The sequence below is a fragment of the Gemmatimonadota bacterium genome (genome assembly GCA_022560615.1).
Taxonomy (GTDB): Bacteria; Gemmatimonadota; Gemmatimonadetes; order Longimicrobiales; family Gaopeijiaceae; genus UBA1138.
Genome location: JADFSR010000019.1, coordinates 1 through 83,000, shown reverse-complemented (window position 1 = coordinate 83,000; position 83,000 = coordinate 1). Strand labels below are relative to the sequence as shown.

At 64.7% G+C, this 83,000-nt stretch carries 83 protein-coding genes, 1 other RNA gene, 1 pseudogene and 1 riboswitch; of the genes and pseudogenes, 60 read left to right on the top strand and 25 right to left on the bottom strand.

Annotation, left to right across the window (positions count from 1 at the left end; genetic code table 11):
• Positions 1-337 precede the first annotated feature (337 nt).
• The 19 genes from rpsF (at position 338) to dnaJ (ending at position 18,054) form a co-directional block, all read left to right on the top strand.
• On the top strand, positions 338-1,003 hold the full coding sequence (rpsF, locus tag IIB36_12225; protein MCH7532506.1) for a 30S ribosomal protein S6: 666 nt from the start codon (positions 338-340) through the stop codon (positions 1,001-1,003).
• A gap of 6 nt (positions 1,004-1,009) precedes the next feature.
• The gene (locus tag IIB36_12220) at positions 1,010-1,954 is read left to right on the top strand and encodes a hypothetical protein (GenBank protein MCH7532505.1); all 945 of its coding nucleotides are present in this window, start codon (positions 1,010-1,012) and stop codon (positions 1,952-1,954) included.
• 19 nt (positions 1,955-1,973) lie between these two features.
• Complete coding sequence (locus IIB36_12215) at positions 1,974-2,429, top strand: 50S ribosomal protein L9 (GenBank protein MCH7532504.1); 456 nt, start codon at positions 1,974-1,976, stop codon at positions 2,427-2,429.
• Between the two features lie 5 nt (positions 2,430-2,434).
• Positions 2,435-2,800, top strand: coding sequence for a ribosome silencing factor (rsfS, locus tag IIB36_12210; protein MCH7532503.1), 366 nt, complete (start codon positions 2,435-2,437; stop codon positions 2,798-2,800).
• A gap of 169 nt (positions 2,801-2,969) precedes the next feature.
• Complete coding sequence (locus IIB36_12205; GenBank protein ID MCH7532502.1) at positions 2,970-3,824, top strand: hypothetical protein; 855 nt, start codon at positions 2,970-2,972, stop codon at positions 3,822-3,824.
• Positions 3,825-3,840: 16 nt separating this feature from the next.
• Complete coding sequence (locus IIB36_12200; GenBank protein MCH7532501.1) at positions 3,841-7,320, top strand: AAA family ATPase; 3,480 nt, start codon at positions 3,841-3,843, stop codon at positions 7,318-7,320.
• Between the two features lie 105 nt (positions 7,321-7,425).
• Positions 7,426-8,142 (top strand): ribonuclease Z, encoded by a 717-nt coding sequence (locus tag IIB36_12195; protein ID MCH7532500.1) that lies wholly within the window; start codon positions 7,426-7,428, stop codon positions 8,140-8,142.
• A gap of 56 nt (positions 8,143-8,198) precedes the next feature.
• A complete protein-coding gene (gene aroF, locus IIB36_12190) occupies positions 8,199-9,245 on the top strand; it encodes a 3-deoxy-7-phosphoheptulonate synthase (protein MCH7532499.1) in 1,047 nt (348 codons plus the stop codon).
• Between the two features lie 88 nt (positions 9,246-9,333).
• The gene (locus tag IIB36_12185) at positions 9,334-9,723 is read left to right on the top strand and encodes a YraN family protein (GenBank protein MCH7532498.1); all 390 of its coding nucleotides are present in this window, start codon (positions 9,334-9,336) and stop codon (positions 9,721-9,723) included.
• A gap of 113 nt (positions 9,724-9,836) precedes the next feature.
• Positions 9,837-9,935, top strand: an RNA gene (ffs, locus tag IIB36_12180) — signal recognition particle sRNA small type.
• A gap of 75 nt (positions 9,936-10,010) precedes the next feature.
• Complete coding sequence (gene dnaX, locus IIB36_12175; protein ID MCH7532497.1) at positions 10,011-11,726, top strand: DNA polymerase III subunit gamma/tau; 1,716 nt, start codon at positions 10,011-10,013, stop codon at positions 11,724-11,726.
• Between the two features lie 413 nt (positions 11,727-12,139).
• On the top strand, positions 12,140-12,466 hold the full coding sequence (locus IIB36_12170; protein ID MCH7532496.1) for a YbaB/EbfC family nucleoid-associated protein: 327 nt from the start codon (positions 12,140-12,142) through the stop codon (positions 12,464-12,466).
• Between the two features lie 25 nt (positions 12,467-12,491).
• Positions 12,492-13,091 carry a recombination protein RecR gene (gene recR, locus IIB36_12165; GenBank protein ID MCH7532495.1) on the top strand — a complete coding sequence of 200 codons (600 nt, stop codon included), beginning with the start codon at positions 12,492-12,494 and terminating at the stop codon, positions 13,089-13,091.
• Positions 13,088-13,402 (top strand): hypothetical protein, encoded by a 315-nt coding sequence (locus IIB36_12160; GenBank protein MCH7532494.1) that lies wholly within the window; start codon positions 13,088-13,090, stop codon positions 13,400-13,402. The genes recR and IIB36_12160 overlap by 4 nt, the downstream gene beginning before the upstream one ends.
• A 113-nt stretch (positions 13,403-13,515) precedes the next feature.
• Positions 13,516-14,094: a gliding-motility protein MglA gene (locus tag IIB36_12155; GenBank protein ID MCH7532493.1), complete on the top strand. Its 579-nt coding sequence runs from the start codon at positions 13,516-13,518 to the stop codon at positions 14,092-14,094.
• A 17-nt stretch (positions 14,095-14,111) separates the two neighbouring features.
• Positions 14,112-14,759, top strand: coding sequence for a CDP-diacylglycerol--glycerol-3-phosphate 3-phosphatidyltransferase (gene pgsA / locus IIB36_12150; GenBank protein ID MCH7532492.1), 648 nt, complete (start codon positions 14,112-14,114; stop codon positions 14,757-14,759).
• A 22-nt stretch (positions 14,760-14,781) separates the two neighbouring features.
• Positions 14,782-16,062 carry a CinA family nicotinamide mononucleotide deamidase-related protein gene (locus IIB36_12145; GenBank protein ID MCH7532491.1) on the top strand — a complete coding sequence of 427 codons (1,281 nt, stop codon included), beginning with the start codon at positions 14,782-14,784 and terminating at the stop codon, positions 16,060-16,062.
• Between the two features lie 180 nt (positions 16,063-16,242).
• Positions 16,243-16,917, top strand: a complete 675-nt coding sequence (locus IIB36_12140; protein MCH7532490.1) for a nucleotide exchange factor GrpE — start codon at positions 16,243-16,245, stop codon at positions 16,915-16,917.
• Positions 16,918-16,923: 6 nt separating this feature from the next.
• Positions 16,924-18,054, top strand: coding sequence for a molecular chaperone DnaJ (gene dnaJ, locus IIB36_12135; protein MCH7532489.1), 1,131 nt, complete (start codon positions 16,924-16,926; stop codon positions 18,052-18,054).
• A 370-nt stretch (positions 18,055-18,424) separates the two neighbouring features.
• Here dnaJ and mnmA read toward each other — a convergent pair whose 3' ends face one another.
• From mnmA to IIB36_12120, 3 genes are read right to left on the bottom strand one after another with little or no spacing between them, the layout of a single operon-like run.
• Positions 18,425-19,516 carry a tRNA 2-thiouridine(34) synthase MnmA gene (gene mnmA / locus IIB36_12130; GenBank protein MCH7532488.1) on the bottom strand — a complete coding sequence of 364 codons (1,092 nt, stop codon included), beginning with the start codon at positions 19,514-19,516 and terminating at the stop codon, positions 18,425-18,427.
• Positions 19,513-20,673 (bottom strand): cysteine desulfurase, encoded by a 1,161-nt coding sequence (locus tag IIB36_12125; GenBank protein MCH7532487.1) that lies wholly within the window; start codon positions 20,671-20,673, stop codon positions 19,513-19,515. The genes mnmA and IIB36_12125 overlap by 4 nt, the downstream gene beginning before the upstream one ends.
• Before the next feature lie 23 nt (positions 20,674-20,696).
• Positions 20,697-21,785 (bottom strand): IS630 family transposase, encoded by a 1,089-nt coding sequence (locus IIB36_12120; protein ID MCH7532486.1) that lies wholly within the window; start codon positions 21,783-21,785, stop codon positions 20,697-20,699.
• Between the two features lie 261 nt (positions 21,786-22,046).
• On the opposite strand from IIB36_12120, the gene IIB36_12115 reads away from it, so the two are divergent.
• Complete coding sequence (locus IIB36_12115; GenBank protein ID MCH7532485.1) at positions 22,047-22,286, top strand: hypothetical protein; 240 nt, start codon at positions 22,047-22,049, stop codon at positions 22,284-22,286.
• A 20-nt stretch (positions 22,287-22,306) separates the two neighbouring features.
• Here the strand turns inward: IIB36_12115 and bshB1 are convergent, their stop codons facing one another.
• The 7 genes from bshB1 to IIB36_12080 all read right to left on the bottom strand — a co-directional run bounded on the left by bshB1 (position 22,307) and on the right by IIB36_12080 (position 30,464).
• Positions 22,307-23,032, bottom strand: coding sequence for a bacillithiol biosynthesis deacetylase BshB1 (gene bshB1, locus IIB36_12110; GenBank protein MCH7532484.1), 726 nt, complete (start codon positions 23,030-23,032; stop codon positions 22,307-22,309).
• A 434-nt stretch (positions 23,033-23,466) separates the two neighbouring features.
• On the bottom strand, positions 23,467-24,756 hold the full coding sequence (locus IIB36_12105; protein ID MCH7532483.1) for an ABC transporter permease: 1,290 nt from the start codon (positions 24,754-24,756) through the stop codon (positions 23,467-23,469).
• Complete coding sequence (locus IIB36_12100; GenBank protein MCH7532482.1) at positions 24,749-25,990, bottom strand: ABC transporter permease; 1,242 nt, start codon at positions 25,988-25,990, stop codon at positions 24,749-24,751. The genes IIB36_12105 and IIB36_12100 overlap by 8 nt, the downstream gene beginning before the upstream one ends.
• A gap of 36 nt (positions 25,991-26,026) precedes the next feature.
• Positions 26,027-27,271 carry an efflux RND transporter periplasmic adaptor subunit gene (locus tag IIB36_12095; GenBank protein MCH7532481.1) on the bottom strand — a complete coding sequence of 415 codons (1,245 nt, stop codon included), beginning with the start codon at positions 27,269-27,271 and terminating at the stop codon, positions 26,027-26,029.
• Between the two features lie 5 nt (positions 27,272-27,276).
• On the bottom strand, positions 27,277-28,773 hold the full coding sequence (locus IIB36_12090; protein ID MCH7532480.1) for a TolC family protein: 1,497 nt from the start codon (positions 28,771-28,773) through the stop codon (positions 27,277-27,279).
• A 211-nt stretch (positions 28,774-28,984) separates the two neighbouring features.
• A complete protein-coding gene (locus tag IIB36_12085) occupies positions 28,985-29,647 on the bottom strand; it encodes a hypothetical protein (GenBank protein MCH7532479.1) in 663 nt (220 codons plus the stop codon).
• A gap of 76 nt (positions 29,648-29,723) precedes the next feature.
• A complete protein-coding gene (locus IIB36_12080; protein MCH7532478.1) occupies positions 29,724-30,464 on the bottom strand; it encodes a creatininase family protein in 741 nt (246 codons plus the stop codon).
• A gap of 173 nt (positions 30,465-30,637) precedes the next feature.
• On the opposite strand from IIB36_12080, the gene IIB36_12075 reads away from it, so the two are divergent.
• The 3 genes from IIB36_12075 (at position 30,638) to IIB36_12065 (ending at position 37,158) form a co-directional block, all read left to right on the top strand.
• On the top strand, positions 30,638-34,519 hold the full coding sequence (locus IIB36_12075) for a HAMP domain-containing protein (GenBank protein ID MCH7532477.1): 3,882 nt from the start codon (positions 30,638-30,640) through the stop codon (positions 34,517-34,519).
• Between the two features lie 243 nt (positions 34,520-34,762).
• The gene (locus tag IIB36_12070) at positions 34,763-35,344 is read left to right on the top strand and encodes a hypothetical protein (protein ID MCH7532476.1); all 582 of its coding nucleotides are present in this window, start codon (positions 34,763-34,765) and stop codon (positions 35,342-35,344) included.
• Between the two features lie 383 nt (positions 35,345-35,727).
• On the top strand, positions 35,728-37,158 hold the full coding sequence (locus tag IIB36_12065; GenBank protein ID MCH7532475.1) for an amino acid decarboxylase: 1,431 nt from the start codon (positions 35,728-35,730) through the stop codon (positions 37,156-37,158).
• A gap of 9 nt (positions 37,159-37,167) precedes the next feature.
• Here the strand turns inward: IIB36_12065 and IIB36_12060 are convergent, their stop codons facing one another.
• The 3 genes from IIB36_12060 to IIB36_12050 are packed head-to-tail and all read right to left on the bottom strand — an operon-like array spanning position 37,168 to position 40,030.
• The gene (locus IIB36_12060; GenBank protein ID MCH7532474.1) at positions 37,168-38,556 is read right to left on the bottom strand and encodes an NAD(P)(+) transhydrogenase (Re/Si-specific) subunit beta; all 1,389 of its coding nucleotides are present in this window, start codon (positions 38,554-38,556) and stop codon (positions 37,168-37,170) included.
• A gap of 6 nt (positions 38,557-38,562) precedes the next feature.
• Complete coding sequence (locus tag IIB36_12055; GenBank protein ID MCH7532473.1) at positions 38,563-38,841, bottom strand: NAD(P) transhydrogenase subunit alpha; 279 nt, start codon at positions 38,839-38,841, stop codon at positions 38,563-38,565.
• Between the two features lie 52 nt (positions 38,842-38,893).
• Entirely contained in the window at positions 38,894-40,030 is a 1,137-nt protein-coding gene (locus tag IIB36_12050; GenBank protein ID MCH7532472.1) for a Re/Si-specific NAD(P)(+) transhydrogenase subunit alpha, read from the bottom strand.
• A gap of 151 nt (positions 40,031-40,181) precedes the next feature.
• On the opposite strand from IIB36_12050, the gene IIB36_12045 reads away from it, so the two are divergent.
• Complete coding sequence (locus IIB36_12045; protein ID MCH7532471.1) at positions 40,182-41,714, top strand: YifB family Mg chelatase-like AAA ATPase; 1,533 nt, start codon at positions 40,182-40,184, stop codon at positions 41,712-41,714.
• Between the two features lie 45 nt (positions 41,715-41,759).
• Here the strand turns inward: IIB36_12045 and IIB36_12040 are convergent.
• The 4 genes and pseudogenes from IIB36_12040 to IIB36_12025 all read right to left on the bottom strand — a co-directional run bounded on the left by IIB36_12040 (position 41,760) and on the right by IIB36_12025 (position 43,878).
• Positions 41,760-42,001, bottom strand: a pseudogene (locus tag IIB36_12040) (recombinase family protein).
• 15 nt (positions 42,002-42,016) lie between these two features.
• Positions 42,017-42,271 (bottom strand): type II toxin-antitoxin system HicA family toxin, encoded by a 255-nt coding sequence (locus IIB36_12035; protein MCH7532470.1) that lies wholly within the window; start codon positions 42,269-42,271, stop codon positions 42,017-42,019.
• On the bottom strand, positions 42,268-42,519 hold the full coding sequence (locus tag IIB36_12030; protein ID MCH7532469.1) for a type II toxin-antitoxin system HicB family antitoxin: 252 nt from the start codon (positions 42,517-42,519) through the stop codon (positions 42,268-42,270). Before IIB36_12030 ends, IIB36_12035 begins: the two co-directional genes overlap by 4 nt.
• 198 nt (positions 42,520-42,717) lie before the next feature.
• The gene (locus IIB36_12025) at positions 42,718-43,878 is read right to left on the bottom strand and encodes an ISAzo13 family transposase (GenBank protein ID MCH7532468.1); all 1,161 of its coding nucleotides are present in this window, start codon (positions 43,876-43,878) and stop codon (positions 42,718-42,720) included.
• A 1,493-nt stretch (positions 43,879-45,371) separates the two neighbouring features.
• Here IIB36_12025 and IIB36_12020 point away from each other — a divergent pair.
• From IIB36_12020 to IIB36_12005, 4 genes are all read left to right on the top strand, one after another.
• Positions 45,372-45,644, top strand: coding sequence for a hypothetical protein (locus tag IIB36_12020; protein MCH7532467.1), 273 nt, complete (start codon positions 45,372-45,374; stop codon positions 45,642-45,644).
• Between the two features lie 836 nt (positions 45,645-46,480).
• A complete protein-coding gene (locus IIB36_12015) occupies positions 46,481-47,113 on the top strand; it encodes a hypothetical protein (GenBank protein ID MCH7532466.1) in 633 nt (210 codons plus the stop codon).
• On the top strand, positions 47,110-47,892 hold the full coding sequence (locus IIB36_12010; GenBank protein ID MCH7532465.1) for an ABC transporter ATP-binding protein: 783 nt from the start codon (positions 47,110-47,112) through the stop codon (positions 47,890-47,892). Before IIB36_12015 ends, IIB36_12010 begins: the two co-directional genes overlap by 4 nt.
• Entirely contained in the window at positions 47,889-48,413 is a 525-nt protein-coding gene (locus IIB36_12005) for a hypothetical protein (protein ID MCH7532464.1), read from the top strand. The genes IIB36_12010 and IIB36_12005 overlap by 4 nt, the downstream gene beginning before the upstream one ends.
• Before the next feature lie 5 nt (positions 48,414-48,418).
• Here IIB36_12005 and IIB36_12000 read toward each other — a convergent pair whose 3' ends face one another.
• A complete protein-coding gene (locus IIB36_12000; protein ID MCH7532463.1) occupies positions 48,419-48,712 on the bottom strand; it encodes a transposase in 294 nt (97 codons plus the stop codon).
• Positions 48,640-49,023: a transposase gene (locus IIB36_11995; protein MCH7532462.1), complete on the bottom strand. Its 384-nt coding sequence runs from the start codon at positions 49,021-49,023 to the stop codon at positions 48,640-48,642. The genes IIB36_12000 and IIB36_11995 overlap by 73 nt, the downstream gene beginning before the upstream one ends.
• Before the next feature lie 164 nt (positions 49,024-49,187).
• Between IIB36_11995 and IIB36_11990 the strand changes: the two genes are divergently transcribed.
• From IIB36_11990 to IIB36_11965, 6 genes are all read left to right on the top strand, one after another.
• Positions 49,188-49,613 (top strand): ATP-binding protein, encoded by a 426-nt coding sequence (locus IIB36_11990; GenBank protein MCH7532461.1) that lies wholly within the window; start codon positions 49,188-49,190, stop codon positions 49,611-49,613.
• 48 nt (positions 49,614-49,661) lie between these two features.
• Positions 49,662-50,654, top strand: coding sequence for an EamA family transporter (locus IIB36_11985; protein MCH7532460.1), 993 nt, complete (start codon positions 49,662-49,664; stop codon positions 50,652-50,654).
• A gap of 56 nt (positions 50,655-50,710) precedes the next feature.
• Complete coding sequence (thpR, locus tag IIB36_11980) at positions 50,711-51,310, top strand: RNA 2',3'-cyclic phosphodiesterase (GenBank protein ID MCH7532459.1); 600 nt, start codon at positions 50,711-50,713, stop codon at positions 51,308-51,310.
• Positions 51,307-51,981: a hypothetical protein gene (locus IIB36_11975; GenBank protein ID MCH7532458.1), complete on the top strand. Its 675-nt coding sequence runs from the start codon at positions 51,307-51,309 to the stop codon at positions 51,979-51,981. Before thpR ends, IIB36_11975 begins: the two co-directional genes overlap by 4 nt.
• Positions 51,982-53,343, top strand: a complete 1,362-nt coding sequence (locus IIB36_11970) for a sigma-54-dependent Fis family transcriptional regulator (GenBank protein ID MCH7532457.1) — start codon at positions 51,982-51,984, stop codon at positions 53,341-53,343.
• A 41-nt stretch (positions 53,344-53,384) separates the two neighbouring features.
• Positions 53,385-53,586, top strand: a riboswitch (cobalamin riboswitch).
• A 19-nt stretch (positions 53,587-53,605) separates the two neighbouring features.
• Complete coding sequence (locus IIB36_11965; GenBank protein ID MCH7532456.1) at positions 53,606-55,573, top strand: TonB-dependent receptor; 1,968 nt, start codon at positions 53,606-53,608, stop codon at positions 55,571-55,573.
• Positions 55,574-55,624: 51 nt separating this feature from the next.
• Here the strand turns inward: IIB36_11965 and IIB36_11960 are convergent, their stop codons facing one another.
• Positions 55,625-56,434, bottom strand: coding sequence for a matrixin family metalloprotease (locus IIB36_11960; GenBank protein ID MCH7532455.1), 810 nt, complete (start codon positions 56,432-56,434; stop codon positions 55,625-55,627).
• A gap of 274 nt (positions 56,435-56,708) precedes the next feature.
• On the opposite strand from IIB36_11960, the gene lepB reads away from it, so the two are divergent.
• From lepB to rseP, 12 genes are all read left to right on the top strand, one after another.
• The gene (lepB, locus tag IIB36_11955) at positions 56,709-57,383 is read left to right on the top strand and encodes a signal peptidase I (protein ID MCH7532454.1); all 675 of its coding nucleotides are present in this window, start codon (positions 56,709-56,711) and stop codon (positions 57,381-57,383) included.
• 130 nt (positions 57,384-57,513) lie between these two features.
• Positions 57,514-58,365 (top strand): sigma-70 family RNA polymerase sigma factor, encoded by an 852-nt coding sequence (locus IIB36_11950; protein MCH7532453.1) that lies wholly within the window; start codon positions 57,514-57,516, stop codon positions 58,363-58,365.
• Between the two features lie 131 nt (positions 58,366-58,496).
• Complete coding sequence (rplM, locus tag IIB36_11945; protein ID MCH7532452.1) at positions 58,497-58,925, top strand: 50S ribosomal protein L13; 429 nt, start codon at positions 58,497-58,499, stop codon at positions 58,923-58,925.
• A gap of 17 nt (positions 58,926-58,942) precedes the next feature.
• Positions 58,943-59,344 carry a 30S ribosomal protein S9 gene (gene rpsI / locus IIB36_11940; GenBank protein ID MCH7532451.1) on the top strand — a complete coding sequence of 134 codons (402 nt, stop codon included), beginning with the start codon at positions 58,943-58,945 and terminating at the stop codon, positions 59,342-59,344.
• A gap of 282 nt (positions 59,345-59,626) precedes the next feature.
• On the top strand, positions 59,627-60,661 hold the full coding sequence (rpsB, locus tag IIB36_11935; protein ID MCH7532450.1) for a 30S ribosomal protein S2: 1,035 nt from the start codon (positions 59,627-59,629) through the stop codon (positions 60,659-60,661).
• 146 nt (positions 60,662-60,807) lie between these two features.
• Entirely contained in the window at positions 60,808-61,404 is a 597-nt protein-coding gene (gene tsf, locus IIB36_11930; protein ID MCH7532449.1) for a translation elongation factor Ts, read from the top strand.
• 16 nt (positions 61,405-61,420) lie between these two features.
• A complete protein-coding gene (locus IIB36_11925; GenBank protein ID MCH7532448.1) occupies positions 61,421-62,146 on the top strand; it encodes a UMP kinase in 726 nt (241 codons plus the stop codon).
• Between the two features lie 36 nt (positions 62,147-62,182).
• Positions 62,183-62,734, top strand: coding sequence for a ribosome recycling factor (gene frr, locus IIB36_11920; GenBank protein MCH7532447.1), 552 nt, complete (start codon positions 62,183-62,185; stop codon positions 62,732-62,734).
• Positions 62,735-62,761: 27 nt separating this feature from the next.
• The gene (locus tag IIB36_11915; GenBank protein MCH7532446.1) at positions 62,762-63,505 is read left to right on the top strand and encodes an isoprenyl transferase; all 744 of its coding nucleotides are present in this window, start codon (positions 62,762-62,764) and stop codon (positions 63,503-63,505) included.
• Positions 63,502-64,389, top strand: coding sequence for a phosphatidate cytidylyltransferase (locus IIB36_11910; GenBank protein ID MCH7532445.1), 888 nt, complete (start codon positions 63,502-63,504; stop codon positions 64,387-64,389). The genes IIB36_11915 and IIB36_11910 overlap by 4 nt, the downstream gene beginning before the upstream one ends.
• Positions 64,386-65,558, top strand: coding sequence for a 1-deoxy-D-xylulose-5-phosphate reductoisomerase (locus tag IIB36_11905; GenBank protein MCH7532444.1), 1,173 nt, complete (start codon positions 64,386-64,388; stop codon positions 65,556-65,558). The genes IIB36_11910 and IIB36_11905 overlap by 4 nt, the downstream gene beginning before the upstream one ends.
• On the top strand, positions 65,555-66,910 hold the full coding sequence (gene rseP, locus IIB36_11900) for an RIP metalloprotease RseP (protein MCH7532443.1): 1,356 nt from the start codon (positions 65,555-65,557) through the stop codon (positions 66,908-66,910). Before IIB36_11905 ends, rseP begins: the two co-directional genes overlap by 4 nt.
• Before the next feature lie 8 nt (positions 66,911-66,918).
• On the opposite strand, the gene IIB36_11895 is transcribed toward rseP, so the two are convergent.
• The 4 genes from IIB36_11895 to IIB36_11880 are packed head-to-tail and all read right to left on the bottom strand — an operon-like array spanning position 66,919 to position 70,428.
• The gene (locus IIB36_11895) at positions 66,919-67,740 is read right to left on the bottom strand and encodes an MBL fold metallo-hydrolase (protein ID MCH7532442.1); all 822 of its coding nucleotides are present in this window, start codon (positions 67,738-67,740) and stop codon (positions 66,919-66,921) included.
• A gap of 39 nt (positions 67,741-67,779) precedes the next feature.
• Entirely contained in the window at positions 67,780-68,997 is a 1,218-nt protein-coding gene (locus IIB36_11890; GenBank protein ID MCH7532441.1) for a hypothetical protein, read from the bottom strand.
• Positions 68,994-69,974 (bottom strand): mannose-1-phosphate guanylyltransferase, encoded by a 981-nt coding sequence (locus IIB36_11885; GenBank protein MCH7532440.1) that lies wholly within the window; start codon positions 69,972-69,974, stop codon positions 68,994-68,996. The genes IIB36_11890 and IIB36_11885 overlap by 4 nt, the downstream gene beginning before the upstream one ends.
• 55 nt (positions 69,975-70,029) lie before the next feature.
• Positions 70,030-70,428 (bottom strand): response regulator, encoded by a 399-nt coding sequence (locus tag IIB36_11880; GenBank protein MCH7532439.1) that lies wholly within the window; start codon positions 70,426-70,428, stop codon positions 70,030-70,032.
• Positions 70,429-70,631: 203 nt separating this feature from the next.
• On the opposite strand from IIB36_11880, the gene IIB36_11875 reads away from it, so the two are divergent.
• The 12 genes from IIB36_11875 (at position 70,632) to IIB36_11820 (ending at position 81,673) form a co-directional block, all read left to right on the top strand.
• A complete protein-coding gene (locus IIB36_11875; GenBank protein MCH7532438.1) occupies positions 70,632-71,228 on the top strand; it encodes a hypothetical protein in 597 nt (198 codons plus the stop codon).
• Entirely contained in the window at positions 71,228-72,508 is a 1,281-nt protein-coding gene (serS, locus tag IIB36_11870; GenBank protein MCH7532437.1) for a serine--tRNA ligase, read from the top strand. The genes IIB36_11875 and serS overlap by 1 nt, the downstream gene beginning before the upstream one ends.
• A 25-nt stretch (positions 72,509-72,533) precedes the next feature.
• Positions 72,534-73,715: a HAMP domain-containing histidine kinase gene (locus IIB36_11865; protein ID MCH7532436.1), complete on the top strand. Its 1,182-nt coding sequence runs from the start codon at positions 72,534-72,536 to the stop codon at positions 73,713-73,715.
• Complete coding sequence (locus IIB36_11860) at positions 73,708-75,978, top strand: UvrD-helicase domain-containing protein (GenBank protein MCH7532435.1); 2,271 nt, start codon at positions 73,708-73,710, stop codon at positions 75,976-75,978. Before IIB36_11865 ends, IIB36_11860 begins: the two co-directional genes overlap by 8 nt.
• A complete protein-coding gene (locus IIB36_11855) occupies positions 75,975-76,289 on the top strand; it encodes an Asp-tRNA(Asn)/Glu-tRNA(Gln) amidotransferase GatCAB subunit C (GenBank protein MCH7532434.1) in 315 nt (104 codons plus the stop codon). The genes IIB36_11860 and IIB36_11855 overlap by 4 nt, the downstream gene beginning before the upstream one ends.
• Positions 76,286-77,635, top strand: a complete 1,350-nt coding sequence (gatA, locus tag IIB36_11850) for an Asp-tRNA(Asn)/Glu-tRNA(Gln) amidotransferase subunit GatA (GenBank protein MCH7532433.1) — start codon at positions 76,286-76,288, stop codon at positions 77,633-77,635. Before IIB36_11855 ends, gatA begins: the two co-directional genes overlap by 4 nt.
• Entirely contained in the window at positions 77,632-79,059 is a 1,428-nt protein-coding gene (gene gatB, locus IIB36_11845) for an Asp-tRNA(Asn)/Glu-tRNA(Gln) amidotransferase subunit GatB (protein MCH7532432.1), read from the top strand. Before gatA ends, gatB begins: the two co-directional genes overlap by 4 nt.
• 202 nt (positions 79,060-79,261) lie before the next feature.
• Complete coding sequence (locus IIB36_11840; protein MCH7532431.1) at positions 79,262-79,612, top strand: hypothetical protein; 351 nt, start codon at positions 79,262-79,264, stop codon at positions 79,610-79,612.
• 28 nt (positions 79,613-79,640) lie between these two features.
• The gene (locus tag IIB36_11835) at positions 79,641-79,856 is read left to right on the top strand and encodes a hypothetical protein (GenBank protein MCH7532430.1); all 216 of its coding nucleotides are present in this window, start codon (positions 79,641-79,643) and stop codon (positions 79,854-79,856) included.
• A complete protein-coding gene (locus tag IIB36_11830) occupies positions 79,853-80,191 on the top strand; it encodes a hypothetical protein (protein ID MCH7532429.1) in 339 nt (112 codons plus the stop codon). The genes IIB36_11835 and IIB36_11830 overlap by 4 nt, the downstream gene beginning before the upstream one ends.
• Entirely contained in the window at positions 80,184-80,321 is a 138-nt protein-coding gene (locus IIB36_11825; protein MCH7532428.1) for a hypothetical protein, read from the top strand. Before IIB36_11830 ends, IIB36_11825 begins: the two co-directional genes overlap by 8 nt.
• A gap of 293 nt (positions 80,322-80,614) precedes the next feature.
• Positions 80,615-81,673, top strand: a complete 1,059-nt coding sequence (locus tag IIB36_11820) for a TauD/TfdA family dioxygenase (protein ID MCH7532427.1) — start codon at positions 80,615-80,617, stop codon at positions 81,671-81,673.
• A gap of 47 nt (positions 81,674-81,720) precedes the next feature.
• Here the strand turns inward: IIB36_11820 and IIB36_11815 are convergent, their stop codons facing one another.
• A complete protein-coding gene (locus tag IIB36_11815; GenBank protein ID MCH7532426.1) occupies positions 81,721-81,873 on the bottom strand; it encodes a hypothetical protein in 153 nt (50 codons plus the stop codon).
• Positions 81,874-81,931: 58 nt separating this feature from the next.
• On the opposite strand from IIB36_11815, the gene IIB36_11810 reads away from it, so the two are divergent.
• Together IIB36_11810 and IIB36_11805 are read left to right on the top strand one after the other, a co-directional pair.
• The gene (locus IIB36_11810) at positions 81,932-82,165 is read left to right on the top strand and encodes a transposase (protein ID MCH7532425.1); all 234 of its coding nucleotides are present in this window, start codon (positions 81,932-81,934) and stop codon (positions 82,163-82,165) included.
• Positions 82,166-82,351: 186 nt separating this feature from the next.
• Positions 82,352-83,000, top strand: a 649-nt coding sequence (locus IIB36_11805; protein ID MCH7532424.1) for an IS21 family transposase, incomplete at its 3' end; no start/stop codon positions are given.

The window sequence follows — 83,000 nt, the reverse complement described above, 5'->3', positions numbered from 1 at the left end:
CCGCGCGGTTGATCCATCGTCTCTCCTCGTCGGACCACCGCCTTCGGCGGCGGTGCCCGCTCGGCTACGACTCCTCGTCGTTCCTTGCCTGAACGCGCGCAAGCACCATGTGCGCGGCCCACTGTACTCCTTCAACAGCCTTCTAGGGCCTGCCGCAGTTCTCCCGCGGGGTGCTGGCACCGAGGAGCGCTTCCTCCTCCGCTTCCGATCCACTAGCTTTTCCGCCCTGCCGAAAGCGGCACAGGCAGTTATCCCGCTCCGTCCTACCACTGGCGCCGCAGCCAAGATGGTCGACATGACGGGGCCCGTTCCAACCCACGGACCGAGGGAACGAATCATGCGGCTTTACGAGGTCGTGTACATTCTCGACCCGGCGCTCCTAGAGGACGCCGTCACGGTCAAGCTCGAGAAACTCCACGAGCTGGTGACCTCCAAGGGCGGTGAGGTCTCCGCGATCGATCACTGGGGAACCCGCCAGCTCGCCTACCCGATCGACAAGCTGTCGACTGGCTACTACGTCGTGGCGCACTTCACGGCGGCTCCGGAGGCCCTGCCGGAGTACGAACGCCTGCTCAAGCTCGACGGCGAGGTGATGCGGTATCTGCTCGTGGTAAGCGAGGGTGAGCTCACCAGCGGCGCCTCGGTTCTGGGCGAGGCCCGGCCTCGTGCCACGGCCGAGGGCGCCGAAAGGGACGAGGACGAGGACGAGCAGGAGGAAGACGAGCCCAAAGAGGAAGAGGTCGAAGAGGAGGCTCACAACCGTGCCGGGCCCCCGGAATTCTCGGGCCCACGCGGGCGCCGTCGTAGGATGGAGGGTCCGCCCATCCTCGTCCTCGACTACAAGGACGTTGGCACGCTATCACATTTCATGACCGAGCAAGGCAAGATTCTGCCGAAGCGTACTACGAAGGTCTCCGCCGGTTTCCAGCGTCAGCTTGGCCGGGCTGTGAAGCGCGCACGATATCTCGCGTTGGTCCCGTACACGCGGCGTACCGAAGGCTGATCGAACGTGTCGGATCGCAGTTCAGTAGAGGTCGCGGCGGGGGAAGGTAGCAGCTGGCGTGGCGCCGCCGCCCTGCTCGCGGTCGTCTTCTTCGCCTCTGTCACCAACGCCGGCGTGCTGCTTGCGATCCCCTTCCTGCTGCTGGTTGGCGTGAAGGGCATGCGGGGCTTGGGGACGTTCGCCGCTGTCTTGCTCGCGATGTTGGTGACCGTATCGGGGGTCCGCGATGGAGTGTGGTTCATCGATAGAGCGTGGGCGCTCCTACTCGGCGGATGGTTCGTCGCGCTGTCGCTGGCGCGGCCGGCGTCGAAGCCGTCGACATGGGCTTTGATGGCCGTCCTCGGTGCCGGCACCGTCACGGCGGGCTTCATCGCGGTCCGCGCAGGAGCGTGGAGTGCGCTGGATTGGGCGATCACCGATCGAGTCCAATTCACGATTGCCCAGATGCTGGACCAACTCGTGACGTTGCGTGGGGGTCAAGCGCTCGCACCAGCTCTCGTCCTGTCGATGTACGACATGGCGGAGGCACAGATGGAGGTGTTTCCGGCGATTACCGGCGTGGCTTCCATGGCGGCCCTGTGCGTCGTGTGGTGGATGTATGCCCGCCTGACGGACAGTCGTGAACAGGCTCTGGGCCCCTTGAAGGATTTTCGATTCCACGACCAACTGGTGTGGGTCTTTGTCGGGGGGCTTCTGCTCCTCGTCACGCGTGTGAGCGAGCCGCTCGGGCGTGTGGGGGCCAACGCAGTGGTCTTCATGGGCGCGCTGTGCGCTTTGCGCGGCGCCGCCGTCGTCGTGTTCATGAGAGGCGGTGTGTCGCTGCTCGGATTCTTCGTAACGGCGGTCGGACTCCTGCTCGTGCCGACTCTGGTACTTGGTGGAGCGCTATTGATCGGACTGGGTGACATCTATCTGGACGTACGCGGACGCATTGCGGAACGCGCCGCCTGAAAGACGCTTTGGAGGAACGATGAAGTTGATCCTGAAGAAGGCAGTCGAGAACCTCGGAGAGGCTGGCGAGGTCGTGCAGGTCCGGCCTGGATATGGCCGTAACTACCTCATACCGCAGGGGCTCGCGTTTACGGCCAGCGATGTGAATATTCGACGCCTGGAAGAGGAGCAGACGCGCGCTGAACAGAGCTCACGCCGCGGCTACCTCGAAGCACGTCGGCGGGCTTCGCAGCTCGAGGGCGTGTCGCTCACGTTCGTAGAGCGCGCAGGGGACGACGGCAAGCTGTTCGGTTCCGTGACTGCCACGGACATCACCGAGCGCGCCAACCAGGGCGGGCTGGACTTCGAGCTCGACAAAAAGGCGGTCCTGCTCGACGAGCCGATCAAGGCGCTCGGTGTCGAAGCCATCACGATCCGGCTACACGCTGAGGTCGAGGTGAGCATCGAGGTGCGGGTGGAGCGGGAAGAGGGCTAGCGGCGGTGAGGGCGGATGCACGGGACTTCCCCGACGAAGTCACTCGTGCGGCCGACCTCGCGCTCGAGAGCAAGGGACACGGCGTCCTGATTCTGGATCTGCGTGGCATCTCGACCGCGACCGACTACTTCGTGCTGGCGAGTGGGACCTCGGACGTTCAAGTCAGAGCGATCGCAGAACACGTGGCGGATGAACTCAAGAAGGAGAACGTTCGTCCCGCACACGTCGAGGGGTTGAGCGGAGGTCGCTGGGTATTGCTGGACTACATCGACTTCGTCGTCCACGTATTCCACCCGCAATCGCGAGATTTCTACCAGCTTGAGAATCTCTGGGGGGACGCGCCCCGGTGGGAGCCTGCCCAGGAGCCCTGATCCTTCAACAAGCCCCGGCGCGCTTGGGTTTTTGGGGGGATGCACGGGTTTGCTACACGGGCGCCGGGGACCTAACTTATTGCCGGCCGGCATCGATGCCGTGGCCGAATCGACCAAGCAACCGACTACTCCGCATCAGTCGCGGAGTGGCTACGAGGCCCCTGCACCTATGGCAGACCTCCCCGAGTGGTGCGCTTTCGACGCAAACGCCACTCCGGTCCTCCCGGAGCATGCCGAGCGTCCGGGAAGGCTTGTCGCGGTAGTCGCTACCAGGAGGGCACGGGAGGATGGTTGGGCGATCGAGGCCACCGTCGACATCGTCAGGGCATGGAGCCGGTCCGGTCGAAGGGTTGTACTCGCTGACACCGCGCTCGCGGGCGCGACGCTTCATGAATGCCTTGAAACCGACAACACGGAAGGCGTCACGGACACCGTGCTCTTCGGCTCGTCCGTGCGGCGCGTTGCCAAGCGGACCGACGAGGGTACGTTCTTCTTCATCACTGCGGGCACGGCGACCGCCGATCCTGCCGCAGTCCTCGGGAGCGAGCGATGGAGACGCCTGTCCCGCGGTTTCGTGGAGGCCGGTGTCACGCTGGTCACGTACGTTGGGGATGATTCGGATGGCAAGTCGGCGATCTTGGAGATGGCGACCGACGTGGTTCTGCTCGCCGCGTCGACTGAAGATGCCTGGTCGGCTGTAGATGGCACGGCGGCGCCGATCCGGGCGGTCACCGGTCCGGCCGCCTCGGCCACCCCAAGCAATATGCTTCCCCCGGACGAGCTGGCCGGGCTCCTGGACCCGCTCGCGGGGGCGGTGGAGGGGGGGGACGACTCTACGCTGACCGAGGTGGAAGCATCGATCGTCGAGGCGACGGACGGCGGTATTGCTCCCGCCGCTACCAGGTCGAGGTCCCTAGTAATGCTCGTCTTGAGCATCATTTTGCTCGCGATCGTGGGGGCGGCTGCGCTCGGCTGGGTCGACATCCCGTGGATCTCACCGGAGGGCACGCCGCCCCTTCCATGACAGCTATCCAGAATCCATGAAGCTACGCTCACTCAAGATTCACGGGTTCAAGTCCTTCGCGGACCCCACCACCATCGAGTTTCACGACGGCATCACGGCGGTGGTCGGCCCCAACGGATGTGGTAAGTCCAACATCAGCGACGCGATTCGCTGGGTGCTTGGCGAGCAGCGTCCGACCGCGATTCGGAGCGCCAAGATGGAGGAGGCGATCTTCCAGGGCACCGTAAGCCGGAGGCCAGTTAATTGCGGTTCGGTATCGCTCACCGTCAGCAACGAGGACGGAGCACTGCCCGTTCCATTCGAAGAGGTAGAGCTGGGCCGGCAGATCTTCCGAGATGGCGGCAGCGAGTACTCCATCAATCGATCTGCGTGTCGCTTACGGGATGTGCTCGACCTGTGTCGCGACACAGGATTGGGTGCGAACGCCTATTCGATCATCGAGAACCGCATGATCGACGCCATCCTATCCGATCGCGCCGAGGAGCGCCGCGGGCTCTTCGAGGAAGCCGCCGGGATCGGCAAGTACAAGGACCGGCGCAAGGCAGCGACCCGCAGACTCGAGCGCGCGGAGATGGATCTGCAGCGTCTCGAGGACGTGATCTCTGAAGTGCATACCAAGGTCCGTTCGCTTGCGCGCCAGAAGGGGAAGGCTCAGCGGTATATCGAGTACCGCCAGCGCCGCCTCGATGTCGAGGTCGCGGTCGTGCGCTACCAGCTGGAGACTCTCCGTTTCCGGATGAGCCGCGTCGAGAAGGAGCTCGAGGGCGACATCCAGACCGGGGAAGGGAAGGTCGCGGAGCTAGGCGCTGCCGAGGCTCAGTACGAGTCGCTGCGACTGAAGGAAGTCGGAGCGGAAAAGGAACGCGCGGAAGTTGCGAAAGCGCTCGAGGCGGTTCGCGAGGAGCTGGTGCGGTGGGAGCGCGATCTCGCGGTAGCCGACGAGCGAGCCGCGCACGCCGAACGTCGCCTGGCGCAGATAGACGAGGAACGGGGCCAGACGCTCCAACAGGCCGAGACGCTGGAGCGTGACGAGCGAGTTCTCGGATCGGATCGTGACCGCGTCGCCGAGGAGCTGGAGGAGCTGCGGGGGGTGGCTGCAGCGCGGGTGACCGCAGTCCAGGAAGTGCGGGAGCGACTGCAGGGAGCGCGGAAGAGGCTGGACGGGGTTGAGACCCGCGAGCGAGATCTCTCACGTCGGGGTGCCCAGCTCGAAGGAGACGCCCAGGCGTCCGATGCTCAGGCGGAGGAGCTCGGCCACCGCCTCGTGCGAGTGGCCGGCGACATCGAGGCAGCGGTGGACGCCCTGTCCGAGATCGAATCTCAGGGGGACCTCTTCTCTGACCGTCTGGATGAACTGTCTGGGGCCCTGCAAGCGGCTCAGGAAGAGGTGGACGTGTGCCTTTCCGCGGCGACCACGGCCCGTGAAGAACTGGACGCCACGCTCGTCGCGGAGCGGGAGGCCGTCGCCCGGGCGGCGGCTGGCGAGGCCCGGAAGGCCGCGCTCGAGCGGCTGGAGCGAGACCAGGAGGGGCTGGATCCGGTCGTAAAGGCTGCGCTCGCACTCGGGGACGCCGGCATCTTGGGCACGCTGGCCGACTTCATTGAAGCGGACGCGAAGGTGACGGCGGCGCTGGAGTCGCACCTCGGATGCCTGACTCGTGCACTGGTGCTACGCGACCGCGGGGGCGTCGAACGAATAACGTCGTGGTTCGCCGAGAGCTGGACCGGCGGTGGTGGACTCGTGTTGTTGCCACTCGATAGCGTCCCTTCGATGTCTGGAGATGGCGGTGGACTCTTCGGCGAAGTGCGAGCACACGGCGACGGTGAGGCGTGGGTGCACGCGCTCCTGGAGGGAGTCGAAGCATCGACCGTGGACGGTGTCGCGGTCACGGAGGCGCGGGGCGTCGTCCGTGTGGGGAACCCTGCCGGCGCCTCAGGCATGCTCGAACGGAAGGAGGAGCTTCGTGAATGCTTCGCCGAGCTCGAGGAGGCTACTTCTTCGGAGGCAGCCGCGCGGACGCGACGGGAGACCGTCCAGGAGGCGCTCGCGGGAGCCGAACGTGCGCTCGAGCAGAGCCGTGCGTCGCTGCGCACGGCCGAGGACGAGCTACGAAAGGTCCATTCCGAGGTCGACACCAAGTCCGATCAGCAGGGCCGGATGGACTATCTGCGTGACGAGCTTTCCCGACAGGCGGAGGGCACGAAGGTGGCTCAGGCGCGCGCATTGGAGCGGGCTCGTGAAGCGCGAGGCTACCGCGAGATCCTCTTCCAGCAGGAAGAAGGTCTGGCCAGCGAAAGGACTGAGACCCGCCAAGTGGTAGAGGTCGTTCAGGAAGAGTACGAGATCGCGCGTGCCGAGGAGGCGCGACTCGCGGTAGACGTCGCCCGCCTCGAAGGTGACGTGATGCGCCTCAGTGAGCGTGTGGACACGATCCTGAAGGCCCGTACGCAAGCCAACGAACGCATGACGGCCCTCGATGTCGAGGAGAGGCGCCTGCGAGAGGAGCGCGCGGAGGCGCAACGGCTTCGAGCCGAAGGCGACGAGGCGACGGAGCGACTCTTCGGTGAGCGGACCACGTCTGAAGAGAAGGTGCGAGCGAAGGGTCATACACTCCAGGAGGTTGCCGACGCGTTGGCCGTTGCAGAAAAGCGGGTACGTGAAGCTCGGACCGCCGAGCGGGCGGCGTCCGACCGACGGCACCAGCTGGAGTTGGAGCGCCAGGAGCTGGACGGACGCATCGAGCGCATCCGCGAACGTCTGGAAGGCGAATGGGGACGTCCGCTCGAGACGCTGTTGCAGGATGCTGCACCGGTCGAAGGAGAGCAGGTGGCGCTGCAGGACGAGCTTCGTGAGCTGATCCTGGCGCTCGATAAGATCGGGCCCGTGAACATGCTGGCGGTCGAAGAGCACGAGGAGGAGAGCCAGCGTCTCGAGTTCCTGACCGAGCAGCAACGAGATCTCGTGGATGCCCGGAACGACCTGCAATCTGCCATCCGGGAGATCAACAAGACGGCCACGGACCTCTTCATGGGGACTTTCGAGGACATTCGGGAGAATTTCCGGAAGACATTCGTGAGGCTCTTCGAGGGTGGTGAGGCGGACATCTGGTTGCAGGACGAAGACGATCCTCTCGAGTCGCCCATCGAGATTCACGCGTCTCCCCGCGGCAAAAGGACGCAGCGCATCGACTTGCTCTCTGGCGGAGAGCGTGCGCTCACGGCGCTTTCGCTTCTCTTCGGCATCTATCTCGTGAAGCCGAGCCCGTTCTGCGTGCTCGACGAGGTCGATGCGCCGCTCGACGAGAACAACATCGGGCGCTTCATCAAGCTTCTCCAAGACTTCAAGGCGGAAAGCCAGTTCGTGGTCATCACCCACAACGCTCGCACGATCGAGGCGGCTGACTGGATCTACGGGGTTACGATGGAAGAACCTGGGGTCAGTACGATCGTCGGGGTGAAGCTCGAAGAGGCCCTCGAGGCGGCAGGAGTGGCCTGATCCGCCCCCGTTGTGACCGTCGTAACGATACTGGGAGCCGGGACGTTGCTTCCGGATGCGTCTCGAAGCTCCGCCGCGCACCTGATAGACGGAGACGGGTTTCGCTTGTTACTCGATTGTGGATCGGGGACCCTGCATGGCCTGGCCCGACACGCCGTCGACTGGGCGGGGTTGAGCCACATCGCGATAAGCCACTATCACAACGACCACGTGGGGGATCTCTCGGGGGTCCTGTTTGCGCTCAGGCACGGCTTGGCGGGAGCTAGGGAAGAACCGCTCACCTTGATCGGTCCGCCTGGCTTCCGCGACTTCTTGAGCCGCCTCGGCTCGGCGCTGGGGGACCATGTCGTGAACCCGGGCTTTCCGCTCCGGGTGTGCGAGCTCGAACCCGACGATGTGTTCGAGCAGCGGAGATCGGGGCTCCGCGTCCGCGCTCACCCCACACCCCATACCGACGAGTCCGTGGCGTACCGTGTCGAGACCCCGAGCGGCGTCGTGAGCTACACCGGCGATACAGGGCCCTCGGACGCGGTGGGTGAGTTCTTGGCGGGATGCAGCGTCCTCATCGGAGAATGCGCGCTGAGGGACCCTCCCGAAATGGAGCTCCACCTCGCTCCATCGGGTCTGGCCCGTATCGCGACGCTCGCCGACCCGGAACTGCTCGTCGTCACGCACGTGTATCCGCCTACTCGCCCAGCCGACGCGGTGCTGCAGGTCGGACAACACGGCTTCGGCGGGCACATCGTACCCGGCGAGGACGGTTTGACCGTGTGGATCGACGAAGACGGCCCCGTCGTCGAGGCTGCCGTCGAGGGTCGTTGAGCACTTCCCAGCAGACGTGTAGACTTAGGTTCCTCCTTCCCCAACAGAGTCTCCTGATGCTCGTTGTCATGAAGAACTCGGCTTCGGCCGACCAGATCGATGCGGTCGTCGGAGTCATCAAAGACATGGGCTACGATGCCCGGCCCATTCCGGGTGGACAGCGGACCGCCGTGGGTGTCATCGGCAATGACGGCGGTGTGGATGCGGGCCGGCTGCAGGGTCTCGAGGGCGTACTCGAGGTCATTCCCGTCACGCGCCCATACAAGCAGGTCTCGCGAGAGTGGCAGGAGGAGGACACGGTCGTGTCACTCGCGAACGGTACCTCGTTCGGAGGGTCGGACATCGCCGTGATCGCCGGGCCATGTGCGGTGGAGGGCGAGGCGCAGATCCTCGACATCGCGCACCAGCTCAAGGAGATGGGCGCGACGGTGCTTCGCGGCGGCGCGTTCAAGTCCCGAACCTCACCGTATTCCTTCCAGGGCCTCGGGCTGGAGGGACTCGAACTGCTCGCCAAAGCCCGTGAAGAGACAGGACTGGCCATCGTGACAGAGGCTCTGGACCCCGAAGGCGTGGACCTCGTGGCACAGTACGCCGATATCGTGCAGATCGGAGCACGGAACATGCAGAACTATCCGTTGCTACGCCGCGCTGGGCGCTCCGGAAAGCCCGTGCTGCTCAAGCGTGGCATGTCCGCTACGATCGAGGAGTTCTTACTCGCGGCGGAGTATGTTCTCGCCGAGGGAAACCCCAACGTGATCCTGTGCGAGCGTGGCGTACGAAGCTTCGACACGCATACCAGAAACGTGTTGGATCTTGCGGCCATCCCGGTCGTCCAGTCGCTGTCGCATCTCCCGATCATCGCGGACCCGAGCCACGGCACGGGGATCCGATCGAAGGTCATCCCCATGGGGCGGGCCGCGGTAGCTGCGGGTGCGGACGGGTTGATGGTCGAGGTGCATGGGGATCCGCCACGCGCGATGTCCGACGGGGCACAGTCTCTCTATCCAGATCAGTTCGCGAGCCTCATGGAGCAGATCAAGGTGATCGCGAGAGCGATCGGACGGAACGTGTCGGCCCCGCTCACTGGGGCGTCAGGCGGTTGATTCAGCTGCCCCTGGTACATTTACAGCGGGCTGCCAAACGGTCCCATCCGCTCATCCCTCGGTCCCAGCCGGGTTGCGATCGTTCTGGATGGGCACTTTCCCGGACCACCCGCCGCACGTGTTGGGCCGTCGTGGCGAGCGGCTCGCCGTCCGCTACCTCCGCTCGGCGGGCTGGACCGTCATGGCACGAAACTATCGCTTCGGCCGCCGCGAGGTCGACCTGGTCGTGCGAAAGGGCCGGCTGCTCGCGTTCGTCGAAGTGAAAACCCGGGCAGGGGGCGAGTGCGGTCATCCTGAAGAGGCCGTGACCTGGAAGAAGCGCCGCGAGATCGAAGCCGTCGCCGCGGAGTACCTGGTTCGGAACATGCCTGCTGACGGTCCGGTCCGCTTCGACGTCATCGCCATCGAGGTCGCTTTGGACGGCCGCGTCACGCGCTTGGAGCACCTTGAGGACGCCTGGAGGCCCGGCTGGCCGTAGCAGCCCGCTGTACTTCTACCACGGGCTGCTAAGGGAGGATGCCGAATGGTGGGCCCTCGGTTCCCGAGCGAGCCTCGTTGACCGCCCACGCCCTCAGAAATAGCTTCAGAGGTGCCCCAGGTCCGCAGGGCGAAAGCTCACGAATCCCGTCAGGACCCCGCAGGTAGCAGCGGTAAGTGCGGTGATCGTCGCTGCGGGTCGCCTGGGGCATCTTCCTTCCTTCCAGCGGTGTCGACGACTCGCCTCGGGAGGGGATTCATCGGCGGCACTTCTAACGCGATAACATATTGTCCCACATTGCTTTAGCCCGTAAGTACCGGCCCCGCTCGTTCGCGGATGTGGCGACGCAAGAGCACGTTTCCGACACACTCCGCAGCGCGGTCTCTAGAGGGCGAGTGGGACACGCGTACCTCTTCTGCGGGCCGCGCGGTGTCGGCAAGACGACACTGGCGCGCATACTCGCGATGGCGCTGAACTGTCCCGACCGTAGCGCGGAGGGCGAGCCGTGCGGGGTGTGCGAGAGCTGTACACGAATTTGGGGTGGCCACACCGCCTTGGATGTCGTCGAGATCGACGCTGCCTCCAACCGGGGTGTCGACGATGCGAGGGATCTCCGTGAGCGGGCGATGTACGCACCCTCCGGGCCCGAACGATACAAGGTATACATCGTCGACGAGGCTCACATGCTCACGCGTGAGGCATGGAACGCCTTGCTGAAGATACTCGAGGAACCGCCGCCGCGGGTGATCTTCATCTTCGCGACCACGGAGCCTCAGAAGATCGAACAGTCAGCGGCGCCGATCCTTTCGCGTTGCCAGCGATTCGACTTCCGGCGCATCGGCGTATCCGACATCGTTTCCCGGCTGAGTGCCGTGCTTGCCCAGGAAGGTGCGGACGCGTCCGAAGACGCGCTTCGCATGATCGCTCGCAAAGCCGACGGCGGTATGCGCGATGCCCTCTCAATGCTGGACCAGGTCATCTCCTTGACCGGTGGTGACGTCGAGGCTGACTCCGTCCGCCGGGTGCTGGGCCTCGTCGAGGAAGCGTGGTACTTGGAGCTGATGGACATCCTCTCCGGGGGCCGCCATGCGGAGGTCTTCACGCTGGTCGAGCGGCTCGCCGATGAGGGGTACGACCTGGTAGAGTTCTACCACGGCCTTCTGGACGTGTTGCGCACACTGCTGCGGCTACGCCTCGCCCCGGAGACGCCTCTCGATCTCCCGGAGGAGCTCCGGGCCGACTTTGTTTCGCGAGCGAACGCGTTCGAGGCCGCCGACCTGGTCCGCATGCTCGCGGCCGCGGCCGAGCTTGAAAGCCAGGGCAGCCTGAGGCGCAGTTCGAATCCGCGCGTGCTCATCGAAATGCTTCTGCTTCGGCTCAGTTATTTGGATCGCACGATCGCCCTCGAGGAGCTGATCTCGGCTCTCGGTGGGGCGCCGCCGCCGACCGGTGGGGCGGGAGGTGGCGGTGGTTTGGGCACAGATAGTTCACATGATGCCAAGCATGATACAAACGATGCCAACACGCAGGATACGTTGGACTTAGCCACGACTAATAAGGGGGTGTCTCAAGTCGCCGACGCCAACGGATTCGCTCGAGGAGTCTCGGTTTCGGGGGACGACATCGTGCCCTTGCAGCGGATCGAGGAGGCGTGGCTGAGCTGGCTCGACGCCGCGCAGACCGTGCCGCGGGGACTCAGTGCTTTTCTGCGCTCCTGCACCGTGCGGGAGCTGGCGGACGGACGCATCGAGGTTACGCCGCCGCCCGGTCCGGCGACGGAGAGGCTGCGGACCTCCGCCGTTCTGGCGGAAGTCCGTCGGGGACTGGAGCCGTACTTGGGCCGGGTCCCTGATCTGGTTCTCGCATTCCCTGCGGAGGCTGCGCCGGAGGCCGCGCGGATCACCGAGGAGGAGGTCCGGAGGGACAGGTTGAGCGCTCTCTTCCGCCAGGAACCCCGCCTGCGAGCGGCGGTAGAAGAACTGGATCTGGAGCTAATGGATTGAAGGCTATTGAAAAAGTACAGTGGGCCGCGCGACCCACGCTTTGCGGCGTGGGTGCCCCGCGCTTGCGCGCGGTCAGGCAAGGAACGACGAGGAGTCGTAGCAGGGCGGGCACCGCCGCCGAAGGCGGTGGTCCGACGAGGAGAGACGATGGATCAACCGCGCGGGCACCGACCAAAGGTTGGTCGCCGTGTGCCCAACACCATGGCTGATATGATCGTCCGTGGGTGTGGGTTGGGGTGGCACGGCCCCATCTCCGTCGTTGGAGCTCCTCGACGTAGCTACGGCTATGCCTTCGCCGCTCCGCGACCCGCGCAAAGCGCGGGTGCCCTAAGGCCGTGGCACCCGGGGACCCGTGCGACAGCACGGGTGGCGGCCCGCTGTACTTCTTCAACAGCCTTCTAGCCTACGGAGCCATGGACAACATTCAGCAGCTCATGCAGCTCGGCCAGCAGATGCAGGCCAAGATGACGGAACTTCAGAAGGCCTTGGAGGCCAGGAGGGTGTCGGCGTCCTCCGGCGGCGGAATGGTGACCGTCACAGTGGACGGGAAGGGCTCCGTGAAGCAGGTGCAGATCGATCCGACCTGTGTCGACTCCCGCGACGTGGAGATGCTCGAGGACCTCGTCCTGGCTGCGGTGAGCGAGGCTCAGGTCAAGGCTCAGGGCGAGTATGAGCAGGAGCTGAAGAAGGTCACCGGCGGGCTTCCCATGAACATCCCAGGCCTAGCGAAGCTCTTCTGACCACCGAGACCGGAGGGCCACGTCCATGTCGGTGATCGAACGGCTCACCGGCGACTTCGCGCGGCTTCCCGGTATTGGGCCCAAGACTGCGCTCCGTCTGGTTCATCATCTCATGAAGGGCTCGAAGGAGGACACGCGGCGGCTTGCTCGGTCCTTGGTTGACCTCGCGGACCGGGTTCGCCGGTGCGACGTGTGCGGAAACTTCTCCGAGCATGAGCTCTGCGAAGTGTGTTCGAATCCTCGGAGGGATGGCACCGTACTGTGTGTCGTGGAGGAGGCGTACGAGGTGGGCGCGATCGAGCGCACTGGGCAGTATCGCGGGCTCTTCCACGTTCTCGGTGGGCGCCTTTCTCCCCTGGACGGCGTGGGGCCCGACGAGTTGAATCTGCTTCCCTTGCTGGAGCGGATTCGTCAATCTGAGGGAGAGATTCAGGAGATCATCATCGCTACGAACGCTTCGGTGGAAGGAGAAGCAACGGCGGTGTATCTGGACCAGGAAATCCGCCCGATGGGACCGCGCGTGACGAGGCTCGCGCGTGGCATCCCTGTTGGGAGCGACCTGGAGTACTTAGACGGCATGACGATCGCCCAGGCGCTCGCCGGACGGCGGGAGATGTCGATTTGAGCAACCGACTCCGGACGGCGGGGATTACGGTGCTCGTGGCTGCCGCCGCCGGGGCGCTCGCCGCGCTGATCATCCGCGACCAGATCACGCGCCACCAGCGAGATCTCTTCTCCCCCCGCGCGTTGCGGCGATTGGCTGCCCTCGGGCACGTCAACAAGGCTCCCGCCTCGGTCGACACTATTCGAATGCTAAGGGACTTCGTGGCATCGGAGCCCAGAAGGTTGTTGCGTGAGCGGGCGCGATCGATCGCATCTCGGATGGAGGAAGAAGTGGCGCAGGTAGGCTTGCCGGCAGAGGCTGAAGGCTTGTGAAGCGTTCATCTTGCCTCGCAGGGCGGGGCTATCGAGTTTATGGGCCCTTCGAGCCGGCCATCATCGGTCCGGCGGAGCCAACGACCGTGCGGCGAGAGAGGTAGCGTCGACCCATGTCGATGATCAACTACGCCTCGCGCGAGATCAACTGCAAGATCGTCTACTACGGCACCGGTCTCGGTGGCAAGACGACGAACTTGGAGTACATCTACTCCCGGGTGAATCCCGATACCAAGGGAAAGATGATCTCTCTCGCAACGGAGACCGACCGCACGCTCTTCTTCGACTTCCTCCCCATCGACCTGGGTGAGGTGCGCGGCTTCAAGACTCGTTTCCACCTCTACACCGTTCCGGGGCAGGTCTACTACAACGCCAGCCGTCGCCTGATCTTGAAGGGTGTCGACGGGCTGGTGTTCGTAGGCGATTCGCAGGCCACGAGGGCCGAGGCGAACATCGAGTCCATGCACAATCTGTACGAGAACCTCGAGACCTATGGATACGACCTGAAGACGATTCCCTTCGCGATCCAATACAACAAGCGAGACATGCCGAACGTGCTCTCTCCCAAAGAGCTCCGGGCCCAGATCAACCCAATGGGGGTGCCGGACTTCGAGGGTGTCGCGATCGAAGGGAAGGGGGTCTTTGAGACCCTGTCGTGCGTGAGCAAGATGGTCATCAAAGCGCTCGCCTGACCACGCGAGGCAGGCCCTTGTCCGAGAACCGCCTCACGCTCCCCAACGTCATCACATTGGCCAGAATCGCCGTGTGTCCGGTGGTCTTCTTCATGGCCTTGTCGCCGACGATGACGGTTCGGTTCGGCGCGTTCGTGCTCTTCGTGGTTGCGGGTCTCTCCGACATCTGGGACGGGTACCTGGCGCGCCGATACGACCAGATCACGGACACCGGCAAGCTGCTCGATCCCATAGCGGACAAGCTTTTACTCTTTGTCACGTTCACCGCGTTCTTCGTCATATCCCACCGAGGCTCGGACGGCGATCTGATCCCGTGGTGGGGTCCAATGCCCGTGTGGGTGTTGGTGGTCATTTTTGGGCGGGAAATCTTCATCACGATCTTCCGTGGCTACGCAGTGGGGCGAGGTGTGGTGATCGCTGCCGGCAAGTCGGGGAAACAGAAGGCGCTGTCGCAGGCATTGTTCATCGGCGGCCTGCTGCTCTGGTATCCGCTGCGCATGCTGTCGGAGTCTCGGGTGTGGGACGACGAGGGCCTGTATGGCTACTGGGAGACGCTGCACACCGGGTGGGTCGGCGTCACGCTTGCGCTCGCTCTCATCCTGACGATCTATTCGATGCTGGACTACCTGTGGTCGTACCGGTCTCTGGTCGGAATCAGGAGCTAAGGCCGGAGCCGAGGCGGTCCGCGTGAACGCGTCGGGCGTCCACGCCTGCGTCGTTTCGGTCGGCAACGAGCTGCTCTTCGGCGAAACGGTCGACACCAACTCGGCGTGGATGGGTCGAGCTCTTGCGTCCCGTGGAATCACGATCGTCCGCAGGTATACGGTCGCGGATGTCGCCGAGGAGATCCGATATGCCGTGCGGGAGGCCGCCGGCATCGCGGACCTCGTGCTTGTCTCAGGGGGGCTGGGCCCGACCTCGGATGACATCACGCGGCAGACCGTGGCGGAGTTGATCGGTGCACCGCTTGAAGTGGACCAGGTCTTACTGCAGAGTCTGCGCGAGCTGTTCGAGGCTCGTGGATACGGGGAGCTACCGGCCCCGAACGTCTCACAGGCCGAAGTACCGAGGGGAGCGCGGGTCCTACACAACCCGCGGGGAACCGCGCCGGGCCTCGCGATACGGTTTTCAGAGACCTGGGTCGTGCTGCTCCCGGGCGTGCCTCGGGAGTTGCGCGCGATCTTCCGGGGGGAGTTGAGCGATTTCCTCGAGGTCGAGTTTCGGGACCGCGCGCTCCCGGTCTCCCACCGAACGGTCCATACGACCGGAGTCCCCGAGTCCCGCCTCGCTGAGTTGATCGAGGGGGCCTTCGCCCGGGCTCCCGCCATCTCAGAGCTCGCCCCTGACGTGTCGGTCGCGTACTTGCCGGATTTGCGAGGGGTCGATCTGCGGCTCACGGCACATGGGATACCCGCCGAGGCTGCCCAAGCCCAGTTGGATCATGTGCTCGCTCGCCTGGAGCCGGTCGTGGACCCGTGGCGTTTTCGCGCCACGAGCGGTGATATCGTAGAGTCGGTCTCGGAGGCGCTGAGGGGTCGAAGCATGCGCTTGGCCACCGCCGAGAGTTGCACGGCCGGCTTGATGGCCAAGCGGATTACAGACCTCCCCGGGGCGTCCGACGTCTACGTCGGTGGGGTCGTCGCATACGACGACGCGGTCAAGGAAGCCCTGCTCCAGGTCCCGGAGGAGCTGCTGTCGACGCACGGGGCCGTCTCGGGGCCTGTCGCGATTCAGATGGCGAGGGGTGTCGCGCGGCGGCTCGGCGCGGCCGTTGGCGTCGCCGTAACGGGTATCGCGGGACCAGGTGGCGGGACCGATGAGAAGCCCGTCGGTACTGTTTGGCTCGCGGTCTCGCGTCCCGGTAGCACGACCAGTGAGCACGCCCGCTTCGTAGGGGATCGCCACGCGGTGCGAGAGCGGGCCGCTCAGGCGGCCTTCGCGCTTCTGCTCCGAAGCCTGCAAGCTTAGCAGCCCGTGGTGGAACTCGTCGTCCTTCCTACTATTGAACTCGCGAGACCCCCGGGTACCCGCTTGCGGGTGGCGGTCCGCTGTACTTCTACCACCGGCTGCTGCGGGGCAGACAGCTGAACGGCGAGCCGCAGGCATGGTATCTTGTACGCTTGGACCGTTCCCGAACAAGACGAAATCATGACGGATGCCGTATCGAACACGGATGACATCGAGCCCGCCGAGGGCGACGAGATCATCGATGATGATGACGCCGGCCAAACGGACGACTCCAATCTTCACGACCCGCTCGAGGGGTTCGACGAGTCGGATGAGGACGACACGGCGGACGGCGACGTGTCGCCGGACGGGGCGGTTGCGGGGGCGGAAGATGGTGCGCATTCCGAGGACGACGGTGACGCCGAAGCGCTCGCGCTGCAGGCAGAATTCGATGAACTGAACGACCGACACCTCCGGCTCGCGGCGGAGTTCAATAACTTCCGCCGCCGGACCGAGCAGCAGCGGCTGGAATCGTGGACGCGGGCGCAGGCGGATCTGGTCGAGAAGTTTCTGGACGTTTTGGACGACCTTCATCGGGTCGCCGACCTCGACCTGAGCAATGCAACGGTCGAGGGGATCATGGAGGGCATCGACCTTGTGGAACGGAAATTCGTGCGGGTCATAGCGGATTCGGGCATGGAGATGATCGATCCTGTCGGCGACGCGTTCGACCCGGAACGCATGGAGGCGATGATGCGTGTCCCCACGGAGAACGAAGAAGAGGATGATGTCGTCGCACAGGTGTTTCAGAAGGGGTATACGCTCAAGGGCGTTCTCGTCCGGCCAGCCCGGGTGAGCGTTCACAAGCACAGCTAGGCACGAATGGCCGCTGCGAAGAAGGACTACTACCAGGTCCTCGGAGTCGGTGAGAAGGCGACGCCAGGCGAGCTAAAGAAAGCATATCGCAGGCTCGCCAAGCAGTTCCATCCGGACGCCAACGGTGGCGATCGCAAGGCCTCCGATCGTTTCAAGGAGGTCGGCGAGGCGTATTCGGTCCTGAGCGATCCCGCCAAGCGGAAGCAGTACGATCAGATGCGTCGTCTTGGCGCGTTCGGTTTGGGTCGCGGCCGCGACCCGGCGGGGCGTGGCTCCGGTCCTGGGACGCAGACTGACACGGGGTTCTCGTTCGAGGACCTTCAGGGCGGCTTCGGCAACATCTCGGATCTGTTCAGCACCCTCTTCGACAACATCGGCAAGAGGGAGCCTTCCGGCGTGAAGAAAGGCGGACGTGAGAAGGGGGACAACGTCGAGTACGTCGTGGAGATCCCATTCCTCATGGCGGTGCGGGGTGGCAAGGTTTCGATCGAGGTCTCGATCACCGAGGACTGTGCGACGTGCAGCGGCGTGGGCGCCAAGCCTGGCACCGACCCCCATACTTGCAAGGAATGCAAGGGCACCGGTGACATCTCCTTCGGTCACGGGGGATTCGCGGTCAAGCGTCCGTGCCCGGCGTGCTTCGGGCGTGGCATGATCCCTGAGACTCCCTGCTCCTCGTGTGATGGACGTGGAACCGTCCGTCAGCAGCGGAAGCTGCAGATCAACGTGCCGGTTGGCGTCGACACTGGGGCGAAGGTCCGGCTGTCGGGGCAGGGGGAGCGCGGGAAGTCGGGCGGCAAGGCGGGAGACTTGATCATCACCTTCAAGGTGCAGCCGGATCGCTTCTTCACGCGGGAGGGACTCGACATCCACGTGACGATCCCCATCAACATCGTTCAAGCCACCCTGGGGTCGAAGATCAAGGTTCGGACCGCGAGCGGGAGGAAGGTCGTGCTCCGTATACCGAAGGGGACGCAGTCCGGCACGAAGTTCCGCATCCGCGGACAAGGTATCAGGAAGGCCAACCGGGTGGGGGATCAGCTCGTGGAAGTCGAGGTCTCGGTCCCGGACGAGCTGACAGATGATGAGCAAAGGGCGATGGAAGAGTTTGCCGAGGCCAGCGGCCTGCGACACTGACCTAGCAGCCCGTGGTAGAAGTACAGCGGGCCGCCACCCGTGCTACGCACGGGTCCCCGGGTGCCACGGCCCCAGAGGGCCACCCGCGCGTAGCGTGGGTCGCGGTGCGACGACGCCATAGCCGTCGCTACGGATAGGAGCGCCAACGACGGAGATGGGGCCGTGCCACCGTAACCCACGAACCGGTAGGTATTGGCACACTCGGTGTTGGGCGCAGGGGGGTCGCGGCCCAATAGGTCGTCTCTCCTCCTCCCCGTAGCTACGGCTACGACTCGTCGTCCTTCCTACTCTTGAACTCGCGAGACCCCCGGGTACCCGCTTGCGGGTGGCGGCCCACTGTACTTCTACCACGGGCTGCTAGCGTTCCCGGCTACACCATCGCTTGCGTCGATGCCCGTGCGATCCTTCCGCCGCCCAATACGCGTTCGTCATCATCGAAGAGCACCGCTGACTGCCCTGGCGTCACCGCGATCTGCCCTTCGGCCAACTCGAGCGTCAAGGAGTCGTCGATCCGGGTGACGATCGCCGCCACGGCTGGAGCTCGGTACCGAAGCTGGACGTTCACCAGTTCGCCGACGGTCGGGGGCTCCCCCAACCAGTTCAGCCCCCCGATGTCGACAACGTCCTCGAACAGTTCGTCGCGAGTACCGACTACGACCTCTCGCTCGTCTGCGCGGATCTGCAGAACGAACATCGGCTCTGGGAACCCTCCGTGGAGACCCTTCCGCTGTCCGACAGTGAAGCTCGCGTATCCATTGTGCTCGCCGACGACTTCTCCGCTCCGGCGCACGATCGGACCCGGCTGGAGCGCCGGATGCAACGGGCTCAAACGCTTTTCCAGCAGATCTCGGTAGTTCCCGCTGGGCACGAAGCAGATCTCCTGGGACTCGGGCTTGTCAGCCGTGATGAGGGCGAGCTCACGTGCGTGGGCTCGCACGGCGCTCTTCGTCAGCTCACCAACCGGAAAGAGCAACTTGGGAAGCAAGGACCGAGGCATCGCCCAAAGGAAGTAGGACTGGTCCTTGTCCGGATCGAGCCCTCGCAGCAGAGATGATCCCGCTGGCGCGTGTTCGATCCGCACGTAGTGCCCCGACGCGATCTGGTCACAACCGAGCGCCTGCCCGCGGGCCAGGAGACCCTTGAACTTCGTGTTGCTGTTGCAGTTCACGCAGGGGTTCGGCGTGCGGCCCTCGGCGTACTCAGACACGAAGTCGTCGATCACGTCGCGGGTGAAGTCCTCCTCCACGTCGAAGACGTAGTGGGGAATCCCGAGCGCGTCCGCAACGCGCTTCGCGTCCAGGATCCCGTCCAGCCCACAACACGTCTTGGAGTGCGCGGGTGCATCCGAGTAGCAGAACGTCTTCATCGTCACGCCGACGACCTCGTGCCCCGCGTCCACGAGGAGTGCAGCGGCCACGGAGGAATCGACGCCACCGGACATCGCGACCAGAACGCGACTCATGACACCTCTTCGAGCCCGCGTACCCGGCCGACTACTTCCGCGAGCACTGCCACCGCCCGCGACACGTCTGCTTCGCTCGAACTCCGACCCATCGAGAATCGCACTGTCGCCTTCGTATCGTCTGGACCGAATAGCGCGCTGATCACGTGGCTTGCTGCGCTACTGCCGCTCGCACACGCCGACCCGCCGGAGGTGGCCACGCCTTCGAGGTCGAGCGCGTTGAGCAACAAGCCACCGTCAGCCCCGTCGATCCCCAGGCTGGAGATGCTCGGGCTCCGCCGCGCTGCGCCCCCGTTGATCCGCACGTCGTCGATCTGAGCTAGTACGCGGCTCTCGAACGCGTCCCGCAGTGCTCCGAGGCGCATCGCCTCCTCGGCCTGCTCTTCAACGGCCAGGCGGAGTGCAGTCGCGAACCCGATGGCGCCCGCTACGTCCTCGGTCCCCGGACGCAGTGCCCCTTCCTGGCCGCCACCATGGAGCAGAGGCGCGATCTCAGTTCCCTCTCGTACGTAGAGCAGCCCGGTTCCCCTCGGTCCATAGATCTTGTGTGCGGTGGCGGTGAGAAGGCGGATACCGGGGTACGTCGTCGACACCGGCACCTTCCCGATCGCCTGTACCGCGTCGGTGTGTAGCGTGCCCCCGAGCTCCTCTACCAGCGTGGCGATCTCCGGAATCGGGAGCAACAAGCCGATCTCGTTGTTCACCCACATGACGGACACCACAGTCGGTCCGTCCTTCAACGCGACGCGAAGGGGGTCTAGATCAATGGTTCCGTCCGGGTGGACCGGGAGGATCACCAGCCGGAGCTCCCCCCTCGACTCTGCCCAGCGAGCGGTGTCGTACACGGCGGGGTGTTCGACGGCGCTGATCGCCAGCGTGGGCACGACGCCCTCCAGGGAGATCGCCCGGCAGCGGCCGAGGACCGCGAGGTTGTCGGACTCGGTGCCGCCCCGTGTGAAAAAGATCTCACCCGGTTGCGAGCCAAGGGCTTCTGCGGCGACGGCTCGCGCTTCCTCCAGGGCCGCGGAGGCCTTCCGACCCCATCGATGCAGGCTGGAGGGGTTGCCGAACGTATCGGAGAGGTAAGGATCCATCGCCTCTCGTACCTCTGAGCGCATCGGCGTCGTCGCGGCGTAGTCGAGGTAGACGGGGTGCATCCGTGTCAGCTGCGGAGGAGGATCTAGTGTAGTGTTGCCAAAGTGTTTAGCCCACGGTCGATCTTTTCGAGGATCTCCTTCGCTGACTTCGTCCAAATGAAGGGAGTCGGATCCTCGTTTCGATGGTCCAAATAGGCGGTGATGACGTCGATGAGTTCGGAGACACTGTTGACGGCCAGCCGCTTCAGCTGCCGAGCGTCGAGTTCAGCGAAGAGGCGTTCCACGATGTTGGCCCACGGGGCTCCGGTGGGGATGAAGTGAAAGTGGACCCGGGGGTTTTTGGTCAGCCAGTTACGGACTTTTTCGTGTTTGTGCGTGGCGTAGTTGTCGAGGATGACATGGATCTCGAGATCGGGATCGACGCTGCGTTCGACGGTCTTGATGAACTTCAAGAACTCCTGATGCCGGTGCCGGGGCATGCATTCATGGATGACGTGGCCTGTGGCGACGTTCAAGGCCGCGAACAGGGTGGTGGTGCCGTGCCGCTTGTAGTCATGCGTCATGGTGCCGGCTCGGCCCTTCTTCAGCGGGAGCCCGGGCTGCGTGCGGTCCAGAGCCTGGATCTGGCTCTTTTCGTCGAAGGAGAAGACCACGGCGTTGTCAGGAGGGTTCATATAGACGCCCACCACGTCGTGGAGCTTCTCGACCAGGCGGGGGTCGCGGGAAAGCTTGAAGCGCCGGATCTGGTGCGGCTTGAGTCCGTACTTGCGCCAGACCCTCCAGATGCTCACATGGTCGATCTTCAGGGCCTTGCCCATCAGCCTACTGGTCCAGTGCGTCGACTCCTCGGGCGGAGGGTCTTCGCTCGTGGTCTTCTGTACGATCTCCTCCTCGAGCGTACGCGTGAACCTCCGGGGTCGGCCGGGCCGGGGCCGGTCACTCTCGATCCCATCGAGCCCTTCCGCTTCGTAGCGCCGCATCCAGAGGCGCGCCGTGTCCCGGGCGATGCCCACCGAGGCAGCAATGCCGCGACTCGATTCTCCCCTGGAGGCGGCCAAGACAATCTTCGCTCGCTCCACCTGCCGCCGTGGAAGCGTCCGAGACCGTACCCAAGACTCGAGAATCCCTCGATCACCCCGTCGCAGTCGCAACTTCTTGGTCGTTGTAGCCATGGACACCAATATACGCGCCTAGGACACTATGGGCTAGAGACTTCTGCAACACTACACTAGAAGGCGCTAGTTGCTGCCCGTTGCGGAGACCATAACTTAGGAGACCATAACTTAACGGTGTTCTACTTTCCCCCGAACCATGCGCCCACTCCCGACTGAATGACGCGATTTTCAGCGCCGCTTCCCGACGACCCGCCCAGCTGTTTCCGGTCGACTGTGCACGGGACGGTATTCGCGGGTCGAGACCGTCACCTGGATACCGTGACTGACGGCGATACGCTGCGTCTGGTCGCCGACCCACCTGTACAGGACAACCCCGAGGTCTGGGTACACCTCACTTCGGGTGATCCCATCGGACACCTGCCGCCCGAAATCGCTCAATGGCTCTGGCCGTGGATGCTACGGGGTGGGGTCGCGGAAGCACGGGCCCTGCGCGTGCGAGGCGCGGAGGTGCCATCGTGGCGGCGTGTCCTGCTCGAGGTGGTGTGTCGGACGACCTGAGCAGCAGAGTGCAGCAGGTGTCAGAAGGTCGACACCCCTAGCTCGGCGAGGTCGCCGACCTCGAGCGCCTCGTCGACACGGAAGGGCTCACCGTACGGGACCCGAATCAGCGACCCGTAGTGCGCGAGTTGGGCACGGATCTGATCGATGAGCGGTCGGTCACCGCCAGGGAAAGCTTCCCCGGCCTGGCTGACACCTTCGAACTGAGACTCGTAGGCGTTGATCGCCTCGAGCTTCGCATCGATGTGTTCGCTGATGTCAACGACGAAGTCGGGGGGGACGGCGTCTTCGCGGAACGCGGTCGCGTGGATGAGCTTCGTGGGACGTAACGGCTCACCCGTCACGTCGAGCTTCTTGAGCGCGCTCAAGAAGCAAGCATCTCGCACGAGCTCGCTCGCGATCCGGTGGTCCCGGTGGAGGCCGACCTTCCAGTGCGTGACGACGACCCTCGGCCGGAGTGCCCTGAGATGCTCCACGACGATGTGGCGGGACTCGTTGTCGTTCTCGAGCGCCGCATCGGGAAGTCCCGCGTTCCATCGTTCAGCGAGGCCCATGATATCCGCCGCTCGAGCGGCCTCCGCAGCGCGCTGCTCAATCGATCCGGAGCTGCCCATCTCGCCGGCCGTGAGGTCGAGAACGCCGACTCGCTTTCCGGCGGCGGCGCTTTTGATGAGCGCGCCCCCGCAGAGGAGTTCCGCATCGTCGGGGTGGGCCATGATGACCAGAAGGTCAAGCCCCCTGTCCATTAGAAGGGTGATCGGAAAGGGGGGCGGGCCGCCACCCGTGCTAACGCACGGGTCCCCGGGATGCCACGGCCCCAGAGGGCACCCGCGCATCGCGTGGGTCGCGGAGCTTCGAAGGCATAGCCGTCGCGGGCACCGCCGCCGAAGGCGGTGGTCCGAGAAGCTCCAACGACGGAGACGGGGCCGTGCCACCGCAACCCACACACTCGTCTGTTCATTTCAACCCGGTGCTGGGCACAGGGCGACCAACCTTTGGTCGGTGCCCGCGCGGTTGATCCATCGTCTCTCCTCGTCGGACCACCGCCTTCGGCGGCGGTGCCCGCTCGGCTACGACTCCTCGTCGTTCCTTGCCTGAACGCGCGCGAGCGCGGGGCACCCACGCCGCATGGCGTGGGTCGCGCGGCCCACCCCCCTTTCCGATCACCCTTCTAGAAGGCTCACTCGTGCCTCAGAGCTTCCACCGGGTCCATGCGGCTTGCGCGCAGCGCGGGCAGCAGCCCGAACAGCATACCCGTCACGGAGGCCATCCCGAGCGCGGTAAAGATGGCCCAGATGGGGATTCTGGCGGGCAGAGGAGTCCACGCGGCCACGGCGGATGCCAAGCCCCATCCCATGAGCATGCCCACGAGTGCCCCGACGGCGGTCATCGCGGAAGCTTCCACGAGGAACTGCCACAAGATCTCTCTCCGAGTGGCGCCCACGGCCTTCCGAATGCCGATCTCTCGAGTGCGTTCCGTAACGCTGATGAGCATGATGCCGATGACTCCAACGCCGCCCACGAGCAGGCCGGTCGAGGAGAGCGCCATCATCACGAGAAAGAAAACGGCGGTCAGCTGCTCGAAGAGATCCAGAATCTGGGCCGACGCGATAACTGCGAAGTCGTTCTCCTCACGCGGACCCAGTCCGCGCATGCCGCGCATCGCCGCGATGACATCGTCTTGGGCTCGCTCGAACGTGACCGATTCCTTCGGCACGATGACGATCTGGGCCATTTCGGGGCTTTGACGAAGTCGCCGCCTTGCTGCCGTATGTGGGACTATCGCAAAATGCTGGATCAAACCCGAGAAGATGTTGTCCGATTGCGCGAACACACCGACCACCCTGAAGGGCTCCTGAGTGCCGCGCCAGCGGTTGAGCATGCGCACCCGTCGCCCAATCGGGTCGCGTTCACCGAAGAGCTCGGTCGCGAGCTCCTCCGAAATCACCGTGATGGCACGGTTCTGGTCGACCTCGGCCGGCGTGAAGTCACGGCCGGCGACGAAGTCCCCGGGGGTATACGCCGGCCAACCGGCCGAGTACCCACTCGTCTGGATATTGCGGACCGTGTGCCCGTCGTAGTCCATATCGATGGAGAACGGGAACGTGAACATCGCCGCCTCGACGGTCGGTAAACGGTCGAGGACTTTGGCCTCCTCCGGCAGCAGCTCGGGCTTGTTCCACCACGGGGGTCGGTTGTTGCCCGCGTCCGAAAGGCGAACGGCGGTGAAGTCGAAGCGCATCACCACGAAGTTGTTGGGCCCGCCCGCCTCGAACGCTTCCATGACGCTCGAGCGAATGCCCGTGATGAGCGCCGCGAGCGCCACCACGACGGACACGCCGACGGCCACCCCGAGGATCGTGAGGCCCGAGCGGATGGCGTTGGCGCGCATCGCGTCGAACGCGATGAGCAGGCCCTCGTGCAGAGAAGTCAGAGCGGAGGCGCCCGTGGGCGTTGGCTTCTCACTCATAGCGGAGCGCGTCCACGGGGTTGAGCTTCGATGCCTGCGAGGCCGGGTAGACGCCCGCGGTGATGCCCACCGACGTGCCGAGGCCCACACCCACGATGATCCACTTGAGACTCACGGCGGCCGGGAGCGGGGAAACAGCGGCGATGAGGGTCGCGATCCCGAGTCCCGCGGCAACGCCGAACATGGCACCGACCGTGGAGAGGGTGATCGACTCGATGAGCACCTGGCTCATGATGTCGCGCCGGCGAGCTCCCAGTGCCTTGCGGACGCCGATCTCCCGAGTGCGCTCCATGACCGAGACGAGCATGATGTTCATGATCACGATTCCTCCCACCACGAGCGAGATCGCCACTAGGCCCGGCAGAGCGGTGAAGAGGACGCGCGAGATGTTGTCCCAGAAACTGATCGCGTCTTCGGCGGTCTCGGCGCCGAAGTTGTTCGCCTGATGCGGCCTCAGTTGCCGGCGCGACCGCATGATGCCTTCGACCTCGAGCTGGATCTCCCGGACCTGGTCAGGGTTGAGCGCCTGGATGATGACTTCGTCGATGACTCCCCGGGGGTTCGTGACCGACTGAATCGGGGATCGGGCTGGAGCCACCGCGAAGTTGTCGAGCGACTGGCCGAAAATCGAGCCTCGCTCTTCCAGCACTCCGATGACACGATAGGGGAAGCCGCGCAGTCGTACGGTTCGCCCAATCGGGTCCAGGTCCTGGAAGATGACCTCGGCGGTCTCCTTGCCGAGCACCAGGACCGGGATCCCACGGTCGGCCTCCTGCTGGGTGAAGGCCCGGCCGCGCGCGATCTTCAGATTGCGAATTGCAAACATCTCAGGGGAGGCGCCGGTGACTCGGACCCCGGTTGCCGTGCGTCCGTTGTCGCCGATGGCGTCGGAACCCGTGCTGCTCTCCACCGCGATGCGCGCCGGAATCGTCAGTCGTGCCCGGATCGCGTCCGCATCCTCGTACCGGAGCCGTGGGCTTCTCAGACGCTCCCGCCAAACCTCATCGTCGGAGTTTACGTCGGACTCGGGCCAGCGCCGGACCGTGACGGTGTTGATGCCGAAGATCTGAGACGTGACGTCTTCGCGAACGTACCGGTCGAGGCCCTCCACGACCGTCACGACGACGATGAGGAACATGACGCCCATGATCACCCCGAGCAGGCTGAAGAACGTCTTCAGCTTCTCGCTGCGGAGCTGGTTCATCGCGAGCGTGATACCCTCCCAGATCTGCACAGCCCGTCTCTCTCCCGGTGCTTTAGTCTCTGTCCGTCAATTGATGACCGGTTCGTCGCTGCTACGCACCGCGTCCCCGTTGCTGAGTTGTCGAATCCTCTGGTACGGTCCTGCTACGACGGTGTCCCCAACGCTGATGCCGGAGAGAATCTCGAAATACTCCTGACCCGCGATGCCGATCTCGACGGGGGTGAACGTCACCGTCCCGTCGCTCACCACGAAGACCCCTTCGATGTCCTCGAGGTCGTCGTCGTCGGAGGAAGGATCGGCTGCGGTCGAATCACGCTCCTCCTCTCGCACCGTCAGCGCGATGATCGGCACAGCGAGCACGTCCCCGCGCGTTTCCGTGACGATGTCGGCGGTCGCCGAAAGATCGGGTCTCAGAAGCGCCTCATTCACGTCGAGCGTGAGCACGACCTCGAAGTCGATGGCCGCCTGCTGGCCCGCGGCCTGCCGAGATGGAGGGTTGATTGCCGAATTCCCGATCTCGGTGACCCGCCCCGTGAACTCCTTGTCGCCGAAGGCGTCGATGCGGATCGTGGCGCTGTCTCCGACGGAGATCGCCGGAATATCGGTCTCATCGACCTGCACAACCACCTCGATGACCGAGAGGTCGGAGATCGTGAGCACGAGGCTCCCGGGGTTGTTCATCGTCCCGATGATGACGGTCTCGCCCTCCTCGATGTTCAGGCGCGTGACTTTCCCGTCCATTGCGGCACGGAAGATCGTCCTGGAGAGCTGCTCCTCGGCCTCGTCGACCGATGCGCGCCATTGTGCGACGCCGTGTTGTGAGGAGGAGAGCGTCGCCAGGGCGATGTCGACCCGCGTGCGTGCGTCGTCGATCTGCAGCCCACTGACGAGCACCGAGTCGCGAGCCCTGAGATTGAGCAAGCGATCGAGGTCCCGCTGAGCCTGCAGGAGGCTGGCCTCCTGCTGCGTCTGCTGTGCCTCGGCCTGGGCCAGAGAAGCTTCGTTACGAGAGAGCGCAGCCTGGTACTGATCGGGCTCGAGCCGGAGCAGGAGCTGCCCCCGCACGACGTCCTCGCCCTCGTCGATCAGGAGCTCGGCGACCTTCGCGGAGACGTCGGAGCTGACGTCGACCGTGCGACGGGCGCGAATGTTACCACTCGCGGTCACGAGCTCGACGAGGTCTCTGCGCTCGATTACCTCGGTCCGCACTTCTACGCCGCGCTCGCGTCCGCGCGTAGCCTGGAGCGTGGCGGCGGTGCCGAGGACGAGGACGGCGATGACGCCGATGATGATTTTCGTCTTCGAGTTCATGGCCTCTAGTTTCTGAGGGAGGAGCCCACGAGCGCCTCCAGGCTTGTCACAGTGTCGTGGTAGGCGAACACCGCCATGACGCGGTCTTGGTCCGCCTGTGCGAATACGGTCTGCGCGTCGACGAGCTCGATGAAGGTGATCGCGCTCAAGCGGTACCGTTCCCGCGCGAGACCCAACTGCTGCTCCGCGAGCACCCGGTTTCGTTCTTCCAGCAAGGCGCTCTGATACGCTGTCCGCACGTTGGCAAGGCCTATGGAAATGTCTGCGTCGAGCGCCAACTCCTGCTCGCGGACCTGATACCCTAGATCATCGCGCTGAAGGCGGGCCGCCTCGAGGTTCCTCTGCCGGCTCAAGCCCTGGAAGATTGGGATGCTCAGGCCGAGGGACACTTGCGGTGGAGAGCCCTGGAAGCTGAACGGGAAAGCGCTGTTCTGGTCGGTGATCGCCTGCCGCTGTGCGTCCGTGAATACCAGGCGCGAACAATCGAGCGCGGGTAGCGGGTCGGCGAGCCGCGCATACAGGTTGTTCGTCTGGACACATTGAGCGACGGATCCAGCCACCTGAGCCTGGGCCTGAGCGACCTGGAAGTCCGTCGAGCTCGCCTGGCGCGTGAATCCGCTCCATCCTGTTTGGATGGAGAGTGAGGGCAGGTACGCCGAGCGCGCTGAGCTGACGCCGATGTCGGCAGATTCCTTCGAGCGCCGTCTGGCTTCGAGAGTCGGGTTCTGCCTCAGGGCCATGTCAGTGAGCTGCTCGAGTGTCCACGTCGGCTCGGAGAGCTCGAATACCGTCGACAGCTCGAAGTCCTGGCTCACGGGCAGGCCGAGCTGCTGGAGTACCCGGATGCGGGCTGTGGAGAGCGCGTTGCGCGCCTGAAGTTCGGTGACCTCCGAGCGCCCGACCTGAACCTCCGCCTGACCGACATCGATCGGGGTCACCTGACCGACTTCCAGCTGGCCCTGGGCCAGCCGCAGATTGAATCGGCTGCTCTCGAGCTGTTGCTCGGCGAGCCGCAGGCCTTCCTGCCGTCGAAGCAAGTCGACATAGGCGTTGGTCACCTGCGAGGCGAGATTCGCCTCCGCAACCCTGATCTGTGCGACCGTGGCTCCGCGTAGGGCCCGCGCCTGCGACGGCGCTTTCAGCTTCGCCCAGTCGAGCGAGAAGTTCAGGCCGACGTTGTAGTTCGAGAAGTAGTACGACGGCTGGTTGGCGAATCCCAGGTCCGCGAGCGTCAGGCTTCCGAACCCAAGCGTCTCGCCGGCCCCTTGCCATGAGACGCCCGAGAACGCGGACGCCGTCGGCAGCAGCGCCCCGTACGCTTGACGCACGTCCCAATCCGCGAGCGCCTCGTCGTTCCGGGCCTGAAGGAAAGTCGGGTTGTTGCCTCGTGCGATCTCGAGCGCGTCTGCCAGTGAGAGGCTGCTCGGAACCGCTTCTTGGGCTGCCGTCGGCGCCGCTGATACCGCGGCGATGAGCACGATCGCCCGCGCGCAGATCCTCATCCTCACAATCCCCCTCGTATCCGTCAGTGGAGAGTTGATCCAGAGCCCCGTACGCCATGTCGGAGCGGGCGGTTTCGAGTCGTGAGACCGGCCGGGACGCTGTTCATGACAGCCTGTACGCGGCGGACGGGGCACATCTTCATGGCGCGCCGCCTTCCAATCGGGTTGAAAGCTAACGCGCGGGCGCCAGCGACCAAGGTAAGCGGCCCTTTCAGCCGACCAGGTCTTGGCGTTCCGCCACGTATTGCAGTGCGGGGATCTCGACGCGCAGCACGCGCCCCTGGCGGTCGAACCACACGACCCGCTCCTGGTCGCCATCCCGGAACACGACCTTTCTAGCATCCACTAGATTCGGGCCCAAGCGGAGCTCTACGTCCACCCAGGCGCCCGCCACGAGATCCATCACCAGGCGGGAGCGGGGCTCGATGACCGGGACCTGCGCCCCCTCGCTCACGTTGCCGAGGAAGTAGTAGTGATGGGCCACGAGCTGCTCGACGATCCGGGTGTGGGTGCTCGCGCTGAACTCACGCTCCTCCTCTCCGGCCGCGGAGCGGAAGTTGGAAACGAAACGAGGGCCGACCAGGTTGAGCACGACTTCGGAGGCGTCGATCCCAGTGACCTTCAGCTGATAGCCGTCTGCCGCGCCCTCGGGGGCGTGGGCGCTCAGCAAGGGACGCAGCTCCTGAGACCCGCCATCGCGCGACAGAGTCACGGTGGCGCTCGCGATATACGTCGCACTCCGTCCAAAGCCCGCCCGCCGAATGGAGAACTCCTCGCTGCCGATGACTTCGCCGCCAATACTCACGGAGAAAATGCCTTGGTCCACGACCACACTCTGCGCGCCGAGCCCGAGCGCGGTGCCGATCGCGAGCAAGAGTGAGCCACATAGTGAGCCACATAGTGAGCCACATAGTGAGCCACATGGGGATAGTCCGAGTCGCATGACGGTCCTACCCGCGCGCGCGCCATGCGTTCGCATCGTTCGTCGGCCTCCCTTCTAGCGCAGTGGCGATTTCCTGCACGTATCGCTCGAAAAGCGCTGCTCCCTTCTCGGGCGTACCTCGCTTCGGGCGGCCGACGACGCCCCGAGATTCGGGCGGGGGTGCAGGCACTCTGCCGCGCGTGTACCTTCGCAGCGCCTTGGCATCCGGTACGAAGTCCTCGACTTCGTCCATGTGGACAAGCTCGGGTGCGAGGTGTAGTAGAAGCGAGGTTTCCAGCTCACCACCGTGTTCGCTCTCCGGATCCGACTCGAGGACATCGCGGACGTCGATCTGGTAGAGGTCATACACGCTGTTGGTTGACGCGTCCGTCAGCGCCATCAATAGTGCCTCCAAGTGTGGTTCGTACCGATGCGCCGTGATGATCACGAACTCGGAAACGCCGCCGTCCTCCCACTGTGCGAGCAGTTCGTTGATCGCGCGGTGGAGCGTCTTGCGGCGAAGCCCCGTGGTACCGGCAAAGGGACCTCCGCCCATCAAAACCCCGTAGGAGAAGGTCGGAGCGCGTAGAATGCCTAGTCGCTGCGAAACGGCCCGGGCGACGCGGTCCGCGATGAGGACGTTTGCTCCCAAAGGGAGGTGAGGGCCGTGTTGGTCCATTGCGCCTACCGCGAGAATCAATCGAGGGTCTCTGGCGATCGCCCGGCTGATCTCCGGCCAGCTCAGTGCGTCGAGTGCGAATGAAGTCACGTGTGCGGATGTCCCTGAAGTGGCGTAGAGCTGCGCGGTCGGTCGGGTGGCTCGGTCCGTGGATCGCTTTGGCCTCGCTGTCGCTTTGGGCGGCGTCGCCCGGGCACGCGGTCCTTGTCCTCGCGTCAGCTGGCGCCACGGCCGCCCTCCTCTGGGGCCCTCGACGGAGAGGCATGGCCTGGGGTGCCGGCTCGGCGATCCTGGTGCTTGCCATCCTCGCGGCATTCGGGGCCCAACGCCAGGTAGGCGAGCTCACGTCCGGGTGGGACGAGTATTGGGCGGAGCGCGAGCAGGAGGTGGGCGAGACTAGGCTGGATGCCGCGCTGCAAGAGATGCTCGCGGCTGGTGAGGCCGCAGCCGACTCGCTCGCGGGCATGGCGAGGGAGCTGGCCGCGTCGCAGGACGTGACCGCGGTCGAGCGTCTGAGGGCTCGGCACGGTGTTTCAGCGATCGCACTCTACGACCCACGGGGACAGCTGATCATCTGGGACGGCGTGCATCGCGGGAAAGTACCCGAGCCCGCACAAAGGGGGGAGCAGCGGTACATGTACCGTGACCTCCCGCTATTCGGATATCTGTACGTAACCGCGGTGGCGTCCAACGGAAGCGTCGCCATGGCCGCCCACCTCTTGCGCACGGATCTGTCCCCTGACCTAGGGGCAGATGTCGGCGACTTCAGCTCCGAGTTCTTGCGGGAGACCGGTGAGTCGATCCGTATCAGCGCCGAGTCTCCTCCCGTCTCGGAGGGAGTGTGGGAACTCACTGTGCCAGGCGGCGAGCGTCTGCTCAGCGTCGTCATAGAGCGTCCGGAACTAGCAGCGCGCGTGGCGAGGGTCATGGGGCGCTGGCAGGTGGTCGTATCGACGAGTCTGTTGCTCGCGTGGCTTCTGCTCGCGATCGGTGGACCGCCCAGGCTGGCCGCTGGTACCGTAGCAGCGGGTAGCCTTCTCCTCGTCGCGGCGTTCCTTCCGCTGGATCAGATCGATCGTTTAGCAGGGCTCTTCGACCCTGGTCTGTTCGAGCTTCCGGGCCCGCTTCCCATCTCGCTCGGGAGATTCGTCCTCCTCGCGTTGGCGGGCTTCACCATGGTCGCCGTACTTCCGCGACCGAGGCTGGAGATACCGTTCTGGGCGGCAGGTTTGATGTCGAGCGTGCTCTTTCCGCTGACCATTTTGCTCATCCAAGCCGGCCTCCGTCCCGAGTCGCTCGCGGGTGGAAGGCTCGAGTGGATCGCGTACCAGGGAGCGCTGGCGGCCGTCCTCACGCTCATCGTGGGTTCTGCCCTCGCCTTCACCCGCGCTCGCCCAGAGGGGCATCGGGGACTCGCCGCGGCCGCGCTGGTTGCCGCGATCGCGCTTGCCGCGGCCGGCGCCACGCACGTGGGGATGACCCGAACGCTGCCGATCTGGTGGACGGCGCTCTGGCTCGTGCCCACCTCGCTCGCCGCCGCCTCGATCGGGGGCTGGGCGGGTTGGCAGCGACCGCTCGTCGGTTGGCTCATGGCCGGGGTCCTGGCGGTGACCGCCGCGCTTCCGGTGGCATGGCAGCAGCAGATCGCGGCGGAGGTCGCGGAGGGGACCGCGCGTCTCACGGCGGTTGCGGCGCCCGAGGATTTGGCGCTGCGTCGGGGGCTCATACGGTTGGGTGAGGTCGCGGACTCTCTCGAGCGGGCGGGCAAGCGAGACCTCGACGTCATGTACGGCGCGTGGCGTGGAAGTGGTCTGGCCGAAGAGGCGGTGCCGTTGCGGATCACCATGTGGCCGGAAGGGGGCGAAGCGGGTGAGGAACTTCGCATCGGTGTGGGTACGGACCGACCTGGGCGGATCGCCGACATCGCTCGCGATACACGGGTGCGGGGCACGTCGCAGCTGTTTCATCTCCGGAGGGACGACGCCCGCTACGTGATTGGGGTGCCCCTTTCGGGGGGGGACGTGCTCACAGCGGTCGGGCCCGCGATCTCCACGCTCCGGAGCTCCCGCTCGGCGCTCGCGGCCCTCATGCGAGGCGGTTCCGCGTCGGTGGCGGAGCCGCTCACGCTCATCCCTCTGCTCGCTACTGATCCGCACGGACCCGCGTCCATCACCTGGACGCGTACCAGTGCGGGCTGGCAGGGGGACCTCGAGATCGAGTTCGAGAACAGGACGTACCACGCGCACCATCTGGTCGAGCTGCCGGGTCCGCTGCTCGCGTCGGCTCGCGGCTCTTTGCTGTTGGCGCTCGACCTCCTCGTCTTCTTCTCGTTCTGGCTCGGAGGGCGAGCGTTGCTGAGGGAGGTGATGCCTGAGGAGATGAGGGTGTCCGGCTGGGTGATCTCGTTCCGCGCCCGGGTCACCCTCGCGCTCTTCGGCTTTTTCGTCCTCGCCAACGCGCTCTTCGGAACCATCGCGTATCGGACCCTGGTGCAGGCATCGGTGCGCTCGGCTCAAGCGATTGCCGAGCGAGTCGTCGAGGACGCCGCGGACTGGTACCTCTCGCTCGGCGGAGCGACCGGGGGAACCAGGATGGAGCGACTCGCGCAGCAGGTGGGCGCGGAGCTACTCGAGTACCGGGACGGCGAGTTGCGGGAGGGCTCGGTCGAGGAGCTCGTCGAGCTCGGCCTGTACGAGGGCTGGATGCCGCTCGCGCAGCATCGTCTGCTCGACGGAAGTGAAGGGATCCGGGAGTACACAGAGACTTCGCTGGGGCGCTGGCAGTACATCACGGCGTACCGGCGTCTCCCCGACGGTGACATCCTCGGTGTGCAGGTTCCGCTTCAAGCCGGCGCCACGGCGATCCAGGCCACCGATCTCATCGAGCTGATGGGCTTCGCGACTCTCGTCGGAGGCGCGTTGTCCCTCGTATTGGCGTGGATGGTCGGGCGCGCCCTGACGAGCCCGCTCCGGGCGCTTCAGGTCGCCTCCGAAGCGGTCGGTGCGGGGGACCTTCAGCTCCGCCTTCCCAGCACGCGTGCGGACGAGTTCGGCGCGGTATTCCGTGCCTTCAACCGGATGGTCAGCCGTGTGCGCAGAGCTCGCCGACAGCTCGTACGCACGTCACGGCGCACGCAGGCGATCATGGACGAGGCCGCCGTCGGCATGATCGCGCTCGACCCGGCAGGACGGGTCATACAGGTGAATCGTCGCGCCGAGGAGATGTTGGGCTCGGACGTGTTCGTGGGGAGGAGCGTGCCCGGTGAGGGCCCGCTCGGTGAAGCGCTCTCCGGTTGGCTGGCTCACTTCCTCGCGGGTTCTGCCGACCAGGCGGACACGGAGTTGCACGCGAACAACCGTCGTGTGAATGTGCGGGCCAGCCGGCTCGAAAGCTTGGGTAGCCGCCGCGGCGTTGTACTCGCTTTGGACGACGTGACGGATAAACTACGCGCGGAGCGAGTACTGGCGTGGGGCGAGATGGCACAGCAGGTGGCCCACGAGGTCAAAAACCCGCTGACACCGATCAAGTTGAGTATCCAGCACATCCGTCGCGCTTGGGACGACAAAGCCACGGACTTCAACGAAATCCTCGTCAAGAACGCTGATGCGATGCTTGCGGAAATCGATCGACTGGCCGCGATCGCGCAGAGTTTCTCGCGCTTCGGCGCCCCAAGCGGAGAAGGGGAAACGCCGCTGTCCGTGGTCTCGATACCCGCCGTGGTCGATGATGTGATGGCGCTCTACGGGGGCGGCTCCTCTCCACTCGTGAGTTTCGAGCAGGACGTACCAGACGATCTGCCTACCGTGGTGTCGCGTGGCTCGGAGCTCAAGGAGGTTCTCGTCAACCTGATGGAGAACGCCCGTGACGCGATCGGTGATCGAGGAGTCGTTCGTATCTGCGGACGCACGGAAGGGGACAGTGTCGTGGTAGTAGAGGTCGTAGATGACGGCTCCGGCATCGATGAGGCGTTGCTGCTCCGCATCTTCGAACCGCGTTTCTCCACGCGTTCCACCGGCGCCGGGCTCGGTCTTCCGATCGTGCAGAGACTGGTAAACGCGTGGGGAGGGTCGGTCGACGTCACCAGCGTGCCCGGTGAGGGAACGACGGTGTCGGTCCGGCTGCAGCGATCAGATTCCGTGGGCTAGCTGGGTCGTCGGCAGCCCACTGGACTTCTTCTCAGTCTGCTAGACTGGTGAGAGCGGTCAGATTCTGGCATCTTGAATGCCCTCGGAGCCGAACCCTCCCGGCTCTGAGATGTCGCCACCGGAGGCGCCCTGCAGCGGTAAGCCCGGAGCATCTCTACCCGGATGCAGAACTACTCCACAGATCGAGACAGAGCAAAGGGGCCCAGCTCCGCCACGCGGATCGCTGGCCCGGGGCGCCGCCGTGTGGCGCCCCTCGAGCTCGCCGAGTGGCTCCAGCAGAGGCTGCCAGCTATTCGCGAGCAGTGGGCGAGGCGAATCCATGAGAACGGCGTGGGGCGCAGCGAGCCTTGGGACCCGATCATGGACGAGTTCATGTCATTGCTGGTGGCGATTCTCCCATCGCTGTTAGGGCCGCTGAGGAGGGAAGTAAGGCCGATCTGGGATCGTTGCGCGGAGCTCTTCGGTGCGACCGCAGCCCAAAGGGGTCTGGCCGCCGGGGAAGTCATCGAGGAGCTGCAGGTGCTGCGCGAGTTGGTGATTCGTGAGCTGTATCGCGATCCCCCGATGGGGGGTCAGGTGCCGCTCTCTCTACGAGAAATCCTTCATCTCAACCGCGCCATCGATAGGGCGGTCACGCACGGCAGCGTTGGCCACACGGACGCGCTCTTCTTCCAGCTCTTCGATAAGGGTGAACCCCGGGACCCCGTGCTGCCGGCGACCTTGGCGGAAGAGGTCCGGCAGCAGCTCGGCGTGATTCGGGCCGAGTTCGAATCGACGGTGAGCGTGCTCGTGACGACCGGGCGGGAGAGCACGAAGGCGCATTAGAAGGGTGATCGGAAAGGGGGGTGGGCCGCGCGACCCACGCCATGCGGCGTGGGTGCCCCGCGCTTGCGCGCGTTCAGGCAAGGAACGACGAGGAGTCGTAGCCGAGCGGGCACCGCCGCCGAAGGCGGTGGTCCGACGAGGAGAGACGATGGATCAACCGCGCAACCGTCATGTGCCCAGCACCGGGATGAAAGGACACATGAGTGTGTGGGTTGCGGTGGCACGGCCCCATCTCCGTCGTTGGAGCTCCTAGCCGTAGCGACGGCTATGGCGTCGTCGCCCCGCGACCCGCGCAATGCGCGGGTGCCCTCTGAGGCCGTGGCACTCGGGGACCCGTGCGACAGCACGGGTGGCGGCCCGCTCCCCTTTCCGATCACCCTTCCATGAGCCGAGATCTGCCGCCGGAAGAGTTCCGAGCTCTGGCACACGAAGTGGCCGATTGGATGGCCGACTACCTTGCGGGCGTCGGAGATCTTCCCGTCTTTCCGGACGTACGACCCGGTGACGTGCGCGCTGCCTTGCCGGCCGCGCCACCGGAGGTCGCCGAGCCCCTCGAGCGGGTGCTTGCCGACTTTCGTGACATCATCGTACCTGGACTCACGCACTGGAATCACCCCGGTTTCTTCGGCTACTACGCGATCACGGGCTCCGCGCCGGGGATTCTCGGTGAGATGCTCGCAGCGGCGCTCAACGTGAACGCGATGGTATGGCGCAGCTCGCCCGCGGCTACCGAACTCGAGGAGACCACTACGGATTGGCTGCGTCAACTCCTGGGATTGCCGGCCGACTTCGACGGGGTCATCAACGACACGGCTTCCTCGTCCTCACTGTATGCGTTGGCCGCGGCGCGCGACGTGGCGTATCCCGATGCCCGTGAGCGGGGTCTGTTCGGGCGGCCCGCCGGGCGGGTCTACGCGTCCGATCAGACCCACTCTTCGATAGAGAAGGCGGTCCTGACTTTGGGCTTCGGTCGGGACGGATATCGTGCGATACCGAGCGATTCCGAGTTTCGCATGCGGCCGGCCGCGCTCCGCGCTGCGATCGAAGAAGACATGGCGGCTGGTGTTCGACCCGTCGCGGTTGTGGCGACGCTCGGCACGACATCGAGCAGCTCGATCGATCCGGTGAGCGAAATCGCCGAGGTCGCCCGCGACTTCGGCCTCTGGCTGCACGTCGATGCGGCGTACGCGGGCCCTGCGGCCATCGTACCCGAGCTGAGGCCATTGCTGGCCGGCTGGGAGCACGCCGACTCCATCGTGGTCAACCCGCACAAGTGGTTGTTCACTCCGGTCGATTGTTCGGTGCTCTATTGCCGGCGTCCGGAGCGACTGGTCCGAGCGTTCTCGATCGTTCCCGAGTATCTCACCGCACCCCAAGCGGAGGGTGGGCGGAACCTCATGGACTACGGGGTCTCACTCGGCCGTCGCTTTCGTTCTCTCAAGCTCTGGTTCGTCCTCCGCGCGTTCGGACGTGAGGGCATCATCGAGCGTCTTCGCGCACACGTGGCGATGGCGAAGGAGTTCACGACCTGGATCGATGAGGCGGAGCAGTGGAAGCGCGTGGCGCCGACACCACTGTCTACGGTCGCCTTTCGGTTCCTGGCAGGCGGTAGTGACGAGCAAGACGCCGACGCTGCCAACCTTCGTATCCTGGAACGTGTGAATCGTTCGGGAGAGGTCCTTCTGACCCACACCGAGCTCGGCGGCCGCGTCGCGCTGCGGCTCTCGATCGGGAATCTGAGGACGACGTCCTCTCACGTGCGGCGGGCTTGGGCGCTCCTTCAGAACGCCGCCGACGATGAGAGAGCCGTGTAGGTAACTCGCCTACGCCAGCTCGCGGACCTCGCGAACGAGGTCTCCCATCGACTCCTTGGCATCGCCGAAGAACATCAGCGTGTTCTCCGCATAGAACAGCTCGTTGTCGATGCCGGCGAAGCCCGGAGAGAGGCTCCTTTTCATGACGATGACCCGACGTGCCTTGTCCACGTCGAGAATCGGCATGCCCGCGATGACCGACTGCGGGTCTCGGGCCGCGGGGTTCACGACGTCGTTCGCGCCTACGACGAGTACCGCGTCCGTTTTCGAGAAGTCGTCGTTGATTTCGTCGAGGTCGAAGAGCTTGTCGTAGCTGACGTCCGCTTCTGCGAGCAGCACGTTCATGTGACCCGGCATGCGACCGGCGACCGGGTGGATGGCGTACTTCACATCCACGCCCCGATCTTCCAGTAGGTCGCCGACCTTGCGTAGCTCGTGTTGGGCTTGCGCAACGGCCAGCCCGTATCCCGGCACGACCACCACCGAATTCACGTATCCGAGTTCCGCAGCGACCGCCTCGGCGTCCGTGCTCCTCACCGGGCGCTTGCCGATCAGCGCGCGATCGACACCCGCGGTGCCGCCGAAGCCGCCGAAGACGACGTTGGCGAGGGAGCGGTTCATGCCCTTGCACATGAGCTGGGTCAGAATGAGGCCGGAGGCCCCGACCAAGGCACCGGCGATGATCAGGACCATGTTGCCGATCACGAATCCCGCTGCACTCGCGGCCAGGCCCGAGTAGGAGTTCAGCAGCGAAATCACGACCGGCATGTCGGCGCCACCGATCGGGATGACCAGCAGGACGCCGAGCAGGAGCGATATGCCGCAGAAGACGTAGAAGAGCGTGGTCGGATCCTGACCCCCGAAGACACCGAGGGTCATCGCGCCAAGCGCGAGCGTGCCCAGGACGAGCAGGGCATTCGTGGCATTCTGGCCCGGGAAGGTGATGGGGTTTCCGGTGAGGATGCCCTTCAGCTTGGCGAACGCTATAAACGACCCGGAGAAGGTCACGCCGCCGATCAGCGTCCCGAGCAGCATCGAGACGCCCCCCGTGCTCAAACCTACTCCGGGGAGGTTCAGGAACTCGGCTACGGCCACGAGCGCCGACGCGCCACCACCGAAGGCGTTGAATACGCCGACCATCTCCGGCATAGCCGTCATCTGGACCCTACGGGCTGCTATGCTGCCGATGATACTACCGATCGCCACACCGATGAGGATCCCGGTCCAGCTGAGGATGTCGGTATCCACCACGGTCGCGATGATCGCGAGAAGCATCGCAAAAGACGCGAGCGCGTTACCACCGCGCGCGGTTGCCGGTGATTGCAGCCGCTTGAGCCCGACGACGAAGAGGATCGCCGACAGCAGGTAGGTCAGTTCGACCAGGATGTCCGCGTTCATGTCGGCCTACCTCTTCCTGAACATGCTGAGCATGCGATCCGTCACCATGAATCCCCCGATCACGTTGACCGTGGCCATGGTGATTGCCACGACGCCGAGCACCATCTGCGTGGTGCCCTCGGCCCGACCCGCGACGACGATCGCGCCGACGATGGCAATACCGGATATCGCATTGGCGCCGGACATGAGCGGGGTGTGTAGTGTGGGAGGCACCTTGGTGATGACCTCGCGACCGGCCAGCGCCGCAAGGACGAACACGTACAGTCCGATCATCAACTCGCCCATCGGTTCTCCTGGGAGGTTGCAGTGAGTCTGAGTCTGGGTCGACTGGCGGCGGTCACGACACCGACAGCGCGTTCTTCACGAGCTCGTTCGTGACCTGGCCTTCGTGCGTGACGGTAGAAGGGCCCACCACGTCGTTCTCCATGTCGAGTTCGATTCGGCCTTCCTCTGCGACGAACTCACTGACCAACGTCACGATGTTCTTCGAGTACATCTGGCTCGCGTGCACCGGGATGCCGGCTGCTAGGTTGACCGGCCCGAGGATCTGCACACCGTGCACGACAACGGTTTCGCCGCTCTGGGTCAGCGCGCAATTGCCGCCGCTCTCCGAAGCGAGATCGATGATCACAGACCCCGGACGCATCGACCTGACCATGTCTTCCGTGATCAACAGCGGTGCGTCCCGGCCGGGGATCTGAGCCGTGGTGATCACGATGTCGCAGTCTGCTATCGCGCCGGCGATGAGGTCCAGCTCCTTCTGATGCTGGTCCTCCGAGAGTTCCTTCGCGTAGCCGCCCTCACCCTCGGCCGCGACCTCCTCGTCGGCCTCCAAGAAGCTGGCGCCCAAGCTCTCCACCTGTTCCTTCACCTCGGGCCGGACGTCGAACGCTTGCACCACGGCGCCGAGGCGTCGAGCGGTCGCGATCGCCTGCAGCCCCGCGACGCCCGCTCCGAGAATGAGCGCCTTCGCGGGTCGAATCGTGCCCGCCGCGGTCGTGAACATGGGGAGGAACTTCGGCAAGTGGTCGGCGGCGATGAGCACCGCTTTGTACCCGGCCACGGTCGCCTGGGAGGAGAGAGCGTCCATCGACTGCGCTCGCGTAATCCGCGGGACCATTTCCATAGCGATCCCCGTGATCTTCGATTCCGCGAGCGCGCGAACGAGGTCCGGGTTAGTGAGTGGGCTCATGAACGAGACCAGGATGGTGCCCTCGGACATTGCCGCCACGTCCCCGAGGGACGGTGCGTTCACCGCGAGCACAATGCCCGCGTCCCGGAGAGCCTCCGCAGCGGAGGGGGCGACGGTGGCACCAGCTTCTTCGTACTCATCGTCAGAGATACTCGAGGCCGATCCCGCACCGGCCTGCACGGTCACATCGAGTCCCGCCTTGAGGAGTGCTTTCACACCTTGAGGGACCAGGGCGACCCGGCGCTCTCCAGGACGTGTTTCCTTCAGAACGGCGACCTTCATGCACACTCTCCGTGTGAGTTCTGGAAGTTTTCAGGGGTCGGAGCGCCCACATCGTACCGGGCCGTGTGGGACTGCACAAGCCGAGAATCGCCTAGGTGACGGGGGCTGATTCCGCCATGCTTTCGTCCCGGGTCTGCGACGAGCGTGAAGCATGCTCGCTCATGTTCACACCGCGGCCTTGCGAGGCGTAGAGTCGTTTCTCGTGCAGGTCGAGGTGAACCTGAGTTCTGGGCTTCCGGCCTTCACCGTCGTCGGGTTGCCGCACGGTGCGGTGCGCGAAAGCCGCGATAGGGTCGCGGCGGCACTGCGGAACTCGGGCTTCCCCCTGCCGCCCCGGCGCATCACAGTGAATCTCGCCCCCGGGGACGTGCGCAAGGAAGGAACGGCCTTCGACCTGCCGATCGCGGTGGGCTTGCTCGCGGCCGGCGGGCACCTGGATGACGGTCGCCTCGGCGAGTGCGCCTTCCTGGGAGAGCTGGGGCTCGACGGCTCGCTTCGACCCATTCGCGGCGCACTGCCGATCGCGGCGGAGTGTGCTGCGGCGGGCATCCGCACCCTGGTGGTGCCGTCTGCGAACGCCGGAGAGGCGAGTGTCGTCCCCGGTCTGACCGTTCTCAGCGCGGCGACCCTGTGTGACGTCATCACGCACTTCAGCGGGGGACGGTCGCTCGAGAAGGGCGCCCTCGATCTCCGCGGGCTGTTGCAGGAGAGCGTTTCGGACGGCCTTGACATGCGTGACGTACGAGGCCAAGCGGTGGCGAAGCGAGTGCTGGAAATCGCCGCCGCGGGCTCACACAATGTGCTCTTCCTGGGGCCACCCGGGTCGGGCAAGACGATGCTGGCGCGCAGGCTTGCGGGGATCCTACCGCCGCTCACTCTGGACGAGGCAATCGAGTGCACTCGCGTTCACTCGGTCGCGGGCACGCTGGGGAGGGGGGCGCCGCTGGTGTCTCGGCGCCCTTTCCGGGCCCCCCATCACACGGTCAGCGACGCCGGGCTCGTCGGCGGTGGGTCTCCGATCCGGCCTGGGGAGGTCAGCCTGGCGCACAACGGCGTCCTCTTCCTCGACGAGTTGGCCGAGTTCCGCCGAAACGTCTTGGACGTACTCCGCCAACCGTTGGAAGCCGGAGTCATCCATCTGTCGCGGGCCGGATCGGCCGTCTGCTTCCCCGCCAGGATCCTGCTCGTGGCGGCTATGAACCCCTGTCCCTGTGGCTTCTGGGGGGACGGCACCGATCGGTGTCTCTGCGATCCCACAGTGGTTCACCGCTACATGGGGCGGGTTTCAGGACCGCTCATCGACCGAATCGACCTGCACCTACACATCCCGCCGGTGCCGTTCGAGCAGCTGGCGGGAGACGGCGAGGGGTCGAGCAGCGCCCAGATCAAGGAACGCGTCTCAAAGGCTCGACGGCTCCAGGAGGCCCGCTTCGAGGGGGTCGAGGCGGTGCACGCCAACGGCCAGATGCGTCCCATGGAGTTGCGTCGGTGGTGCCGGCCAAGTCGAGCTGTGTCACGCCTCCTTCAACGCGCGGTCGATCGCATGGGTCTGTCGGCGCGCTCCTACCACCGGATCTTGAAAGTGGCCCGCACGATTGCCGACCTGGACGGCGTCGAGGAGATTCGCTGCCGCGACGCAGCCGAGGCCCTCCAGTACCGATACCTGGATCGCATGCGGGGCTGATCGGGCGACGTGTTGATCGGGCGCGTTGAAAGCCCTCCGCGCTATGAAGGGTGCGGCGCCCCCCAGGGACTTGCCCAGCTTGGCCCGCATGACGACCGAAGCGGCGACCGGTCGGCGATCTCCCCCCGTTCCCACTGGGCCATGGCGGCGGTCATCGTGGAGAAAAGCCGGCTGGCCGGGGAACTGGTGTCGATGGCTTCTTGGAGGGAGATCAGGTTGCACGTTGCGGAAGGATTCGGGCGCGATGCCCCGCGGTCAAGCAGAGAAAAAACGAAGCCCACGCAGATGCGTGGGCCTGACTCCTACTTGAGCAGGCCGAGCCGCTGGAGGTCGGCTTCGGTCCAGTGACCTTGTCGCTCGATGATGCTCTGAGGGGTCTTAGGAAGGAACGTCTCGCCCGCGGACGAGAAGGGTACCGTCACGCGACGGCCGTCGGAGTGACTATAACGGCGGTGACTGCCCCGCTGACGGGCGATGGGAAAGCCTTCACGGGTCAAAGCTTTTTCGAGTCGGCGGGCGGTGAGGGAGCGGAGAAGGGAGTAGTCGACCGGATTCACAGAGTGACAGTGACGAGGGGCTCATCCGAAACCGTCGCCGCTTCGGCTGGGATGGGCTGACCCTCTTCGACGAGGTCTTCCACGATCATTTGGAGGACCTCATGGATGTGGCTCATGGCTTCTTCACGCGTCCGCCCCTGGGTTGCCGCTCCCAGGTGCTCCAGGGCTGGCACGCGCACGAAGAAACCGGGCTCCCCTCCAGGGAAGGAGTCCTTCTCGATCTCAATTCGGAAGGTGTAGGACCGCATTCGACGACCTCCGAGCGGATTGTGACTAATTCTTACCTCGTCCATGAGCGTGGAGGTCCGGGTGGGGCGCGGGGCGTTTGTTGCGCCCTGTACTCCAGCCTGGATGCCTTCCCTCCATCGTACCACAGCTGCTGCGGCTGTCAAACGTCTCGTCTGGACGTCCCCCGAGTCCCCGAAGTCTACCGGCGTTCGGTCACGTCACTCGTCCTTGAGCCGCTTCATGGCTCCCAGGATCACCTTGGCGATTGCCCGGGTGCGCGTGGTCTTCTCGCCCTCGTCGAGGGCCTGGTAGCGAGTCTTCACGCGCCAGCCTCGCACGGTCTTCTCCCCACCGGCGCTCTTTGCTTCCAACTCTTCGAGGAGCGCAAACAGCTCCTCGGGCGTGCAGAAGCGGACGTGATCGATCGCTTCGGGCTCAAGAGCCGCATGCACGGCGTAGCTGCGGAGCAGCTGTCCGGCCCAGTTCTTACTGATCTCGCTGAAGAGGCGATGGTCGATGGGGTTCCACTTCGAGGCACCCGCTGGATAGTGACAAACGGTAACGCTGATCTGGTGCGGGTCGGCGAGGCGAGTCTGGAGGGCGACCTTGAAGGCGCGGACACGCGGACTGTTGCTACAGCCGCCATCGGCGAGCACGAGCAGCTTGGGAGCACCGGTGTAGCGTTCGCGGCCTTCCCACTCCCACCATCGGACGAGGTTGTCGGCGGCGAAGTCGGGCGTGTCGTGAGACGTTCCCACGAAGACGGTGCCGCGGTTCGCGCACACGTCGTAGATGCCGTACGGGATGGCGATGCCTTTGGCCTCGGAGCGGAAGTCATGGTCGCGGACCAGGTCCGGAGTGCGCCTCCAAGCCGTGCCGTTGTTCTTGAAGTTGCCGACCAGCTCCCTCTTCTTCGCATCGATGCTCACGATCGGTAGGCCGTGTCCGGCAAACCTCGTGCGCTGTTCGGCGATGTATTCGAACTGCTCGTTGCGGTCCGGGCCCGAACCCCGAGAGACCCGCTTGTGGTTGACGCGGAGCGCGTAGTCGAGATCCTTGAGGATCCGGGCCACGGTCCTGGTACAAACGTAGATACCGAGGCTCGCAAGCTCGTCGGAGATCTTCTCGGTCGTGCGGCGGGTCCAGCGCACTCCGGTGACGGGATCGCCCGCGACGTCATGCTTCATCAACCCCTCGATGGCGGCGATCACTTCCGGCGTTGTTTTTCCGCAGGAGGCCGTCCTCCACCCTCCCGGCGTACCCGCTCGCGATCGACGTCCTGGGTGAGAAGTTGTGTTCGTCCCCTGGCCACGGTGCCCGGGTCGAGGCCCAGGAGCTCGGCGATGCGTCGGTCCCCGCCGTGGCCGAGCTTCATCGATTCGAGGCCCGCATACAACCGTCGCTGGCGTTCATCCAGCAGCGAGAAGAACAATACGATGGCCGCCTTCAGCTCGTCAGGCACAACGCGCGGGCCTGCACCGAAGGGGAGGTCCTGAGGCTCGGCCTCCCAGACGTGGCGCGCGCGAAGCTGCTTGCTTCGCTCCGATGCGTCGATGGCGAAATGTACGAAGCGCCCGTCGATCTTCTCGCGCGAGATCCGTCCTTCTAGGGCGAGCTTCCGTAGCGGGTCCTTCACCTGGACGTGGAGCACGTGCTCGAGTTCATCGCTCGCGTAGCCCGCCTCGGCCCCGTCCACCAGCACTTCGCATGTCTTGAGGAGCGTCCCGTGCCTGGAGAAGCACACGGAGCGAAAGCACCACAAACCGAGATCGTCGAACTCGGCGACCTCGTGCAGCGTGTAGTACTTGCCGCGGTGGGAGTAGCTCGAATGGTAGTCGAGCTCGCGGAGCCTGCGGAAGACGGTCATGTCGACCTCGGTTCCGAGCACGGACTTGAGTTCCGCCATCGTCGCGATCTTGCGCTCGACAAGCAGCTGGCGCAGAGGTGCCGGGTCCATGGGGTCAGTCCTGTTAGGGTTATGCCTATTGATGCGTAATCCTAACCACTCCAGGCCCCTACACAAGGCGCTTCACAAGCCGGCGCAAACCCCTTGCCGAGAGCGCTCTTACGCGCTCACCGTCGTGCGACCAGGGACGCCAATCCCGTTAGAGTTGCACTCCATACTCTCGATTTGTTTTTGCGGCGGCCCTAAGCGGGGAGGGGCTCAACAAGAGGCTGCCTTCAGATCGTGCGGTCCCGGTCATTCCTTCGGGGTCACCGACTTCGTCGCGGAGGCGTCGAGCGTCCCATTCTGCTATTCCCACGGAGATCGGCCGGCCCCATCGTTGAATCGGCCGCTTCTTTAGCAAGGGGGATGAGGTATGGGCCTGCCGATCTGGGACCTGCGGGAGCTCCGCGAACCGATACGTGACCGTCAACCGCCGCCCCAGCTGCGCTACCCGATCGAATCCTGGCCTACGCACTCACCGCCATACCGAAGGCAGCTGTTCAGTCGCCACGTGGAGCAGGGCACCGCCCTCGAGGAGATCACGTCTCGGCAGCCTGATCGTCATGACCTTATCGCATAGCGACGGAGGCCTCTCCCTTTGCATGGGCCGACCTCGCAAGTCTCACGCTCTACTGGTTCCCCGACGGTCGTCTCCAAAGGCCGACGTCACAATGTTGCCTCGATCGCTTGACGGTTCGCACGGTTCGGCGGGTCACGACCGGCCTCCCGGGCCCCGGCTCACACGAACTCGCCACTGCGACCTCGCAAGCGAGGGTCAGTCCAGCCAACAAGCGGGACAACGAGGCCGAGCGATTGCAAATGTCCCAGACACCTCATATCGTCAAATCGTCCCCTCCGGCCTCTCCAACACACCTAGGAGGTTGCTAGGAAGTACCTTTCCAAGGCCACAGCGCCCTAGCGCTATTGAGCCTCATGTTCCTCGCGCCACCCGCGTTGGCCTACGCTGTGGATTCCGGCGCCCTGGACCCCACCGAGGGTTTGACCTCGGAGGCGCCCTTGTTCGAGCCGCTCAGTGAGACGGAGATGGCTGATATCGAAGGTGGATACTGCTTCGGCTGCCGGCTCTTCTGTGGAGCCGTTGGTATCGGGGCAGGATTGTTTTTCGGCAACCCGGTTGTCGGGTTCGTCGTGGGCGTAGGCTGCATCGAAGTCCTCGACCCTGAGCCCCTGGGCTGAGTCCCGTGGATCGCGCCGGACAAGCCACGGGAGGCCGTTGGGCGCTCCTAGTGCTGTGGTGGCGATCCGTGCGGAGGAGGGGGCCGTCTGGCCCCTTCCCCGCACTTCTCGGGTTGGTGTGGCTCATCGTTCCGATTCGGGCGGTCCGCCATGTGCTGACCCTGGCCTCTAGTGCGCCGGCGGACGCGCGGGCCCTCCTGCACGCGTCCATCGCGCTTTCAGTGCTCATCATCCCCTGTGCTACGATGGTCTTGGGACGCGAACCTCTCTCAGCTAGCCCCCGTCTGGCCCTCCTTCCTTGGGCGGGCGCATCGCTCAGGCTGTTACGGCTGGGCTTGAGGAGCCCATTCGCGCTGCTGGCATGTTTCTGGACTACCGTGGTATTCACTGTGGCCCATACCACACTGGTTCCCCTCTGGATCGTGGATCGGGCGCTCCTAACCACCGCCATGGTGGCGGGAGGCTGGCTGGTTTTCTTAGCGTCTATCTCACTGCTCGCAGTTGCGGTTCGGCGCTTCCCCGCGATTGGTTTCTGGACGGCTTTGCTCGGGTTGATCCTGACGGCGTCCGTGGTCCTGCGGCCTGAAGCGGCCCTTGAGTTTCCTGGCGTCACGACCATGGCTTCTACCTTGGACCCAGGAGGTAGGCTCCTTTCGGCTATTGGACGCCTAGCGGCGCTACTGCTAGTGGCGGCCGGGGCAGCGGGACTCGTCTGGGCCATCCACCATCGGGACGAGGACGGCTTTTTCCCGCAGCTGCCCCAAGCTCGTCACTCGTGGCTCCTCCGAGAGGTGCAGAATCGCTTCGGCGCCGGAGTGCGTAAGGAGGTTGCCCTGATGTGGAGAGCCACGCTTCTGCGCAATGCCATGGCAGCTTCTTTGGCCTGGGCTGTGTTCGTCGCGGTGGTTGGCATACCCTTCGGCCTCGTCATGGTCTTCCTGTTCTGGCTTCAGATGGCCTTCAATATCTTTGCCTTCGACTATCCGCTCGGGGGTGTCTCGCGGTACCGCCTGCTGCCAGGCGGTCCTGTAGCGGCTCTTCACCTTCGTGAGGCGGTCATCCACGGCGTCATGGCCATGCTCACCCTTCCGTTGGCACTGGTGACGGTTGTGACCAGCGGCGGCAACATTGGTGACGTAGTCGGGTGGTGGCTGATGGGCCACGCAGCGTTTTCGATGACCGCTGTTGCCGGGCGGTTCACGAGCCTGGCGCGACCCAAGGCACTGCATGTGTGGCAGTTCTTCGTCCACGGAGGAGTCCTGACCTGGTGGGGCTACCTCGCTGCGTTGGTCACCTTGGGGGGGATCGTGTCCCTGGGGGTGGGCGTGTACGCCGGCTTCGCCGCAGTGGTGGCACGTGGGGCCCTGGCACGCGGCCTGTCGCTTGCTACGACCGCCGGGCTGCTCCTCTCACTCCACGCGCTGGTGCGGAGAGAGGAGCGCCGTTCCTATCGGATCGTAGGTCAATGAGCGATGTCGGAGCGGCGCCTCCAGCTTCGGGCGAGGCGATTCGCGTGAGTGGGCTCGACGTACACTTCGGTGTGGTCAAGGCCCTCTGCGGTCTGGACCTGACGTGCTCCCCAGGGCACATCGTAGGCGTCATCGGACCGAACGGAGCGGGCAAATCGACGTTGGTTCATGTCCTTGCCGACCTCGTTCGCCCGACCCAAGGCGTAGTGAGACTACTGGGCCGGGGCTACGACACGCCGGCGGACACGCGGTGGATCCGCAGGCAGGTGGGGTTCTTGATATCTGACGGTGCGCTGTTCGAATACCTCACGGGCCGTGAAATGCTCGATTTCCTGGTGGAATCCTTCCAACTCGGGTCGGCTGGGGAGGGCCGGGCTGATGAACTCACCCAAATGCTCAATTTGGACGAATACCTGGATCGCGTGGTCGCTACCTATTCCAGTGGCAATCGCAAGAAACTGGCGATCAGCGCGGCCCTGATCCACGATCCCCAGGTCATTGTCCTGGACGAACCATTCGAATCCCTGGACCCGATGAGCGTTGTCCGCCTCCGCGAGCATCTCGGAGAGTTGGCCTCCGCCGGCCGGGCCATCCTCGTGACCTCCCACATCCTGTCCGTTCTTGAGAGCATATGTCATGAGGTCGTCTTGATCTACCGTGGTCGTGCCCAACTGACCGGTAGCATGGACGCAATACGATCGCGGGGTGCGGAGGCTGGACGTGGATCAGCCCTAGAGGCGCTGTACCTAAGTGTCGTGAACGAGCAGGAGGAAGCATGACAGGGTGGAGGACCATGATCTTCGGTCTAGCTACCGTCGCCATGACGCCGGCGTGGGGCTGCGGTGACGCAGGAGCCCCCAGCCAGGAGCTGGTCGCCGCCATTCAGGGCGGCGAGTTTCTAGGCACCGATGGGGTGACCCTACAGGAGCAGGACGCCGACTGTGGACCGGCCGTCCTTCACATGCTTCTTGCGGAGGTGGGCATCCATGTCCCTTACGAAGTGATTCTGGCTCTTCATCCGAATCCTGAGGAGTTCTGGTCCTTCGCGGATATGCGGGAGCACGCGTCTTCCCATGGCTTGGAGATCCGTGGCTTCCGGGCCAACATCGTCGGGCTTCGAGGCGCTAGACTTCCTCTTGTGGCCCACCTGCAGGATCACTTCGTTCTGGTGGACTCGATCCATTTGGCGCGTATCCACGTCCGGGACCCCTTCGTGGGACGATTGGAATACACGCCCGAGGCGTTTAATGAGAAATGGACAGGTAACGTTCTGGTGATGACGGAGCGTGAGAGTTCCTGAGAGGTCTACGCAGCGTTGGTGCATGGCTCAGAGCTGAGGACAGAATCCTCCATCCCCGGCATCACCACGTGAGCAGGCAGGCGCGTAGCGCGTAGACTCGTGGGGCGATGCCGATAGCCGTGACGCGAAAGGGGAAGGTAGCCGGCCCACCCGTCCGTACGGACAAGTGCCCCCTCGCTCACCGTACTCTTGATGAAGGGGATGAGGCTGGCTGCTGAGGCGTCGTCTAAGCGGTGGAGCCCATGCCCAGGCCGTCTGGTAGCTTCCCAGACCCAGGATGCGTTGCAGCCCCAGGGCACTCACCCCGTGTTTCTGGTTCGTGAAATACCACATCGCTTGGAACCACAGGCGTAGGGGTTCTCGCGTGCCCCTCAAAGAGAGTCCCTGCCGTGACGGAGGTCTGACGGGCACAGCTCGAGCATCGAAACAACCCCCGGCTCGTCTCCCACGCCCCGGCGGCACCGCACCCGGGACAGTAGAAGCCTTCAGGCCACCGAAGACGACGCAGAAAATCCTCGCACGCGGCCTCCGACGCGAACCGCTCGTCAACTTCCACAAGCGTCCGCAGGTAATCCTCGCCCCCGACCGGGTGATCCGATTTCTCTGACACCACCATATCTTGGGGTCAGGAGAGCGAAGTGGATAGCTCCTTCGACGGATACCCGGGCGGCGTGGGTCTTTGTCCTGTCAGGATGACATGGCAAAAAGGCAACGCAGGGGTGCCCGTGCGGCTTCTGGGGGGACGGCACCGATCGGTGTCTCTGCGATCCCACGGTGGTTCACCGCTACATGGGGCGGGTCTCGGGACCGCTCATCGACCGAATCGACCTGCACCTACATATCCCGCCGGTGCCGTTCGAGCATCTGTCGGGAGACGGCGAGGGGTCGAGCAGCGCCCAGATCAAGGAACGCGTCTCAAAGGCTCGACGGCTCCAGGAGGCCCGCTTCGAGGGGGTCGAGGCGGTGCACGCCAACGGCCAGATGCGTCCCATGGAGTTGCGTCGCTGGTGCCGGCCGAGTCGAGCCGTGTCACGCCTCCTTCAACGCGCGGTCGATCGCATGGGTCTGTCGGCGCGCTCCTACCACCGGATCTTGAAAGTGGCCCGCACGATTGCCGACCTGGACGGCGTCGAGGAGATTCGCTGCCGCGACGCAGCCGAGGCTCTCCAGTACCGATACCTGGATCGCATGCGGGGCTGATCTAGCGGCGCGTTGAAAGCCCTGCGCGGTTCGGTGAGCTTTCTCGCCATGTCTGCGTCCGGTCCCCACCGCCCGCCCGCCCTGATCGCGATCGTACTCGCGTTCGTGGCTGTGTACGTGATCTGGGGCTCGACCTACCTCGCGATCCGATGGTCGGTCGAGACGATGCCGCCGTTGCTCATGGCCGCGGTACGCTTTCTCACGGCGGGCGCCGTGCTCTACGGATGGTACCGCGCTCGGGGCATGGAACGGCCCAGCACGAAGCAGTGGACGGCCGCCGCCATCTCAGGCGGCCTCCTGCTCGCAGGAGGCAACGGGGCTGTCGTCGTCGCCGTGCAATGGGTGCCCTCCGGTCTCGCCGCATTGCTGGTCGCTTCGGTGCCCCTCTGGATCGTTCTGGTCGATTGGCTCGCTGGAGCCCGCGTGCGCCCCGCGACGCGGTCTGCTGTCGGGGTCATCGTCGGCTTTGCGGGAATCGCACTACTGGCCGGTTCTCCGGGCGTCGGTGCCGGCGGAGCACGGGAGGCGTTCGGCGCGGCGCTCGTGCTCGGTGGTGCGCTCTCATGGGCTGTGGGCTCCATCTACTCCAAGTATGCAACGGGTCTCCCACGCCCTGGTCCGTTGGTGAGCATGCAGATGTTGGCCGGGGGAGGCATCCTCCTCCTGATGTCTCTCGCGGCCGGTGAGCCATTCTCGTTCGACGTCAGCGCGGTGTCGTTGAAGTCAGCGCTTGCCCTGGTCTATCTCATCACGTTCGGGGCGATGGTCGCCTACACGGCCTATATCTGGCTCTTGACCGTTGTCTCCCCGGTGAAGGCCACCACGTACGCGTACGTGAATCCGTTGGTCGCGATGTTCTTGGGGTGGGCTCTCGCGGACGAACCGCTGACCTTCCGTTCGCTCGGGGCCGCGGCCATCATCCTCGGTGCGGTCGTGTTGATCACGACGGAAGCGGGGACGCGCTCGACGGAGGAGCAACGGCTTGGTGGGTCACACCTCGCTACGCGATCGAGGGCGCAGAGCGGATCGACTGGACCGTGAGTGGGGTGTCATGTGTAACTCAGGACTTCATAGTTCACTCTAGGAATCGAGACAGAATGCGGCTCTTTATTGGTCTCACGTTCCCGAAAAAGCAGCGCGAGCGAATCCATCGTGCTGCCCGCGTCCTGCGGGAAGAAGAGCTGCCGGTTCGGTGGGTGAATCTCGAGAACTATCACGTCACACTCAAATTTCTCGGAGAAGTCCGGCCCGAGGCCGTTCCGTCGATCGAGGCGGCGATGGTGAAGGTCGCGAGCGCGACGGCGAGTTTTTCGACCGAATTCGGCGGATTTGGGGCGTTTCCGACCATTCGGCAGCCTCGCATGCTCTGGCTGGGCGTAGGCGCGACCGCCGCACTGCGGTGTCTCAAGCAGGACATCGAGTGGGCGATGGGCGACTGCGGCTTCGAGGCGGAAACGCGGTCATTCCACCCCCATATCACGTTGGGGAGGGCGGACGCCCGCGGCGGGGCCGGCGCGTTCAGGGGCCTCGACCAGCTCGTCGCCGATATGGAGTTCTCGGCTGAGGTGAAGGTGCGATCGATCGATCTCATTCGCAGCCACCTCTCGAAGCACGGTGCGCGCTATAGCGTAGTGTCCAGTGCGAAACTCGCCCCAGCGCGCAATTCGCCACCTAAGGGGTTCGGGACTCGCGCATGAAGAAGATCCTCGTCGCCGTCGTCCTGATCCTCGTCGCGTACGCCGGTTTTCGGTGGGGCCCGGCGGTCTTTCCGGGTATCGAGCGGGCGTTGGGCATCGATCCCACGGTCCCAGCGGTTCCGAAAGCACAGCCAACGCCCGAACTCGCCGAGCAGACGTTGGACCTCTTCGAGCAGTTCCGAGCCGGAGAAGCCGGTGACCGGCTCATGCTCGGGGGCAACGAATTGTCCGCCGTGTTGCGGTATTCGCTACCCGGAATCGTCCCTCGCGGGATCACCGCACTTACGATCGAGTTGCACAGGGGACGTGTGCACCTGTCGGCCAGGGTCGCCGCCGAGGCCTTCCCGGAGTTGCCCCGGCTCGATCAGATCATCGGCTTGCTTCCAGACACGATCCTGATAGAGGTCCGCGGCTCGCTCGTGCCCCTGGACCAGCGTCGTTTGGCGCTGCTCGTCGATCGGCTACAGGTCGCGAGGATTCCCGTTCCGGCGCGGCTGGTCGCCGAGGTGCTCAAGGCATTCGGACAGTCGCGCCCCGCGAGCCTGCCGGACGACGCGATCGAGGTCCCGCTGCCCGATGGCCTGCGGTCGGTGTTCGTACAGAGAGACAGCTTGGTGATGCTCGCCGACCTGCGTCCTGCGCCCGATGACGTGCGTGAGGGGACGCGGTAGATGGCAAGGCTGTTGGTAGTCGATGACGAGAAGGGGATCCGGGAGGCGCTCGTTCAGCTCTTCGAGTACGAGGGCCACGACGTTCGTGCCGCCGAGGATGGGCCCGATGCGCTTCTCACGGCCGAGTCCTTTCACCCGGACGTGATCTTTCTGGACGTAAAGATGCCCGGCATGGACGGCATGGACGTGCTGGCACGCCTCCGGACCGAATGTCCCGGGGCGTTGGTCGTGATGATTTCGGGTCACGGGACGATCGAGACGGCTATCGACGCAACCCGGAAAGGCGCATACGACTTCCTCGAGAAGCCGCTCGACACCGATCTCCTCCTGGTCACCCTGGGCCGGGCGCTCGAGCTCAAGGGGCTCACCGACAGCGTCGCGGACCTCAAGAGTCAGGTCGAGAGCCGATATGAGATCGTCGGCACGTCCTACCAGGTCCGGCAGGTGCTCGACCGTGTGGAAAAGGTCGCCCCGACCGAAGCTCGTGTTCTGGTCACTGGGGAGAATGGAACCGGCAAGGAGTTGGTCGCTCGAGCAATTCACCGGCTCTCGTCACGATCCGACAAGTCGTTCGTGGAGGTCAACTGTGCGGCGATCCCATCAGAACTGATCGAGTCGGCCCTCTTCGGGCACATAAAGGGATCGTTCACGGGGGCTGTCGCCGACCGGGAGGGGAAGTTCGAACAGGCGCATGGCGGGACACTCTTTCTGGACGAGATCGGAGACATGTCGCTCGAGGCTCAGGCGAAAGTTCTCCGGGTGCTCGAGCAAGGAGTCCTCACCCGCGTAGGTGGCTCCAAGTCGATCGAGGTGAATGTTCGGGTGATCTCGGCCACGAACAAGGATCTCGAGCGCGAGATCGAAATCGGTGCTTTCCGCGAGGATCTCTTCTACCGGTTGAACGTAGTCCCGATTCAGATACCTGCTCTGCGCGAGCGACGCGACGACGTCCCGATGCTGATAGACCACTTCTGCGAGCGGATCGCGAACGGGCAAGGCGTAGTCCCGAAGCGCTTTTCGGCGTCCGCCATCGAACGGCTACAGGCCCTTCCGTGGCCCGGGAACGTACGGGAGCTTCGCAATACGGTCGAACGCCTGCTCATTCTCTCGGGATCCGACGAGGTGGGACCGGAAGACGTCGATCTGCTCGCTTCTGGGAGGGGCGGCTCTCAGCGCTTGGCCGGGGAGATCCTCGGACTCGAGACTTTCGTAGAGTTCAAGGAGAGCGCCGAGCGCGCGTACATCGTTCAGAAGCTGCGTGAGAACGAATGGAATGTTGCCGAGACCGCGCGCCGGATCGAGATGCCACGCTCGAATCTCTACAAGAAGATCGAGCGCTACGGCCTCGTGCGGGACGGCTAACGTCTAGGCTGCGCGGGGTCAGGGCCGCCCTTTGCCGCAAGGCCTCGATCGATATATGTTCTCCCACGATTGATCATACGGGTGGGCCATATCGGAAGCCGGTGAGATTCCGGCGCGGCCCCGCCACTGTGAGAGGTCCGACGTAGTCGGAACGGCTGTTCACCAGAGCCACTGGGGTTGACCCCTGGGAAGGCGAGCAGTCGGCCTCGAGCCAGGAGACCTGGACCACCCGTCCCAGCCGAACATCTCCGTGGGGGGGGGTATGGCCCGCAGAATTCTGTCCGTCCTGGCATTCGCTGCTCTTTTGAGCCCGTCCTCGCTTGTCGCGCAGGACCGCGCATTCTCGCTCGAAGGCTTGGTCGTCACGACGAGCCCCACAGCCCGAGCCGCCAACGCGATCTCTTCCAACGTCACCGTGCTCGAGGGAGCAGAGCTGCGGACCGCAGGCCTCGCCACCGTTGAGGACGCGCTCCGAACCGTGTCCGGGCTGGCCGTCGTGCAAAGTGGCTCGTTCGGCGCGGCGACCTCGGTCTTCCTACGGGGAGGGGAGAGTGACTACGTCCTGGTGTTGCTGGACGGTGTCCAGGTAAACCAGCCGGGAGGTGCGTTCGACTTTGCGGCGCTCACGCTCTGGAACGTGGAGAGGATCGAGATCGTGCGCGGTCCTTCCAGCGCGCTACATGGATCGGACGCGGTGGCCGGGGTCATCCACATCATCACTTCGACAGGGCGCGGACCCATGACAGGAACCCTGTCGATGCGTCTCGGCTCCTTTGGGCGGCGTGACTGGTCCGCGCAAGCAGCCGGTGGGACGGAGCGGGCCGGATACAGTATCTCGCTGTCGCGCTCCAGGACCGACGGGATCCTGGCGTTCAACAACCGGCACGACAATACGGTGATGAGCGGTCGGGCGAGCTTCTTGCCGGACGATCGGACGCGCGCCGACGTTTCCTTTCGCATCGGCGACCGCGAGTACCACTTTCCCACGGACGGCTCCGGCAACGTGGTGGACCGGAACGCGTTCACGTATGGAGACGAGACCCTCTTGAGCGTCTCCATCCGGCGTGCGCTCTCGTCGCGCATCGATGTACAGGCGCGCATCGGCGTCGTAGATACGGACAGCGGTGCGGACGACGCGCCCGACGACGCCGCCGACTCGCTGGGGTTCTTCGGTTTCACGAGTCTCGACCACGTGCGACGCGGGACTGTCGACCTGCGCGCAAACGTGCTCCTGGGGGATTTCGTGGCCACCGGCGGATGGGAGTTCGAGGAGGAGCGCCAGCGTTCGTTCACCGAGTCCCTGAGCCAGTTCGGTGCGTCTTCCGGCCGGAGCGAGTACGCGCGCCTGAACAAGGCGTACTACGTGCATGTGACCGGTGAGCGGAGCCGCATCGCGGTGAACCTCGGCCAGCGGCTCGAGGACAATGAGAGGTTCGGCACGTTCGGCACATGGCAGATAGGTGCTTCGTGGCTGGCCTCGGAGCGAATCGGTACTCGCCTCCGCGCCTCCGCCGGCACCGCACTCAAGGAGCCCACATTCTTCGAGAACTTCGCGACTGGCTTCGCGAGAGGGAACGAGAATCTCGAGCCGGAGCGCTCTCGCTCGTGGGAGCTCGGGATCGATCAGGTCCTCTTTGGCGGCGAAGCACACTTTCGCGCCACCTGGTTCGACCAGTCGTTCGAAGACTTGATCCAGTACACCTTCGCAACGGCAGCTCCGACTGATCCGAACTTCTTCAATGTGGCGGCTGCCAACAGCAGCGGCCTGGAGGTCGAGGTCGACGGCGTACTCGGTTCGTTCCGTGGCTCCGCTTCGTGGACCCGACTCGACACCGAGGTCACCGACTCCGGATTCGACGAGGGGCCGGGCGCGACCTTCGTCGTGGGGGAATCACTGTTGAGGCGGCCCAAGCACACCTTCAACGCGCGTGTGGCCGCCGACGCGGGCGGCCGCGCACAACTGTTTGCCGACGTCTCCGTCGTCGGATCGCGGGCCGACCGGGACTTCACACAGTTTCCGGCCTCGCCCGTACAACTGGCTCGCTACATCAACCTCGCTTTGGGCGGATCTATCGAGGTCGTCGCTGCCGAGGCCGGCGGGCCCGGGTTCGTGTTGGAGCTTCGTGCGGAGAACGTGCTCGACCAGGACTTCGAGGAGGTCTTCGGCTTCCGGGCGCCCGGCCGAGCGCTGTACGTGAAAGGCGTCCTGACTTTCGGCGGCGAGCGCTGATGCCCCCAATCGTCTGGCTCTAGCAGCCCGGCTGCTAGCAGCTAGCTCAGCTCAGTGGATGATCGTGGTGCCGTCCGCCAGCGCGTACAACGCCACCATGGTGCGGTAGTCGCGTGCGCTCAGCGAGGTCGCGGTATTCGTCGGGTACATCACGTCGCGCGCGTTGTCACTGTGCATGATGCCCAGGGCGTGGCCCATCTCGTGCGCCGCGCTAAGTCGCACCTGACGGGGGTCCAGCGTGCGGCTCCCACCGAAGGGGCTCTGGGTGGCGAGCTCGAGCATGAGGACCTCCAAGCCCCCCCTCGCGGACCACTGGGTGCGCGCCACTCCGATCTGACGGCCGCCGAGTGAACGGCGCCACTGCACCGCGAAGTGTGCCTCGCGGTTCCCCCGCTCGTCCACAGAGATCGGGAAGGGCTGACCACTCCACTGCCGCACCCCCGCGGCGGCCCCGACTTGGAGCCGGCGGGCGTCGCCGGATGGCAAGAAGTCAGGTCGCGGAATGTGCACGACGATCGTGCCCTGAAAGTCCTTCCACCGACGGATCTGCACCATGCCCTTGGACTCAAGCTCCGCACACAAGTATCCGACGTTCAAGCACGCACTCTCGGCGGACAGCACTGGCCCCGCCGTACCCTCAGACCGCGCGGCGAGTCCTCTTCGCGCCGCCCCACCGTCCAGCTCGGAATCACACAAGGGGTCATGAGCTTCATCACACGGTTGGGAAGTCTCGTCGAGGTCCTGGGTCGTCGAAATGCGATCACGCATCATTGCGAAGAGTCCGGAGAGCACGAGCAGGATCGCGAGGAGCGAGAGGGGGCTCGGACCCCGGCCCGACCGCAGCAGAGCTAACAGGGGCATATATGGTCTCCGGGTTGTGCCTCCCTAAAGACTATATCCGATCTCCTGATCTGCGCAGTGTCTCTGCGGAACGACGTCGAGCAGGCTGTGTATGCCCTGACACCCGCCGGCGCTCGAGGAGTACGGTGAGCTCCAAGGGCGGACAGGTTATTCGGCGCCGGCGCGCCTTTCGAACGTCTTGGCAAGAAGCGAGGACGGTGTGCGAGGATCGGGGGGAGACCGGGGCGTCGTCGAGGAGATTCTCCTCCAACAGCAGCGCGCCGAGACGGGCGTCATGGCCGGCATCCGGGACTGGGCCAGGTCTCTCTTGGTGGCGTTCGTGCTTTTCGTCGTCATCCGGTCCTTCGGCGTCGAGGCTTTCAAGATCCCTACCTCCTCGATGGAAAACACGTTGCTCGTTGGTGATTTCTTGCTGGTGAACAAGGCTGTCTACGGGACACGGGTTCCCGGCACTGACCTCCGACTGCCCGCTATCTCCCAGCCCCGCCGCGGGGACGTGGTCGTCTTCAACCCGCCGCACGAGCCCGATCGGAACTATGTGAAGCGGCTCGTAGGGCTCCCGATGGATACGCTGGAGATGCGGGACAAGCGTCTCTACCTGAACGGCGCCCCGCTGTACGAGCCGTACGTCCAGCATGTGGATCGGCCCGGCGACGCGGGGCACCCGGATATGCGGTGGCAATCCAACCATCTGGTCGCCGCACCGATGCGGGAGTATCAGCCTACCCGGGACAACTGGGGTCCGATCGTCGTGCCACGGGAACGCTACTTCGTGCTCGGCGACAACCGAGACAACAGTGAGGACTCGCGGTACTGGGGCTTCGTCCACAGGGACGCGATCCGGGGCAGGCCCTGGTTCGTCTACTACTCTTTCGACCCGCGGGGGAGTGAGCGTGCGCCCTGGCTGCGGGAGATCCGTTGGAGACGCATCGGAACTGCCGTACGCTAGAAGGCTGCCGGGGCTAGGTTGCGCGAGACTCGACCGCGTCCGATTCTACCCCCCCGACGCCCCCTCGTCGGCCGGCTTGCTCGGCCCGTCGAGGCTGCTCGCTCCTTCAGAGACCGCTCGCCGCCCAGCAATGACCTTCTCTGCCCGACGCGGTGCCTTCAAGGAAGGCTCGCTGGATCAGTACCTGAAAGAGATCAGCCGGTATCCGTTGATCGACAGGGCAGAGGAAGCACGACTCGCCAAGCTGATCCGGGTCGGTGAGGAGGAAGCCCTCAACAAGCTCGTGCGTTCCAATCTTCGCTTCGTCGTGTCCGTCTCGAAGAAGTACCAGAACCAAGGGGTCCCCCTCTCTGACCTGATCAACGAGGGGAACCTGGGGCTGATCAGGGCCGGCCATAAGTTTGACGAGACCAAGGGCATCAAGTTCATCAGCTACGCCGTCTGGTGGATTAGGCAGGCGATCCTCCAGGCACTGGCCGAGCAGAGCCGGATCGTACGCGTGCCCCTCAATCGTGCCGGAGCCCTCCACCGTATCGGCCGCCGAAGCTCGACGCTGCTACAGGAGTTGGGCAGGGAACCCACCGTCGAGGAAATCGCCGATGGCCTAGACATCACGCAGGAAGAAGTCGAGCGGACGCTCGCGATCTCGCAGTCACACCTGTCGCTGGACGCCCCGATGACCCCTGGGGAAGACAATCGTCTGCTCGACTATCTCCCCGACCAATACTCGCCGGGCCCCGAGGACGAAGCGTACTCCCACGCGCTCAAGAATACCGTCGAGGAAGCGTTGGGTACGCTCAAGGAACGCGAAGCGAAGATCTTGCGGCTGTACTTCGGGCTGGACGATCAAGAGCCGATGACACTCGAGCAAATCGGAGCCATCCTCGGCATCACCCGGGAGCGGGTGCGGCAGATCAAGGAAAAGGCGTTGGTTCGGCTGCGCCATGCCTCGCGGGCAAGGTTCCTCGAAACCTTCATGTAGGTGCGGGCTGGTCACCCTGCGACCCCTCGGAAAGCCCCGTCCTATAAGGCCAATCGCCCGTTGACACCCATCTGGGTCCCAGATATCATTTACAGCTCTGTTTTAGAATCGCCGTTTTGTCGATAGTGGGCATGAGAACGTATACGCCAAAAGCTGGAGAAATCACGCACCACTGGTGGGTCGTCGACGCGACCGACAGGCCGCTCGGACGACTCGCCACGCAGATCGCCGTGATTCTTCGGGGCAAACATAAGCCGATGTACACCCCTCACCTGGACGTGGGCGACAACGTGGTCGTCGTCAACGCCGAGAAGGTGGTGCTCACCGGGAAGAAGGCCGATCAGAAGACGTACTTCCGCCACTCCGGTTATATGGGTGGGGAAAAGCACATCCCCTTCCGCCGCATGATCGAGACGCACCCGGAGCGGGTGATCGAGCTCGCTGTCAAGGGCATGCTGCCGAAGAACGCTCTCGGTCGGACGATAAGAAAGAAACTGAAGGTATACGCGGGCGCGGATCATCCCCATCAGGGCCAGCGGCCCGAGCCCCTGGACATCTGAAGAGGGATCCGAGCGATATGGCAGGCGAAGTCAAGAACCAGATTCAGACGGTGGGACGCCGCAAGAGGTCTGTCGCGCGGGTGATTCTGCGCCCGGGTGCCGGCGAATGGAAGGTCAACGGTCGTGAGATGGCCGACTACTTCCCCCGTCCAACGCACCAGATCCGCGTGCAAGAGCCGTTCAAGGTCACGGATCTCGAGGGGCAGTTCGACGTTACGATCCGCGTCCACGGGGGCGGCCTCACGGGGCAGTCCGACGCGGTGCGCATGGGGCTGGCGCGTGCCATCCTGCAACACGACGAGGAGCTGCGCCCCCTCCTCCGCGAGAGGGGCATGCTCACCCGGGACGCGCGTCAAGTGGAGCGCAAGAAGCCCGGCCAACCGAAAGCCCGAAAGCGCTTCCAGTTCTCGAAGCGCTAGTGTCCTTTCCCAGAAGTTCGGCGAGCACCGAGGGCGCCGAGGCGCCGCGACCACTCGCCTGTCGGCGAGCGGTGCCCCAAGGCGCGACGACGACGAATAGCAGGGCTATGGGATACCCGCGCCGTAGGCGTGGGTCGAGGAGCAACGCAGCCAGGGTGGATGCATCGGTGCCCGAATGCCGGCGCACTTCTGGGACAGGACACTAGAGTACTCAGGGCGTGCCAACGCCCTGACATCCTGATCGGGGCGTAATCAATCGGCCCCACAAGAAGAGATGGCAAAATGTCTCAGATAGGCCTCAACCAACTCCTGGAGGCCGGAGTACACTTCGGTCACCAGACGCGCCGTTGGAACCCGAAGATGAAGCCCTTCATCTTCACCGAGCGCAACGGCATCCATATCATCGACCTGCGCAAGACGCTCGATCGGCTCAAGATCGCGCAGCAGGCCATTCGCGAGGTCGTACTGCGCGGGGACCGAGTCCTCTTCGTGTGCACGAAGAAGCAGCTTCGGACCATCGTCGAGCAGGAAGGCGAGCGCTGCGGGGCGTTCTATGTGACCGAACGCTGGCTGGGCGGCATGCTCACCAACTTCCAGACGATCCGGAAACAGATTCGCCGGCTCAAGGAGCTCGAGCGCGGCCAGGAAGAGAACGCTTTCGAGTTCTACACGAAGAAAGAGCGGCTCGTCCTAGATCGAGAGCGCCTCAAACTCGACAAGTACCTTGTGGGCGTGAAGGACATGAGCCGCTTGCCCGGCGCGATCTTCATCGTCGACGCCAAGCGGGAGATGATCGCGGTTCGTGAGGCTGCCAAGCTCAGTATTCCAATCATTGCGATCACTGATACGAACGCCGATCCCGACCTCGTCGACTTCCCGATCCCGGGCAACGACGACGCCATCCGCTCGGTCAGCCTGATTGCCAAGGCGATCGCGGATACGATCGAGGTTGCCCGCAAGGAGGTTCCGGACGAGGAACGCCGCCGGGTCGATGATTTGGCGGCGACGGTGTACTCGACCGAAACGGGAGAGACGACTGAAGGTCAGGCCCCGCAGCGCAGACGTCCGCGTCGCAAGCGGCGTCCGCGTCCCGAGGCGATCGCACAGCTGATGGACGGCGAGGGGCGCGCCGGAGCGGCCGATAGCTCGCAGGGGGAGTCGGCGTCCGCAACGGACGTAGGCGAGGCTCCGGAAGCCGCAGCAGAGGAAGCCGCGTCAGAGGACGGCGCGACGGAAACGCCTGCCGAGGAGTCCGACGCCGATCGGAAGACGGTGGCCGACGAGCAGACTGAGGAGTCTGCGGAGTCCGAGGGATAGTCCACCCTCGGGGCCGGGTGGCATTCCCGGCTGAGTTCTGGCATAAGCAGGACCGGTGAGAGGCGGCAGAGGCACCGGACGTCCCGGTCCGCTCCGCCTCTTTTTCAGCCCTGAATGATGAAAATGGCACGATGAGCGATACAACGATGATCAGCGCGAAGGATGTGAAGGAGCTCCGCGACATGACCGGCGCGGGGATGATGGACTGCAAGAGGGCGCTAGCGGAGACGGAGGGCGACCTGGAGAAGGCGGTTGATCGGCTGCGCGCCAGTGGGGCCGCCAAGGCGGCGAAGCGATCCGAGAAGTCGGCCAATGAGGGGACCATCGGCAGCTACGTTCACTTCGACAGCCGGACCGCGGTCATCGTCGAGCTCAACTGTGAGACCGACTTCGTCGCCAACACGGACGACTTCAAGGCCCTCGCGAAGGATCTCGCGCTGCATGTTGCGTCGATGGCGCCGTTGGCGGTTTCTTCTGACGACATCCCGGCTGAGGTCATCGAGCGCGAGCGCGCGGTGTACGTCGAGCAGGTGAAGCAGGAGGGCAAACCCGATAGCATCGCCGACAGGATCGTCGAGGGTAAGTTGAACAAGTTCTTCAAGCAGAGCACGCTCATGGCGCAGCCCTTCGTGAAGGACTCCGACAAGACGATCGAGGAGCTGATCACCGAGGTTTCCGCCCGCACGGGAGAGAAGATCGAAGTGACGCGCTTCTGCCGCATGAAGGTTGGTGAGACGCAATAGCGAGGGGGCGGAAGCGATGAGCAACGTGGCTCCAGATCTTCGATACAAGCGAGTGCTTCTCAAGCTGTCCGGTGAGGCGCTCGCCGGGGATCGTGGCTTCGGGATCGATCCCTCCGTCGTCGACCAGCTCACCGACGAGATCCGATCCATCGTGGAGATGGGCGTGACGCTGGGCGTCGTGATCGGTGGCGGCAACATCGTGCGCGGAGCGATGGCGTCCAAGGAAGGGATGGACCGTGTTCAGGCGGACTACATGGGTATGCTTTCCACCGTCATCAACGCGCTTGCGGTTCAGGACCTCCTGGAGCACAAAGGCGTGGAGACTCGGGTCATGACCGCGATCCGGATGGAGGAGATCGCAGAGCCGTATATCCGGCGGCGGGCGTTGCGCCACATGGAGAAGGACCGCGTCGTACTGTTCGCGGGAGGCACAGGGAACCCGTACTTCTCCACCGATACCGCCGCGGCGCTGCGGGCGATCGAGATGGGGTCCGACGTCGTCATCAAGGCCACGAAAGTACAGGGCGTGTATACTGCTGACCCGGCGAAGGACCCCGACGCCGAGTTCATCCCGAACATCACGTTCCAGGAGATCGTGAGCCGCGAACTCGCCGTGATGGATGCGGCGGCGGTGTCGCTTTGCAAGGAGAACGGCCTCCCGATCATCGTGCTCAACCTCGAGAACCGCGGCGCAGTCGCGAGTGCGATCCGTGGTGAGCACGTGGGAACCCTTGTATCGTAGCAGATCGACGCTCGTTCACAGTTTCCGGAGGTTGTGATGCCGACCGTGGAGGATGCAAGGAAGCGCATGGAGGCGGCGCTCGACGCCCTCCGGCGTGAGTTCGCAACCGTACGCACGGGAAAGGCCACACCGGCCCTTCTCGATACCGTACGGGTCGACGCCTACGGCTCGAAGATGCCCATCAATCAAGTCGCCACCGTGAACACTCCGGAGCCGAGCCTGCTCGTGGTGCAGCCCTTCGACAAGACCCTGCTCGCGGACATCGAGCGGGCGATCATGGTGGCGGATCTGGGGCTCAATCCGGCCAACGACGGCAACATCATCCGAATCCCGGTTCCACCGCTCAACGAAGAGCGTCGGAAGGAATACGTGAAGCTCCTGCACAAGATGGCGGAGGAGGGGCGTGTCTCGTTGCGGCACGCACGTCGCATCGTGCGGGAGGAGATCCACGGGCTCGTGAAGGAACACGAGCTCGGTGAGGACGAGGGACGTCGACGCGAGGACGCGCTCGAAAAGCTGACGCACGAGTACGGCGACAAGATCGACGAACTGATGAAGCACAAAGAAGAAGAGGTGATGGCCATCTAGTCGGCCATCTACCAGTCGGCCATCTGGATGTCCTCGCAGCGCCTCGATCGCATTCGTTTGAACGGCGACGTGCCTCGGCACGTCGCCGTCATCATGGACGGGAACGGGCGCTGGGCTCGCCAGCGGTCCTTGCCGCGGCACCTCGGGCATCGGGAAGGCATGAAGTCGGTGCGCGAAACGATCGAAGGTGCCCTCGAGACAGGCATCGAGGTCCTCACGCTTTTTGCGTTTTCGACCGAGAATTGGAACCGGCCGCAGCAGGAAGTCTCAGCACTGATGTCGCTGCTGCAGCTGTACGCCCGCAGGGAGCGGGACGAGCTCAAGAGGCAGGGCGTCGAGGTGCACGTGTTGGGGGATCTGGATCGCATCGACGATCAAAGCCGGCGCGCAGTGGACACGATCGTCGAAGGCACTCTTGGGGGGACCGAGCTCCGCCTCAACCTGATGATCTCCTACGGGGGCAGGGAGGAGATCATCCGCTCGGCACGCATTCTGACCGAACGCGTCGCCCGGGGTGAGCTGTTGCCGGAAGAGATCGACGACGAGGCGTTGAGCTCCACGCTCTTCACGGCTGGACTGCCGGACCCCGACTTGCTCATCCGCACGTCGGGAGAGTACCGACTCAGCAACTTCATGCTCTGGCAGCTGGCGTATACGGAGCTCTACGTTTCCCAGGTCCTCTGGCCCGACTTCGATCGCGAGAGCCTCTTCGAGGCGGTTCTGGACTACCAGCGGCGTGAACGCCGATTCGGTCGCGTAGGAGCGACGTGAGCCCGGGGAACGAGCTCGGGCGGCGGTGGGCCGTTGCGATCGTCGGAGTCCCGGTTGTTCTTGGGCTGCTCTATGCGGGCGGTTGGGTATTGGCTGTGCCCGTCGCGATACTCGCCGGACTCGGAACGATGGAGACGTACCGCCTCGCCGAGCAAAAAGGCACGCGCCCGTTCCGCTGGCTCGGCGCCGCCGCCGCGGCTGGGCTCGTACTCCTCGCCGCGGCGTACCCCAGCTTCACAGCCTTTGCCCCTTGGGCCCTGACCGTTGTCGTAGCGGTCGCGTTCTTCGCCGTGCTCGCGGCGATCGCGCGCGGAGCGGACCGCCACCCCCTCGCGTCCGTGGCGGCCACGCTCTTCGGCACGCTCTATGTCGGTTTCTCCTTGGCGTTCGTACCCATGCTGCACGAGCTGCCGTCGATCGATGCATGGGGAGAGGTGATTCCGAAGGCGGGGATCGGTTTACTCGTGGTAGCACTACCCCTGACGAGCACCTGGATCGGGGACTCAGTCGCGTTCTTCGCTGGCACCGCCTGGGGTCGAACCAGGATTCTGCCCTCGGTCAGCCCCAAGAAGAGTTGGCTCGGGTCGGTGGTGGGCCTGCTCGGCGCGGCGGTCGGAGCAGCGCTATGGCATCTCGTGGCTGAACCGTATTTGCCAGGGATGCCGATCAGAAGGGTGGCAGTCGCGGCTGTTGTGGGCGCCGTACTAGGAGTGGGCGCCCAGGTCGGAGACTTTGCGGAGTCGCTGTTCAAACGGGAGGCCGGAGTAAAGGATTCGGGCACGATCTTCCAGGGGCACGGGGGCGTACTCGACCGGCTCGACGCCCTCATCGTCACGCTTCCGATGGCGTACGCACTACTAGTTCTGTTAGGAAGCACACGGTGATTCGGGTCGCGATCCTGGGATCCACCGGATCGATCGGGAAGAGCGCTTTGCAGGTCATCGCGCGGCATCCCGACCGGTTCCAGGTCGTCACGCTGGCGGCGCAGCGCCAGGTGGAGGCACTGTGGGCCCAGGTGGAGAAGTTCTCTCCCCGGCTGGCCGTGCTAGCGGACGAATCGGTCCCGCTCCCGGCGAGCTCTAGCCTGACTCGGTGGCAGTCGGGCCGTCAGGCGCTGCTCGCCGCGGCCGCCGACCCGGAAGTCGACGTGGTCCTGAACGCACTGGTGGGCGCCGCCGGACTAGAGCCCACGCTGATGGCGCTGGAGGCAGGACACCGCCTTGCCCTCGCGAACAAGGAATCGTTGGTCGCGGGCGGCGCGCTCGTCTTGCGGGCGGCAGAGATGGCAGGGTCTCGGATCGTGCCGATCGACTCGGAGCACAGCGCCATCCTGCAGTGCCTCGAAGGCAGTAGACCCGAGTCGGTCCGGCGTCTTGTGCTCACGGCGTCCGGTGGTCCGCTACGAGGGCGGAACCGAGAGGAGCTCTGGCACGTCCGGCCTGAAGATGCGTTGCGGCACCCTACTTGGAAGATGGGGGCGAAGATCACGATCGATTCGGCCACGCTCGCAAACAAAGCGCTCGAGGTCATCGAGGCTCACTACCTCTACGGTCTCGCTTACGACCGGATCGATGCGGTTGTGCACCCTCAGTCGATCATCCACTCCTTCGTGGAGTTCGTTGACGGCTCAGTGCTCTCGCAGCTCGGGTTCCCCACCATGGAACTGCCGATACTGTATGCACTGAGTTATCCTGAGAGGGTGGAAGATGAGGCGTTACGAACGTACGACCCGGTGCGGTCGTCGCCGCTGACGTTCGAGGAGATAGACCGGGCGGCGTTTCCACTCTTTGGCCTCGGCATCGAGGCAGGGGTGAAGGGTGGGGCGGCGCCAGCCGCGTACAACGCCGGGAACGAGATCGCGGTTCAGGCGTTCCTGGAAGGAAGGATTCGGTTCCCGGAGATGGCGGATGTGGTTAGCGAAGCCATCGAAGGAGTCGGGGTGGGGCAACTAACGAGTGTAGAGGATGTGCTGGCCGTCGACGGGACGGCACGGGCGGTGGCCACCGAGGCGGCTCATCGGCTCGGTGAGGCGAGAATGGGAACGACTTCATGACTCTTTTGGCAACAATCATCGTGCTCGGTGTGCTGATCTTCGTGCACGAGCTGGGTCACTTCGCCGCAGCGAAGGCGGTGGGTGTGCAGGTACAGCGGTTTTCGATCGGGCTGGGCCCCAAGATCTTCGGGGTGAAGCGTGGTGAGACCGAGTACGTACTGAGCGCGATCCCGCTAGGCGGATACGTGAAGATGGGCGGCATGGACGACGAGGTGATGGAGCGGCTCGAGGGTGGAGGCGAGGCGCCCCGTGAGCCGAGTGCGCGTGACTTCGACGCGCAGCCGATCTGGGCGAGAACGTTCGTGATCTCTGCGGGCGTGATCATGAACATGCTGTTCGCGTTCGGCGTGTTCACCTTCGTCGCCGCGAAGTGGGGCATGGGCGAGTGGAGCACGACCCGCGTAGGCCACGTCGTTGCTGCCGCCCTGCCGGCGGGGACGGGGGATCTCGCGGAAATCCCGGCCGGAAGCCGCTTCGTACGCTTCGGGGATTCCGAGGTCCACGACTGGGGCGACGTGCGGCGTGGCTTCTACGGGTCCGACCCTGGTCCGATCGAGATCGAGTTGGCCGAGCCTCGCATGGTCATCGAGATCCGCATCCCTGGCGAAGAGTCCGACCGGCGCGATCTCTTCAGTTCCGTGTTGCCTTGGGCCGAGGCCGGTGTAGGAGCCGTGAAGCCGGGCTCACCCGCGGACCAGGCGGGACTCGAGGCTGGGGACCGGATCGTCTCGGTGTCGGGCATCCCGGTCGAGCACTGGTACGAGTTTGTGCGCTTGATCGAGGCTCGACCCGGAGAGCGTGTCGAGCTCGGGATCGTGCGCGACGGCCAGGAGATCATGCGTCCGGTCACGCTCGATTCTGAGGAAGGGCGGGGCGTGGACGGCTCCGTAGCCCTTTTGGGGAAGGCGGGAATTTACCCGCCAGAGGGTGACGTGGTCTACCATTCCGTCTCCCTCGGAGACGCCTTCGTGTTCGGCTACGGGCGGACCGTCGGGGTCACGCGAATGATTCTCGGTTTCCTCAGAGATCTCGTCACCGGTGGCGTCTCGCCCCGTTCCTTGGGCAGCATCGTCATGATCGGTCAGGCGTCCGGCCAGGCCGCGGCCGCAGGCATGAGCACGTTCCTGAGCTTCATGGCGCTGTTCAGCATTAATCTGGCAGTGCTGAACCTACTCCCGATCCCCGTGCTGGACGGTGGCCATCTGGTCTTCCTGGGAATCGAAGCGGTCCGCGGCGGACGAGGGCTTTCGCTCAAACAGAAGCTGCGATGGAGCAACGTCGGCTTTCTAGTCATCGTCGCCATCATGCTTTGGGCGCTGTCGAACGACTTCTTGCGCCTTCTGGGTATCTAGAGCTACAGCTACAGGAAGCTGAGCTGGCTCGGACCGGCTCTGTAGCGAAGCTCTTCCACGTCGAGTAGGGCCGTCGGCCGATCTTGAAGCGCGATCTCCAGATGCCCTGACCAGCCAGCCTTTTCGAGCGCCTCTCCGACGACGCTGTGCGCGAGGGCCGGCCGGTTGCACTCCTTGGACAAGTGGGCTAGGACGACGCAGGCTAGCCGCGGATGGAGCAGGTCAATCACGAAGCGTGCCGCTGCCTGATTGGAGAGGTGTCCGTGGCTCGATGCGATACGGCGGCGTACCGAGGCCGGGTAGCCGCTGGTATGCAGGAGAACCTCGTCGTGGTTCGCCTCCAGAATCAGGAGGTCACACAAGGACAGCGCATGCCGGACCTGAGCGGTGGGCCGTCCCAGGTCGGTGGCGACCCCGAGACGAAGGCCCGTGCACTCGTCGACGAGCGCGACGCCCACCGGGTCGGCCGCGTCGTGCACCGTCAGGAACGGCTCCACGCGAACATCTCCGATGTTGAACGCCCGTCCGGGCCGGTACTCGACGATCGTCTCTTCGCCCCGCAGCAGCTTCGCGCACGCCGCCCGCGTGCGTTCGGTCATATACAGCGGTGTGCCATGCCGGCGAGCAAAGACCCCCATGCCACGAGTGTGGTCGCCATGGTCGTGCGTCACGATGATGGCGTCGATCTTGTCGGGACCGTGGCTGAGAGTTTCGAGCCGGCGCGTGAGGTCCTTCCCGCTGAAGCCTGCGTCGACGAGCACGCGGGTGTTGCCGGCCCAGACGAAGGTCGCGTTGCCGGCACTCCCGCTGCCCAAGACCGCGACCCTCATGACCGGCCCCTCCTGGCTACCACGGGCTCCTCGCCCTCGTCACTGCGAGCGGCGACCCGCGGTCGCGCTCCAGGCGGCTTCGAGCACGCCCCTCACACCGAGCGTGAGCGCAACGTTGCGGCGGGCCATCACTCGCTCCGCCGTCTCGAGGAACTTGTCCAGGCGATACTCGGTCAGATTCGAACCCGAACCCCAGCTGAAGGGAGGCACCGCCACTGGCGGCATCGCGCCTCCGAAGATGTTGCTCCCGGCGCCCACGACCGTCCCGGTGTTCAAAAGGGTTCCGATTCCGGTCTTCACGTGATCGCCCAGGAAGCAGCCGATCTTGATCTGGTCGGTATCGACCCCCCCGTCGGGGGTCCACACGGTAACGGTTCCGTAGCTGTTCTTGAGGTCCGAGTTCGTGGTGAGCGCCCCGAGGTTGACCCATCGCCCTACGAGCGCGTGGCCGAGGTACCCCTCGTGGGCCTTGTTCACGTACCCGACCAGGACGGAGTCCGAGACCTCACCGCGAACTCGGCAGTTGGGCCCGATCGAAGATGCCGAGATCGTCCCCCCCGCAACCATGGTTTCTGGGCCTACATACAGTGGACCCACAAGGCGGGCCGGTCCTTCGACACGCACGCCGCGATCTAGGCGGATGGGTCCCGGTCGCGTGTCGAGCGTAACTCCGGGCTCGATCTCCGCGCCCTCGGCGAGCGACACGGTGCCGTCGCCTACGACGACCACGTCGGCCGGAACGACGCCGTGGCTTGGCATCGTCGCTGCGTCGGCGTGGACGCGCGCTCCGTTCCGTGCAACGAGATCCCAGGGACGTTCGAGCACGATGCCGTCGAGCTGCAATTCGGGAGCGTCTCCCCGGTCATGGCCTGGATTGCGGATCCAGAGCTCGGACGGGAGCTCGGACCCGGGTGGCACGACCCATCCGGCGGGCGCGCCGCCGACCGTGATGCGCGCCCGTTCACTCGGCACTTCGACGTCCTGGAAGTCAGGTACCGCTCGGCTGGAGAGCAAGACGACCGGGCGATCACGGGCTACTTGGTTCAGGGACACGCATGGCGCCGCACCTGCTTCGTCGAAGCCGACTAACGCTCTCCTGGAGACGTGACCGTGGCACTCGATTCCGAGCACGCGCTCCACACGAGCCCTCAGGGTGCTACAACCGAAGAGCAGCTCGCCCACTGGGCGCGTCAACGAGAACGGCGCCCAGCGCCGTGCGCGGCTGTCGTCGAAGAGGTAGAGCCTCGCCTCGCTCATTCCTCGCTTCCCTCCAGCGCCGTCAGTAGCGTCTTGAGGTGCGCCGCGCGCTCCCTCGGCATCACCAGCGTGGCATCATCAGTACGAACGACGACGAGGTCATCGACGCCGAAGAGCACGACCTTGCCGTGATCCGCGAAAGCGATGTTCCCGTTCCCATCCACCGTGACTGCGTCGCCGATCAGCACGTTTCCGTCGGAGTCCGCAGGCCGTGAGCGTGAAAGCGCTTCCCAACTCCCGACATCGTCCCATGAGAAGAGCGCTTCGACCGTCGCCACGCGCCCCGAGCGCTCCATGACTGCCGTATCGACGACGCACACGGGCACCGCCTCGAAGAACGCGTCGACGCCCTCGTCCAGAAGAGCCAGGCACTTGGAGACTTCCGGGGCGTGCTCGGCCAACTCGGAAAGGAAGGTCGACACTTTCCAGACGAAGATGCCGGTATTCCACAGATGACCATCCCTCACGTACCGCCGCGCCGTGTCGGCGTCCGGCTTCTCGTGAAAGGTCTTCACCCGGTGTGCAGCGATCTCGCCACTCGTTTCGAGCGCTTCCCCCCGCTCCAAGTGTCCGAATCCCGTCTCGACCCGATCCGGAACGGCCCCGACGCAGACCAGAACGTTTTCTCTTCGGGCGATCTCCGCGGCTGCGTGGATGGTCCTCTGAAACGCAGGCAGGGAGTCGACGCGGTGGTCCGCGTGAAGGCTGACCATGACAGCCTCGGGATCGCGCCTGTGAATCTCCCAGGAAGCCCAGGCGAGCACGGGACAGGTGCCTCGCGCCTCCGGTTCGATCCAGTAGGCCGCGTCGGACAGGTCGTTGAGCACCGTGCGGAACGGTTCAACGAGGTGCCGTCCGGCCAGAATGCGTAGACGATCGTCGGGCACGAGCACCCTGGCTCGCTCGACAGTGTCTACGATGAGCGGCCGCTCGCTGGCCAGCGGGAGCAGCTGTTTGGGTCTCTCGCGGGTGCTCACTGGCCAGAAGCGCGACCCGATTCCACCGGCCAGAACGACGACCCAGAGCCTGTCGTCAGTTCGCGTCGAGGATCTCGTGGATTCGGGCAACGAGCTTCTTGGGGCTAAAAGGTTTGGTGAGGAAGTCGTTGGCGCCGCCAGCGAGCGCCGCCGTTCTATCCGTGTCCTGGCCCTTTGCCGTTAAGATGATCACCGGGGTTTCTGCTCGATGGTCACTGGCCCTGATCCTGGCGAGCACCTCGAGCCCAGTCGCGCCGGGCATCATGAAGTCGAGTAGGATAAAGTCGAACTCGGCGTCCGACTTGACCGCCTCCATGCCCGCTGAGCCGTCCATAGCTTCGACCACGTCGAATCCGTCGTTGGTGAGGATCGTGTTGAGGACCCGTCGAATGTGAGGCTCATCGTCGACCACGAGGATGCGCCCACCTCTGCGATGGGCTTGCTGGTCGGGCACGGTTGCTCCTCGATCGCAAGGCCGCCGGCCGGCCGGCCGCAGAAAGGGCCGGGGGGCCGGGGGCGACGGCCGGGGAACCTACCCGGCGTATGGGGTAAAGTCAAGGAATTGCAGGGCTTTTCGGGGTTGACACTCCCTTCTTGGTTCCGGCACTTTTCGCACTCTTTTCGGCCTCGGAGGCCGTGTGAACAAGGACTGACCTCGTGACACCGCAGCGACTCGTAAGAAGTGTGAATCTCCATGGGCTCGGGCCCGCGTCTCTTGCTGCGCTCGTCACGCTCTCCGCGGGACTCGCCGCGTGCGGGGGCGACCCGTTCATTTTCCCGTGGGAGCTTAATCCGGACACCGTCTTGCTCTACTCCTTGGCGCGTCCCGAGCTGAACCTCGAAGCGGCGTACAGCTTCAACGATCGCCGAAGAGTGAGGGTGGAGGCGGCAACGGCCACGGGCACTTGGGACGTCGCAGTCGATACGCGAGGCGGTCAGCTCGTCTTCCTGCCACCCGGGGCGCTCGGCATCAGCTCCAAGGCCAGCGTGGCGGCGTTGCCGGGACTCTCTTTCGCCGACCTGCAGGACGCGCCGGAGGATACCGCCGCCTACTCGAGGTTCGCCCCGGTCCCGGTGGAGATGGGGACCCTGTACGTCGTGAAGACCTCACAGAGCCCCGGCATCTTTGGCAGGCTCTGCTCGTACTACGCGAAGCTCGAGCCGCTCGTGATCGACGTCGAGGGTGGTACGCTGACGTTCGTATTCGACGCGAGCCCGGTCTGTAACAGCCTCCGGCTCATTCCGCCGGACTGATGCTCGACATCCGCCGCCTCCGCCACGAGACGGAGGCCGTGAAAGACGCCCTGGCGAAGAGAGACGCGAGCCTCCCGGACATGGTGGACCGCGTTCTGGAGTTCGACGTGACGCGCCGTGAAGCGCTCGGCGTCGTCAACGACTTGAAGGCGCGGCGGAACGAGGCGTCGAAGCGTGTCGGCGAGCTCAAGCGAGAGGCAGGAGACGCCGAGGCGCTCATCCTCGAGATGCGCGAGGTAGGGGATCGGATCAGCGAGTTGGACGCGACCATTGCGTCGGCCGACGAGGAAATCGAGGCGCTGCTCTTGGGCATCCCCAATACCCCGTTCGACGAAGTCCCCGAAGGCGATGAGGACCACAACGTCGTCCAGGCCTGTCATGGTTCACCGGCGACGTTCGACTTCGAGCCACGCCCGCATTGGGAGTTGGGCGAGGCGCTGGGGATACTCGATCTCGCGCGCGGCGCGAAGGTTAGCGGTTCCGGCTTCCCCGTCCTGGTGGCAGGTGGTGCGCGGTTGCAGCGTGGGCTGATCAACTTCTTCCTCGACGTGCATACCGATGAGCACGCGTATACCGAGGTACGGATACCGTATCTGGTGACAAGCGACACGATGATCGGCACCGGCCAGCTCCCCAAGTTCGCGGAGGAGTCGTATCAGACCGAGCGGGACGAGCTCTGGCTCATCCCGACCGCTGAAGTGCCGGTCACAAACCTGCATCGGGACGAGCTGCTCACCGCCGATGATCTGCCACTCCGATACACGGCGTACTCACCGTGCTTCAGGCGCGAAGCGGGGGCTGCGGGCAAAGACACGCGCGGCCTGCTCCGAGTGCACCAATTCGACAAAGTCGAGCTCGTCCGCTACGAGCTGCCCGAGCGGAGTCGCGACGCGCTGGAGGAGCTGACGCGGGAAGCCGAGGTTTTACTCGAGCGACTCGGGCTGCACTACCGGCGCCTCTTACTCGCCACGGGTGAGTTGGGGCAGAGCGGCGCGCTCACGTACGACCTCGAGGTGTGGGCTCCGGGGGTGGACAAGTGGCTCGAGGTTTCGAGCTGCACGACGTTCACGGACTATCAGGCGCGCCGGGCGAACATCCGCTTCCGGCGTACACAGACAGAGAAGCCGGAGTTCGTGCACACGCTGAACGGCTCAGCGCTCGCGCTTCCTCGCGTGATGGCTGCGCTGCTCGAGACGTACCAGCAGGCGGATGGGAGCGTGACGCTACCGGAGGTATTGCACCCTTACGTGGGCTTGGACCGGCTCACACGGTCGACCTAGCGTCTGGCATGGGGTTCTTCGTCCCGTGATGAAGATCAAGTGGCCCATCGCGCTGGCCACGATGTTCCTCGTGCAGCTCGGTTGGTTCCTGCTGTACACCGGGCAGATCATGAGCGCGCTGGAGGAAAACACCGAGCGCCTGAGCGAGATCTACCACGAGGTGCAGACGGGCATCACGACGATGGCTCCGTCGGCGTCCGAAGAGGCGCTCTACAACCTTCAGGGCATCATCCTGGGGTCGGGTGTGCCGCTCGTGGTCACAGGACCGGGGGACACGGTCCTCATGGCCGAGAACCTGGATTTCGAAGCGGATATCGATACTCCCGAAGGACAGGCGGCCGTCCGGGCCCACATTCCCACTCTGGACGATCAGCATCCGCCGGTCGGTGATCCCAATCTCCAGCGCGTCCACTTCGGCAACACACCCGAAGTCGAGCGGTTGCGATGGATCCCGTGGCTGCAGGCCGGGCTCTTGCTGTTCACCGTGTTCATCGGGTTCGTCGCAATCCGCTACCAACGTCGAGCCGAGAGCGAGAAAGCTTGGACATCGATGGCCCGCGAGCTCGCACACCAGTTGGGCACGCCGCTCTCTTCGTTGGCGGGGTGGCTCGAAGTACTCAGCCTTCCGGTCGGCGAGCGCCCCGGCGGACTACGCGACGGCGAGATCGCCGGCTCGATCGGCGAAGATCTGGAGCGGCTCGAGCGGATCAGCCACCGCTTCGAGCTCATCGGGCGAGAGCCCGAACTGGAATCTCTCTCGGTCCGTCAGGTAGTGAGCGACCTGGAGCAGTACCTCGCGGTCCGGATCCCAAGGCTGAGCCGCAAGGGTGTAGAGCTGGTCGTCGACATCCCCCCGGGTCTGCCGAGAGTGCAGGGCAACGAAGTATTGCTGATCTGGGCACTGGAGAACGTGGTGAAGAACGCCCTCGACGCGCTCGCCGGTCGGGGTGGAAAGATCACCATCTATGCCCGCGAAATCGGTGGCAAGTGGATCTCGCTTCGCATCCGGGACACCGGTCCGGGCGTCGATCCCGAGATTCGGGACAAGCTCTTCGAGCCGGGCGTGACGACGAAGTCAGGTGGATGGGGGGTCGGGCTCGCGCTCTCCCGTCGCATCGTCGAGGGCGTGCACCGGGGACACATCGAACTCCTCGAAGGACTCGAGGGCACCACGTTCCAGATCCGACTGCCGGCCGCCGATGCCTGATCCGCAGGTTCCAGCACATCTCGACGGACTCAACTCAGAGCAGCTAGCGGCGACGTCGCACTTCGAGGGCCCGCTACTCGTGCTCGCCGGTGCGGGCTCGGGGAAGACGCGGGTTCTGACGGCACGCGTAAGCCACCTGATTAGCGAGCACGGCGTTCCGCCGGACCGGATCTTGGCGGTCACGTTCACGAACAAGGCCGCCGGCGAGATGCGGGAGAGGATCACCCGGCTGCTCGGCACGGAGCCGTCGGGCATGTGGGTGGGCACCTTCCACTCGGTCGGCGCGCGCCTGCTACGCCGCCACGCGGATCGCCTGGGCTGGGATCGTGCCTTCAGCATCTTCGATTCAGAGCAGTCGCTTCGGCTCGTGAAGAACGTTCAAGAGTCGGTCGGGCTCGACCCGAAGCGGTGGAGCCCCAAGGCGATTCGCGCCGAGATCAGCAACGCCAAGAACCAGCTCATCGACGGCGACACCTTCGCGAAGGACACGGAGGGTTCCTTCGATCTGTTCGTTCGCAACGTGGGACACGTCTTCACCGAATACCAGAAGGCTCTCAAGGACCAGAACGCGTTCGACTTCGACGACCTGCTCATGAAGCCGGTTGAGCTCTTCGAGGACTATCCGGAGTTGCTGGACCGGTACCGAGAGCGTTTCTCGTTCATCCTCGTGGACGAGTATCAGGACACGAACCGTGCACAGTTCCGTTTCGTGGAATTGCTCGCCCAAGGTCACGAGAACCTCATGGTCGTCGGCGACCCTGACCAATCGATCTACGCGTGGCGTGGCGCGGACATCAGGAACATCCTGGACTTCGAGATCGCGTTTCCCCGTGCGGTCGTGGTCGCGCTCGAGGTGAACTACCGCTCGAGCGAGCTCATCCTCGACGCCGCTAACGCGGTCATCGTCGAGAACGTGAACCGTCCGGAGAAGACGCTCCGGACGGATCGCACCGGTGGGGAGAAGATCACTCTCATCGAGACGTTCGACGAGAACGACGAAGCCCGCTGGATCGTAGGGGAGATCGAGACGCGTATCCGCGAAACGCCGGGGCTCTCTTACAGCGGCTGCGCCGTGCTGTACCGCACCAACGCTCAAGCGAGAGCGCTCGAAGACGCCTTCCGGAGAGAAGGGGTGCCCTACCAAGTCGTGGGCGGTGTGCGCTTCTACGAGCGCCGGGAGATCCAGGACGTACTCGCCTATCTGCGACTGATCTCCAACCCGAAAGACGCTACGGCCTTCGGTCGGATCGTGAACTATCCGCGGCGGGGTGTCGGGCTGACGACGGAGGAGCACTTGGTACGCTGGGCCGCTGAGCAGAGGCTGACGCTCCTGGCGGCGGCGGCGCGGGCGGACGAGATCCCCGACGTAAGGGCCGCAGGTGCCAGTGGGCTCATGCGCTTCGCGGACCTCATCCAGCGCTTCAGCCTACGCGCGACGCAGGCGACGATCGGGGAGCTGCTCGAGGAGCTCGTCGAAGACCTCGACCTCGTACGCCATCTGTATGACGAGGGACCCGACGGAGAGGATCGAGCGCGCAACGTCTCGGAGCTCATTGCCGGAGCGCTCGACTTCGACGCCACGTTCATGAAGGGTATGGACGACGAGGAGCTCGACGCCTTCACCGAACTCGACCTGTTCCTGCAGCAAGTAGCACTGGTAGCGGACGTGGACCGCCTCGACCCCGACGCGGCGACTGCGACGCTGATGACGCTGCACAACGCGAAGGGTCTGGAGTTTCCCGTGGTGTTCATCGCGGGGCTGGAGGAGGGACTCTTCCCGCTCAGCCGAGCCTATGACGAGGCCGACGCGCTCGAGGAGGAGCGACGCCTCTTCTACGTGGGCATCACCCGCGCGGAGGATAAGCTGTCGCTATCGTGGGCGCGGCAGCGCAGACGCGCCGGCGATTTCACCTACGGTACCCTCTCGTCCTTCGTAGATGCGGTGCCGGATGATCTCCTGGACAGCCGGAGGAGTGAGCGATTGACCCGACTTCAGCACTCCACACCCCACAGGGGCCGGCCCCGGTCTGGGAGCCGGGAGCCCTTCGATGCCACGTTCGAGCCCGATCTGGACGCGGGCATGAACCAGGACCTGCCGCGCTTCGTGAAGGGCGAGCGTGTGCTGCATCAGACGTTCGGGTCCGGTGCAGTGGTGGAGATCACCGGGTTCGGGCGAGATCTCAAGGTCACGATCGATTTCGACGACATCGGGCAGAAGAAGCTGCTCTTACGGTACGCTTCGCTCGAGAAGGACTGGCCATGAGCGTCACCCGCGCGGAGGTGGTGAAGATCGCCGCCTTGGCCCGGCTAGAACTCGGAGAGGAGGAGCTGGAGCGGCTCACGACCGAGCTCAACGGAATTCTCGCGCACGTCGATCAGCTGACTTCGCTCGATCTCGTCGAGACGTCGGATCTCACTCCGCAGATCCGGTCCCCACTGCCGGCGACCCGACCGGAGGCCGTCGAGGACCCCGATGCCCTCATCAGGCAGCCGGCGTCGTTCGCACCCGACTGGCGAGAGAACTTCTTCGTCGTGCCGCCGCTGCCCGGTATGCACCGGGAGGGATCGGAATGAGCGACGCCAGAGCCGCTCTCGCTCGGATCACCCGGATGGAGGAGGGCGCGGAGGGCCTCAACGCTTTCCTGGCCCTCGCAGACCCGGACCATCTCGAAGCGCGCGCCGAGGGGCGGCTGACCGGCGTTCCGGTCGCGGTCAAGGACAACCTGTCGACGGCCGAGCTGCCCACCACCTGTGGATCGCGACTGCTGGAAGGCTACCAGGCTCCTTATGAGGCCACAGTCGTGCGGAGGCTTCGCGACGCGGGCGCTGTCGTGATCGGGAAGACCAACCTGGACGAGTTCGGAATGGGTTCCTCCACGGAGAACTCGGCGTACGGGCCGACGCTCAACCCGCTCGATCGGTCCCGCGTCCCAGGGGGCAGCTCGGGGGGCTCGGCCGCGGCTGTCGCCGCCGGGTACACTCCGATGGCGCTCGGTTCCGACACCGGCGGATCGGTCCGGCAGCCCGCGTCGTTCTGTGGGGTCGTCGGCATCAAACCGACGTATGGACGCGTGAGCCGCTACGGTCTCGTGGCGTTCGCGTCATCGCTCGATCAGGTCGGCACCTTCGGGCGAACCGTCTCTGACGCCGCCACACTCCTCGGTGTGATCGCCGGCCACGACCCCCGCGACGCGACGACCGCCGACACTCCGGTGCCGGACTTCGCCAGCGACGCGGGTAGGGGAGTCGAGGGAATGGTCCTCGGTGTCCCGGCCGAGTACTTCCCGGACTCGCTCGACCCCGCGATCCGCGACTTGCTCGATAATGCGTTGGGCTGCCTCGTGGACGCCGGGGCGCGACTGCGAAATGTCTCGCTGCCCAGCACGTTGTACGCGATTCCGTCCTACTACGTGCTCGCTCCCGCAGAAGCCTCCAGCAACCTCGCCCGATTCGATGGCGTGCGCTTTGGTGTGCGCCAGAGCGGGCCGGACATCGGATCGATGTACGAAAGGACCCGCCGCGGCTTCGGCGACGAGGTGAAGCGACGCATCATGTTGGGGACGTATGCGCTCTCGTCCGGCTACTACGACGAGTACTACGGCACCGCACAGCAGGCGCGGTCGCTCGTCGCCCGGGACTTCGTCGGCGTCTTCGAGCACGTGGACGTACTCTTCACGCCGACAGCGCCGACGCCGGCGTTTGCGCTCGGAGAGCACACCGACGACCCGCTCGCCATGTATTTGTCCGACGTCTTCACCGTCACCGCAAACCTCGCGGGCATTCCGGGGATGTCGGTGCCAATAGGTGAGGTGGACGGACTGCCGGTGGGCGGGCAACTGCTCGCACCGTGGTGGGATGAGTCGGCGATGCTCGCCGCCGCCGGCGCGCTCGAGGCGGCACTGGCTAGCACTGTCGAATGAGCTGGGAGCCGGTCATTGGGATCGAAATCCACGTCCAGCTTCGCACGGCGCGGAAGCTCTTTTGCGGGAACGCCGTAGTCTTCGGCGACGAGCCTAATACGCACGTGTGTCCGGTCTGTCTTGGTCTTCCCGGTGCGCTGCCGACCACGAATCCGGAGGCGGTCGCGCTCGCCGTTCGCACCGCGGTCGCGCTCGGCTGCACGGTGCACGAGAGCAGTGTCTGGTCGCGGAAGAACTACTTCTATCCCGATCTTCCCAAGGGGTACCAGATCACCCAGTTCGACCGACCACTGGCAACGGACGGCGTCGTCGACTTCGACGGACCGGAGGGGAAGGGCTCCGTGAGGATCCGCCGCATCCACATGGAGGAGGATGCGGGCAAGTCGTTGCACGACCGTGTGCCGGGGGCGACCGCGGTCGACCTCAACCGCGCGGGGACACCGCTCGTGGAAGTCGTTACCGAGCCCGACCTGCGTACCCCAGCCGACGTGCGCGCCTTCCTCGGGACTCTGAAGCGCGTGCTCGAGTACATCGAGGTGAGCGACTGCAACATGGAAGAGGGCAGTCTGCGCGTAGATGCCAACGTCTCGGTGCGCCGGCGGGGAAGCGAAACACTCGGGACCAAGACCGAGATCAAGAACGTCAACTCGTTCTCGGGCATCGAACGCGCGCTCACGATCGAAATCGCTCGCCAGATCGAGGTGCTGGAGCAGGGTGGCGCCATCCACCAGGAGAGCTTGCTTTGGGATGACCACCGAAGCGAAGTGCGGTCCATGCGCTCCAAGGAAGAGAGTCACGACTATCGGTACTTCCCCGAGCCGGACTTGCCGCCGCTGCGCGTCTCCGCCGCGGAGATCGAAGCAGCCAAGGACGCGTTACCCGAGCTGCCACGTGCCCGGAGAGACCGGTTGGAGGCCGAATACTCGCTGCCTGCCTACGACGCCGACGTCCTGACGCAGTCCGCCGCGACTGCCGACTACTTCGAGGAGGTCGTCGGGGCCGGTGCCGATGCGAAGAGCGCATCGAACTGGGTCATGGGCGCGCTTCAGGCGATCATGAACGAGCGTGGCGATGACAGCCGTACGGTGCCTGTTCGACCCGCGTCGCTCGCCCAGCTCATCGGACTGGTGAAGGACGGCACGGTCTCCGATTCTGCCGCGAAGAAGGTGCTGGGCTTCATGGCCGAGGAAGGTGGCGAAGCGATCCAGATCGTCGAGGCCAAGGGGCTGCTGCAGGTGCGTGACTCCGGTCGACTCGCCGAATGGGTGGAGTCGGTGGTGGCGGACAGTCCCGACGAGGTCACACGATACCGGAACGGCGAGACCAAGGTGCTGGGATTCCTGGTCGGCCAGGTTATGCGTCGGTCCAAGGGCCAGGCCGACCCGCGACGCGTGAACGAGCTCCTAGTCGAACGACTTAGCTGAGTGCTAGTTAGCTGCTAGTCCTCGAGGGACTGAGATCGGCGTGCGCTCACTCCGGCTGCAAAGGCGGGAGCAGGGGGCCCAGTACTCACGGCTTCCGGCAGAAAGTCCGCGAGTCTACACGATTCTCGTGATCGGTCCAAGTGGCCGGTCACGGGTTTCGTGTATCTGACCTCACACACTACCTCGCACACCTATGGATGACATGACTTGGAGTACCGAATGGAAGCAGGATCTCTACACTTGGATCGAAGAGAGCAGGGGAGAGTGGGACGCCCTCGGAAAAGAGCTCGGATCAGAAGGGCCCCAAAAGGTAGTGGTCCCAATCGCATTCGCAGTGCAGGAGGTCGGACCCGCCCTGTTCGCCGAGTTGGATCACACCGTGAGAATACCCGCTGAAAACGTCGCCAAGCCTCCTGATACCCTCGATGTCACCTTCGTCCGAGAGGAGGGCCACCCGGGCCGCGCTGACCAGATCGTGGTCTTATCCGCAGAGACGTTCATGCACGTACTCGGCATGCTACTGGGCGCGGTGGGAGGTGAGGCGATTGACTAGCGAACAGCGCGACCAAGCAGGAGGCGGCGTGGGGAAGAAGGACGAAGCCGCAGTGACTGAGGGAGAATCGACGGCCGTCGCGACGAGTGGGGACAAGGCGGGTCCTCAGATAGCCAGAACCTTGGCGGGTTGGGAACCGACGCCGAGAGTAATAACGCAGGAGGAGGAGGAGTTGCTTGACTCGGTCACGGTATCACCCATGGCCCCGGTCTACCTCAGAGCGTTGATCGCGACCGGGAGTTGATCGCGACCGGGAATAGTATTGTCGCGTGCGCAGCTGTAGGGATCGACCCGTCGACACCCCGGAAGTGGAAGCGCAGAGACGCGCAGTTTGCTGCGATCCTGGCCGATATCCACGAGGAGGTTGTAGAGCGCTGGAACGCGGTTGCTGAGTATCGAGCCTTGCACGGCTTTGAAGAGCGGATCTACGACAAGCATGGCAACTTGGCTGGCCGGAAGATCAAGCAGGACCCGAGCTTCCTGCGAGCGATGCTAGGCGCCCAGGACCCTGAGCATTGGGGGGCTCGTTCTGAGCGGGACTCGAAGATCACGATCGTGATCATGGATGTCGATGAGTGAAGCGGCGACGCGGACCCCCGTTCGGCAAGGTGACCTGCTGGATCAAACTCCGGCCTTCGATCCCACCGAGGCCGAGCCCATCCCAGAATTCGTGTTCGATCAGTCGCTGCCCGACGAGTTCGACTCCTGAGGGTCTGCCCCCCGCTGTCCTCCAGGACAGGCTGAGCCATTCGGCCAGCTCCATCCGCCCGTCTGAACATCCCCGCGTCCCTTTCCATCATCCGAGCGCCACCCACGCCTCGCTCGGAGACCGCCACCAGCGCGACCTGGCCGACTCTCACCGCGTGTCCCATGCCACAATACGACCTACAATGCCTCCCCCCTCGATGGGGCGGTTGGATTACCTACCCACTCAACACGAGGTTTCCTTCTTCCAACAGGCCGCAGTGATGGCGACCGACGTCTCACGACGAGTAGCGTGAAATGCCAGAATCTTTCGCAAAGCCCGGCACCCTCCTGAGTGGTCCCGCAGTGTGGCGCGGAGACGAGCTCGTAGACTCCGACGAGTGGATCCACGCCTGGACCCCAGAGGAGCTCGCCGAGCTGGAGGACGCGTTGGTCGCCGTGCAGGCGCTGCAACGACCTCTGGGCAAGATCGGGCGAGATGACTTCCCGCTGCCGCGGCTCGGGGACCGGCTCGACCGCCTGCGTGCCGATCTTTTACGTGGCCGAGGCTTCGTTCTCATGCGGGGGCTGGACGCCAGCAAATATTCGCGCGATGAGATCGCCACGATCTTCTGGGGTATCGGCGCGCATCTCGGCCGCGCCGTGCCACAGAATGCCCAGGGCCACCTGCTGGGCCACGTCAAAGACCTCGGCCGCGACTCGCGCGACGCGAGCGCTCGCATCTACCAGACCAGTGAGCGTCAGGGTTACCACACCGACTCGGCGGACATCGTCGGGCTCTTGTGTCTCGAGCCTTCGATGGAAGGGGGCCGAAGTTCGTTGGTCAGCTGCCCGACGATCCACAACGTGCTCTTCGAGCGCTCCCCCGATCTCCTCGCGGAGCTGTTCCAGCCCTTCGGCACTGATCACCGGGGCGAGCACCCGGCCGATACGAATCCGTATTTCACGGCGCCCATCCTGAGCTGGCATGAGGACGAACTCTCCGTCCTGTACCAACGGCGATACATCGAGTCCGCGCAACGGTTCGAAGCCGTGCCGCGACTGACCGGCCGACAGGTCGAGGCACTCGACGCGTTCGACGCAGTGGCCGACGATCCCGCGGTCCACCTCGAGATGCAGCTCGAGCGCGGCGACATCCAGTTCATCCACAACCACCAGATGCTCCATGACCGCACGGCGTTCCGTGACTGGCCGGAACCCGACCGACGAAGACACCTGCTCCGACTCTGGCTGTGTCCGGAGGATGGTCGTCCTCTGCCCCCCTGGTTCGCCGAACGACTCGGCTCCGTCGAGCCGAGCGACCGGGGTGGGGTCGCGTTGGCGGGTGTGGAACCCGTGATTCCGCCTTTCCCCTGACGCGGGTCAGGTACGCTGGACCGGTGGCGCGCCACTTCCGCTCGCTGCTATTTCCCCCCGATGTTCAGCTCGCTCGGCACGGACTCTGCGATCATGTAGCGCGGGCTGAGCGATGCCGACTCCGACGGCGTGAGCGCACCCTGTGCGACGAGCTCGGTAATGTGGTGACCCACGACGCGATCGAGGAACGAGGCGGTCACGTCGCGCCTCCGCTACTTCCATCGCCACGACCTACTCGACGAAGCTGACGCCTACGGCATGCTTTCCTGGCAGGGCTCCGGTGGGTTCAGCATCGACGCATCCGTCCGCATCGAGGGTGAGGACCGAGCCGGCGTCGAACGGCTGCTCCGTTACTGTGCTCGACCGCCCTTCGCTCTGGAACGGCTCTACGCCCCCGGCGGTATCGTTTCCCTCGGCTCGGGGCACCCACCGGAGGTGGGTCGCCAAGCTCGTCTACCGGCTGTCCGAGCCGGCACCCGACGGCCGCACTGAGCTCCTGCTCTCTCCGATTCAGCTTCTCGATGTTAGCGGCGGCCCAAGATTGCACAGATGTGGCGGCCGAAAATTGCACACTCGACGACTTCGTGGCTTCGAGGTACCGGGTGTGAAGCGAGATACCTGAGCGACTTCGTAGCCGATCGTACACGTTGGCGTCTTCCCTACAGCGGTGGAGGCGCGATGATCGGATGGGAGAAGCGAGTGTTGCTGAGACATTATCTCGACCAGGGCATGACGAAGACGGCCGTGGCGAAGCAACTCGGCGTGAGTCGTCGGACGGTTCATTACTGGATTGAAACGGATCAGCTGGACCGGGACGTGAGCGAGGTGGCGGTGCAGTACGGGCCGCGGCCTTTGGTGCCGACCAAGGTGGATCCCTACAAGGGGATCATCCTGAGCCGACTGGCCGAGTACCCGGAGCTGACAGCGATGCGGCTCTTTGACGAGATCAAGGCGAGCGGATACGCCGGCTGCTACACGCAGGTGAAGCAGTACGTCCGCAAGGTCCGGCCTCGAGCGCCCGAGGAGCCCGTGGTCCGCTTCGAGACGCCGCCCGGCCATCAGGGTCAAGTCGACTTCGCAGACTTTCGGCTGCCCTGGGGCAAGCGCTACGCGTTTCTGGTTGTGCTGGGGTATTCGCGCATCCTGTGGCTGCAGTTCTTCACTCGACAGACGATGCAACATGTCTTTGAGGGCCTCGAAGCGGCGTTCAGCTTCTTTGGTGGCGTGCCTCATGAACTGCTGTTCGACCAGATGAAGGCCGTCATCACCAAGGATGAGCGAGCGGCCGGAGGTCGCGTCACGGAGAACGCCGAGTTCCTACGCTTCG

Bases quoted from the DNA above. Each gene is read 5' to 3' on its own strand.
- IIB36_12120 (MCH7532486.1), bottom strand. From the start codon at position 21,785: ATGGCTACAACGACCAAGAAGTTGCGACTGCGACGGGGTGATCGAGGG.
- IIB36_11810 (MCH7532425.1), top strand. From the start codon at position 81,932: ATGCTTTCCTGGCAGGGCTCCGGTGGGTTCAGCATCGACGCATCCGTC.
- IIB36_12010 (MCH7532465.1), top strand. From the start codon at position 47,110: ATGAGCGATGTCGGAGCGGCGCCTCCAGCTTCGGGCGAGGCGATTCGC.
- rplM (MCH7532452.1), top strand. From the start codon at position 58,497: ATGAGAACGTATACGCCAAAAGCTGGAGAAATCACGCACCACTGGTGG.
- rpsI (MCH7532451.1), top strand. From the start codon at position 58,943: ATGGCAGGCGAAGTCAAGAACCAGATTCAGACGGTGGGACGCCGCAAG.
- IIB36_11895 (MCH7532442.1), bottom strand. From the start codon at position 67,740: ATGAGGGTCGCGGTCTTGGGCAGCGGGAGTGCCGGCAACGCGACCTTC.
- rseP (MCH7532443.1), top strand. From the start codon at position 65,555: ATGACTCTTTTGGCAACAATCATCGTGCTCGGTGTGCTGATCTTCGTG.
- IIB36_11890 (MCH7532441.1), bottom strand. From the start codon at position 68,997: ATGAGCGAGGCGAGGCTCTACCTCTTCGACGACAGCCGCGCACGGCGC.
- IIB36_11820 (MCH7532427.1), top strand. From the start codon at position 80,615: ATGCCAGAATCTTTCGCAAAGCCCGGCACCCTCCTGAGTGGTCCCGCA.
- thpR (MCH7532459.1), top strand. From the start codon at position 50,711: ATGCGGCTCTTTATTGGTCTCACGTTCCCGAAAAAGCAGCGCGAGCGA.
- IIB36_11840 (MCH7532431.1), top strand. From the start codon at position 79,262: ATGACTTGGAGTACCGAATGGAAGCAGGATCTCTACACTTGGATCGAA.
- gatB (MCH7532432.1), top strand. From the start codon at position 77,632: ATGAGCTGGGAGCCGGTCATTGGGATCGAAATCCACGTCCAGCTTCGC.
- rpsF (MCH7532506.1), top strand. From the start codon at position 338: ATGCGGCTTTACGAGGTCGTGTACATTCTCGACCCGGCGCTCCTAGAG.
- IIB36_12200 (MCH7532501.1), top strand. From the start codon at position 3,841: ATGAAGCTACGCTCACTCAAGATTCACGGGTTCAAGTCCTTCGCGGAC.
- IIB36_11855 (MCH7532434.1), top strand. From the start codon at position 75,975: ATGAGCGTCACCCGCGCGGAGGTGGTGAAGATCGCCGCCTTGGCCCGG.
- tsf (MCH7532449.1), top strand. From the start codon at position 60,808: ATGATCAGCGCGAAGGATGTGAAGGAGCTCCGCGACATGACCGGCGCG.
- IIB36_11970 (MCH7532457.1), top strand. From the start codon at position 51,982: ATGGCAAGGCTGTTGGTAGTCGATGACGAGAAGGGGATCCGGGAGGCG.
- IIB36_11825 (MCH7532428.1), top strand. From the start codon at position 80,184: ATGAGTGAAGCGGCGACGCGGACCCCCGTTCGGCAAGGTGACCTGCTG.
- mnmA (MCH7532488.1), bottom strand. From the start codon at position 19,516: ATGAGTCGCGTTCTGGTCGCGATGTCCGGTGGCGTCGATTCCTCCGTG.
- gatA (MCH7532433.1), top strand. From the start codon at position 76,286: ATGAGCGACGCCAGAGCCGCTCTCGCTCGGATCACCCGGATGGAGGAG.
- serS (MCH7532437.1), top strand. From the start codon at position 71,228: ATGCTCGACATCCGCCGCCTCCGCCACGAGACGGAGGCCGTGAAAGAC.
- IIB36_12090 (MCH7532480.1), bottom strand. From the start codon at position 28,773: ATGAGGATCTGCGCGCGGGCGATCGTGCTCATCGCCGCGGTATCAGCG.
- IIB36_12095 (MCH7532481.1), bottom strand. From the start codon at position 27,271: ATGAACTCGAAGACGAAAATCATCATCGGCGTCATCGCCGTCCTCGTC.
- frr (MCH7532447.1), top strand. From the start codon at position 62,183: ATGCCGACCGTGGAGGATGCAAGGAAGCGCATGGAGGCGGCGCTCGAC.
- IIB36_12185 (MCH7532498.1), top strand. From the start codon at position 9,334: ATGGGCACTTTCCCGGACCACCCGCCGCACGTGTTGGGCCGTCGTGGC.
- IIB36_11925 (MCH7532448.1), top strand. From the start codon at position 61,421: ATGAGCAACGTGGCTCCAGATCTTCGATACAAGCGAGTGCTTCTCAAG.
- IIB36_12075 (MCH7532477.1), top strand. From the start codon at position 30,638: ATGGCCTGGGGTGCCGGCTCGGCGATCCTGGTGCTTGCCATCCTCGCG.
- IIB36_12105 (MCH7532483.1), bottom strand. From the start codon at position 24,756: ATGAGTGAGAAGCCAACGCCCACGGGCGCCTCCGCTCTGACTTCTCTG.
- IIB36_11950 (MCH7532453.1), top strand. From the start codon at position 57,514: ATGACCTTCTCTGCCCGACGCGGTGCCTTCAAGGAAGGCTCGCTGGAT.
- IIB36_12060 (MCH7532474.1), bottom strand. From the start codon at position 38,556: ATGAACGCGGACATCCTGGTCGAACTGACCTACCTGCTGTCGGCGATC.
- IIB36_11985 (MCH7532460.1), top strand. From the start codon at position 49,662: ATGTCTGCGTCCGGTCCCCACCGCCCGCCCGCCCTGATCGCGATCGTA.
- IIB36_12005 (MCH7532464.1), top strand. From the start codon at position 47,889: ATGACAGGGTGGAGGACCATGATCTTCGGTCTAGCTACCGTCGCCATG.
- rpsB (MCH7532450.1), top strand. From the start codon at position 59,627: ATGTCTCAGATAGGCCTCAACCAACTCCTGGAGGCCGGAGTACACTTC.
- IIB36_12045 (MCH7532471.1), top strand. From the start codon at position 40,182: ATGCTCGCTCATGTTCACACCGCGGCCTTGCGAGGCGTAGAGTCGTTT.
- IIB36_12215 (MCH7532504.1), top strand. From the start codon at position 1,974: ATGAAGTTGATCCTGAAGAAGGCAGTCGAGAACCTCGGAGAGGCTGGC.
- IIB36_12030 (MCH7532469.1), bottom strand. From the start codon at position 42,519: ATGCGGTCCTACACCTTCCGAATTGAGATCGAGAAGGACTCCTTCCCT.
- IIB36_11965 (MCH7532456.1), top strand. From the start codon at position 53,606: ATGGCCCGCAGAATTCTGTCCGTCCTGGCATTCGCTGCTCTTTTGAGC.
- IIB36_11860 (MCH7532435.1), top strand. From the start codon at position 73,708: ATGCCTGATCCGCAGGTTCCAGCACATCTCGACGGACTCAACTCAGAG.
- bshB1 (MCH7532484.1), bottom strand. From the start codon at position 23,032: ATGGACAGGGGGCTTGACCTTCTGGTCATCATGGCCCACCCCGACGAT.
- IIB36_12140 (MCH7532490.1), top strand. From the start codon at position 16,243: ATGACGGATGCCGTATCGAACACGGATGACATCGAGCCCGCCGAGGGC.
- IIB36_11975 (MCH7532458.1), top strand. From the start codon at position 51,307: ATGAAGAAGATCCTCGTCGCCGTCGTCCTGATCCTCGTCGCGTACGCC.
- IIB36_11915 (MCH7532446.1), top strand. From the start codon at position 62,762: ATGTCCTCGCAGCGCCTCGATCGCATTCGTTTGAACGGCGACGTGCCT.
- IIB36_12065 (MCH7532475.1), top strand. From the start codon at position 35,728: ATGAGCCGAGATCTGCCGCCGGAAGAGTTCCGAGCTCTGGCACACGAA.
- IIB36_12155 (MCH7532493.1), top strand. From the start codon at position 13,516: ATGTCGATGATCAACTACGCCTCGCGCGAGATCAACTGCAAGATCGTC.
- IIB36_12170 (MCH7532496.1), top strand. From the start codon at position 12,140: ATGGACAACATTCAGCAGCTCATGCAGCTCGGCCAGCAGATGCAGGCC.
- IIB36_12205 (MCH7532502.1), top strand. From the start codon at position 2,970: ATGGCAGACCTCCCCGAGTGGTGCGCTTTCGACGCAAACGCCACTCCG.
- IIB36_12055 (MCH7532473.1), bottom strand. From the start codon at position 38,841: ATGGGCGAGTTGATGATCGGACTGTACGTGTTCGTCCTTGCGGCGCTG.
- aroF (MCH7532499.1), top strand. From the start codon at position 8,199: ATGCTCGTTGTCATGAAGAACTCGGCTTCGGCCGACCAGATCGATGCG.
- lepB (MCH7532454.1), top strand. From the start codon at position 56,709: ATGGCCGGCATCCGGGACTGGGCCAGGTCTCTCTTGGTGGCGTTCGTG.
- IIB36_12050 (MCH7532472.1), bottom strand. From the start codon at position 40,030: ATGAAGGTCGCCGTTCTGAAGGAAACACGTCCTGGAGAGCGCCGGGTC.
- IIB36_12125 (MCH7532487.1), bottom strand. From the start codon at position 20,673: ATGCACCCCGTCTACCTCGACTACGCCGCGACGACGCCGATGCGCTCA.
- IIB36_11960 (MCH7532455.1), bottom strand. From the start codon at position 56,434: ATGCCCCTGTTAGCTCTGCTGCGGTCGGGCCGGGGTCCGAGCCCCCTC.
- IIB36_12015 (MCH7532466.1), top strand. From the start codon at position 46,481: ATGTGGAGAGCCACGCTTCTGCGCAATGCCATGGCAGCTTCTTTGGCC.
- dnaJ (MCH7532489.1), top strand. From the start codon at position 16,924: ATGGCCGCTGCGAAGAAGGACTACTACCAGGTCCTCGGAGTCGGTGAG.
- recR (MCH7532495.1), top strand. From the start codon at position 12,492: ATGTCGGTGATCGAACGGCTCACCGGCGACTTCGCGCGGCTTCCCGGT.